A 115,343-nucleotide genomic window follows, 5' to 3' on the forward strand; every position below is an offset into this window, starting at 1 on the left:
TCATAACGGTTGTCGTCCGCCGAAAAAGCGCCGCGTGTAACGCAGCTTTTAGGATTGTTGGAGAAAGAAAATGGCAAGATATTTGGGTCCTAAGCTCAAGCTGAGCCGTCGTGAGGGCACAGACCTGTTCCTTAAGTCTGGCGTTCGCGCGATCGATTCCAAGTGTAAAATTGAACAAGCACCTGGTCAGCACGGTGCGCGTAAACCGCGTCTGTCTGATTACGGTGTTCAGTTGCGTGAGAAGCAGAAAGTTCGCCGTATGTACGGCATTCTGGAGCGTCAATTCCGTAACTATTACAAAGAAGCAACCCGCCTGAAGGGCAACACCGGTGAAAACCTGTTGCAGCTGCTGGAAGGTCGTCTGGACAACGTTGTTTACCGTATGGGCTTCGGCGCTACTCGTGCAGAGTCACGTCAGCTGGTTAGCCACAAAGCAGTTATGGTAAACGGTCACGTTGTTAACATCGCTTCTTATCAGGTATCTCCGAATGACGTAGTCAGCATCCGCGAGAAAGCTAAAAAGCAGTCTCGTGTTAAAGCTTCTCTGGAGCTGGCTGAGCAGCGTGAAAAGCCGACTTGGCTGGAAGTTGATGCTGCTAAGATGGAAGGCGTGTTCAAGCGTATGCCTGAACGTACCGATCTGTCTGCGGACATTAACGAACACCTGATCGTCGAGCTTTACTCCAAGTAAAGCTTAGTACCAAAGAGAGGACACAATGCAGGGTTCTGTGACAGAGTTTCTAAAACCGCGCCTGGTAGATATCGAGCAAGTCAGTTCGACGCACGCCAAGGTGACCCTTGAGCCTTTAGAGCGTGGCTTTGGCCATACTCTTGGCAACGCACTGCGCCGTATTCTGCTTTCATCTATGCCGGGTTGCGCGGTGACCGAGGTTGAGATTGATGGTGTACTGCATGAGTACAGCACCAAAGAAGGCGTACAGGAAGATATCCTGGAGATCCTGCTCAACCTGAAAGGGCTGGCGGTGAGAGTTCAAGGCAAAGACGAAGTTATTCTTACCCTGAATAAATCTGGCATTGGCCCTGTGACCGCTGCCGACATCACCCATGATGGTGATGTCGAAATCGTCAAGCCTCAGCACGTGATTTGCCACCTGACTGATGAGAACGCGGCTATCAGCATGCGTATCAAAGTTCAGCGCGGTCGCGGTTATGTGCCGGCTTCTGCCCGAATTCATTCGGAAGAAGATGAGCGCCCAATCGGTCGTCTGTTGGTTGACGCCTGCTACAGCCCTGTAGAGCGTATCGCCTACAATGTTGAAGCTGCGCGTGTAGAACAGCGTACTGACTTGGATAAGCTGGTCATCGAGATGGAGACCAATGGCACGATCGATCCTGAAGAGGCGATCCGCCGTGCGGCCACCATTCTGGCTGAACAACTTGAAGCTTTCGTTGACCTGCGTGATGTACGTCAGCCGGAAGTTAAAGAAGAGAAACCAGAGTTCGATCCGATCTTGCTGCGCCCTGTTGACGATCTGGAATTGACTGTCCGCTCTGCTAACTGCCTCAAGGCAGAAGCTATCCACTACATCGGTGATCTGGTACAGCGTACCGAGGTTGAGTTGCTGAAAACGCCAAACCTGGGTAAAAAATCTCTTACCGAGATTAAAGACGTGCTGGCCTCACGTGGTCTGTCTCTGGGCATGCGCCTGGAAAACTGGCCGCCGGCAAGCATTGCTGACGAGTAACCGGATCACAGGTTAAGGTTTTACTGAGAAGGATAAGGTCATGCGCCATCGTAAGAGTGGTCGTCAACTGAACCGTAACAGCAGCCATCGCCAGGCTATGTTCCGTAACATGGCCGGCTCTTTGGTTCGTCATGAGATCATCAAGACGACCCTGCCAAAAGCAAAAGAGCTGCGTCGCGTTGTTGAGCCGCTGATTACTCTTGCCAAGACCGACAGCGTAGCTAATCGTCGTCTGGCATTCGCCCGTACTCGTGATAACGAGATCGTGGCAAAACTGTTTAACGAGCTGGGCCCGCGTTTCGCGAGCCGTGCCGGTGGTTACACTCGCATTCTGAAGTGTGGCTTCCGCGCAGGCGACAACGCGCCGATGGCATACATCGAGCTGGTTGATCGTGCTGAGTCTCAAGCAGAAGTAGCAACTGCAGAGTAATCTGTAGACGCGTAAAAAAACCGGGCTTGCCCGGTTTTTTTACGTCCAAATCCAGCCAAATGAGCGTAATTTCCCCGCTGCGCTTAAGATCCCCGCCCCTATCCGCTATGCTAAGGCTTCATCATTAGGCTTACCGAGGCTGTCTATCATGGGGTTGCTCGATCAATGGGCGGAACGTCATATCCTTGATGCCCAGGATAAAGGCGAGTTCGACAATCTGCCCGGCCAGGGCCAACCGTTGACGCTGGAAGATGACAGCGCGGTGCCGGCTGAACTCCGCGCCGGTTACCGTCTGCTGAAAAATGCCGGTTACCTGCCACCGGAGCTGGAAGATCGCAAAGAGGCGTTGACCGTTGCTCGCTTGCTGCAAGGGATTAGCAGTGAGCATCCGGACTATGTCGAACTCAGCAAACGCATGGCGCTGCTGGAGCATCGATTGCGTCAGGCTGGGATGAGTACGGATTTCTTGCATGGCGAATATCAGCGTGCATTGGACGGCAAATTCACCCGGGAGGAGAAGTAATGTTCAAGATAGGTCAGTTGGCCAAGCTTGCCGAAGTAACGCCGGATACCGTGCGTTACTATGAAAAGCAGGGCATGATGGATCACAATGTCCGCACCGAAGGCGGTTATCGGCTCTACACCGAGCAGGATCTGCAGCGGCTGCGCTTTATTCGCTATGCCAAGCAGCTGGGGTTTACTCTGGAAACGATCGCCGAACTGCTGTCGATCCGCGTCGATCCTGAGCATCATACCTGCCAAGAGTCGAAGTCGATCGTCGATGCGCGCCTGAGCGAAGTGGAAAGCAAGTTGGCGGAGCTGACTCGTATGCGCGAATCGCTGAAGCGGCTGAGTGATGCCTGCTGCGGCACTGCCCATACCAGCAATTATTGCTCTATTCTGGAGGCCTTGGAACAGGGCGCAAGCGATGAAAAAGGCAAAAAAGGTTGCTGACGGCACTTTAATTTTTATACCGCCGGCAGTATTATCGCCCCGTTTTATTACCCCACCTTTTACAGGAGCATTATCATGACGAAATATCGTCACACTAAAGGTCAGATTCAAGATAACGCCATTGAGGCGCTGCTGCATGATCCGCTATTCCGTCAACGAGTAGAAAAGAATGTGAAAGGCAAAGGCAGCTATCGGCGTAAAGAAAAACACAACAAAGGCGGTAACTGGGAGGCCAGTGGTAAACTATCAAACGATAAGTTACCACTGGCCTTCTGGTTTTAAGCATTAAAAAAGCCACCTTCATCAGGTGGCTTTTTATTGGCATAACCAAACGCTGTTTTACAGTTTTGGCTGCTGTTGCTGGCTCAGCAGGTCACGGATTTCCGTCAGCAGTTTCTCTTCTGCGGTAGGTGCTGGCGGCGCTGCCGGGGCTTCTTCCTGCTTGCGGCGCATTTTGTTCATCAATTTAATTGCCAGGAAGATGGCGAAGGCGACAATCACGAAGTCGAATACGGTTTGAATGAATGAACCGTAGTTCATTACCACCGCCGGGACGGCGCCCTGAGCTTCACGTAATACCAGATGGAACTGTTTAAAGTCGACGCCGCCGATCAATAGGCCCAGCGGGGGCATGATGATATCGGCCACGAAGGACGAAACAATCTTGCCGAATGCAGCACCGATAATCACACCGACGGCCAAATCGACCACGTTGCCACGCATGGCAAATTCGCGAAACTCTTTCAACATACTCATAGAACGCACCCCTTGCAGAATTAATAACTCAAGTTTAACAAAGCAATTTCCCTTTGCCACAAAAGGAGAGAAGTTTTATCTCCCCCCAAGGCAGAGAACAACTACGCGATTATAGACCATCGCCTAATAAATTCGTTCTACAAGAAGAACGGGCTCGGTTGGAACAAGCGTTCAACGTCCGGCACGAATTTCTTGTCGGTAATAAACATGATGACGTGATCGCCCTGTTCGATTTTGCTATTGCCGTTGGCGATGATCACGTCGTCGCCACGCACGATCGCACCGATGGTGGTACCTGGTGGCAGCTTGATGTCTTCGACGATGCGGCCGACCACTTTGGACGTGCTTTCATCACCGTGGGCAATCGCTTCGATCGCTTCTGCCACGCCGCGGCGCAGCGATGAAACGCTGACGATATCCGCTTTGCGCACGTGCCCCAACAGGGCGGAGATGGTCGCCTGTTGGGGGGAAATGGCAATATCGATCACGCTGCCTTGCACCAGATCGACATAGGCGCGGCGCTGGATCAATACCATTACCTTCTTGGCGCCCATGCGTTTGGCCAGCATGGCGGACATGATGTTGGCCTCATCGTCGTTGGTGATAGCGATGAAGACATCCACTTGCTCGACGTGCTCTTCGGCCAGCAGCTCCTGGTCGGAGGCATCGCCGTAGAACACGATGGTATCGTGCAGCTGCTCGGCCAGTTCGGCGGCGCGTTGCTGGTTTCGCTCGATAAGTTTGACGTTGTAGTCTTTTTCCAGCTTGGCGGCCAGGCCGGCGCCGACGTTGCCGCCACCGACGATCATGATGCGCTTATACGGTTTTTCCAGCCGCTGCAGTTCGCTCATCACCGCGCGGATGTGTTGTGATGCGGCGACGAAGAACACTTCATCACCGGCTTCGATAATGGTCGAGCCTTGCGGCCGGATAGGTCTGTCCTGGCGAAAAATAGCGGCGACGCGGGTGTCGATATGCGGCATGTGTTCGCGCATCGAAGAGAGCGCATTGCCGACCAGCGGGCCACCGTAATAGGCTTTAACCGCGGCGATGCTGACCTTGCCTTCGGCGAAATTGACCACCTGCAGTGCGCCGGGGTATTCAATCAGCTTGTAGATATAGTCTATGACCAACTGTTCCGGTGAAATCAGATGGTCGATCGGTACCGCTTCCGGCAGGAACAGTTTCTCCGACTCGCGGATATATTCCGGCGCGCGGATACGGGCGATACGGTTGGGGGTATTAAACAGAGAATAGGCGATCTGGCAGGCGATCATGTTGGTTTCGTCGGAGTTGGTGACGGCGACCAGCATGTCGGCGTCTTCCGCGCCGGCTTCGCGCAGCACCCGAGGGTGAGAGCCGTGCCCCTGAACCACGCGCAGATCGAATTTATCCTGCAGCTGACGCAGACGACCGGAATCGGTATCGACGACGGTGATATCGTTGTTTTCACCCACCAGGTTTTCCGCCAGCGTCCCGCCAACCTGACCGGCACCAAGAATAATTATTTTCATCGTGTTCTCTGCTTCACACTGAAAGACTTAGGGCGCGCGTGCACGCCCCGAAGCATTACATTTTAATCAGCTTAGCGTAAAAGAAGCCATCGCCATCCTCGGGATGCGGGATATTCTGCCGCCCTGGCCGCTGCGCATCGCCGGTTTCAACCAGTTTGGCATCGGCGTGGTGCTGCAAGAACGCGGCGATCTGGCTGCTGTTTTCATCCGGCAGGATAGAGCAGGTGGCGTAAACCATCACGCCGCCCGATTTCAGATGGGGCCAGACGGCTTCCAGGATCTCTGCCTGCAGCGCGGCGAGTTCTGCGATGTCGCGATCGCGGCGCAGCCATTTGATGTCGGGGTGACGGCGGATCACGCCGGTGGCGGAACAAGGTGCGTCCAGCAGGATCCGGTCGAACTGCTTATCACCGCACCATTGCTGCGGGGTGCGGCCATCACCCAGCTTAACTTCGGCATGCAAACGCAGGCGCTGCAGGTTTTCTTTCACCCGCGCCAGGCGCTGTTCGTCGATATCGACCGCCATGACGTGCGCTTTCGGTGCCGCTTCCAGAATATGCGTGGTTTTGCCGCCAGGCGCGGCGCACAAATCGAGGATCTGTTCACCGTCTTGCGGATCCAATAGATCGACACAGCCCTGGGCTGAGGCATCTTGCACGGTGACCCAGCCGTCGGCGAACCCAGGCAGATCGGTCACGGCGCAAGGCGCCAGCAAACGCACTGCATCGGCATAGTCTGCGTGAGGTTCTGCTGCGATGCCGGCGTCGTTCAACAATTGCAGATAAGCTTCCCGAGTGTGATGCAGGCGGTTGACGCGCAGCCACATCGGTGGCTTCTGGTTATTGGCGTCGACGATCTGTTCCCAGTTGGCGGGATAGGCTTGTTGAAGGCGTTTCAGCAACCAGCTTGGGTGCAGATAGCGGCTGTCATTGTTGGCGGCGCGCTGCAGCAGCTCTTCCTGCTGGCGCTGGAATTGCCGCAAGACGCCGTTAATCAGGCCTTTCAACTGCGGGCGTTTCAGCGCTACCGCGCCCTCCACGGTTTCCGCCAATACGGCGTGCGCCGGGATACGGGTATACAGCAGCTGATAGAGGCCGACCATCAGCAAATAATGCAGCGTACGTTGCTTGCCGGTCAGCGGCTTGGCCATCAATTGCTGAATGCACCATTCGAGCTGCGGCAGCACGCGCAGCGTGCCGAAACACAGTTCCTGCAGCAACCCGCGATCTTTATCGCTGATGGTGGTTTGGAGCGCCGGCAGGACGGTGCTGAGCGACTGCCCTTGATCCAGCACCTGGCCGATGGCTTTGGCAGCGATGCTGCGGAGATTGTAATTATTTTTCATAGGCTGAAGCTGATAACGATCGGCATTAAGAAAATAACGGCCCGGCGATGAACGGCCGGGCAGTGGGGTGGCTTACAGCCGGTTACCCGGGGTAAACCATTCACGACGTGAATTTAAAAGGTCTTGCGCCGACATCGGTTTCTTGCCGGCGGGCTGCAGTTGGATCAGATTGAGGATGCCGTCGGCGGTCGCCACCTGAATGCCGTGCTTGTCGGCATGGACAACGGTGCCTGGCTCCGCGTTGGCGCTTTGCGCCAGTACGCTGGCTTGCCACACTTTCACCGGTTGATCGTCGATGGTGAAGTAGCTGACCGGCCAAGGGTTGAAGGCGCGGATACAACGCTCCAGCTGAGCGGCGGACAGTGTCCAGTCCAGGCGAGCTTCTTCTTTGCTCAGCTTCTCTGCGTAGGTGACCAGCGCTTCGTCCTGCACTTCGCGGGTGGCGCTGCCGCTTGCCATTTGGCGCAGCGTAGTCAGCATGCCCTGCGGGCCGAGCTGTGCCAGCTTGTCGTAGAGACTGGCGCTGGTATCGCTGCTCTCAATCGGGCAGGCAATCTTGTGCATCATGTCACCGGTATCGAGACCGACGTCCATCTGCATGATGGTCACGCCGGTTTCGCTGTCGCCGGCCCAGAGAGAACGCTGGATCGGTGCCGCGCCGCGCCAGCGAGGCAGCAGCGAGCCATGTACGTTGATGCAACCGAGACGCGGCATATCCAGCACCGCCTGCGGCAGGATCAGCCCGTAGGCAACCACCACCATCACGTCGGCGTGGAGTTCGGCCACCAGGCGTTGGTTCTCTTCGGGGCGCAGCGATTTGGGCTGAAAGACCGGCAGTTGGTGTTGTTCAGCCAGCACTTTGACCGGGCTTGGCGTCAGCTTATTGCCGCGGCCCGCCGGGCGGTCGGGCTGGGTAAAAACGCCGACAATCTGGTGCTCAGATGACAACAGCGCGTCAAGATGACGCGCTGCGAAGTCTGGTGTTCCGGCGAAAGTAATCCGTAAAGAGTCAGACACGTTGATTTCCTGATCGGTTAGGCGCGGGCTTGAAGCTTGGCCATTTTTTCCAGTTTCTGACGAATGCGCTGACGCTTGAGCGGCGACAGGTAATCGACGAACAGTTTACCCATCAGGTGATCCATCTCGTGCTGGATGCAGATCGCCAACAGATCGTCCGCTTCCAGCTCGAAAGGTTTGCCTTCGCGATCCAGCGCGCGGATCTTCACCTGCGCGGCACGGGGTACCAACGCACGCTGTTCGGGAATGGAAAGACAGCCTTCCTCGATGCCGGTTTCGCCGCTTGTTTCCAGCAGTTCCGGGTTGATCAGCACCAGGCGCTGATCGCGATTCTCGGAGACGTCGATCACGATAATGCGCTGATGGATATCCACCTGAGTCGCAGCCAGGCCAATGCCTTCCTCTGCGTACATGGTTTCAAACATATCATCCACGATGCGCTGGATATCTGCATTGACTTCTTTTACCGGCGCTGCGACTTTGCGCAGACGCTCGTCTGGGAAATGTAATACCTGCAAGACTGACATATATCTTTAGATCTGTATCCGAGTAATGAACGAGGTTTAACCTCTATTCTAGACATTTCCCGGCCTGATTGACAGCATTGCGCACCAATTGCTCAGATTGGTAATACCACCGTTTTTGCTGAGGGAACAGACGATGCGGCCGGAAGAGATCGCTTTACGGATGCGAGGGGTAACGGGGCTGCAGACCGTTGTGGCCAGCCGGATCGCGCGGCAGCTATCGCAAATGGGGTGCGAGCCTCGCAGCGCGTTGCGTGAACTGGGATTGAACGAACGGCAGCAGACGCAGTTCAACCAGGTGGATCCCGGTTATTTGGCGGCGACCCTGCGTTGGCTGGAGGAGCCGGCGCACCGTATGCTGAACTACGGAGCGGCCGGCTATCCGGAACGCCTGGCCCAGATCGACGATGCGCCGCTGTTTCTGCTGATCGAGGGCGATCCTCAGGCGTTGCTGCGTCCGCAGCTCGCCATGGTTGGCAGCCGGCAGTTCAGCCACTACGGCGAGCGTTGGGCCAATTATTTCGCCGAGGAATTGGCGCGTTGCGGTTTCACCATCACCAGCGGTTTGGCGATCGGCATCGACGGCATTTGCCATCGCGCAGCGCTGGCGGCCGGGGGTTGCACGGTAGCGGTGTTGGGCAGCGGGCTGGCCAATGTTTATCCGCGCCGGCACCGCAGGCTCGCGGAGCAGATTGTCGAGCAGGGTGGCGCGGTGATTTCAGATCATTTGGTCACCGATTTACCTCTGGCCGACCATTTTCCGCGCCGTAACCGCATTATCAGCGGACTGAGCCAGGGCGTTTTGGTCATAGAAGCCTCGTTGCGCAGCGGTACTCTGGTGACGGCTCGCTATGCGCTGGAGCAGGGGCGTGAAGTGTTCGCCTTGCCGGGGCCGTTAGGGAACCCGATGAGCGAGGGGACACATTGGCTGATCCAACAGGGCGCGCACCTGGTCACCGGGCCTAAAGATATCGCAGAATTGCTGGGAAGCGGCCTTCACTGGCTGCCACTGAACGAAAATACAACTATTTGTGCGTCGCAGGCTGAAGTTGAATTGCCATTTGCCGATGTGTTGGCTAACGTAGGAGATGAGGTGACACCTGTTGACGTCGTCGCTGAACGTGCCGGCCAACCTGTGCCAGTGGTGGTAATCAAGTTACTCGAACTGGAGTTAGCAGGCTGGATCGCAGCTGTACCCGGCGGCTATGTCCGAATAAGGAGGGCAAGCCATGTTCGACGTACTCATGTACTTGTTTGAAACTTATATCCACAATGAACCAGAGATGCGCGTCGATCAGGATCAACTGACTGATGATCTCGCTCAGGCGGGGTTTCATCGGGATGATATCTACAACGCGTTGAATTGGCTTGAAAAGTTGGCTGACCTGCAAGAAGGTCAAAATGCGCCTTACTTTATGGATGCCGATCCGCTGGCGATGCGGATCTACACCGAAGAGGAAAGCGCGCGTCTGGACGCCGGCTGCCGTGGTTTTCTCCTGTTCCTGGAACAGATTCAGGTATTGAACCTCGAAACCCGTGAAATGGTTATCGACCGCGTTATGGCCTTGGATAATGCGGAATTCGATCTCGAAGATCTGAAATGGGTCGTGTTGATGGTGCTGTTTAATATCCCCGGATATGAAAGCGCCTATCAGCAAATGGAAGAACTGTTGTTTGAAGTGAACGAAGGTTATCTGCATTGAGCCGATAACGCGCATAGAAGACGTTATGACAAAAAACGCGATTTTTGCCGCCAGGCAAAATGAACCCTGTCCGGAATGCGGGGCCGAGTTGGTGATCCGTAGCGGTCGCCACGGCCCCTTCCTCGGCTGTTCCCAGTACCCTGAATGCCAATATATTCGCCCGCTGAAAGCGCAGGCCGATGGGCATATCGTCAAGGTGCTGGATGGGCAGCAGTGCCCGAAGTGCCAGGCGACGTTGGTGCTGCGCCAGGGGCGCTATGGCATGTTTATCGGTTGCAGCGATTATCCGCAGTGCGATCACACTGAAGTGATCGATAAGCCTGACGAAACCGCCATTACCTGCCCGCAGTGCGGTCAGGGCAAACTGCTGCAGCGTAAGTCGCGCTATGGCAAGGTTTTTCACTCCTGCGATCGTTACCCGGAATGCCAATTTGCCCTCAATGTTAAACCCGTCGCCGGTGAATGTGCCTATTGCCATTATCCGCTGCTGATGGAAAAGCGCACGGCAAAAGGCCCCGTCCTGTGCTGTGCCAGCAAGCTGTGCGGAAAACCCGTCGCGACTACAGAATAATCACATCATGAACTCAGAATTAAGCCCGAACCTTGTATCTATCATCGATGCTTTGCATCAACAGCAGGTGATTGCCTATCCTACCGAAGCGGTATTCGGCCTGGGGTGCGATCCCGACAGCGAACAGGCGGTCAATGCGCTGCTGGCGTTGAAACAGCGGCCGTGGGAAAAGGGGCTGATTCTGATCGCCGCCGACTATGCGCAGCTTAAGCCTTATATCGACGACAGTGCGCTCAGCGAACAGCAACGCGCGACGATGTTCGCCAGTTGGCCTGGGCCGGTAACCTGGGTGTTGCCTGCTCGCCCGGAGACGCCACGTTTACTGACCGGGCGTTTCAGCTCGCTGGCGGTGCGCGTTAGCGATCACCCGTTGGTGCAGCGGCTGTGTCGGCAGTACGGCAAGCCGCTGGTATCGACCAGTGCCAATCTCAGTGGATTGGAGCCGTGCCGCAGTGCGGATGAAGTCACACGACAATTCGGCACGGCTTTCCCGGTATTGGCCGGCGAGGTGGGTGGCCGTCTTAATCCTTCCGAAATCAGAGATGCTCTGACCGGCGAACAGATCCGTCAGGGCTAGAGGTAATGGGCATGGAGAAGTTTGCGGTATTTGGCAACCCTATCGGTCACAGCAAGTCGCCGCGAATTCATGCGCTGTTCGCTGCCCAGACTGGCATTGAGCATCCTTATGGAGCGGTGTTGGCGCCGTTGGATGGTTTTGAAACCAGCCTGCAGGCGTTTATCCACGCCGGAGGGCTGGGGGCGAACGTCACGGTGCCTTTCAAAGAGCGTGCTTATGAGCTCGCCTCCGAGCTGAGTGAGCGTGCAGCGATGGCCGGGGCGGTCAATACCCTGAAGGTATTGCCGAATGGCGGTCTATTGGGGGATAACACCGACGGCATCGGTTTGCTGACCGATCTACAGCGTCAACAATTGATCCGGCCGCAGGATCGCATTCTGCTGGTGGGCGCCGGCGGCGCAGCGCGCGGCGTGATCCTACCGCTGCTGTCTTTCGGCTGCCGGCTCACGATCGCCAACCGCACCTTCAGCCGAGCTCAGGAGTTGGCCCACGCTTTCCGGCATTTGGGGGAAATCTCGGCGGCGCCGATGGATCAACTGGATCAGCAAGCGTTCGATCTGGTGATCAATGCGACGGCGTCCGGCATCAGCGGGGAGATCCCGGCCTTGCCCGCGGGCGTAGTCAACGTGCAAACCCGTTGCTATGACATGTTTTATCAGCAGGGCGTCACGCCATTCCTGGCCTGGGCGCAGCAGCGGGGGGCAACCGAATATGCCGATGGGCTGGGTATGCTGGTGGGGCAGGCGGCGCATGCTTTCCTGCTTTGGCACGGAGTGATGCCAGAGATCGAGCCGGTATTGCGCCAGCTGCGCAGCGAGCTGGCGGCATAAATCCTACCCCGTTCTCTTTATAGGTAACGGGGCGCCCATCAGATATCTTCCGACAGGTATTCGTCTTTCCAGCGTACATAGTTGTTAGAAGAATAAAGCAATCCCTCCAACTCGGCGGCGGTCAACGGCCGAACCTGGCGTGCCGGGCTACCCATATAAAGATAGCCGCTCGCCAGGCGCTTGCCCGGCGCCACCAAACTGCCGGCGCCAATCATTACGTCGTCTTCTACTACTACACCGTCCAACAGGATCGATCCCATACCGACCAGCACTCGGTTGCCGATGGCGCAGCCGTGCAGCATCGCTTTATGGCCCACGGTCACGTCTTCCCCAATCAGCAGGGGAAAACCGTCGGGGTTGTGTTCGGAACGGTGAGTCACATGCAGTACGCTGCCGTCCTGAATATTGCTGCGCGCGCCGATCTTTACCGCATTGACGTCGCCGCGGATAGCGACCAGCGGCCAGATGCTGACGTCATCCGCCAGATCGACGTCGCCGATCACGACGCTGGAAGGATCGATCAAGACGCGCTGACCGAGTTTGGGGGTGTATTGAAGATAAGAACGTACTGCATCGGACATAATGCTGCCTCACGTCGGGATCATATTTACCGGCAATACTAGACTCTGACGATGGAATTACAACCAACGACAGCGCCGGATCCTGCGGAAAATGGCCCTGATCGCACAAGATCCACCCGGAAGGGCTGAAAAGTGTGCAAATAGAAAGAAAAGATCAAAAAAGGGGTTGTGCAAAAAACTCGGATCCCTATAATGCGCCTCCATCGACACGGAACATGTGAACAACTTCACAGAGTATCCGGGGGTCGCAGAGAAAAAATCCTGAAAATTAGGGTTGACTCTGAAAGAGGAAAGCGTAATATACGCCACCTCGAGTTAGCAAGCGAAAGCGCCTAACTCACTGCTCTTTAACAATTTATCAGACAATCTGTGTGGGCACTCCACAAGACGATATCCAGCATCTTCGGATGCAAAAAAATATCAAGTCTTGAAGAGTGACTAACTGAAGTAAAATTCATGCAGTAAATCTTTGAGCATCGCTTCTCGAGTGGAAGCAAATCAAGCTTTTAATTGAAGAGTTTGATCATGGCTCAGATTGAACGCTGGCGGCAGGCTTAACACATGCAAGTCGAGCGGTAGCACAGGGGAGCTTGCTCCCTGGGTGACGAGCGGCGGACGGGTGAGTAATGTCTGGGAAACTGCCTGATGGAGGGGGATAACTACTGGAAACGGTAGCTAATACCGCATAACGTCGCAAGACCAAAGAGGGGGACCTTCGGGCCTCTTGCCATCAGATGTGCCCAGATGGGATTAGCTAGTAGGTGGGGTAATGGCTCACCTAGGCGACGATCCCTAGCTGGTCTGAGAGGATGACCAGCCACACTGGAACTGAGACACGGTCCAGACTCCTACGGGAGGCAGCAGTGGGGAATATTGCACAATGGGCGCAAGCCTGATGCAGCCATGCCGCGTGTGTGAAGAAGGCCTTCGGGTTGTAAAGCACTTTCAGCGAGGAGGAAGGTGGTGAACTTAATACGTTCACCAATTGACGTTACTCGCAGAAGAAGCACCGGCTAACTCCGTGCCAGCAGCCGCGGTAATACGGAGGGTGCAAGCGTTAATCGGAATTACTGGGCGTAAAGCGCACGCAGGCGGTTTGTTAAGTCAGATGTGAAATCCCCGGGCTCAACCTGGGAACTGCATTTGAAACTGGCAAGCTAGAGTCTCGTAGAGGGGGGTAGAATTCCAGGTGTAGCGGTGAAATGCGTAGAGATCTGGAGGAATACCGGTGGCGAAGGCGGCCCCCTGGACGAAGACTGACGCTCAGGTGCGAAAGCGTGGGGAGCAAACAGGATTAGATACCCTGGTAGTCCACGCTGTAAACGATGTCGATTTGGAGGTTGTGCCCTTGAGGCGTGGCTTCCGGAGCTAACGCGTTAAATCGACCGCCTGGGGAGTACGGCCGCAAGGTTAAAACTCAAATGAATTGACGGGGGCCCGCACAAGCGGTGGAGCATGTGGTTTAATTCGATGCAACGCGAAGAACCTTACCTACTCTTGACATCCAGAGAACTTAGCAGAGATGCTTTGGTGCCTTCGGGAACTCTGAGACAGGTGCTGCATGGCTGTCGTCAGCTCGTGTTGTGAAATGTTGGGTTAAGTCCCGCAACGAGCGCAACCCTTATCCTTTGTTGCCAGCGGTTCGGCCGGGAACTCAAAGGAGACTGCCAGTGATAAACTGGAGGAAGGTGGGGATGACGTCAAGTCATCATGGCCCTTACGAGTAGGGCTACACACGTGCTACAATGGCATATACAAAGAGAAGCGACCTCGCGAGAGCAAGCGGACCTCATAAAGTATGTCGTAGTCCGGATTGGAGTCTGCAACTCGACTCCATGAAGTCGGAATCGCTAGTAATCGTAGATCAGAATGCTACGGTGAATACGTTCCCGGGCCTTGTACACACCGCCCGTCACACCATGGGAGTGGGTTGCAAAAGAAGTAGGTAGCTTAACCTTCGGGAGGGCGCTTACCACTTTGTGATTCATGACTGGGGTGAAGTCGTAACAAGGTAACCGTAGGGGAACCTGCGGTTGGATCACCTCCTTACCTAAAGATATTAGTTCGAGTGGCGTGCTCACACAGATTGTCTGATGAAAAAGTAACGAGCAAAGCGCTACCTGTTGATGCCATGAGTTATTCATGCTGATACGAACCGATTAAGTTATTCAGTTTAATCGGATTTTCGTGTCCCCATCGTCTAGAGGCCTAGGACACTGCCCTTTCACGGCTGTAACAGGGGTTCGAATCCCCTTGGGGACGCCATTCCGATAATGAGTGAAAGACATTATCACCGGTCACGACAGGCCGAAAAAATCTTAAAGATGACTTGCGAGTCATGTTTAAGATATTGCTCTTTAACAATCTGGAACAAGCTGAAAATTGAAACATGACGGCTGAAATTTATCCATCCGTAGAAGTGCTGGGGTAAAGAGTAACCTGTCATAGAGTCTCTCAAATGTTTGCAGCGCGAACGATGGAAACATCTTCGGGTTGTGAGGTTAAGTGACTAAGCGTACACGGTGGATGCCTAGGCAGTCAGAGGCGATGAAGGGCGTGCTAATCTGCGAAAAGCGTCGGTAAGGTGATATGAACCGTTACAACCGGCGATACCCGAATGGGGAAACCCAGTGTGTTTCGACACACTATCATGTCATGAATACATAGTGGCATGAGGCGAACCGGGGGAACTGAAACATCTAAGTATCCCGAGGAAAAGAAATCAACCGAGATTCCCCCAGTAGCGGCGAGCGAACGGGGAGGAGCCCAGAACCTGAATCGGCTTGTGTGTTAGTGGAAGCGTCTGGAAAGTCGCGCAGCAAAGGGTGATAGCCCCGTACACTAAAATGCACAGGTCGTGAGTTCGATGAGTAGGGCGGGACACGTGACATCCTGTCTGAATATGGGGGGACCATCCTCCAAGGCTAAATACTCCTGACTGACCGATAGTGAACCAGTACCGTGAGGGAAAGGCGAAAAGAACCCCGGCGAGGGGAGTGAAATAGAACCTGAAACCGTGTACGTACAAGCAGTGGGAGCACCTTCGTGGTGTGACTGCGTACCTTTTGTATAATGGGTCAGCGACTTATATTTTGTAGCAAGGTTAACCGTATAGGGGAGCCGTAGGGAAACCGAGTCTTAACTGGGCGAATAGTTGCAAGGTATAGACCCGAAACCCGGTGATCTAGCCATGGGCAGGTTGAAGGTTGGGTAACACTAACTGGAGGACCGAACCGACTAATGTTGAAAAATTAGCGGATGACTTGTGGCTGGGGGTGAAAGGCCAATCAAACCGGGAGATAGCTGGTTCTCCCCGAAAGCTATTTAGGTAGCGCCTCGTGAACTCATCTTCGGGGGTAGAGCACTGTTTCGGCTAGGGGGCCATCCCGGCTTACCAAACCGATGCAAACTCCGAATACCGAAGAATGTTATCACGGGAGACACACGGCGGGTGCTAACGTCCGTCGTGAAGAGGGAAACAACCCAGACCGCCAGCTAAGGTCCCAAAGTCATGGTTAAGTGGGAAACGATGTGGGAAGGCATAGACAGCCAGGATGTTGGCTTAGAAGCAGCCATCATTTAAAGAAAGCGTAATAGCTCACTGGTCGAGTCGGCCTGCGCGGAAGATGTAACGGGGCTAAACCATGCACCGAAGCTGCGGCAGCGACGCTTAGGCGTTGTTGGGTAGGGGAGCGTTCTGTAAGCCGTTGAAGGTGGCCTGTGAGGGTTGCTGGAGGTATCAGAAGTGCGAATGCTGACATAAGTAACGATAAAGCGGGTGAAAAGCCCGCTCGCCGGAAGACCAAGGGTTCCTGTCCAACGTTAATCGGGGCAGGGTGAGTCGACCCCTAAGGCGAGGCTGAAAAGCGTAGTCGATGGGAAACAGGTTAATATTCCTGTACTTGGTGTTACTGCGAAGGGGGGACGGAGAAGGCTAGGCTAGCCGGGCGACGGTTGTCCCGGTTTAAGCGTGTAGGGGGTGTGACCTGGTAAATCCGGTTGCATATCAACCCTGAGGCGTGATGACGATGCACTACGGTGCAGAAGTAGTTGATGCCCTGCTTCCAGGAAAAGCCTCTAAGCTCCAGGTAACATTGAATCGTACCCCAAACCGACACAGGTGGTCAGGTAGAGAATACCAAGGCGCTTGAGAGAACTCGGGTGAAGGAACTAGGCAAAATGGTGCCGTAACTTCGGGAGAAGGCACGCTGGCATGTAGGTGAAGTCCTTCGCGGATGGAGCTGAAGCCAGTCGAAGATACCAGCTGGCTGCAACTGTTTAATAAAAACACAGCACTGTGCAAACACGAAAGTGGACGTATACGGTGTGACGCCTGCCCGGTGCTGGAAGGTTAATTGATGGGGTCAGCCGCAAGGCGAAGCTCTTGATCGAAGCCCCAGTAAACGGCGGCCGTAACTATAACGGTCCTAAGGTAGCGAAATTCCTTGTCGGGTAAGTTCCGACCTGCACGAATGGCGTAATGATGGCCAGGCTGTCTCCACCCGAGACTCAGTGAAATTGAACTCGCTGTGAAGATGCAGTGTACCCGCGGCAAGACGGAAAGACCCCGTGAACCTTTACTATAGCTTGACACTGAACATTGAGCCTTGATGTGTAGGATAGGTGGGAGGCTTTGAAGCGTGGACGCCAGTCTGCGTGGAGCCATCCTTGAAATACCACCCTTTAATGTTTGATGTTCTAACTCGGCCCCATAATCTGGGGTGAGGACAGTGTCTGGTGGGTAGTTTGACTGGGGCGGTCTCCTCCCAAAGAGTAACGGAGGAGCACGAAGGTTAGCTAATCACGGTCGGACATCGTGAGGTTAGTGCAAAGGCATAAGCTAGCTTGACTGCGAGAGTGACGGCTCGAGCAGGTACGAAAGTAGGTCTTAGTGATCCGGTGGTTCTGAATGGAAGGGCCATCGCTCAACGGATAAAAGGTACTCCGGGGATAACAGGCTGATACCGCCCAAGAGTTCATATCGACGGCGGTGTTTGGCACCTCGATGTCGGCTCATCACATCCTGGGGCTGAAGTAGGTCCCAAGGGTATGGCTGTTCGCCATTTAAAGTGGTACGCGAGCTGGGTTTAGAACGTCGTGAGACAGTTCGGTCCCTATCTGCCGTGGGCGTTGGAAGATTGAGAGGGGTTGCTCCTAGTACGAGAGGACCGGAGTGAACGCACCACTGGTGTTCGGGTTGTCATGCCAATGGCATTGCCCGGTAGCTAAGTGCGGAAAAGATAAGCGCTGAAAGCATCTAAGCGCGAAACTTGCCTCAAGATGAGTCTTCCCTGGGCCTTTAAGGCCCCTGAAGGAACGTTTAAGACTAAGACGTTGATAGGCTGGGTGTGTAAGTGCAGCGATGCATTGAGCTAACCAGTACTAATGATCCGTGAGGCTTAACCTTACAACACCGAAGGTGTTTTGGTGAGACCAAGACAATATTCAGCTTGTTTACAGATTGGTTCTGATGGCGACACGAGAGTGAAGCGGTTGGAATAAAACGAATTTGCCTGGCGGCAATAGCGCGGTGGTCCCACCTGACCCCATGCCGAACTCAGAAGTGAAACGCCGTAGCGCCGATGGTAGTGTGGGGTCTCCCCATGCGAGAGTAGGACACTGCCAGGCATCAAATTAAGCGTGCTGATATGGCTCAGTTGGTAGAGCGCACCCTTGGTAAGGGTGAGGTCCCCAGTTCGACTCTGGGTATCAGCACCACTTTATTTAAAGTGGGTTTAGAAGTTCGGCAGAAAAAAGAATTTGCTTGGCGGCAATAGCGCGGTGGTCCCACCTGACCCCATGCCGAACTCAGAAGTGAAACGCCGTAGCGCCGATGGTAGTGTGGGGTCTCCCCATGCGAGAGTAGGACACTGCCAAGCATCAAATAAGCCAAGAGGCCATCCGAAAGGATGGCCTTTTTGCTTTTCAGTCCCTTTACTCCCCCTCCTCATATCTTGGCGCAGAGCGCGCAATGAAACATTTTCACCTTTTCGCCGAATGCTCGACATCGACGGAAAAAAACGCTATCTTCGGGCATCTAGAAGTCTAAACGTATAAATGGATGTGTGAGGGTTAAGCAATGCCGATTCGTGTTCCTGATGAGTTACCTGCGGTCAATTTCTTGCGCGGTGAGAATGTCTTCGTGATGACATCCTCGCGGGCAAAAACACAGGAAATCAGGCCACTGAAAGTGCTGATCCTCAACCTGATGCCAAAGAAGATCGAAACGGAAAACCAGTTTTTGCGCCTGCTGTCCAACTCGCCGCTGCAGATTGATATCCAGCTGCTGCGTATCGATAGCCGCGAATCGAAGAACACGCCGGCCGAGCATCTGAATAACTTCTACTGCGACTTCGAGGATATCCAGAACGAGAACTTCGATGGTTTGATCGTTACCGGCGCGCCGCTGGGGCTGGTCGATTTCTGCGATGTTGCCTACTGGCCGCAGATCGAACGGGTGATTGACTGGGCTAAGAACCACGTTACCTCCACGCTGTTCGTTTGCTGGGCGGTACAGGCGGCGTTGAACATCCTGTACGGCATTCCCAAGATGACGCGCGAGGTGAAGCTCTCCGGCGTTTATCCGCACCAAACGCTGCAGCAGCATGCGTTGCTGACGCGCGGCTTCGACGAAAGCTTCCTGGCGCCGCATTCACGCTATGCCGATTTCCCGACCGAAGTGATTCGCCAATATACCGACCTGGACATCCTGGCCGAATCCGAGCAGGCCGGCGCCTACCTGTTTGCCAGCAGGGACAAGCGCCTGGCGTTTGTCACCGGCCATCCGGAATACGATACGCTGACCCTGGCAGGAGAGTATTGTCGCGACAACGAAGCCGGCCTCGATCCTGCCGTTCCACTCAACTACTTCCCCGATGACAACCCCTCATTGACACCGAAAGCCACCTGGCGCAGCCATGGCCATCTGCTGTTTTCCAACTGGCTCAACTATTACGTCTACCAGATCACGCCGTACGATCTGCGCCATATGAATCCGACGCTCGACTGATCTTTTCTGCTCGCCGGCGGCTGAATCGAGGCCGCCGCGCCGTTGATCCTCTGAACGATCCTCTTTTTCTCCGTCACACCTCCTTAAAATTAATTGTTAACCAAGGTGTTAGCGCATCTTTATCACTCTGGTGGAAGCGATTTCCTTACTGGCCATTATTGTTATTTTATCTAACTAGTTGATAATAAAGTGTTAATAAAATATTTAATAATAAAATGGAAATGGTTTTTGATTTTTATTTTTTGTTGAGTATTCTTAGAGCTATCGGGATGAGATCTGACCAGTTGAGGATCGTTTCATCCACCCTGATCCACAGTGATTTCTGATGAAAATGCGCCGGTCGCGCGAGCGCAACGATGGGAAGGAGCAAGGTCATGACGCAACAGATAGCAGGCACGGAGTTAAGGTTTACGCAGGGTTTCGCCGCAGCGGAGCGCCAGGTGTTGACCGATGAAGCGGTTGAATTCCTGGCGGAACTGGTGGGGAAATTCACGCCGCGGCGCAACGAGCTGCTGGCGGCGCGTGTCCGCTGGCAGCAAAATATCGATCGCGGCGAACTGCCGGGATTTATTTCGGAAACCACTTCCATTCGTGAAGGTGACTGGCAGATCCGCGGCATTCCGCAAGATCTGCGTGACCGCCGGGTCGAGATCACCGGGCCGGTTGAGCGCAAGATGGTGATCAATGCGCTTAATGCCAACGTAAAAGTGTTCATGGCGGACTTCGAAGACTCGCTGGCGCCAAGCTGGGACAAAATCATCGACGGCCAAATCAACCTGCACGATGCAGTTAACGGCACCATTTCCTACACCAATGAAGCCGGCAAAATCTACCAGCTGAAACCGAACCCGGCGGTATTGATCGCTCGCGTGCGCGGCCTGCATTTGCCGGAAAAACACGTGCTGTGGCGTGATGAAGCCATTCCCGGCGGCCTGTTCGATTTCGCGCTGTACTTCTACCACAACTATCGCCAACTGTTGGCCAAGGGCAGCGGCCCATATTTCTATCTGCCGAAAACCCAGTCCTGGGAAGAGGCGGCCTGGTGGAGCGATGTCTTCAGCTTTACCGAGGATCGTTTCGATCTGCCGCGCGGCACCATCAAAGCGACCGTGCTGATCGAAACCCTGCCGGCGGTGTTCCAGATGGACGAAATTCTCTACCACCTACGCGACCACATCGTCGGCCTGAACTGCGGCCGCTGGGATTACATCTTCAGCTACATCAAAACGCTGAAGAATCATGGCGATCGCGTGCTGCCTGATCGTCAGTCGGTGACCATGGAGAAACCTTTCCTCAGCGCCTATTCGCGTCTGTTGATCAAAACCTGTCATAAGCGCGGCGCGTTCGCCATGGGCGGTATGGCGGCGTTTATCCCGAGCAAAGACGCCGAGAAAAATGACTGGGTGTTGAATAAGGTACGGGCGGACAAAGAGCTGGAAGCCAGCAACGGCCATGACGGCACCTGGGTGGCGCACCCGGGGCTGGCGGATACGGTGATGGAGGTATTCGGCAAAGCATTGGGCGATCGCCAAAACCAGTTGGAGGTGCTGCGTGAGCAAGACGCGCCGATCAGCGCCGCACAGCTGCTGGAACCGTGCGACGGCGAACGCACCGAGGCGGGGATGCGCGCCAATATCCGCGTGGCGGTGCAGTACATCGAAGCCTGGATCTCCGGCAACGGTTGCGTACCAATTTACGGTTTGATGGAAGATGCGGCGACGGCGGAGATCTCCCGTACGTCAATCTGGCAGTGGATCCACCACGAGAAGAGCCTGAGCGACGGGCGTCCGGTCACCAAGGCGCTGTTCCGCCAGATGCTGCAAGAAGAGATGTTGGTGGTGCGTGAAGAAGTGGGGGAAGCGCGCTTTAACGCCGGCCGGTTCGAAGAGGCGGCGCGCCTGATGGAGCGCATCACCACGCAAGATGAGTTAATCGATTTCCTGACGCTGCCCGGCTATGCGCTGCTGGCCTGAATTTTCCCAATCAACCCTACATGACTGAAAGGATAAAAATTATGTCTACCTCTCGCTCTCAACAGATCCAGCAGCTGGAACAGGAATGGAAATCGGCCCGTTGGGAAGGCATCACTCGCCCTTACAGCGCCGAAGACGTGATCAACCTGCGCGGTTCGGTCAACCCGGAATGCACCCTGGCGCAAAACGGCGCCGCCAAACTGTGGGCATTGTTGAATGGCAAGGCGCGCAAAGGCTACGTGAACTGCCTGGGCGCGCTGACCGGTGGCCAGGCGCTGCAGCAGGCCAAAGCCGGCGTCGAGGCTATCTACCTGTCAGGCTGGCAGGTGGCGGCGGACGCCAACAGCGCGGCGGCCATGTACCCTGACCAGTCGCTGTATCCGGTGGACTCGGTGCCGAAGGTCGTCGAGCGCATCAACAATACCTTCCGCCGCGCCGATCAGATCCAATGGGCTAACCAGATTGAGCCGGGCAGCAAAGGCTACACCGATTATTTCCTGCCGATCGTCGCCGATGCGGAAGCCGGCTTCGGCGGCGTGCTGAACGCCTTCGAGCTGATGAAAGCGATGATCACCGCCGGCGCCGCCGGGGTACACTTTGAAGACCAGCTGGCGGCGGTGAAGAAATGCGGCCATATGGGCGGCAAAGTGCTGGTGCCGACGCAGGAAGCGATCCAGAAACTGGTCGCCGCGCGCCTGGCGGCCGACGTGCTCGGCGTGCCGACGCTGGTGATCGCCCGCACCGACGCCGATGCGGCCGACCTGCTGACCTCCGATTGCGATCCGTATGACAGCGCCTTCGTCACCGGCGAGCGCACGGCGGAAGGCTTCTTCCGCACCCATGCCGGCGTCGAGCAGGCGATCAGCCGCGGCCTGGCTTACGCTCCTTACGCGGATATGGTGTGGTGCGAAACCTCAACGCCGGATCTGGATGCCGCTCAGCGCTTCGCCGACGCCATCCACGCCAAATACCCGGGTAAGCTGCTGGCCTACAACTGCTCGCCGTCGTTCAACTGGAAGAAGAACCTCGACGACCAGACCATCGCTCGCTTCCAGCAGGCGCTGTCGGATATGGGCTACAAATATCAGTTCATCACGCTGGCGGGCATCCACAGCATGTGGTTCAACATGTTCGATCTGGCGCACGCCTATGCGCAGGGCGAGGGCATGAAACACTACGTCGAGAAGGTGCAGCAGGCGGAGTTCGCCGCGGTGGATCGCGGCTACACCTTCGCGTCGCACCAGCAAGAGGTGGGCACCGGCTACTTCGACAAGGTCACCACCATCATTCAGGGCGGCGCCTCTTCGGTCACCGCGCTGACCGGTTCGACGGAAGAACAGCAGTTCTGATGCGGCAAGCTTGAAGACGTTCCACCCGGAGCCTGCATGCGCAGGCTTCTTTTTCTGGCGGGGGTAAGGATGGCGGCAAAACTGGAGTTGTTGATCGCACAGACGATCCTGCAGGGCTTCGATGCGCAGTACGGCCGCTTTCTGGAAGTGACCGCCGGCGCGCAGCAGCGCTTCGAGCAGGCGGACTGGCCGGCGGTGCAGCAGGCGATGAAAAAGCGCATCCATCTGTACGACCATCACGTCGGCCTGGTGGTGGAGCAGCTCAAATGCATCACCGGGCAGAAATACTTCGACGCCGACTTCCCCAGCCGGGTCAAAGCAGTCTATATCGACCTGCTGCCGGACTATCCGCGTTTCGAGATCGCTGAAAGCTTCTTTAACTCGGTCTACTGCAGGCTGTTCAAGCACCGCGATCTGACGCCGGACAAGCTGTTCGTCTTCAGTTCGCAGCCGGAGCGGCGCTTTCGCGACATCCCGCGTCCGCTGGCGCGCGATTTTACTCCCCATGGCGATCTGCCGGCGATGCTGCGCAGCGTACTGAGCGATCTGCCGCTGCGGCTGCTGTGGGAGGATTTGACGCGCGATATTCGCTACATCACTCAGGCGCTGCAACGCGCCTTCAGCGCACAGCAGCTGGCGGGTGCAACCTTCCAGATCGCCAACGAACTGTTCTACCGCAACAAGGCCGCCTGGCTGGTCGGCAAGCTGCGCCTGGCCGACGGCGTTTATCCGTTCTTGCTGCCTATCCACCACAGCGAATCGGGCGCGCTGTTTATCGACGCCTGCCTGACCGGTAAGGCCGAGGCCAGCATTGTCTTCGGCTTCGCTCGTTCTTATTTCATGGTCTACGCGCCGCTGCCAGCGGCGATGGTGGAGTGGCTGCGCGAGATCCTGCCGGGCAAAACCACCGCCGAGCTGTACATGGCGATCGGCTGCCAGAAGCACGGCAAAACCGAATGCTATCGCGAATACCTGACCTTTATGGCGCAGTCGCAGGAGCAATTTATCATCGCGCCGGGGGTGAAGGGCATGGTGATGCTGGTGTTCACCTTGCCGTCCTTCGATCGGGTATTCAAAGTGATCAAGGACGAGTTCGCCCCGCAAAAAGAGGTGACGCAGGCGCAGGTGATGGCCTGCTATCAGCTGGTGAAAGAGCACGATCGCGTCGGGCGCATGGCGGATACCCAAGAGTACGAGAATTTCGTCGTCGACAAGGCGCGCCTCAGCCCGGTGCTGTTGGCGGAACTGCAGCGCGAAGTGCCGGGCAAACTGGAAGATCTCGGCGATCGCATCGTGATCAAGCACCTGTATATGGAACGGCGTATGACGCCGCTGAACCTGTATCTGGAGCAGGCCAACGACCAGCAGATGCGCGATGCGATCGAAGAGTACGGTAATGCCATCAAGCAGCTGGCCGCCGCCAATATCTTCCCCGGTGACATGCTGTTCAAGAACTTTGGCGTGACGCGCCACGGGCGGGTGGTGTTCTACGACTACGACGAAATTTGCTACATGACCGAGGTTAACTTCCGCGACATTCCGCCGCCGCGCTATCCGGAGGACGAGCTGGCCAGCGAACCGTGGTACAGCATCGCGCCCAACGACGTATTCCCGGAAGAGTTCCGCCACTTCCTGTGCGGCGATCGGCGCATTCGGCAGGTGTTTGAAGAGCTGCACAGCGATCTGTTTACGGCTGAGTATTGGCGCGGGTTGCAGCAGCGCATCCGCGAGGGGCACGTGGAAGACGTGTTCGCTTACCGCAAGAAGCAGCGGTTCAGCCAGCGCAGCGGGGCGGCGCTGCCGGCCGCCACCGCTGCGATGTAAATCAGGCCTGGGCACCCGCGACGGCGGCGCGCGCCAGTTCGGTGATGCGGGCGTAGTCGCCGCTTTCCAGCGCGTCCGCCGGCACCAGCCAGGAGCCGCCGATGCACAGTACGCTTTTCAGCGCCAGGTAGCTGCGGTAGTTGTCCGGCGAGATACCGCCGGTCGGGCAGAAGCGCACCTGCGGGAACGGGCCGCCGATCGCCTGCAGCGCTTTTACCCCGCCATTGGCTTCCGCCGGGAAGAATTTAAACTCGCGCAGGCCGTAATCCATGCCCAGCATCAGCTCGGAAACGGTGCTGATGCCCGGAATAAGCGGAATGGACCCGGCGGTGGCCGCGTTGAGCAGCTCGTCGGTCAGCCCCGGGCTGATGGCGAACTGCGCACCGGCCTCGGTCACTTCACGCAGCTGCTGGGGATTGATCACGGTACCGGCGCCGATGATCGCTTCCGGCACTTCTTGGGCGATGGCGCGAATGGCGTCCATGGCGCAGGCGGTGCGCAGCGTCACTTCCAGCACCCGCACGCCGCCGGCGACCAGCGCTTTCGCCAGCGGCACCGCATGTTCCAGCTTGTTGATCACGATGACCGGCACCACCGGCCCCGCCGTCAGGATCTGTTCGGCGCTTGTTTTCCATTGGTTCATGATGACGTTCTCCTCTGTGGCCGCCGCCAGGCGGCGATGCGGCCAGGCTATCGATTAAAATTTGATGCAGCAGGCGCCCTGCTCGGCGCCGGACAGCTGGCTGCGCAGCGCGCCGAACAGCTCGCGGCCGCAGCCGATGTGTTCTGCGCTCAGATCGGGTTGGCATGGCGTGCGCTGGGCCAGTTCGTCGGCGTCGACCAGCACCTGCAGCTCGCCGCTGCGGCCGTTGACGCGGATCGGATCGCCGTCGCGCACTTTCGCCAGCAGGCCGCCGGTATAGGCTTCCGGGGTGACGTGGATGGCGGAAGGCACCTTGCCGGAGGCGCCTGACAGGCGGCCGTCAGTCACCAGCGCCACTTTGAAGCCGCGATCCATCAGCACGCCCAGCGGCGGCATCAGCTTGTGCAGCTCCGGCATGCCGTTGGCCTGCGGCCCCTGGAAGCGCACTACCACCACGCAATCGCGATCCAGCTTGCCGGCTTCGAACGCCGGCACGATGTCGTGCTGGCTGTCGAACACCACCGCCGGCGCTTCGATAATCTGGTTGTCGGCGGGCACCGCCGAGGTTTTCATCACCGCACGGCCCAGATTGCCTGCCATCACTTTGGTGCCGCCGTGATGCTCAAACGGCTGAGCGACGCTGGCGATCACGCTGGCGTCGAGCGAGCCGGCCACGCCTTCGCGCCACGCCAGCTGGCCATTATCCAGCCAGGGTTCCTGGGTGTAGCGGTGCAGGCCGAAACCGGCCACGGTGTGCACGTTTTCATGCAGCAGGCCGTGTTGCAGCAGCTCGCGCACCACCAGCGGCACGCCGCCGGCGGCCTGGAACTGGTTGATGTCGGCCGGGCCGTTCGGGTAGATGCGGCACAGCAGCGGCACCGCCTCCGACAGCTCCGAGAAATCGTCCCAGGTAATGATGATGCCTGCTGCGCGCGCCATCGCCACCAGATGCATGGTCAGGTTGGTGGAGCCGCCGGTGGCCAGCAGCGAGACGATGCCGTTTACCACCACTTTCTCGTCCATCAGGCGGCCGATCGGCAGGTAGTTGCCGGCGGTGTCGGTCAGTCGCGTCACCTGGCGCGCGGCGGCGTCGTTCAGCGCGTCGCGCAGCGGCGTGTCCGGATGTACGAAGGAGGCGCCCGGCAGGTGCAGGCCCATCACTTCCATCACCATCTGGTTGGTGTTGGCGGTGCCGTAGAAGGTGCAGGTGCCGATGCCGTGATAGGACGCGGCCTCGGCTTCCAGCAGCGCCAGGCGGTCGGCCTTGCCCTCGGCGTACAGCTGGCGCACGCGCACCTTTTCTTTGTTGGGTAAACCGCTGCTCATCGGGCCGGCAGGCACGAACAGTGCGGGCAGGTGGCCGAAGGAGAGGGCGGCCATCACCAGCCCGGGCACGATCTTGTCGCAGATGCCGAGGAACAGCGCACCGTCGAACATGTTGTGCGACAGGCCGACGGCGGTCGACATGGCGATCACGTCGCGGCTCATCAGCGACAGCTCCATGCCGTCCTGCCCCTGCGTCACGCCGTCGCACATCGCCGGCACGCCGCCGGCCACCTGGCCGACGGCGCCCACCGCCTGCAGCGCCTGTTTCAGCCGCTGCGGGTAGTGTTCGTACGGCTGGTGGGCCGACAGCATGTCGTTGTAGGCGGTGATGATGGCGATATCGCTGCGCACCATGTTTTTCAGCGCCGTCTTGTCATCGGGCTGACAGGCGGCGAAGCCGTGGGCCAGGTTGCCGCAGGCCAGCTGCGCGCGGTGGACGGTTTGGGAACGGGCCGCTTCGATACGCGCCAGATAGGCGGCACGGCTGGCCTGGGAACGGTGGGTGATGCGCTGTGTGACACGGGACAAGGTTGGGTTAATCATGCCTTCCTCACATTGCTGTTGTTATAGTCGCCGCCTGTGGCGGTGCCCCCGGTGGTGATTTGCAGCCCTGGTGTGCAAGGCCGGGGGCGATTTAGGATTTAAAACATCGTGAATGCAATCATGCCGATAGCGCCGCCGACGCTGCCCAGAATCGTTTCCATCACCGTCCAGGTTTTCAGCGTTTGCAGTTCGTTGGCGCCGGTGAATTTGCCGAACAGCCAGAAACCGGCGTCGTTGACGTGGCTCAGCACGATGGAGCCGCCGGCGATACAGATAGCCAGCGCGGCCAGCTGCCCGCCGCTCAGCCCGAGCTGGCTGGTGACCGGCAGCACCAGGCCGACGGTGGTCAGGCAGGCGACGGTGGCCGAGCCCTGAATCACCCGCACCATGGCGGAGAGCGCAAAGGCGGCCACGGCGATCGGCAGGCCGGCGCCGATCATGGCGTCACCCAGCGCCGGCCCTACGCCGGAATCCACCAGGATCTGTTTGAACACCCCGCCGGCGCCGGTCATCAGCAGGATGATCCCGGCCGGTTGCACCGCGGCGGAGCAGATGGCCAGCGTCTGTTCATTGCTCATGCCGCGCGGTTTCGCCAGGCCGTAAATCACGATCAGACAGGCCAGCAGGATGGCGGTGAACGGGTGGCCGATAAACTCCAGCCACTGCTGCAGCTGCGAACCCGGGGTGACCAGCCGCGCGCCGATGGTTTTCATGCCGACCAGCACCAGCGGGCACAGCACCAGCGCCAGGCTGAAACCGAACGACGGCAGATTGCCCTTGGTCAGCGTCGGCTCGTTCTCTTCCGGCGGCATTGGCCAGTTGACGAAGCGGCTGATAAAGCTGCCGTACAGCGGGCCGGCGATCAGCATGCCGATCACTGCCGCCACCAGGCCGATGGCGATCATCCAGCCGAAGTCGGCCTTCATCTGCGAAGCCAGCAGCATCGGCACCGGCCCCGGCAGCAGGAAGGAGGCGGCGGCGGCCACGCCGGCGAACAGCGGGATCGCCAGCTTGACGATATTGCCGTCGGTGCGGCGCGCCACGGCGAACACGATGCCGATCAGCAGCACCACCGCCACGTCGAAGAACAGCGGCAGCGCGCAGATCAGGCCGGCGATGCCGAGCGCATAGTGCGCCTTGCTTTGTCCGAATCGTTTCAGCAATTGCGCCGCAATTTGATCGAGCGCGCCGACCTCATGCAGGATCTTGCCGAACATTGCCCCCAGCGCCACCACGATCGCCAGGAAGCCCAGCGTGTCGCCCATGCCTTTTTGCATGGTGTCGGCGATATGGTCCAGCGGCATGCCGGAGAAGATGCCGGCGGCGATGGACACCAGCATCAGCGCGACGAAGGCGTGCATGCGCGCCTTCATCACCAGGAATAACAGCAGTAAAACCGAGCCGACTGCGGTACCGACCAGCGTAACGGTACTCACGCGCACACGTCCTGTGGCAGGAAGCTCTGGATATGGCGCACGGTATCGGCGATCACCGCGTCCAGCGGCTGGTTGATGTCGATCGCCATCACGTCGCTTTCGTCGGCGCCCGGTTGCTCCAGTGCGGCGAACTGGGTGACCAGCATCTGCGGTTTGAAGAAGTGGCCGTTACGCGCCGCCAGTCGGGATTCGATCACCGGGAACTCGCCGTGCAGGTAGATAAACGACAGGTTGCCGTTGCCGGCGCGCAGGCGGTCGCGATACTGCTTTTTCAGCGCCGAGCAGACGATGATCGACACGTTGTTGGTGCGCTGCATGGCGAAGGCGGCATCGTTGAGCGCGGCCAACCACGGGGCGCGATCGTCGTCGTTCAACGCTTCGCCGGCGGCCATCTTCAGGATGTTGCTGCGTGGATGCAGGAAGTCGCCGTCGAGGAAGCCGGCGGAGAGTTGGCGGGCCGCGGCGGCGGCGACGGCGGACTTGCCGCTGCCGGAAACGCCCATAACGACGTAAATGCGATTTTGATTGTTGGTCATGGCTTGGCTCCAAAGCACCGGGTGGCGTTACCTTCGTTCAGCTTGATTGTTACCGGTAACATGTTATCGGTAACATTGTCGAAGGAAGTTTGAGCGGTTGCAATGGGCTTTCGCCGTGAGGATCGCTAACTGTGATCGGCTTCAAGCTTTTTTCCCGTGTGCTAAACAGGATGCCGATAGCCTGTTACATGCTGACAACAGAGCAAGGAATCGAGAGAGAGAGGGCGCGCAGGGGCGCCCTCGGAGGGGGGGATCAGCGCACGCCGCCGTAGGCCAGGCTGATTTCTTTCGCCGCGTGGATCACCAGCGCTCCCAGTTCGATCACGCGATCGTCGGTGATGCGCGACACCGGGCCGGAGATGGAGATGGCGGCGAAGGCTTCGCGGTGCTCGTCGAAGATACAGGCAGCCACGCAGCGCAGGCCGAGCGCGTGCTCTTCGTCGTCAAAGGAGAAGCCCTGTTTGCGGATCTGCGCCAGCCCCTCTTTCAGGTTGTGCGGCGTCAGGGTGTGCGGCGTGTAGGTATGCATGCCTTTTTTGTGCAGCAGTTTGGTCACCTGATCGTCCGGCAGGGTGGCGAGGAACGCCTTGCCGGCGCCGGAGGCGTGCATCGGCAGTTTACCGCCGATCGGCGCCGACATGCGCATCAGCGCCGTACACTGCACCTGATCGATGATGATCGCCTGGTACTCGCTGGTATCCAGCACCGCCAGGTTGACGGTTTCGCCAGACTCTTCCATCAGGCGCCGCAGCGTCGGATGCACCATCGCCAGCAGGTTGCGGCTTTGCAGGAAGCTGCTGCCGACCACAAAGGCGTGCGAGCCGATGGTCCATAGGCCGAGATCGCCGACCTGGCGCACGAATCCCTGCTGCTGCATGGTGGTGAGCAGGCGGTGAGTGGTGGAATTCGGCAGGCCGGCCTGCTGCGCCAGATCGGTCAGCGCCACGTTGCCCTGAGCTTCCGAAATATATTCCAACAGCTTCAGGCCACGGGTCAACGATTGTACCTGGCCGGTCGCCGCACTGGCGGCCGGGGCTGCTGCGCGGGGCTTCTTGCCGCGTTTGGCGGGAGCAGGGGTGGCCATGGGTGAGATTCCTTTTTCCGTATGATGGAATTCATTTTCGTTTTTTGTCGATGAATTGCAAGTCGCCACCAGCTCATCGGAGGTGTTGGCGCACAACCTGAAAAACTCTCAATTGTCGCCTGGCCCTTTGTCCCTACAAGCTGTGCTAGGATGACTCGTTGGTTTTTGCGGCAGTTGAGCAATGGGCTGGATGGCAATGGAAGGGGTTACAGTGACGAATCGAGTAGAACAACTGCGTCGCCAGTTAGCGCAGCGCATTTTGGTGTTGGACGGCGGCATGGGCACCATGATCCAGAGCTACCGTCTGGACGAGCGTGATTTCCGCGGTGAGCGTTTCGCCGACTGGCGCAGCGATCTGAAAGGCAACAACGATCTGCTGGTGCTGACCAAGCCGGAAGTGATCACCGCCATTCATTACGCCTATCTTGAGGCGGGCGCCGATATCCTTGAGACCAATACCTTCAACTCCACCTCCATCGCCATGGCCGACTACCACATGGAGTCGCTGTCCGCCGAGATTAACTATCAGGCCGCCTGCCTGGCGCGCGCCTGCGCCGACGAATGGACGGCGCGCACGCCGGAAAAACCGCGCTACGTCGCCGGGGTGCTGGGGCCGACCAACCGCACTGCGTCCATCTCGCCGAACGTCAACGATCCGGCGTTCCGCAACATTTCGTTCGATGAGCTGGTGGCGGCTTACCGCGAATCGACCCGCGCGCTGGTGGAGGGCGGCGTCGATCTGATCATGATCGAAACCATCTTCGACACCCTGAATGCCAAGGCCGCCGCTTTTGCAGTGGAAACCGAATTCGAAGCGTTGGGGGTGGAACTGCCGATCATGATTTCCGGCACCATCACCGACGCCTCCGGCCGTACTTTGTCCGGCCAGACCACCGAAGCGTTTTACAATTCGCTGCGCCACGTCAAGCCGCTGACTTTCGGCCTGAACTGCGCTCTGGGCCCGGACGAACTGCGTCAGTACGTCGCCGAGCTGGCGCGCATCTCGGAGACCTACGTCACCGCGCACCCGAACGCCGGTTTGCCGAACGCCTTCGGCGAGTACGATCTGGATGCGGCCGAGATGGCGCGCCAGGTCGGGGAGTGGGCGCAGGCCGGCTTCCTCAATATCATCGGCGGCTGCTGCGGCACCACGCCGGAACATATCGCCGCGATGGCCAACGCGGTCGAGGGCGTGCCACCGCGCCGGCTGCCGGAGATCCCGGTCGCCTGCCGCCTGGCGGGCCTGGAGCCGCTGACCATCGATGCCAACACCCTGTTCGTCAACGTCGGCGAGCGCACCAACGTCACCGGTTCGGCGCGATTCAAACGCCTGATCAAAGAAGAGAAATACAGCGAGGCGCTCGACGTGGCGCGCCAGCAGGTCGAGAGCGGCGCGCAGATCATCGACATCAACATGGACGAGGGGATGCTCGACGCCGAAGCGGCGATGGTGCGCTTCCTTAACCTGATTGCCGGCGAGCCGGATATCGCCCGAGTGCCGATCATGATCGACTCCTCCAAGTGGTCCGTTATCGAGAAAGGCCTGAAGTGCATTCAGGGCAAGGGCATCGTCAACTCGATCTCGATGAAGGAGGGTGAGGAAGCCTTTATCCACCACGCCAAACTGGTGCGCCGCTACGGTGCCGCGGTGGTGGTGATGGCGTTCGACGAAGTGGGGCAGGCGGACACCCGCGAGCGCAAGTTCGAGATCTGCCGCCGCGCCTATAACATTCTGACCGAACGCGTCGGCTTCCCGCCGGAAGACATCATTTTCGACCCGAACATTTTCGCTGTCGCTACGGGCATTGAAGAGCACAACAACTACGCCGTCGACTTTATCGAAGCCTGCGCCGACATCAAAACCCACCTGCCGCACGCGATGATCTCCGGCGGCGTGTCCAACGTGTCGTTCTCGTTCCGCGGCAACGATCCGGTGCGTGAAGCGATCCATGCGGTGTTCCTGTATCACGCCATTCGCAACGGCATGGACATGGGCATCGTCAACGCCGGGCAGCTGGCGATTTATGACGATCTGCCTACCGAGCTGCGCGAGGCGGTAGAGGACGTGATCCTCAACCGTCGCGAGGACGGCACCGAACGCCTGCTGGAGCTGGCCGAAAAATACCGCGGCAGCAAAGATAATGACGTGGCGGTGCAGCAGGCTGAATGGCGCGGCTGGCCGGTAGAAAAACGGCTGGAATATTCGCTGGTGAAGGGCATCACCGAGTTTATCGAGCTGGACACCGAAGAAGCGCGGCAGCAGGCCGAACGCCCGATCGAAGTGATCGAAGGGCCGCTGATGGCGGGGATGAACGTGGTTGGCGATCTGTTCGGCGAGGGCAAGATGTTCCTGCCGCAGGTGGTGAAATCCGCCCGCGTGATGAAGCAGGCGGTGGCCTACCTGGAACCGTACATCGAGGCCAGCAAGCAGCAGGGCACCTCTGCGGGGAAAATCCTGTTGGCGACGGTGAAGGGCGACGTGCATGACATCGGCAAGAACATCGTCGGCGTGGTGCTGCAGTGCAACAACTATGAAATCGTCGATCTGGGCGTGATGGTGCCGACGGAGAAAATCCTGCGCACCGCGCGTGAGGAGAACGTGGACATCATCGGCCTGTCGGGGCTGATCACGCCGTCGCTCGACGAGATGGTCAACGTGGCGAAAGAAATGGAGCGCCAGGGCTTTACGTTGCCGCTGCTGATCGGCGGCGCCACCACCTCCAAGGCGCACACCGCGGTGAAAATCGAGCAGAACTACAGCGGCCCGACCACCTACGTGCAAAACGCCTCGCGCACCGTGGGCGTAGTGTCGGCGCTGCTGTCCGCCACCCAGCGCGACGAGTTTGTGGCGCGCACCCGCAAAGAGTATGAAACGGTGCGCATTCAGCATGCGCGTAAAAAGCCACGCACGCCGCCGGTCGATTTGCAGAAGGCACGCGCCAACGCCATGGCGCTGGACTGGGCCGATTATCAGCCGCCGGCGCCGCGGCAGCTCGGCGTGTTCCCGGTGGCGGCCGGTATCGAGACGCTGCGCCACTACATCGACTGGACGCCGTTCTTCATGACCTGGTCGCTGGCGGGCAAATACCCGCGCATCCTGGAAGACGAGGTGGTGGGGGAAGAGGCCAAGCGCCTGTTCCACGACGCCAATCAGATGCTGGATCGGCTGGCCGCCGAGCGCAGCCTCAACCCGCGCGGCGTTTACGGCCTGTTCCCGGCCAACCGCGTCGGCGACGACGTGGAAGTATACCGCGACGAACGGCGTGACGAGGTGCTGGCGGTGAGCCGCCATCTGCGTCAGCAGACGGAAAAAACCGACTTCCCGAACTACTGCCTGGCGGACTTCGTGGCGCCGAAAAGCAGCGGCAAGGCCGACTACTTCGGCGCCTTCGCGGTGACCGGCGGGCTGGAGGAGGACGCGTTGGCGGCGGCGTTCGACGCGCAGCACGACGATTACAACAAAATCATGGTTAAGGCGCTGGCGGATCGCTTGGCGGAGGCCTTCGCCGAATACCTGCATGAGCAGGTGCGCAAGCTGCACTGGGGCTATGCCGCCGACGAGAGCCTGAGCAACGAAGAGCTGATCCGCGAAAACTATCAGGGCATCCGGCCGGCGCCGGGTTATCCGGCCTGCCCGGAGCACACCGAGAAAGCGACCATCTGGCAGCTGCTGGACGTCAACCGCCACACCGGCATGGAGCTGACGGAGTCCTTCGCCATGTGGCCGGGGGCAGCGGTGTCCGGCTGGTACTTCAGCCATCCTGAAAGCAAGTACTTCGCGGTGGCGCAGATCCAGCGCGATCAGGTGGAAGACTACGCGGTGCGTAAAGGGATGAGCGTGAGCGAGGTCGAACGGTGGCTGGCGCCTAACCTCGGCTACGACGCCGACTGATTTCCTCTTTAAGGGCGCAGCGATGCGCCCTTGTCATTTACTGCGCTTCCACGTCGATGTGCAGCGCATCGTAACGCCAATACTCCAGATCGCAATCGATCACCCGGTCGTGCTGATCGCGGTTCACCCGCGTAATGAACAGCGCCGGGCTGCCGTAGGTCACCTTCAGCATGGCGGCGGCCTGCTGCGGCAGCAGGGTGGGCAGCATGTCGAAACGCACCCGCCCGTAGTGAATGCCGTAGCGCGCGGCGTACAGCGCGGTCAGCGACTGGGTCAGGTCTTCGTCCAGAATGCCGGGGAAATAGGCCGGGTTGAGGTAGTGCTCGCAGTACAGCACCGCGCGCCCGTCGATGTAGCGCAGCCGGCGAATGCGATAGGCCTCGGCGCCGGGGGGCAGCGCCAGGCGGCCGGCCAGCGGCGCGTCGAGCGTGACTACCGTGCTGTCGATCGCCTCGGTATGGGCGGCGCGCCCCTGCTGCTGCGCCATGGCGTGAAAATGGCTGCGCTGCAGCGGGTTGTAGATAAGACGCGGTGGCGAGATGAACCAGCCGCGCCGCACCTGGCGGTAGATGACGCCCTGCGCCTCCAGCTGACCGAGCGCCTCCTGCAAGGTAATGCGGGTGGTGGCGAATTGCTCGCTCAGGGCGCGTTCGGAGGGCAGCTTGCCGCCCACGGCGAACTCGCCTGCGGTGATGCGGGCGTTCAGCGTTTGGCAAATGGTCGCCACGGTCGTCGGTGCTTCACTCATACAGCGGGTGTCCCGTTTCAGTGCGTTTGGCCTCCCTTAAGGTAGACCAGCGTCGCGTTTTCGCCGTTGCAATGGGTGATAAAACTGTCGCTTTTTTAAGCTGACATATAATTATCACATTCGTCCGTTAGATTGGTTTGGCCCTTGCTGGACTAGTCCAGCCATCCCCACACTACCACCTGGAGCATCAGTTATGAAACGTTTGTGCGCTTCTGTGTTAACCAGTGCCATCGTGTTATCCAGCCAGATGAGCTGGGCCGCGGATACCGATCTGGCGGCGCTGGAGCAGGCCGCTAAAAAAGAAGGCGAAGTCAACAGCGTCGGCATGCCGGACAGCTGGGCCAACTGGAAAGGCACCTGGCAAGATCTGTTGAGCAAATATGGCCTGAAGCATGTCGATACCGACATGAGCTCCGCACAGGAGATCGCCAAATTTGATGCGGAAAAGAACAACGCTACGGCGGACATCGGTGACGTCGGCGCGGCCTTCGGCCCGGTGGCGGTGCAGAAGGGCGTAACGCAGCCGTACAAACCCTCTACCTGGGATCAGGTGCCGGACTGGGCGAAAGACAAAGACGGCCACTGGGCGCTGGCTTACACCGGCACCATCGCCTTCATCATCAATAAACAGCAGGTGAAAGATATCCCGCACAGCTGGGCCGATCTGCTGAAGGGCAGCTATCAGGTCACCATCGGCGACGTCGGCACCGCGTCGCAGGCGGCCAGCGGCGTGCTGGCGGCCACCTACGCCATGGGCGGCAACGAGAAGAACCTCAAGCCGGGCCTGGAATTCTTCGGCAAGCTGGCCAAGGCCGGCCGCCTGAGCCTGAGCAACCCGGTGATCGCATCGCTGGAGAAAGGGGAAGTGCAGGTCGGCGTGGTGTGGGATTTCAACGGCCTGAACTACCGCGACCAGATCGACAAAACCCGCTTTGAAGTGCTGATCCCGTCGGACGGCTCGATCACCTCCGGCTACACCACCATCATCAACAAATACGCCAAGCACCCGAACGCCGCCAAGCTGGCGCGCGAATACATCTTCTCCGACGCCGGCCAGATCAACCTGGCGCGCGGCTATGCCCGCCCGATCCGCGCCGAACATCTGACGCTGCCGGACGACGTCAAGGCCAAGCTGCTGCCGGCCGAGCAGTACAAGAACGCGCACCCGATCGCCGATCCGGCGGCCTGGGAACAGAGCGCCAAAGCGCTGCCGCGCCTGTGGCAGGAAAACGTCATTATGTTTATGCAGCAGTGAGTTAACGCACCATGAAAACGATCCTCGTGCTGCTGGACGGCCTCAACTACCGGGTGGCGCACGACGCCATGGGCTATCTGCAGGCCGAATGCGCGGCGGGACGCGGACGGTTGTACCTGCTGGAGAGCGAGCTGCCCTCGCTCTCCCGGCCGCTGTATGAATGCATCCTCACCGGCGTCACGCCGGTGGAGAGCGGCGTGGTGCACAACCACGTCTCGCGCCTTTCTCATCAACAAAGCGTGTTTCATTACGCGCGCGCCGCCGGGTTGACCACCGCCGCCGCCGCTTACCACTGGTTCAGCGAATTGTATAACCGCACGCCGTTCGACGCCGCGCGCGACCGCCATACCGACGCGCCTGAGCTGCCGATCCAGCACGGGCATTTCTATTACGACGACGGCTATCCCGACAGCCATCTGTTCGACGACGCCGAAAGCTTGCGCCTGCGTCATCAGCCGGACTTTCTGCTGGTCCATCCGATGAACATCGACGACGCCGGGCACCGCTTCGGCCTCTCTTCGCCGCAGTACCGCAATGCGGCACGCCGCGCCGACGGTTCGCTGTCGCGCTATCTGCCCGAGTGGCTGGCCGCCGGTTATCAGGTGCTGGTTACTGCCGACCATGGCATGAACGACGATCGCAGCCACGGCGGGGTGTTGCCGGAGGAGCGCCAGGTGCCGCTGTTCGTGTTCGGCACGGGCTTCAGCCTGGACGACGCCGATCCGCAGCAAACCGAGCTGTGCGGCACGATTTGCGATCTGCTGCAGGCGCCGCACGACAAGCCGCGATGCCGGGCGTTGCTGGCGCAGGATGCGCGATGAACGGCAAAACCAAATGGATCGCCGCGCTGTGCCTGTTGCCGTTTATCGTGCTGTTCGGCGCGTTTCAGATCGCCCCGCTGGTGTGGATCGCCGTTCACAGCTTTTTCAGCGAGAGCAGCGGCTGGGGATGGGGCAACTATGTCGATATTCTCACCTCGCCGTTCTACCTGCAGGCCTTTCAGTTCTCGCTGGAGATCTCGCTGTGGTCGAGCGTCTACGGCTTGCTGATTGCGTTAGTGGGCAGTTACTCGCTGCGCCAGCTCGGCCAGACCCGATTTCATGACTTCGTGATGTCGTTCACCAACATGACCAGCAACTTCGCCGGGGTGCCGCTGGCGTTCGCTTTCGTCATCCTGCTGGGGCTGAACGGTTGCCTGACGCTGCTGCTGCGCAAATACGGTCTGATGGAGAGTTTCAACCTCTATTCGAAGAGCGGCCTGATCGTGCTGTATACCTACTTCCAGATCCCGCTGGGGGTGCTGTTGCTGTATCCGGCGTTCGACGCGCTGCGCGCCGACTGGCGCGAGTCGGCGGCGCTGCTCGGCGCCGGCCCCTGGCGCTACTGGCGGCATATCGGCCTGCCGGTGCTGGCGCCGGCGCTGATGGGCACCTTCGTCATTCTGCTGGCTAACGCGCTGGGCGCCTACGCTACGGTCTACGCGCTGACCACCGGCAACTTCAACGTGATCCCGATCCGTATCTCGGCGCTGGTGGCGGGGGACATCTCCCTCGATCCGAACCTGGCCAGCGCGCTGGCGATGCTGCTGGTGGTGATGATGGCGTTTATCACGGTGATCCACCAATGGATGCTGCGCAGGAGCTACCTTAATGCGCGCTCATAATCGGATGGAGAATGCTCATGTCGCGTGCTGAACGCCTGTACCATCGCACGGTGACCGGCCTGCTGCTGCTGATCCTGCTGTTGCCGCTGGCGGCGACGCTGATTTATGCGCTGGCCACCCAGTGGGGTGCCACTATTTTGCCGGACGGTTTTACCCTGAAGTGGCTAGCGGCGCTGTGGAGCGACCCGCGCTTTTTGCAGGCGCTGTGGCACTCGCTGTTGATCTGCTTCGGCACGCTGCTGCTGTCGGTGGTGGTGATCCTGCCGGCGATGTTTGTGATCGCTTACTACTTTCCCAAGCTGGACGCGGTGATGAACGTGCTGATTCTGCTGCCGTTCGCCGTGCCGCCGGTGGTGTCGGCGGTGGGGCTGATGCAGCTGTTCGCCGCCGACCCGCTGCCGCTGCTCGGCACTCCGTGGATTTTGGTGGGCTGCTATTTCACCATCGCGCTGCCGTTTATCTACCGCGCCATCAGCAACAACATGCAGGCGATCAACCTGCGCGATCTGATGGACGCCGCGCACCTGCTCGGCGCCAGCACCTGGCAGGCGGCGCTGCTGGTGGTGCTGCCGAACCTGCGCAAGGGCGGAACGATCGCCGTGCTTCTGTCGTTCTCGTTCCTGATCGGCGAGTTCGTGTTCGCCAACCTGCTGGTGGGCAGCCAGTATGAAACGCTGCAGGTCTACCTGTTCAACATGCGCAACGGCAGCGGGCATTTCACCAGCGCGCTGGTCATCTCCTATTTCGCCGTGGTGCTGCTCGTCACCTGGCTGGCGAACCTGCTGAATAAAAACAAGGGTTAACCCGATGGCTTATCTCAACGTCACCCGCCTGAACAAACACTATGGCCAGACCCAGGTGTTTCAGGATATCGATTTCACCGCCGAAGAGGGGGAATTCGTCACCCTGCTGGGGCCGAGCGGCTGCGGCAAATCGACGCTGCTGCGCTGCCTGGCCGGCCTGACCCCGGTCGACAGCGGGCACATTTTGCTGCAGGGCCAGGATCTGGTGCCGCTGGCGCCGCAAAAACGCGGCATTGGCATGGTGTTCCAAAGCTATGCGCTGTTTCCCAATATGACGGTGGAAGGCAACGTGGCCTTCGGGCTGAAAATGCAGAAGCTGGCGGCCGGGCAGATCGGCCAGCGGGTGCAGGAGGTGCTGGCGCTGGTGGAGCTGAGCGATCTGGCGAAGCGCTATCCGCATCAGCTGTCGGGCGGCCAGTGTCAGCGCGTGGCGCTGGCGCGATCGCTGGTCACCCGCCCGCGGCTGCTGCTGCTCGACGAACCGCTGTCGGCGCTGGACGCACGTATCCGCAAACACCTGCGCGAGCAGATCCGGCGCATTCAACGCGAGCTGAACCTGACGGCGATCTTCGTCACCCACGATCAGGAAGAGGCATTGACCCTGTCGGATCGCATCGTGCTGATGAACAAGGGGCAGATCGTGCAGAGCGGCGATGCGGAAACCCTGTATACCCAGCCGGCGGACGCCTTCGCCGCCGGGTTTATCGGCAACTATAACCTGCTGACCGCCGAACAGGCCGCCCAGCTGACCGGGCGCAGCTATGCCGGCAAGGTGGCGATCCGGCCCGAGTCTATCGGCCTGTTGCCGGCCGGGCAGGGGATCGGCGGGGTGATCCTGGGCCACAGTTTGCTCGGGAATGTGGTACGCTATCGGATTCAGGTTCGCGGTGTAGAATTGCTGGTTGACGTGCTCAACCGGTCGGTGGCCGACCTGCGGCCCGACGGCGCGGAAATTGGGCTACACTTGGAACCTGTTGTATTGCGGGAAGTTGCATGACTTCGCAGCGCGGCGCCGGGGCCTTTCCGCCGCCGCATTAACCCTTCTCTTCTGCGGTCTGCCGCCCGCTCGCTGTCCTGCCAGACCTACGCCCGGCAGGCGGGACCGCGCGCTGTACCCGTCATCTTTTGGCCTACCGGCTGCGGCTAAGGCGAACAGAACCGTTCCGTCCGTCCGCACCGCCTGACAGGCATCGGGTATCAGCCTCCTTTGGCCGGGCGTTAATGGAGCGTATCTTCCGTGCTGACCCTTCTTCACCTGCTTTCCTCCGTGGCGCTGTTGGTGTGGGGCACCCACATCGTGCGCACCGGGATCATGCGGGTTTACGGCGCCAATCTGCGGCGCGTGTTGAGCGACAGCGTTGAGAAAAAGCCGCTGGCGTTCGTTTCCGGCATCGGCGTGACCGCGCTGGTGCAAAGCAGCAACGCCACGGCGCTGCTGGTGACCTCTTTCGTCGCGCAGGGGCTGGTGGGGCTGGCGCCTGCGCTGGTGATCATGCTCGGCGCCGACGTCGGCACCGCGCTGATGGCGCGCGTGCTGACCTTCGATCTTTCCTGGCTGTCGCCGCTGCTGATCCTGATCGGCGTCTTCCTGTTCCTCAGCCGCAAACAGATGCGGATCGGCCAGATCGGGCGCGTCCTGATCGGCCTTGGGCTGATCGTGCTGGCGCTGGAGCTGATCGTGGCCGCCGCCACGCCGATCACCCAGGCGGCCGGGGTCAAAGTGCTGTTCTCGTCGCTGACCGGCGACGTGATGCTGGATGCCCTGACCGGCGCGCTGTTCGCCATCGTCAGTTATTCCAGCCTGGCGGCGGTGCTGCTGACCGCTACCCTGACCGCGTCCGGCGTGATTTCGCTGAAGGTGGCGCTCTGCCTGGTGATCGGCGCCAATCTCGGCAGCGGCCTGCTGGCGATGATCAACGCCAGTGGCCAGAACGCCGCCGGGTGGCGCGTAGCGCTCGGCAGCCTGCTGTTCAAGCTGGTGGGGTGCGTGCTGGTGCTGCCCTTCGTCGCCTATCTGGCGGATGTGATGGCTCAGTTGCCTGGCGGCAGCGAAGAACTGGTGATCTATTTCCATGTGTTCTACAACCTGATCCGCTGCCTGGTGATGATCCCGCTGGCCGGGCCGATGGCCACGCTGTGCGAGCGGCTGATCGTCGACGTGGCGGCCGACGATCCGCGCATGCGGCCGCGCCATCTGGACGCCAGCGCGCTGGACACGCCGACGCTGGCGCTGGCCAACGCGGCGCGCGAAACGCTGCGGATGGGCGACGTGGTGGAACACATGATGATCCTGCAGCGCGAAGTGCTGCACGGCAAGCAAGGGGTGGATAAAGAGGTGCGGCGTCTGGACGACGACGTCGACGTACTGTACACCGCCATCAAGCTGTATCTGGCGCAGATCCAGAAGGAGGATCTGGGCGAGGAAGATTCGCGCCGCTGGGCGGAGATCATCGAAATGGCGCTCAACCTGGAACAGGCGGGCGACATCATCGAACGCATGGCCGGCGACGTGGGCGCCAAGTCGCATGCCGCGCGCCGGGCCTTCTCGACGGAAGGGCTGGCGGAGCTGGACGGGCTGCACGAGCGGCTGATCGGCAACCTGCGTCTGGGGCTGTCGGTGTTCCTGTCCGGCGACGTTACCAGCGCCAAGCGCCTGCGCCGTTCCAAGCACCGCTTCCGCATTCTGGATCGCCGCTACGCGCACGCGCACGTCGATCGCCTGCACCAGCAAAACGTGCAGAGCATCGAGACCAGCTCGCTGCATTTGGGATTGTTGGGGGACATGAAGCGCCTGAACTCGCTGTTTTGCGCCGTGGCTTACAACGTGTTGGATCAGGATGCGAAGGACGACGATCGCGACTGGGAAGACACCCCGAGCACGCTGTAAAAAAATGCCCCCGGTTTTCACCGGGGGCATTGCCTAGGAGAGGCGCGTTATTTGCCGCTGAACACGCCGGCTTTGGCGTCCGCCTGTTTCGTTGAGGCATGGCCGCTGACGAACGGCACGTTGCCGTCAACGCCCTGTTTCGCCGCACCGGCGGCCAGGCCGCCTACCGTGGCTGCCACATCGACGCGGCCGCCGCCCTGATAGCGTTGGCCGCTGACGTCCTGTTGGCTGACCTTGCTGCCGCCCAGTTCCACCTTGCCCTGCTGGCTGCGGATCTCGCCGCCGGTGAGTTGGGTTTGGCCGCCGACCTGCAGCGCCACGCCGTGCTTACCGGTAATCGCCGATTGCTCGCCGACCGCGTTGTTGTTCACCACCTCGGCATTGACCTTGAGCTGCCCCTGGCGGCCCGCCGGTCCGGTGATGCTGTCTTTCACCGCGCCGCCGACGGTGCGTGCACCGCGATCCCACAGCGGCCCCTGAGGTTTTTCGCCGGCCGGCGTTTCCGGCAGCGTGACTTTGCCGTCGGCTTTGCTGAAGCTGACCGCGCCGGTGGTGTCCTGCTGCGGATCGAGGCGACGCGCCACGTTGTTGTATTTGTCGGTGGTGGCGTCGGCCACTTTGTTCACCCCGGCGTCCAGTTTCTCTTTCACTTTACCGGCGTAGCGCGGCGTGCCCACTTTCGACAGCTTGGAGGTGATGCTGCTGCCCGGATCGTTGCTGTGGCTCAGACCGGCATCCACATCCACCTTCACGCCTTTCTCGACGTCTTTGCGGCTTTCAACGTGCAGATCGCCGCCCACCTTGCCCTGTACGCTGTCGGCATCGACGCGCCCCCCGGCGAGGCGGGTGTCCTTGCCGCTGTTGAGCGCCACATCGCCCGCGGTGATGCCGGTGTTGGCGTGGGTGGTTTTATCCTGCTGTTCCACGCCGACCTTCAGACCGGCGCCCAGCGTATGGGTGTCTTTGCCGGTGTTCGGATCGACCTTGCCGCCGGCGTCCTTGTTGAACGTTTGGCCGCCTTTGGCGTTGGCTTTAATGCCCAGGCTCCAATTGTCCTTATGCTGCTCGTTCTTGGCGGACTCCAGCAGGATGCCGCCGTTTTTCGCCTCGAGAGCGGCGCTGCCGCCGCTGACCTTGGCGCCCTGCAGATGCAGCGCGTCATCGCCTTTGCCGCCGGCGGATAGAGTGACCTTGCCGTCTGAGGCGAGCGTAGCGCCCTGGCGTTCGGTCGCGGACTCATTCACCTTGGCGATGTCGAACGCGCCGCCGGCGGAGAGGCTGCCGCCGGTTTTTTCCTTGCTGTCGCTGCTGCCGGCGCCCAGATCGAGATTGCCGGACAGTTGGCTTTCCTTGCGCGTTTGGGTCGATTCCGCCGCCTGCAGCGTGACCTTGTTGCCCGCGCTCAGGGTGATGTCGCCCTGGCTTTTGACGTCGGTGCCTTTAAGCGTCAGATCGCGGCCTGCGTTCAGCTCCACGCCCTGTTGGCCGCTGACGTTACCGACCTGGGCGGTGCTGCCGCTGTTTTCGCCGCTGCGGGTGCCGCCGCCGAAGCCGGCGCCGAAGTTTTTGCTGTCGGCGGTGAAGCCGCCCTTCGCCGAGGCCTTGACGTTAAAACCGCTGTGGTTTTCGCTCTGCTTATCGCTGGCCTGATCGAAGCGAATATCGCCGCCGGCGTTGACGGTGGTTTTACCGCTGCCGCCGTTCAGCGCGGTGCCCTGATAGACCGCGTCTTGTTTCACGTTAACGTTGATGCCGCTGGCCGCGTCGATCGAGCCGGTCACCGCCTGGCTGGCGCTGCTGTTGCTGCGCTGGGTGCCGCCTTCGCCTTTGGCGTCCACGGTCAGATCGCTGCCGGTGGAGGTGTAGACGCGTACGCCGGCGCTGCCGCGGGTGTCGCGGTTCTGCTCTTCCTGGCGGTTCGTCGCGGCTTCGCTGCGGTGGCTGTCCGCTGTCAGCGTGACCGCGCCTTTGCTCGCCTGATATTGCGTGCCCTGATCGCGCACTTCGCCTGTGGCGTTGATGTCGATGCTGCCGGCTTTCACCGAGCTGACCACCGCCTGCGAGCTGCCGCTGCGTTTTTCGCTGCTGCCGCCCTGTGCGCCGATATCCAGGCCGACGTTAGGCGCGCCGATGCCGCCGATGTCGTTGATGACGCCGGTGGCGTCCAGCTTGGCCGCCTTGCCGACCGCGCGCTCGACCGGACGGGTCACGGCGCTGTAATCGACGTTGGCGCCGATGTTCACGCCGACGTCGGTTTTGGTGGTGCTGCTGCTGGCGGTGTCGGCAGCGGCCAAATGATCGACGCCGGCGGCGTTCTCTTGGTAGGTGCCGCCGACGCTGTGCTGCGCGCCTTGCTGGGTCAGCTTGTCGCGGGCGTTGACAGTCAGGTTGCCTTTGACGTCGCTGCCGGAGGTGACCGCCTTGCTGCTATGCGCCTGCGTTTTGCTGTTCTCGTAGCCGGCTTCCACGCCGCTGCCGAGCTTGTCGATGCCGCCGGTGTAGTAGAAACCGCCGCCGATCTTGGTCTGCTCGGTGTTCGAGGTGGTTTTATCGTCGGCCGCCAGGAACGAGACCTTGTTACCGCTGACGCTGGCATCGCCTTTGTCGGCGACCAGTTTGGAGCCGCTGAAGGTCACGTCCTTCTCCGCCTCGAGCTTCACGCTGCCGCCGCTGAGGGTCGAGGCGCGGTTTTCGGTGCGGGTGGTTTTTTCGCTGTCGCGGGTGTGTTCGATGCGCAAACCGGCACGGTATTGCTTGTCGCCGGCTTCTTTGGCGTAGCCGTTGACGGTAAGCGCGGTCTTCTGCTCATCGATTTTTTGCTGCTGTTCGGCGGCCTTGACGTTGATGTTGCCGGTCTGCGACGTCACGCTCAGCTCGCCGCCGCTGGTGACCTGGCTGCCGATGACGTCGGTATCCTTACGGCTGACCAGCTTCAGGTTGGTGTCAGACTTCAGTTCGCTGGCGGTGCTGCTCTGGTAGCTGTTGTCGGCCTTGTGCGAACTGCTGGTGATGTTGAAGGCTGTGCCGGTGCGCGCGTCGATTTTGTCCACGGTGGTGCTCAGCGCGTTGTCGATGCGCAGGCCGCCCTGCGTGGTGGTGACCAGGCCGCCTTCCTTGCCGCGCGCCTTGCTGCCGGTGATGGTGACGCCCTGTTGGCCGTTCAGGCGCAGGGTGCCGTCGCTGGTCAGTTCGGAGGCGTGGCTGACCTCGCGGCGATTGCTGTTGTTTTTGTTGTCGCCGCCGCCGATGCCGCCCCAGGAGGTTTTGTCATCGCGCACCGCTTTGGCGTTGGCGGTTTTCTGCACCCCAATCTGGATTTGGTTGCCGGCATTGACCGTCAAATCGCGGCCGGCGTGCAGCTTGGCGCCCTGGGTCGCGACGTTGTTGCCGGCCTCCAGCGTCAGCGCCCCCTGGCTGCGCAGTTCACTGGCCTTCAGGCTTTCGCTTTCGTCGCTGCTGCTCCAGCTGCCGGTGCGCAGGCTGGAAGTGTGGTTGCGCTGATAGCCGCGCTCGGTGGACTTATCCTTCTCTACCAGCCCGGCCAGGTGCACGTCGCGCGCCGCCTTGACGCTCAGCGCCCGATCGGCGCTGACGTTGGTGCCCAACAGGTTCACGTCTTCCCGGGTACTGATGAGTTTGGCGCTGCCGCTGGCGGCGACGGTGCTGCCTGCCTGCTGCTGCTGCTCGCGCTCACGGGTGACGTCATATTGCCAGGAGTAGAACCAGCGGTCGTCGGTGTGGCCCTGGGTCTGTTTCAGCTGCTGACCGTCGAGCGTCAGCTTGCCGCCCTGCAGCGTGATGTCTTCGCCGCGAATATCGGTGGCGGTGAGGTGCGCGTGGTTATCCGCCACCAGGCTGATGTTCTTGCCTTTCAGCTCGGTGCGGGTCAGCTTCTGGCTGCTGCTGCGGTCGTTGACGTAGATGCCGCCGCGGTAGTTCTGGTAGTTGTCGCCGCCGTTGCGGTTGCTGCTGGCATCGTCAACGCGGCTTTCGCTGCGAATATCGTAGGCTTTCACCTTGAGATCGTCGCGGGCGGCCAGCGTGCCCGCCAGCTTCACGCCGCTGCCTTGTGCGGTGTTGATGATGTTGATGCGCCCGGCCTGCATGCTGCCGAGGTAGTAGCTGTCCAGCGCGGTGGTCGGCTGTACGCTGGCCAGCACCTTGCCGTCGCGCGCCACGCGGTTATGGCCGCTGATGGCGTTGATCGCCGCCGGCGTCACGCTGCCGTTGCGGTGGGTGAAGTCTTGTACGATCACGTCACCGCGGCTGTCTATCTTCGGTGCGATCAGGTCCAGCACGCCGCCGGCGCTCAGGGTACCGTTGAGGCTCAGGGTATTGCGGTTGCCCAGGGTGCTGTAGCCCTGCAGCAGGCCGTTCTCGACCAGCGGGTTGCCGACCACCAGCGAGGAGCGGCTGGTGTTGATGAACCCGCAGCCCTGACAGCTGATGCCGTTCGGGTTGGCCAGCACGTAGTCGGCCGCCATGCCGAAGATCTCTTGCTGGCCGTGCAGCAGAGAAGGGTTACGGCCGATCACTTCGTTGAGGATGACGCTGGCTTCGCGCCCGCCCAGATTGGGGTTGGCGCCCAGTTGGCCGGCCAGCTGCGACAGCCCCGCCTCGCGGGAGTTGTTCAGCACCGCGCCGGGCTGGTTGACGTTGAAGTCCTGATACTGGTTGTGCGACAGCCCGCTGCCGTTTGGCGCGACGATGTCGACCACCTGCGCGCCGGTGGCGGCGGTGGAAACGCCGGGGCCGTTGGCGCCGTTGGCCGCCACGATCTCCGCGGCATAGGCGCCGGCGGAAGCGGCGAGAATAATCGCCAGCGCGGCGGCCAGTTTGCCCGCTGCTGAAAGCCTGAAGTTATTATTTTTCATCCATGTCTCTCCGTATATTGCCGTGGGGTCCTGCAAAACTGCTGATTAATTAAAAGGTGTAAGAAAAGCGCGCCAGTACCTGAACGGGATCTTCCGGCGTGGCGTGATTCGACAAGATCCAGCCGCGGCTGACCTCGAGATCGACCAGCGCCTGCCGATAGCGCAACGTGGCGCCGCTGCTCAGACCGGCGCTGCTGCGCCACCCCGAGCTGTCCTGACGCGGCAAAATGCGGCCGACGTCGGCGCCGAGACGCGGCGTCAGCGTGGTGGCGCCCAGATTGAAGCTGCGCGACAGCGTGTTCTGCAGATACCAGCCGTTGTCGCCGGACTGGGTGCTGCGGCTAAAGCCGCGCACGGCGCTGCGATCGGTAAGGCTCAGCCATTCCACGCCGGGCAGCGGGTCGCGGCTGTACTGGCCGTAGAACAGGTTGTTGAGCTGATAGGTCGCCTCGCCCAGGTGAAGGCGCTGGCTGAGGTTGGCGAACAGCTTGCCCTTGGTGAACTGGCTGTCGAGGTGCACCGAGCTCGGGTGGCGATCGGCCCCCAGCCACGGCAGACCCTGTTCGACGCTGAGGTTGGCGCTGAACACCCCGTTGGGCAGGATCTGCAGGTGGCTGGCGCTCAGCTCGGCCAGGGTCAGCGTGGGGCTGCTGACTTCGAGGCGCACGCTTTCGAAGTAGTTGTCGATGCGCTTGTAGGTCAACTGGCCGCTCAGGCTGTCTATCTGATCGTGATCGCGGTAAAACACATAGTCGCTGCGCAGCCCGTACTGTTGGGTCTGGCCGTGCAGTTTGACCACGTTGTGCGGCAGCTGCTGGTGGTTCTCATAGGACGAGAAGCTGGCGAACCCGCTGAAGGTGAACGCGCCGTACGGCAGCGAATAGAGCAGGGTATAGGCGCGGCTATAGCGATGAGCCGGGTTTTCCAGCGTGCTGCTGGCGTTCAGGCTGACGAAGTCCGACAGGCCGAACGGGCTGTCCAGCGTGGCGGTGCCGCGCGCCAGCCACTGGCCGGTGCTTTTTTGGCCGTAATTATCCGTGCCGGCGGTAATCAGCCAGGGCTTGGCATGTTGATTGCGCAAACGAATGACCGAACCGCCAACCTGGCGGCCGGGCAATATATCCAGCTTGGTGGTATTCGATTGCAAACGGTTGGCCTGATCCAATCCCTGATCGAGCTCGGTTAATTTCAACGGTTTGCCTTCCAGCCCCGGAAATAATAAACGGCTGTTGACCCAGCGATCGCCGCCTTCTATTTTCTCGATAAATCCTTCGGTGACGCTTAACCCCAATTCTCCCTGTGAATTAGGGCGAACAATTTGCACGCGCGCGGTGATATAGCCTTTTTGCACATAAAGGCGCGTTAATTCGCGGGTCAGGCGATTGATATCATTGCTGCTGATGCAGTTTTCCGGCAGCGCGCTCAGGGCGGATAAATCGGTCGGCGAGAGCAGGGTGACGCCCTGCAGATAAACGCCGGCGATCGGCAGGCACTGCGCGGACTGCGGCAGGGCGGGCGCGGCCGGTTCCGGCTCCGCCAACAAGCGTTGCTGCTTCAGCTGCTGGTAGCGGCGTTGCTCAATCAACTGGTTGACTTCACGCGTGCTGTCTTGCAACGCACGGCGCGACTCCCCCATCGACATATCCCGCATCATGTGGGCGTCCGGCAGGGTTTCGGCGGAAAGGGCCGTGCTGACCAACAGCGTCAAGGCGGTTATTTTTTTTATCATTGTAATCCATTTATGAGAGGCTGCCGGGGCAGCCAGCCCAATCCATGAGGTAACCACGGGCGGCCGACGGCCGGCCCGAAATAATGAGCGACATGCACATTGCGAGGTATCTTGATTTGCCGCGGCAAATAAGACGGTGGGTATAGATCTAAATAATAATTAGGCTGCTTCTTTTATGGCGGGCAACCCTGGTGACTTAATTAATTAAAAAAAGTAGAACGTCTCTTCCTCTTGCCAACATTATCGGCATGGTTAGGAAGAATCTGAATTTTTATTTTTCACGGATGATAGGGGATGAGGGGAATTATGACAATCCGACCAGTGGGAAATACGAAATTTCGCAGAGAAGAACGGGGACGCAATTGTTTGCGTCCCTACAGGCGGTTTATTTTTTCTTGATAGGGCGGCCGGACCAATACCCCGCCAGCAGCGAACCGGAGAGGTTGTGCCAGACCGAGAACAGCGCGCCCGGCAGAGCGGCCAGCGGTGAGAAGTAGATTTTACCCAGCGTGGCTGCCAGCCCGGAGTTCTGCATGCCGACTTCGATCGCCAGCGTGCGGCAGGTGGATTCGTCGAAGCCGAACAGCTTGCCGCCCCAGTAGCCGCTGAGCAAACCGATGCCGTTGTGCAGGATCACCGCGACGATCACCACCAAACCGACCGAGGCGATGTGGCTTTGGCTGCCCGCCACCACCGCGCTGATGATCGCGAGGATACACACCATCGACAGCGCCGGCAGCAGCGGCTCAATGCGTTTCACCGTCTTGGTCAGGGTGTGGTGGACGATCAGGCCCAGGCCGATCGGGATCACCACGATCTGCAGAATGCTCAGCAGCATGCCCATGATATCGACGCTGATCTTGGCGTCGACATACAGGCGAGTCAGCAGCGGCGTGGCAAACACCCCGACCAGCGTCGAGACCGCCGAGATGGTCACCGACAGCGCCACGTCACCCTTGGCCAGGTAGATCATTACGTTGGACGCGGTGCCGCTGGCCACGCTGCCCACCAGCACCATGCCGGCGGACAAGTCCGGCGGCATGCGAAACAGCATCGCCAGGATCCAGGCCGCCAGCGGCATGATCAGATAGTGCAGGAAGATGCCGGCCGCCACCGGGCCGGGACGCGCCAGCACGCGCTTGAAGTCGTCCAGCCGCAGCGTGACGCCCATGGCGAACATGATCAGCATCAGCAGCGGGCTGACGTAGGGGGAGATGCCGGTAAAGGTGGTCGGCGTGTAATAGGCGGCGACGGACAGCAGTATCGCCCACAGGGGGAATAAGCGCGTGAGTAGTGCCAGCATGCAGGTTTTCCTTAGCCAGATTGAGAACGGTGGGTGGGGTTGTGTTTTTTTGCGGGTTCAACATGCTGAACCCCTGCAGGTTTTTAACGGATTTTTTAGACGCAGGGGCGCAGCGTGCTGCGCCCGCAATCAGGGATAATGACTTATTCGAAGAGGTTGTGATGCAGAGTGCGCACCACCTGTTCGGCTTCTTCGCCCGGTACCAGGAAGCACAGGTTATAGCTGCTGGCACCGTAGCAGATCAGGCGGATATTGAACGGATCGAGCACGCCGAATACCTCTTTGCCTACGCCGCAGGCTCGCGACAGCTGGTTGCCGATGATCGCCACCAGCGCCAGGTTTTCTTCCACTTCCACCCGGCACAGCGACGATAGCTCGGTCAGCAGCGAGGTGGTCAGCAGGCTGCCGCCGACGGAGGTGGCGCCGGTGGTGTCCATGGTCAGCGCAATGCTGACCTCCGAGGTGGTGATTAGATCGACGGAGATGTTGTGGCGCGCGAGAATGTTGAACACCTCGGCCAGGAAACCGCGCGCGTGCAGCATGTTCAGGCTGTGCAGCGTCAGCAGCGTTTGCTTGCGGCGCAGCGCCAGCGCGCGGAACAGCGGCGGATTTTCGGTGGTGTTACATACCAGCGTGCCGCCGGCCGCCGGATCCTTGCTCGAGCCGACAAAAACCGGAATGTCGCTGCGCACCGCCGGCAACAGGGTGGCGGGGTGCAGGACTTTGGCGCCGAAGGTGGCCATTTCCGCCGCTTCTTCGAAACCGATTTTATCGATGCGCTTGGCCGCCGGCACCACGCGCGGATCGGTGGTGTAAATGCCCGGCACGTCGGTCCAGATATCCACCCGGCCAACGCCGAGCGCCTCGCCGAGCAGCGCGGCGGTATAGTCGCTGCCGCCGCGGCCGAGCGTGGTAGTACGGCCTTTCGGCTCGCTGCCGATAAAGCCCTGGGTGACCACCAGCGCTTCCTGCAGGCGCGGCTGCAACTGCGCTCGGGCCAGTTCGCTGAGCGCGGCGCTGTCCGGCACGGCGCGGCCGAAGTGATCGTCGGTGCGCATCACTTTGCGCACGTCGAACCATTCGGCCTGCACGTTGCGGGCGCGCAGGATTTCAACGAACAGCAGGGTGGACATCAGCTCCCCATGGCTGACCAGCTCGTCGGTCAACGCCGTCGAGGTGGCCAACGACGCGGCCTCTGACAGCATGGCGATGTTTTCCAGCAGCCGGTCGATCTCTTCGCGGATCACCACCGGTGCCGTGAGGCGATCGAGGATGGCGTACTGGATGCGGCGGATCTCATCAAGCTGGTAATTGCGCTTGTCGGCCTCGCAACCCTCGGCCAGGGCGACCAACAGGTTGGTGACGCCCGCCGAAGCGGACAACACCACCAGGCGGACCTGCGGGTTGGCCAGTACGACGTCGGCACTGCGGTTCATGGCTTCAAAGTCGGCGACGCTGGTGCCGCCGAACTTGGCTACCACGGTGGAATTCTGGGGTGCTGCTTGGTTCATCTAGAAACCTCGTGTCAGGGATGCCCGTTTGGGGCACTGTAATTCCATAGCCTTGGCACAAGGGGAGAGCGGTAAACAGGGGGCAGGCGTAGAGGTCTACGATACACCCAGAAGCGCCCCACCTTGTCGATCGCCCTGTGGGCGATCCCCTGGTGACAACCCAGGGGATTCAGCCCCTGTAGTCGATACGATAATGGCCGGCCATTACCCTACCTCGGCGTCGCTCCCCCTCGGGTGCCGTCAACGGAGAAACGGCTCCTCTGACACTCTACCTGGGCGACGCGCCTCTTCTGGCTTGCGCACCGGGTGCGCAAGTAGGCTGTTAGGAATAGCCGGTTATCGCCATTCTGTCAACGTACAGACGGTGAGGGATTTTCATCTTGTACCAGCGCGATAAGCGTACAGGGCATCGCGGGCGTGGAACCGGCGCCAATCGGTTGCAGAGAACCATCTTCCTTTTGGCTGAATAACGGGATAACGCCCTTATGTTTCTCCAAATACTCCAGCCAACCGAAATTTTCGTTCAATTTGGTTGCCTTGATGGTGGCCCCCCTGGCGAGCAGGCTGCTCAGGCGGCCGTAGGTGGCTTCCTGATTAAATAAAATTTCATGCCGGCGGAAACGCGAACTTTCCGCGCTGGCGCCGCGCCCTTTCAGCGGCGCCCCCGAACGGATGGCAAACACGTGATCCTCGCCGAAGAGATGGCCGAAGTGGTAGACCGCCAGCGCGTTCTGGTGGCGATTGGGCGACAGCGCCAACACCTGGGCGATATTGCTCAGGTCGAGATAGTTCTCGGCGTGTTCGGAGTAGGCGTGGCCATAGTAGGCCGGAATGCCGTCCATGCGCGCCTGGCGGTAGTATTCCCAACTGCTGTCGGTGACGATCACCGGCACGTTCAGCTTGATCAGCGCCTGCGCCAGCATGCGCGCCACGCTGTTGGCGCCGACGATCAGCACGCCGCGCGGTTTTTGCTGCTGCACCCGCAGCCAGCGCGCCATCATGCCGCTGGTCAGGCTTTGCAGCACCACGGTGCCGATGATGATGGCGAACACCACGGTGACCAGCCGGTCCGCGCCCTGATAGCCGCTGCGCTGCAGCGTCAGCGCGAACAGCGAACTGACCGCCGCGGCGACGATGCCGCGCGGGGCGATCCAGCACAGCAGCAGCCGATCGCGCCAGTGCAGGGAAGAGCGCCAGGTCGATACAGCGATGCACAGCGGCCGAGCGATGAACTGCACCGCCAGCAGCAGCAGGAGCAGCGGCCAGCCCATGTTCCACAGCGCCTGGATGTCGAGCCGCGCCGCCAGAATGATGAACAGCGCCGAGATCAGGATCGCCGACAGCTCCTCTTTGAACGCCAGAATATCGCTGGTATCGACGTCGCGCATGTTGGCCAGCCAGATGCCCATCACCGTGACGGTCAGCAGGCCGGATTCGTCGGCGATGGCGTTGGAAACGCCGAAGGCGGCCAGCATGATCGCCAGCACCGCCAGGTTCTGCAGGTAGCGCGGCAGCCAGACGCGGCGCAGCGCCAGGCCGAGCAGGTAGCCGAACAGCGCGCCGGCGATCAGGCCGACGGCGGCGGTCACGCCCAGCGTCCAAAACAGGTGGGTATAGGACTCCGCATTCTGTTTCAGCACGATGAATTCGAACACCAGCAGGGTGAAGATGGCGCCGACCGGATCGATGACGATCCCTTCCCAGCGCAGCACCTGGTTAATGTTGGCGTTCGGCCGCACCACGCGCATCAGCGGAGCGATCACCGTTGGCCCGGTCACCACCGTCACCGCGCCGATCAGCGCCGCCAGCTCCGGCGGGAAATCCAGCAGCCACCAGCTGGCGAGGCTGATGACCAGAAAGGTAACCAGCATGCCGACGGTGACCAGATTGCGCACCACGCCGCCGAGGCCGCGTATCTCCTCGAAACGCAGCGTCAACGCCCCTTCAAACAGGATGATCGCCACCGATAGCGACACCAGCGGAAACAGCAGATCGCCGAACAGCAGATCCGGCTGCACCAGATGCACCGTCGGGCCGAGTACGATGCCGAACAGCAGCAGCGGCAAGATGGCCGGCAGGCGCAGCAGCCAGGCCAGCCACTGCGCCAGCAGCGACGCCAGGCCGATAAGCACCAACATGAGTGGGGCGGATAATTCCATAAGCGAGATCCCTTTCAAATGACGAAATAAGCGACGATGACACAGCCTGATGACAATTCGATAACCCCGATAACAGGCCGTTAGCCCAAAGTATAGAGTGAAAGCTGAAACGAGGCGGCAATGCGTTGACAGTTAGCGCCTATCGCAAGAAAAGAGATCATAATCACAGTCGAACAGGCTACAATCGGACAAACGCGTCATTTTTATTCTCAAGCCTAAGAGTGTTGCTATGAAAAATATCAATCCTAGTCAAACCGCTGCTTGGCAAGCCCTGCAGCAACATTATGCACAGATGAAAGACGTACGGATCGCCGACCTGTTCGCTCAGGACAGCGATCGTTTCTCCCGGTTCTCCGCGACCTTCAACGACCAAATGTTGGTGGACTATTCCAAGAACCGTATCACGCAGGAAACCCTGGAGAAGCTGCAGGCGCTGGCGAAAGAAACCGATCTGCAAGGCGCCATCAAATCGATGTTCGCCGGTGAGAAAATCAACCGCACCGAAGATCGCGCGGTGCTGCACATTGCCCTGCGCAACCGCAGCAACAGCCCGATCCTGGTCGACGGCAAAGACGTGATGCCGGAAGTGAACGCGGTATTGGCCAAGATCAAACAGTTCTGCGCGCGCGTCATCGGCGGCGAGTGGAAAGGCTACACCGGCAAGCCGATCACCGACGTGGTGAACATCGGCATCGGCGGTTCGGATCTCGGCCCTTACATGGTGACCGAAGCGCTGCGCCCTTATAAAAACCACCTGAACATGCACTTCGTCTCCAACGTCGACGGCACCCATATCGCCGAAACGCTGCAGCCGTTGAACCCGGAAACCACGCTGTTCCTGGTGGCCTCCAAAACCTTCACTACCCAGGAAACCATGACCAACGCCCACAGCGCGCGCGACTGGTTCCTGAGCAGCGCCGCCGATCAACAGCACGTGGCCAAGCACTTCGCCGCGCTGTCCACCAACGGCAAAGCGGTGGCCGAATTCGGCATCGATACCGACAACATGTTCGAGTTCTGGGACTGGGTAGGGGGCCGTTACTCCCTGTGGTCGGCGATCGGTCTGTCGATCGCGCTGTCCATCGGTTATGACAACTTCGAGCAGCTGCTGAGCGGCGCGCACGCCATGGATAAGCACTTCGCCGAAACGCCGGCGGAGAAAAACCTGCCGGTGCTGCTGGCGCTGATCGGTATCTGGTACAACAACTTCTTCGGCGCCGAAACCGAAGCCATTCTGCCGTACGATCAGTACATGCACCGTTTCGCCGCTTACTTCCAGCAGGGCAACATGGAGTCCAACGGCAAGTACGTCGATCGCAACGGCAATCCGGTGGATTACCAGACCGGCCCTATCATCTGGGGTGAGCCGGGCACCAACGGCCAGCATGCGTTCTACCAGCTGATCCATCAGGGCACCAAGCTGGTGCCGTGCGACTTCATCGCGCCGGCCATCAGCCATAACCCGCTGGGCGATCATCACGCCAAACTGCTGTCCAACTTCTTCGCCCAGACCGAAGCGCTGGCGTTCGGCAAGTCGCTGGAAGTGGTAGAGGCCGAGTTCGCGGCGCAGGGTAAAACCCCTGAGCAGGTCAAGCACGTGGCGCCGTTCAAAGTGTTTGAAGGCAACCGTCCGACCAACTCGATCCTGCTGCGCGAAATCACCCCGTTCAGCCTGGGCAGCCTGATCGCGCTGTACGAGCACAAAATCTTCACCCAGGGCGCGATCCTGAACATCTTCACCTTCGATCAGTGGGGCGTGGAGCTGGGCAAACAGCTGGCTAACCGCATCCTGCCTGAGCTGGCGGGCAGCGAGAAAATCAGCAGCCACGACAGCTCGACCAATGCGCTGATCAACCGCTTCAAGGAATGGCGCTAATCGTCTGAGCGGAAGCCAATAAAAAAAACCCGCCGCGGCGGGTTTTTTTACGTCGGCAAAAAATTACAGGTTGATCGGTACTTCGAAGCTGACGCCCGCGCCCACGTCATCGGCGGTGCTGTGATCGTTGTCCGTGTACCACAGGCTGGTATCGAACTTAACCTGAGACGGGAAGGTGTAACCCCAACCGACCTGAATGCCCTTCAGCGTATCGGATTTAGGGAACGCCTGGTTGATGCTTTGGCTCAGCGGGTTCACCTTGGCGTAAACCACGCGGGTGCTCCAGCGCTGGCTGTCGTCCAGCACCAGCTCTACGCGGCCGGACAGCATCTGGCCGTCGCCGCCCATGGCGTGGCCCAGCGGGTAACCTTGCTGATAATAACCGCCTCTGTAAACGTAGTGGTTGTAGACGTAGTTTTTACGACTCATATCCGAGCGGGTATCTGAACCCTCGATGTACCAGTTGATGGTAGTCGGACCCCATTCCGGGTGGCCTTCAAGGCCGAGCAAATAGGCATTTTGCGATGGCAGATAGCCTGCCTCATCTTCACCCACCAATTGACCATACAGGCTGACCGGCAGGCCGATCAACGGTTGCATCTTCAACTTGAAGTCGAAACCGGCGAGCTGATTGCCAGGATCGTTAGCTCTATCGCCAGTGTTGTCTTTACCAGTTGCCGCATCCCAGAATGAGCTCCAGGATTGCGGGCGGCCTTCACCCCCCCACATCATGATGCGTGAAGCCCCCAGTTCGACGAAGTCGGTCGGCATCATGGTGAAACGGCCACCGATCAGTTTGGTGTGCGGTACTGAACTGTACTGCGACAGCTGGCCGGCGCTCAGCTGGTATTGCCAGCGGCCGATCCACGACAGCCACGGGGTTTCAAACGGCGATTGGTCGGCGCGCTGCAGCATGAAGCCCGCGACCGGGCGCGCGGCGTCGGAGCGGATCAGGCTGCCGTCGTAGCCAGGGCCCCACCACTGGGAAACTTCGCCGAAGGAGAGCCACTGGTTCCAGATTTTCACCGCGCCGTAGGAGCCGTTCATATTGAATTTGGAGCCGTCGCTGACGCGCTGATCGCCTTCCACCGAACCCTGCAGACGTACGTCCCAGAACTCGCCGTTGGCGCCGGCGCCGATGGTCAGGCGATCGTCGGCGTACTCATTTTGGCCGAAGCCCTGCGGGGTACCGGGTTTATCCGTCGACGCGTAACCGCTGACGCGAATGTTGGCTTTCAAGGCATCGACACGGCGCTGCACGCGGTCGATGACGTTTTTCTCGGTATTGGTGACCGGCTTGGCCTGCGCGATAACGGAACTGATCTCTTCCTGGCTCAGTGGCCAGGTGGACAGGCTGACGTTGATGACGCCGCGGTCAGACAACCAGGCGAGATCGTTACGCAGATCGTTGTCAGGGGTTACCAGGCCGGCGGCGTGGCCGGACAATGCACAGGTAAACAGGCCCGCAGCGACCAGTCCGTTAAGTTTAGCGCGCATAAAGAATTCCCTTGTTAATTCGAGGTTATTAGTTTTATGTAAAGATCTCTGTGACCCATGATAGTTGACATTTCGATTTGCTACAAATCTATAAGCCAGAAACATCTTATTATAACTTTATGAATTAAATGGGGTTTAAAGTGCTTTCGCGCGGGGCATAATTTTTAAGACAATGCCTATATTGGCACGGTTGAATCATATTAGCGGTATTCAGAGAGAGGTTTTATGGCAAAAACGTCGCGTTCGATCATGATAGCGAAAGGGCTGCAGCGGGTACTGAACGTAGGTTTGCTGCTGCTGGCGGCAATTCTGGTGGTGTTTCTGGTCAAGGAGACCCTCCACCTGGCGAAGGTGTTATTTATCAACAACGAAGAGTCTTCTTCATATCTGTTGATTGAAGGCATCGTGATTTATTTCTTGTACTTTGAATTTATCGCCTTGATCGTCAAGTATTTTGAGTCGGGTTATCATTTCCCGCTGCGCTATTTTATTTATATCGGCATTACCGCGATTATTCGTTTGATTATCGTGGACCACAAGAATCCCATCGATACCCTGATCTACGCCGCGGCGATATTGGTGCTGGTGGTGACGCTCTATCTGGCCAACACCGATCGGCTGAAACGGGAATAGCGAAGATAAAAATGGCGGCCAATGGCCGCCAAAGACACAGGATTACCGCTATCGCGGAAAGACATCAAACGCACTGCAGTGGCACAAATTACCCCTTCACGCCGCCGGCCGTCAGGCCGCCCACCAGCCAGCGCTGCGCCAGCAGGAACACGGCGGTAATCGGTATCGCCGACAGCACCGCGGCGGCGGCGAAGTCGCCCCACAGGTAGTTCTGAGGGTTGAGATATTGCTGCATCCCCACCGCCAGCGTGTAGCTGTTCACATCGCGCAGCAGCAGCGACGCTACCGGCACTTCGGTGATGGCGGCGATAAACGACAGAATGAACACCACCGCCAGAATCGGCACCGACAGCGGCAGCAGCACCAGACGGAATGCCTGCCACGGCGTGGCGCCGTCCAGCGCCGCCGCCTCTTCCAGCGAGTTGTCGATGGTTTCGAAATAGCCCTTGATGGTCCAGACGTGCAGCGCGATGCCGCCCATGTAGGCGAAGATCACGCCGCCGTGGGTGTTCAGGCCGATAAACGGAATGTACTGGCCCAGGCGATCGAACAGGGCGTACAGCGCCACCAGCGACAGCACCGCCGGGAACATCTGGAAGATCAGCATGCTTTTCAGCAGCGTGCTCTTGCCACGAAAACGCATGCGGGCGAAGGCGTAGGCGCAGGTGGTGGATAACGTCACGATGCCGATGGCGGTGATCGCCGCGATCTTGATGGAGTTCCACAGCCACAGCAGCACCGGGAACGGCGGCGGCGTCACGCTGCCGTCGGCGTGGGTGACGCTGAAGCCGAGCGCCAGCCGCCAGTGATCCCAGGAGAGGGTTTCCGGTATCAGGCTGCCGGTGGCGAAGTTGCCGGAGCGCAGCGAGATGGCGATCACCATCAGCAGCGGGAACATGATCAGGGCGATAAAGCACAGCATGAAAATATGGGTGATCCACAGGCGCAGGCGCTGGGACTTGGGTTGAACCATGGCCATCGTTATTCTCCCTAATCGAAGTTCATCTTGCTGGCTTTCAAATTCAGGATCGCCAGCGCGCCCACCAACAGGAAGATCAGCGTGGCGATGGCGGCCGCCAGCCCGAAGTCTTGCCCGCCGCCGCCTTCGAAGGCGATGCGGTAGGTGTAGCTGACCAGCAGATCGGTATAGCCGGCCGGCGTGGTGGTGCCGATCATATCCGGGCCGCCGTTGGTCAGCAGCTGGATTAGCACGAAGTTGTTAAAGTTGAAGGCGAAGCTGGCGATCATCAGCGGCGTCAGCGGCTTGATCAGCAGCGGTAAGGTGATGCGGAAGAAGTTTTGCCACGGGTTGGCACCGTCCATCGCCGAGGCCTCGTACAGATCGTCCGGGATGGCCTTCAGCAGCCCCATGCACAGGATCATCATGTACGGGTAACCGAGCCAAGTGTTGACGATCAGGATCATGCTCTTGGCGGTGAGCGGATCGCTGAACCAGGCCGGTTTAATGCCGAACAGATGGCTGAGCATCATGTTGATCTCGCCGAAGCTCTGGTTGAACAAACCTTTGAAGATCAGGATCGAGATGAATGACGGCACCGCATAGGGCAGGATCAGCAGCACGCGGTAGATCGCCTTGCCTTTTAGCGCTTCCCACTGCACCACGCAGGCCAACACCATGCCGACCGCCACGGTGAGGATCACCGTCATCACCGAGAACACGATGGTCCAGATGAAGATCGACACGAACGGTTTCTTGATGCCCTCGTCCTGCAGCACCCGCAGGAAGTTTTTCCAGCCGGTGGTGACGGTATAGCCCGGGCTCAGGGTTTCCTGCGCCCAGCCGCCGTCGGCGTTGATCGCCTGATAGAAGCCGGTGTCGCCGTTCGGCCGGTAGCGCACCTGGGTCTGATTATTGGTCAGCGTGCTGCCGTCTTTGTCCAGCGCATACAGCGGGCGGGTGCCGGAGAACTGGCGCAGGGAGCTCATGCGCAATTCCCCGCCGTCGGGCAGTTGCGCCACCAGCTGGCTCAGCGCCTGCCGGTTCTGGGTGATCGCCCGCAGCGTGGCGCGTTCGCCCTGCGGCGCGGCGCTCTGCGCCGTCAGCTTCAGGGTTTGCGGCGCGGCGGCGTCGAGGCGGAAAGGCTCGGAGATCAGCGGCTGTTCACTGTCCGGTGGCGTCAGCTGCAGGCGCCACTGCTGGTTTTCCGCCGGGTAGAGGCCGAAGGTAAAGGTTTTGCCGCTCTGGAATTGGCGCTGCATCAGTACCGATTGCGCGCGTTCAAAAGTCAGCTGGTTGGTGCTGCTGTAGTTGGTGAAGGCGATGGCGATGGTGCAGATCAGCGGGAACAGGACGAACAGCCCCATGCCGGCGACGCCGGGATACACATAGCGCCAGGCATAGGCGCGGCGGTTGGCGAAGACGTAAAGCCCGGCGCTGACCAGGATCAGCGTCAGGATGGCGAACAGGTATTCACCCTGTGCATACATCAACACAATCAGGTAGCAGGTCACCAGGCTGAACAGGCCGACCACCAGCCATTTCAGCGCGTCGCTTTGCCACCACTTCGATTTTTTACGCGCAGGCGTCCCGGCGTGAGCGAATTGCATAGGGCATTCCTTTCTGTGAAGCAACGGCGGGGCACTTGTCCCCTTCATACTTGAAGCTACACCTTTGTTGGCTGCGTCCGCTCACCCCGGTCACAGCGTTATCTATGCTCCCGGGGATGTGCGTACTTGCCGTCGCGGTGTAACTCCAATTATTTCGGGGATGTTAATCCCGCACGACGTCGTTACTTGGTGATACGGGTCTGCACGTCGTCCAGCGCGGCTTTCACCGTCTGACGGCCGCTGACGGCGTTGATCACCGCGCTGCGTTCGGCGTACCAGAAGGCGCTCATCTGCGGGATGTTCGGCATGATTTCCCCGTTTTGCGAGTTCTGCATGGTGGCGGCGATCTTCGGATCTTTGGCCAGCGCTTCCTGATAGGACTTCAGCGCCACCGCGCCCAGCGGCTTGTCTTTGTTGACGTCCGCCAGCCCTTCGTTAGTCAGCAGGTAGTTCTCGAGGAACTCGGTCGCCAGCTCTTTATTCGGGCTGGCGGCGTTGATGCCGGCGGTCAGCACGCCGACGAACGGCTTGGACGGTTTGCCTTTGAAGGTCGGCAGCAGCGTCACGCCGTAGTTGATTTTGCTCTGCTCGATGTTGTTCCAGGCCCACGGCCCGTTGATGGTCATCGCGGTCTGGCCTTTGTTGAACGCGGCTTCGGCGATTGAGTAGTCGGTATCGGCGTTGATGTGTTTGTTTTTCACCAGATCGACGATGAACTGCAGACCGGCCTGCGAACCGGCGTTGGCGACGCCGACATCCTTGATGTTGTATTTGCCGTTTTCATACTTGAAGGCATAACCGCCGTCGGCGGCGATGATAGGCCAGGTGAAGTAGGGCTCCTGCAGGTTCCACATGATGGCGCTCTTGCCGTTGGCGCGCAGCTGCTTGTCCAGCGCCGGGATCTCTTCCCAGGTCTTCGGCGGCTGTTTGACCAGGTCTTTGTTGTAAATCAGCGACAGCGCCTCGACGGCGATCGGGTAGCCGATCAGCTTGCCGTCATAGCGCACCGCGTCCCAGGTGAACGGGAACAGCTTGTCCTGGAAGGCTTTGGACGGGTGGATTTCGGCCAGCAGGCCGGACTGCGCATAGCCGCCGAAGCGGTCGTGGGCCCAGAAGATAATGTCCGGGCCGTCGCCGGTGGCGGCCACCTGCGGGTATTTTTCTTCCAGCTTGTCCGGGTGCTCGACGGTGACCTTGATGCCGGTGTCTTTTTCGAATTTCTTGCCGACTTCGGCCAGGCCGTTATAGCCCTTGTCGCCGTTGATCCAGATGACCAGTTTGCCTTCCTCGATCTTGGCGAAGGCGGAAGAAGAGAGCACCAGGGTGGCCAGTGCCGAGAGTGCCAGCGTGCGGGCGAGGGTAATGCTGCGAGTCATAATCCAGTCCTTCTTTTTGTGGGCACATAAGTCAAGGAGAGACGTTTCGCGGTAATAGTGGGTCACAACGCGACATATTCTCATCCTCCCCCCTTCTACGCCCCTGTGATGAGGAGTGTGATCCAGTTAACGTTGCGCTCTATTCTGTGGCGTCAGGCACAAAATAGGGGGGCGATTTTTGCCAGCCGGATCACAGATTTGCCTTAAGCTCGGAACTTCTCATCGCTGCGGTCGTTCTCTCATCCTCCCGTCTCCTCCCCCATGAAAAATCCTGTTACGGATGATTACCCTTTCCGGCGACTCCCGCACTATCGGCCCATTGATTTTCAACGCCACGCGCAGCAGGGATACCGGATTTATGTCGTCAATGCCTATCGCCACTCAGCCCAGCCTGTACCGGATCCATCCGGCCAGTTTCCGTGATGGAAACGGGGACGGCGTGGGCGACGCGCACGGCATGCTGGCGGCGCTGCCGTACCTGAAAGCGCTGTCGATCGACGGCCTGTTGCTGCCGCAGACGCTGGCGCCGGAGACCGAGGCGGCGGTGACGGGCGAAGGGCTGACGCTGTGGTACGCCGATGAAGTTAACCGCGTTCGCAATGCGGCCGCGCCGCAGCGGTTCGCCCACGGCGCATTGGCGCTGGACGTGATGCCGTTCAGCGCGGAGAAGCTGGTAGCGGTGCTGCATGCCCGCCGCGCCTCGTTGGCGGACAGCCTGTGGAGCACCGGCGACGCCGATCAGCCCCGAGTGGTCAGCCGCTGGGGGCAGGGCGATTTGCGCTCCGCCGCCGCCTTTCTGACGCTGCTGGCGATGTTGCCGGCGCCGATCTGCCTGTATCAGGGTGAAGAGCTGGGGCTGCCGCATGCCGCCGGCCTGCAGGATCCGCGTGGCGCGCAAACGCCGATGCCGTGGCATGAGGCCCCCGAACAGGTCACCGCCGGCGAAATCAGCTGGTATCAGCAGGTGGCGATCGAACACCGCGCGTTGGCCATCAGCCGCCAACAGCACGACAGCCACTCCACCTTACGTTACTGCCAGGCGCTGTTGGCCCTGCGCCGTTCGCCGCTCATCCAGCGCGGCGAGCTGAGCGCGGTCAGCCAGCGAGACGGCGTGGTGCGCTTACTTATTACCCATCAGGATCAATGCCTTGAAGCGCTGATAAACCTGCAGCCTTATACTCAGGCGGCCGCGCCGTCTGAGGCGACCTTGCCGTTGGCATGGCAGCACGGCGCGCAGCAAGAGGGTCATCAATGGGTTTTGGCGGGCTTTGCCTCCGCCATTTTCACACGACATGTTAACTGCGAAAGCAGGGGAGTAACGCATGGCTAGCGTCACACTGCGCAGCGTTTATAAGGCCTTCGGTGAGGCCGTGATTTCCAAAGACGTCAATCTGACCATCGAAGACGGCGAGTTTGTGGTGTTTGTCGGGCCGTCGGGCTGCGGTAAATCGACGCTGCTGCGCATGATCGCCGGGCTGGAGGACATCACCTCCGGCGAGCTGCTGATCGGCGAGAAACGCATGAATGAGGTGCCGCCTTCCGAGCGCGGCATTGGCATGGTGTTCCAATCCTATGCGCTGTATCCGCACCTGTCGGTGGCGGACAACATGTCGTTCGGCCTGAAGCTGGCCGGCGCCAGGAAAGCGGAAATCAATCAACGGGTAAACCAGGTCTCTGAGGTGCTGCAGCTGGCGCACCTGCTCGATCGGCGGCCGAAGGCGCTGTCCGGCGGGCAGCGTCAGCGCGTGGCGATCGGCCGCACGTTGGTGGCCGAGCCGGACGTGTTCCTGCTCGACGAACCGCTGTCCAACCTCGACGCCGCGCTGCGGGTGCAGATGCGCATCGAGATCTCCCGTCTGCACAAGCGCCTGCAGCGCACCATGATTTACGTCACCCACGATCAGGTCGAAGCGATGACGCTGGCCGACAAGATCGTGGTGCTTGACGCCGGTCGCGTGGCCCAGGTCGGCAAGCCGCTGGAACTGTACCACTACCCGGCCAACCGCTTCGTCGCCGGGTTTATCGGCTCGCCGAAGATGAACTTCCTGCCGGTCAAGGTGACCGCGGCGCAGCCGCAACAGGTGCAGGTCGAACTGCCCAACCGCCAGCTGGTCTGGCTGCCGGTGGAAGGCGCGGGCGTTCAACCCGGCGCCAACCTGTCCCTGGGCATTCGCCCTGAACATCTGCTGCCCGGCGAAGCCTCAGAAGTGCGGCTTACCGGCGACGTACAGGTGGTGGAGCAGCTCGGCAACGAGACGCAAATCCACATCCAAATCCCGGCCATCCGTCAAAACCTGGTGTACCGCCAGAATGACGTGGTGCTGGTAGAAGAAGGTGCCACATTCGCCATCGGCCTGCCGCCTCACCGCTGCCACCTGTTCCGTGAAGACGGTACGGCATGTAAACGGCTGCACCAGGAGCCGGGCGTTTAAAGCACCAAAGTCGGTATAACAGGAGAATAATGATGACTACTCTGCGCAAACTTCCTCTGGCACTGGCTGTCGCCGCCGGTGTTCTCTCGACTCAGGCGCTGGCCGTGGATTTTCACGGTTATGCCCGTTCCGGCATCGGCTGGACCGGTAGCGGCGGTGAGCAACAGTGCTTCAAGGCCACCGGCGCCGCGAGCAAATACCGTCTCGGCAACGAATGCGAAACCTATGCCGAGCTGAAGCTGGGGCAGGAAGTGTGGAAAGAAGGCGACAAGAGCTTCTATTTCGACACCAACCTGGCCTATTCGGTCTCGCAACGTTCCGACTGGGAAGATGTGACCCCGGGCTTCCGCGAAGTCAACGTGCAGGGTAAAAACCTGATCGACTGGCTGCCGGGCTCTACGCTGTGGGCCGGTAAGCGCTTCTATCAGCGTCATGACGTTCACATGATCGACTTCTACTACTGGGATATCTCCGGCCCGGGCGCCGGTCTGGAAAACATCGATCTGGGCTTCGGCAAGCTGTCCGCCGCCGTGACCCGCAACTCGGAGTCCGGCGGTTCTTACGGCTACCTGGATAACGAATGGAAACAGCGCCCGACCGTTAACGATACCTTCGACGTGCGCTTGGCCGGGCTGGAACTGAACCCGGGAGGCACCCTGGAGCTGGGTGTGGATTATGGCCGTGCCAATGCGCAGGATCACTACCATCTGGCCGACGGCGCCAGCAAAGACGGCTGGATGTTCACCGCGGAACACACGCAGAGCATCCTGAGCGGTTACAACAAGTTTGTGGTGCAGTACGCCACCGACTCGATGACCTCGCAGAACAACGGCCGCAGCCAGGGCGCCACCATCGATAACAACGGCAAGATGATCCGCGTGCTGGATCACGGCGCCATCGACTTCAACGATCAATGGGCCATGATGTACGTCGCCATGTTCCAGGACATCGACCGCGACAACAACAACGGCACCACCTGGTACACCGTGGGCGTGCGCCCGATGTACAAATGGACGCCGATCATGAGCACTCTGCTGGAAGCGGGCTACGACAACGTCAAATCCCAGCGCACCGGCGATCGCAACGGCCAGTATAAAGTGACCCTGGCGCAGCAGTGGCAGGCGGGCAACAGCATCTGGTCGCGTCCGGCCATCCGTCTGTTCGCCACCTACGCCAAGTGGGATGAGAAGTGGGGCTACGCCACCGGCGACGACACCGGGTATAACGCCGGCACCGCATACAACGACACCAGCATGCATACCTTCAGCCGCGGCAAGGATGACGAAGTCACCTTCGGCGCCCAGATGGAAATTTGGTGGTAACGACGACAGGACGGGGAGGGCTGCAGGCTCTCCCCCAACCGCATTTGCCGCGGCCGGATCTCTTGCCTGATTCGCCGTGGCGCTGAAAGAGGATATAACGATGAAAAAGAATCTGCTGTCACTCTGCCTGTCGCTGGCGCTGACCGTCGGCGCGCCTTTGGCGGCCAACGCCGAGACGCCGGCCAACGTTTCCGTCGCGCCGGCCATCAGCGCCGCCACGCTGCAAAGCCTGCCGTGGCAGCCGCTGCAGCCGCCGGTGTCGCAAGAGGTGAAGCTCGACGCCGTCAGCCCGCAACTCAATCAGGGCGAGATTCAGGGGGCGATCGCCGCCTATACGCTGCCGGCCGATCGCGGTTCGCTGGAAGTGACGCTGAGCAGCCTTGCCAAAAACAATTCGCTGTATGCGCCGAGCGTGCTGGTGCTGGACGAGCATCTGCGCCCGGCGGCGTATTACCCGAGCAGCTACTTCCCTTACCAGCCGCCGGGGGCGATGTCCTCCGATCGCCTCGAAGGCACGCTGAAACTGACGCCGGCGCTCGGTCAAAAACAGATTTACCTGTTGGTGTACACCACTCGTCAGGACTTGGCGAAAACCACGCAGCTGACTAACCCGGCCAAGGCCTATGCGCAGGGCGTGGGCAACGCGGTGCCGGATATCCCGGATCCGATCGCCGGCCACGCGACGACCGGCACGCTGAAGCTTAAGGTTACCGCTGAACAGGGCACCGGCAACGTGATGATCGGCATGCTGCAGCCTGCGCCGACCGTGGCGCCGGTGGTGGTGGGCTCGACCGCCCCTGCCGCCGTGGCTGCACCAGCACCGGCGCCGGAGAAACCGGCGGAGCCGATGCTCAACGATACCGAAAGCTACTTTAATAACGGCATCAAACAGGCGGTGAAGGCGGGCGATATCGACAAGGCGCTGAAACTGATGAATGAGGCCGAGAAACTGGGCTCGACCACCGCGCGTAAAACGTTTATCAGCAGCGTTAAAGGCAAGGGGTAACACCCGGCGCTGCCGATGCTGGCTCGATGATTGGTGCGCTTTGGCGCACCTTTTTTCATCCGCGGGCCAGCGTTGCGCCGATCAACGCCAACAGACGAGCGTTGTCTACCTGCTGCATGACACGCACCGGCTTGCCCTGCTGCGCCGGCATGCCGACCGTCAGGCGCAGGCTGTCCGGCCGCCAGCGGCGTGAGCTGCCGCGCGTCAACGCCCCTTCCAGCGCCACATCTACATGGAACATCTCGGTGGTGACCAGCTGCGGCGCCAGCAGCCAGGCGATCACCAACGCATCATGGATCCAACAGCCCGGCAGGTGCCGCGTATGGCGTGAATAGTCGATCCATGGCCGCGTGGTGGCGCGTAAATAGCGGCACAGCGGGGTATCCGGCTGGGTCAACGCGGCCAGATCCGCCTGGGTCAGCATGGTCTGAGTGGTGACATCCAGCGGTGCCAGCGTGATGGTGGCGCCGCTGTTCAACACCAGCCGCGCCGCTTCCGGATCCAAACCGAAATTGGTGTCCTTGATGTACCCGTCGACGTTGAACACGCCACCCATGATCACAATCTCTTTCACCGCCTGCGCCATCTGCGGGTAAAGCTGCATGGCATGCGCAACGTTGGTCAGCGGGCCGATCGCCGCCAGCGTGATCTCGCCGGGATGCCGGCAGATCAGTTCGCCGATGGCGATGGCGGCGTCCGGTGCGGGCGCGTTGGCCAGCGAGGGCGCGGGCAGGTCACGCCACAGCGCCGCCAGCTTCGGATCGGCGATTGGGCGGTCCAGATGCGCGCGCCACGGCTCCGGCGGCTCGCTCAGGGCGCGCGCCGCGCCGAGGGCGACCGGCACCTGATAGCCGCTCTGCGCCAGCAGCTCGGTGGCGACGGCGAAACCCACTTCACGCGGGGTGTTGCCGGCCACGATGCTGATCAGCTCCAGCTGCAGCTGCGGTTTGGCCGCCAGCGCCAGGGCCAGCGCCAGGCCGTCGTCGACGTTGGCGCCGGGAACGCCGTTGCCGGGATCGCAATCAATGATTAAACGCATATAAGGTGTCCTGAAAAACCGCTAACAGCCGCAGGAATGGCGGATGCGCAGTTGAAAAGCGAATTCATGCAGCTCGGCGGGCGCGGCACCGGCGGCCATCATGGCGATGGCCCGCTTGGCCATGGCGTCGATCGGCTGCTCGACTGCGCTGAGCGGCGGCACGCTGAATTCGGATTGCTGCGTGCCGTTAAAACAGATCAGCGCCAGATCGTCCGGCGCGCGCAGCCCATGCTCCGCCAGCGCCGACAGGCAGCCGAGCGCCTGCTGCTCGTTAGAGGTGAAAACGGCGCGCGGGCGTGGGCCTTGCACCAGGCGCTGGGTGGCCTGGTAACCGCCCTGGCGGGTGTAGGGTACTTCGAAAATCCACTCGTCGCGTGGCGCAATGCCCGCCTCCTGCAGCGCATCGCGCCAGCCGTTCAGGCGATCCTGCGCGTTGAGCATGGTCAGCGGGCCGATAAAAATGCCGATGTCGCGATAGCCGTGTTGCAGCAGATGGCGGGTTGCCTGGCAGGCGGCGTCGCGCTCGTCGACGCGAATGGCACAGACGCCGGCCTGGCTGTCGATGGTGTCTATCATTACGCAGGGCGTGCCGGAGGCGCGGATCAGATCGAACCACGGGTGGCGATCGACGCTGGTGTACAGCAGGCCGTCGACCTGGCGGCGCAGCAGGTTGTTGATAAGCTCATACTCGCGCTGACGATCGTCGCCGGCGTCGCCCAGCAGCAGCACGCGGCCGCGGCTGAAGGCTTCCTGCTGCAGCGCCCGCGCCAGGGTGGCGAAGAACGGGTTGGAAATATCCGGCACCACCAGCCCGTAGGTTTGCGTGCTGCCGGAGGCCAGCGCCCGCGCGATGTCGTTCGGCCGGTAGCCGGTCTGCTCGATCGCCGCCAGCACGCGCAACCGGGTGGCTTCCGCCACCGGGCGCGGGCCGTTGTTGATCACATAGCTGACCACGGCGACGGAGGTGCCCGCTACGCGGGCCACGTCGGCGCGGGTAACGCGTCGCGCGGAGTGATTATCCACATTGAGGTCCTGTTCGCCTTCTCGCTACGCGGCATCCTGCGGCAGGTTGAGATCGCGGCCGCGGGTTTCGGGAGCAAAGAAGGTGGTGATTAAGCCGATGCCCGCCATTACAACAAAATAGGCGGCGACAGGCCACCAGTGACCGAAACCGGACAGCAGCGCGGTGGCGATCAGCGGCGCAGTACCGCCGGAGAGGATTGAACCGAGCTCCTTGGCGAACGCCATTTTGGAGTAGCGGTTCTTCACGCCGAACAGTTCGACGCCATAGGCCGCCTGCACGCCGAAGATCCCCAGCGACGCGATGCACATGCCGACCACGATCACCGAGATGACGATAGCCGGTTCACGGCTGTCGAGCAGCCAGAACGCCGGGAAGGCGTACAGCACCAGCAGCAGGCAGAACCACCGGTAGGTGATGCGGCGGCCGAAGCGATCGGACAGCCAGCCGGCCAGCGGGATCACCAGAAAACCGCACAGCGAGGCGATCAACACCGCCAGCGCCGGCACCGATTTATCGACCATCAGCACCTTGGCGACATAGCCGACGATAAAGCCCTGGCACAGGTAGGAAGGGCCGTTTTCGCCGATGCGCAGGCCGAGCATCACCCAGAACGCCTTGGTGCGCTGCAGGTAGCTGCGCGTATCCGGTGCGGCCTGGGCGGCGTCCAGCATGCGCTGGTGGTTTTGCTGCAGCTCGCGCTCGAAGACCGGCGTTTCCCGCACGTGGCGGCGCAGGTACAGCGCCACGCCGGCGATCAGAATGCTGGCGAGGAACGGAATGCGCCAGCCCCAGCTCATCAGGTCTTCCTTGTCGAGCTGCAGTACCAGCAGCCACACCAGCGACGCCAGCAGGGTGCCGCTGTTGGAGCCGATGGCGATGATTGACGCCACTAGCCCGCGCCGTTTGGCCGGCGCGTATTCCGCCAGCATCACCGCGCCGCCGGACAGCTCCGCGCCGGCGCCGAACCCCTGCGCGAAGCGCAGGATCACCAGGCAGGTGGGCGCCCAAACGCCGATTTGCGCATAGGACGGGATCAGGCCGATCAGCGTGGTGGAGAGGCCCATCAGCGCCACGGTGGTGATCAGCACCACGCGGCGGCCTTTGCGATCGCCGATCCAGCCGAACACCAGCGCGCCGATCGGCCGCGCAACGAAGCCGACGGAGTAGGTGGCGAAGCTGGCCAGCAGGGCGACCAGCGGCGTGGCCTCGGGGAAGAACACGTCGCCGAACACCATGCCGGCCGCCAGGCCGTACAGCGCGAAATCGACGTATTCCATGGCGGTGCCGAGCCAGCAGGAGAAGGTGGCGCGCCAAAATTGGCTGCGCCCCTCTTTGGTTGCCAGGCGTTCATCGGCCGCCAGCGCGGCGTCGGCGGTCTGTGAAGTGGCAAGCGTTGTTTCGCTCATGGCAGTGCTATCCTCTTTTGTTCTGCGCCCGGAGGGGCGCGGTTAAAGATGGTTTCCCTGGTGCCGGCAACAAAGGTGTGCCGACAAATGATGTCGGACGCATGGCGATTCAACGCTGCGGTGTCAGAGTATCTACGCGCGTAGATAAAACAACGCGACAAAGATGAAACTTTGCAGGCGATCACAGAATCGTCATCGTGCCGGGGAACGAAGATAGAGAACGCGGATGGCAAAAAGATGACAGGAGCCCGGTTTTTCCGGCGGAAGCCACCGCCGTTTTCGCCACGAATCAGCCTGCCGCTTTCGTATTTCTGCGCTACAATGGGGGCCTGTTAACAGTTTGTATCGTCTGGCGCGCCGTACCGGCCGCGGTTCAGGCGAGGAGTAAAACAATGTCTGGCATCAGGGATTCCATCCTGCCGCCGCTGGAGTGGTTGTCCGAACAGGATCCTCCGGCGCCCGCCGCCGTCAGCGACTGGCTGATGGAGTTAGGCTCCATGACCCGCCGATTTGAACGCCATTGCGCCAAGGTGCGCGTCGAACCGCAGCGCGAATGCTTCGTCACGCGCGAGGCGCTGGGCGACGAGGCGAACCACCTGCCCGACAGCCCGCGCTACTGGTTGCGCGAAGTGGTGCTGCTGGGCGACGACCAGCCCTGGCTGCTGGGGCGCACGGTGATCCCGGAAAATACGCTGACCGGCCCCGACCAGGCGCTGGTGGATCTGGGCACGCTGCCGCTGGGACGCTACCTGTTCAGCAGCGGCGATCTGACCCGCGACTATATCCATATCGGCCGACAGGATGCGCTGTGGGCGCGCCGTTCACGGCTGCGGCTGGCGGGCAAACCGCTGTTGCTGACCGAACTGTTTTTACCGGCTTCACCGCTGTATTCAGCGGTTCCTGCATAAGAGAGGAGAGCAAGACCTTGGAGGGAAGCGTGACTCAAAGTAAATGGCGGGCTTACAGCCATTTGATGCGCATTGATAAACCGATCGGCACGCTGTTGCTGCTGTGGCCGACGCTGTGGGCGCTGTGGCTGGCCGGGAAAGGCGTGCCGTCGCTGTCGATTTTGCTGGTGTTCGTGCTCGGCGTGTTCCTGATGCGCGCTGCCGGCTGCGTGGTGAATGACTATGCCGATCGTGCGGTGGACGGCTACGTGAAACGCACCGCCGGGCGGCCGATGCCGAGCGGCCGGGTGAGCGCGAAAGAGGCGAAGGTGCTGTTCGCGGTGCTGGTGCTGATCTCGTTCTGCCTGGTGTTGACGCTCAATGCGATGACCATCTGGCTGTCGCTGGCGGCGCTGGCGCTGGCCTGGGTGTATCCGTTCATGAAGCGGGTGACCAACCTGCCGCAGTTCGTGCTGGGCGCCGCGTTCGGCTGGGGCATTCCGATGGGTTATGCGGCGGTCAGCGAATCGCTGCCGCTCAGCTGCTGGCTGCTGCTGCTGGCCAACATCTGCTGGACGGTGGCCTACGACACGCTGTATGCGATGGTCGATCGCGACGATGATCTGAAGATCGGCATCAAATCCACCGCTATCCTGTTCGGCCGTTATGACAAGCTGATCGTCGGGCTGCTGCAGTTCGTGACGCTGTTGCTACTGGTGTGGGTCGGTTATCTGGCGCAGCTCGGCGGGGCGTTTTACTGGTCGCTGCTGCTGGCGGGCGCGCTGTTCATTCACCAGCAGAAACAGATCGCCGGCCGCGAGCGCGAAGCCTGCTTCAAGGCCTTCCTGCAGAACAACTATGTCGGGTTGGTGGTATTTATCGGCATTGCGCTGAGCTATCTGCCGGCGTAACGGTTTCGCAAAGCAAGAAAAAAGGCACCCCAGGGGTGCCTTTTGTGTTTCTGTGCCGGACGACATCACTCGTCCTGCTCTTCTTCCGCGTCGGCTTGCTGCAGGGCGTTGGTCTCTGCCGGCATGTTGACGCTTTCGATGGTCAGCTTGATTTCCGGCGTGATCAGATCGCTCAGCATGTTGTACACCTCAAGGGTGTGCTCGCGTATCGCATCGCCGCTGTCGTTGATATAGCCTTCTTCGCGCAGCGTCGCCACCAGGGTGGAGAACACCGCCTTGTCGAAGAACTCCGGCGCGTTGATGCCGTGCAGCACCGACAGACGCTGCGCCATGATGCGGCTCTCTTTCTCCAGCGCGCCGCGGTTGATGCTCGGGTTGGCGCTGAGGATCGACATGGTGATGGCGTAGCGTTGCAGGGTTTCGCGCACCCCGGCGGCCAGCAGCTGCAGCGGGCGAATGCGCGCCGGGTTCAGCACCAGCTCGTCGCCTTTGTCGCAGATCAGCTGTTGACGGATCAACTCGTCGATCAACGGCTGCAGCACCTCCGGCAGCTGTTCCTTGTCGTTATGCAGGAACAGCTCGGCTTTCAGCATCGGGTAGATCATGCCGATTTGACGCAGCAGTTCGGCGCGCGATACCCGGCGATGATGCATCACGATGCTGGCGATCAGCGACGGCAGCACCAGCAGGTGGTGGATGTTGTTGCGGTAATAGGTCATCAGCACCGCCTGCTCGCGCGGCAGGATGATGATGTCGCCGATGTTGTCCTTCTCCACCTCGAACTTGTTCATGTTCAGCGCGTGATCCAGCAGCTCGTTCGGCGTTTGCGTCGGCACGGTAACGTCACGAGCGTAAGGCGCGTTGCGCATCAGCTGCAGGTAGCACTCGAGCTGTTCGACCAGCTGTTCGCGGGTTAGCGAACGCTGGCGCGAAGCCAGTAGCGCGGTGGAACACAGGTTCATGGCGTTGGCCGCGGCGGCATTGTTGATGCGCACCATGATCTGGCCGGCCAGATCGTTGACCGTCGGCGTCAGCCAGCTTGGGCGCTGAGCTTCGATCGGATCGATCGACTCGCGCCACTGCGGCACGTTCTGGTTGAGGTAAGCGGTCAACGGCAGCGGCTCGCCGAAGTTGACATAACCCTGGCCCAGATTGCGCAGCTTGCGCAGGCCGCGCAGCATCTGCGGCAGGCTCTCTTTTTCCTTGGTGGCGCCGCGCAGCTCTTTGGCGTAGGTGCCCACTTCCATCACGTGCTCGTAACCGATGTAAATCGGCACCAGCGTGATCGGACGGGTGCCGCCGCGCAGCATCGCCTGGATGGTCATCGACAGGGTGCCGGTCTTCGGCTCCAGCAGACGCCCGGTGCGGGAACGGCCACCTTCCACAAAGTATTCCACCGAGTAGCCGCGGGTGAACAGCTCGCCGAGGTATTCGCGGAACACCGTCGAGTACAGCTTGTTGCCCTTGAAGGTGCGGCGGATGAAGAACGCGCCCAGGCGGCGGAAGATCGGGCCGGCCGGCCAGAAGTTGAGGTTGATGCCCGCGGCGATGTGCGGCGGCACCAGGCCCTGGTGATACAGCACGTAGGACAGCAGCAGATAGTCCATGTGACTGCGATGGCAGGGCACGTAGACGATCTCGTGGCCGTCCTGCGCCAGCTGGCGCACGCGCTCGGCGTTGGTGACGTTGATGCCCTGATACAGCCGGTTCCAGGTCCAGCTCAGCACGCGGTCGGACAGGCGCACGGTTTCGTAGGAGAAATCGGCGGCGATCTCTTCCATCAGCGCGATGGCGTTCTGCTGGGCTTTCTCGTGCGAAATCTTCTTGCTGCGGGCTTCGTCCTCGACCGCTTTTTCGATCGCTTTGGACGCCAACAGCTTGTTGAACAGGTCCTGACGGGCCGGCAGGCTCGGGCCTACCGCAGCCAGGCGCTGACGCGAGAAGTGCATGCGCGCCACGCGCGCCAGTTTCTGCGCGATGGTTTTATCCGTACCGTGCTCGGTGGCCATGCGGCGCAGCGAAACGGTGTTGGAGAAACGCACGAAGCTGTCGCGGCCGAGCCACAGCACGGCGAAGAATTTCTGCACGCCGTTCAACAGACGCAGGTGCGGCGTGCCGTGGCCTTCGCGGCCCGGCGAGCGGCCGAACATCACCGAAACCGGCAGCATCTGAATGTCGAGATCCGGGTTGCTGCGGTGCAGATCCAGATAGTCGTGGAACAGCTTTACCGACTCTTCTTTCGGGGTGTAATAGCGGAACACGCGCGGGCCGTCGTGAATGAACACGTAGCTCGGCAGCACGGTGCCGTCGATCTCCAGCGAGTTGAGCGGATCGGGCAGATCCTGCGCCAGGCACTGAGTGCGCAGCGTCAGCAAATCCGCCTTGGAATTGTAAGGTAAAACATACAAAATCGGCCGTGAGGGATCCAACCCTAGCTCGGTAACCGGATCTGAAGGGATGACCTTACTTCTTACCAACAATTTAAGTGGTAAATTCAATATTTTATAATAAATTTTACGCCAACCTGACATAAACAACGTGAAGCCTCTTGTTAGCAATGCGCCGCAAGCATACCAGAAACCGGGTAGCAGATCTGTGGTGTTCGAAAACCGAGAGCCGTCAGCGCGGACTGTTCTAGACTCTTTTTATTATGACCGACCTCTGAGAAAGGCACGAAAACATGGCAAACCAAGCAACCGGACTGACCCGCATCATCAAGGCCGCCGGCTATTCCTATAAAGGGCTTTCCGCCGCCTGGCAGCATGAAGCGGCTTTCCGCCAGGAACTGGTGGTGACCGTTCTGGCTATCATACTGGCTGTCTGGCTGGATGTGGGTGCGATAGCGCGCATTTTATTGATCGGATCGGTAGCGCTGGTGATGATCGTCGAGATCCTGAACAGTGCGATCGAGGCGGTGGTGGATCGCATCGGCAGCGAACATCACGAGCTCTCCGGGCGGGCCAAGGACATGGGATCGGCGGCGGTGTCGCTGGCGATCGTACTGGCGCTGTTCGTTTGGGGTACGGTCTTATGGCAGCATTTCGGCTGACGAAAGGCGCCTACTGACTGATTTTTATTTATTCTTCGGTTCCCAATCCGCGCTTACCTGTATATACTCACAGCAAGACTGTATAAACAAACAGGGGGCGGAATGAAAGCACTAACTACCAGACAGCAAGAGGTCTACGATCTGATTCGCGATCATATTTCGCAAACGGGCATGCCGCCAACGCGTGCCGAGATCGCGATGCGTCTGGGGTTCCGCTCGCCTAACGCCGCCGAAGAACACCTGAAGGCGCTGGCACGCAAAGGCGTGATCGAAATCGTCTCCGGTGCCTCGCGCGGTATCCGTCTGTTGATGGAAGAAGAAGAAGGGCTGCCGCTGATTGGCCGCGTTGCCGCCGGCGAGCCGCTGCTGGCGCAGCAGCACATCGAAGGGCACTACCAGGTGGATCCTTCCCTGTTTAAACCGAGCGCCGATTTCCTGTTGCGGGTGAACGGCATGTCGATGCGCGACATCGGCATTCTGGACGGCGATCTGCTGGCGGTGCACAAAACGCAAGACGTGCGCAACGGCCAGGTCGTGGTGGCGCGCATCGAAGACGAAGTGACGGTCAAGCGCCTGAAAAAACACGGCAACGTGGTCGAGCTGCTGCCGGAGAACAACGAATTCCAACCGATCGTGGTCGATCTGCGCCAGCAGAATTTCACTATCGAAGGGTTGGCGGTCGGCGTGATCCGCAACGGCGACTGGATTTAATCGTCGCACCCGTCGCACCCTCAGTGCCGCCTCTTGTATCAATCGCCCCTGTTCTGGGGCGTTTTTGTTTCTGACCCTGCCTTTCGCCACTGCTACGGGAACATCTCATCATGCGCTTGATTTCCGCCTTCACCAGCGACACCGATAAAGCCCTGTGGCGCCTGGCTCTGCCAATGATTTTCTCCAATATCACCGTACCGCTGCTCGGGCTGGTGGACACCGCGGTGATCGGCCACCTCGACAGCCCGATCTACCTGGGGGGCGTGGCGATCGGCGCGGTGGCGACCAGCTTCCTGTTCATGCTGCTGTTGTTCCTGCGCATGAGCACCACCGGCCTGGCGGCGCAGGCGCTGGGGGCACAAAACCCGCAGGCGCTGGCGCGCGCCTTTATGCAGCCGCTGCTGCTGGCGCTGCTGGCCGGGGGAGCGATCGTCCTGCTGCGCTATCCGCTGATCGAACTGGCGCTGCGGATTGTCGGCGGCAATGGAGAGGTGCTGGAACAGGCGCGGCGTTTTCTTGAGATTCGTTGGCTGAGTGCTCCGGCGGCGCTGGCTAATCTGGTGCTGCTGGGCTGGCTGCTCGGCGTGCAGTACGTGCGTGCGCCGGTGATCCTGCTGATTGTCGGCAACCTGCTGAACATCGTGCTGGATATCTGGCTGGTGATGGGCCTGGGCTGGAACGTGCGAGGGGCGGCGGCGGCAACCGCCATCGCCGAATACGCCACGCTGCTGCTCGGCCTGTGGCTGGCGTGGCGGGTGATGCGCCTGCGCGGTATCACCCTGCCGATGCTGCGCCAGGCCTGGCGTGGCGATCTGCGTCGGCTGCTGGCGCTTAACCGCGACATCATGTTGCGTTCACTGTTGCTACAGCTGTGCTTTGCATCGCTGACCATCTTCGGCGCTCGCCTGGGAAGCGACGTGGTGGCGGTCAACGCGGTATTGATGAATCTGCTGACGTTCACCGCCTATGCGCTCGACGGCTTCGCTTATGCGGTGGAAGCCCATTCGGGCCACGCCTACGGTGCCCGGGACGACAGCCAGCTGCGTAAGGTGTGGCACGCGGCCTGCAGGCAGGCAGGGCTGGTCGCGCTGGCCTTCGCCCTGGCGTATGCCGTTACCGGTCAGCAGATCGTGGCGGCGTTGACCTCCTTGCCGGAGCTGCGTGCGTTGGCCGCCCACTATTTACCGTGGCAGGTCATCCTGCCGCTGGTCGGAGTGTGGTGTTATTTGCTGGACGGCATGTTTATCGGCGCCACGCGCGGTGCCGAGATGCGCAACAGCATGGCAGTGGCCGCGGCAGGATACGGTCTGGCGCTGTTCAGCGTGCCGCTGCTTGGCAACCACGGGCTCTGGCTGGCGTTGGCGGTGTTTTTGGCGCTGCGCGGTCTGGCGCTGGGCTGGATTTGGCACCGCCATCAGGTGCACGGCAGCTGGTTTGCCGCACGCTAAACCGGGCGCTTTGTTGGGTTAATAATTAATTTATTTTATGTTTTTATTCATGTTTGCTTACATGTTTTCAGCCAGGTTCTGCCCGGCTTAGTTCGTTGTTTGTTGGCGTTTTTTATTTTTATTTTATTTCTTAATGGTTTTTTATTCTGGTATTTGGCTTTTTTGTTTCCATGTTTAACTAGAATGAATCATGTGGCTGGCGAATGATGGGGAGCGATATTCCTTAAGGTGAAGGGCGTATCGGCCAGGAAAATTTCTGGTTAACCCCGGTCGGCGACAGGGATCACTGATTCACCACAGGTTAACGGAGAGACGATGAATAAAGATCAAGCCGACGGTAACTGGAAGCAGCTTAAAGGCAAAGTGAAGGAAAAATGGGGCAAGCTGACCGATGACGATCTGACGGTCATCGAAGGGAAACGCGAACAGCTGGTCGGCAAAATCCAGGAGCGCTACGGTTACCAGAAAGAGGCGGCCGAGAAAGAGGTGAAAGCCTGGGAAGATCACACCAAACACCGCTGGTAATTTGCAGGGCCGCCATTGAAGGCGGCTTGCCCAGCGCAGGCCGGCGTCGCTCTCATCCTCTGGCGCCCCGGCCGCAGGTACAGGGAGGTACCTGACTTCGTCTTACTTCTTCTTGATGGCGATGCTGTGATCGTGTTCGGCGCAGTCATGCTTGCTGTCGCACGCCTCAACCTCCACGCAGCCGGCGCACAGGCCGTGCGCTTCCACCACGCTGTGCCGCAGCGCAAATCCGGCTTCCTGCGCCAGCTTCTGCAGCGTTTCCTCTACGCCTTCGGTAGTGCGTTCGGTCACCTGGCCGCAGCGGTCGCAGATAAACAGTGCGGATGTGTGCATCGGCTGTTCGAAGTGGTGGCACAGCACGTAGCTGTTGGCGGACTCCACTCTATGGATAAACCCTTGCTCCAGCAGAAAATCCAGCGCGCGATAGACCGTCGGCGGCTTGGCCTGCGGTTCGGCGACGCGCAGCAGATCGAGCAGGTCATAAGCGCTGATTGCACCGGGTTGCTGAGTCATCAGACGCAGCACTTCCAGCCGTTGCGGCGTCAATCGCACATTGCGTTGTTGGCAGAGGCGTTCCGCCTGCGCCAGCAGCTTTTCCTGGGTGGTTGAGTTCATCGCAAATATCCCGGTACGTAAAAAAGCCGATTTTACCATGATTACGGCGAATCGCCGAGAGTTGCCCCCTTTTCCCCTGAGGATTGCGCAGGGAAAGGCGCGCTGAGTGCGCTAAAAGAGAGATGTGTCACAACTTTTCCCCTCCGCCGGGCGGCAAATCAACGTTGCCGATTTTAGCGCTGGAGAGCCGCTGGCGAGAGCGGTATAACGCGCTTCACCCGCGTGACGAACAGGAGCCTTGTGTGATGACGGAAAGAGAGAAGCTGTTAAGCGGCCTGGAGTACAACAGCCGCGATGAAGAACTGATTGCGATGTACCATCGGGCCAGGGCGTTGACCAAAAGCCTGGGGGCGCTGGATTCGCATCAGGCGGACGAGAAAAACCGCCTGCTCGGCGAACTGTTCGGTGCCTGGGGTGAGGCGAGCTGGATCGAAACGCCGTTCTGGTGCGACTACGGGCAGCATGTCTGCATCGGTAAAAACTGTTTTATCAACGTCAATGCGGTGTTCCTCGACTGCAATACCATCACCATCGGCGATAACACGCTGATCGGCCCCAACGTGCAAATCTACACGCCGAGCCACCCGCTGAAGGCCGGCGAACGCTTTACCGGCGACCCGGCCTTTCCTTTCCGCACCTCGGCGCAGCCGGTGTCCATCGGCAGCAACGTATGGATCGGCGGTAACGTGGTGATCTTGCCGGGCGTGACCATCGGCGACGGCACGACTATCGGCGCGGGCAGCATCGTGACCGGCGACATCCCGGCCAATGTGCTGGCGCTGGGGCAGCCGTGCCGGGTTATCCGCACGTTGGAATAGGGGGGAAGCGAAGGCGGTTTTCCCAACGGCGCCGATTGTCGTTATAATAGCCGTTTGCGGCCGTGCGCCGTTCGTTGAAGACAGACTCAGGTAGCCAGTAACTCAGCATGACGAAAGACAACCAAGCCCCAACCTACGCCGCCAATCGTTTCTCCATCGCGCCGATGCTCGACTGGACCGATCGTCATTGCCGTTACTTCCACCGCCTGCTGACCAAGGAAACGCTGCTGTACACCGAAATGGTGACCACCGGCGCGATCATTCACGGCAAGGGCGACTACCTGGCCTACAGCGAAGAAGAGCATCCGGTGGCGCTGCAGCTGGGCGGCAGCGATCCGGCCGCGTTGGCGCACTGCGCCAAACTGGCGGAGCAGCGCGGTTACGACGAGATTAACCTCAACGTCGGCTGCCCGTCCGATCGCGTGCAAAACGGCATGTTCGGCGCCTGTCTGATGGGGCAGGCGACGCTGGTCGCCGACTGCATCAAGGCGATGCGCGATGTGGTGTCGATCCCGGTGACGGTGAAGACCCGCATCGGCATCGACGATCAGGACAGCTACGCCTTCCTGTGCGACTTTATCCAAACCGTCGCCGGGCGCGGCGAGTGCGACATGTTCACCATCCACGCGCGCAAGGCCTGGCTCTCCGGCCTCAGCCCGAAAGAGAACCGCGAAGTGCCGCCGCTGGACTACCCGCGCGTTTATCAGCTGAAGCGGGATTTCCCGGCGCTGACCATCGCCATCAACGGCGGGGTGAAAACGCTGGAAGAGGCGCAGCAGCATCTGCAGCATCTGGACGGCGTGATGATGGGGCGCGAGGCGTACCAGAATCCGGGCATCCTGGCGCGGGTCGACAGCGAACTGTTCGGCGCGCAGACCGCAGTGCCGGACAGTGTGGCGATCGTCGAAGCGCTGTATCCGTATATCGAGCGCGAGCTGTCCAACGGCACCTATCTCGGCCACATCACCCGCCACATCCTCGGTTTGTTCCAGGGCGTGCCGGGCGCGCGCCAGTGGCGTCGCCACCTGAGCGAGAACGCCCACAAGCCGGGTGCCGATGCGCGAGTGGTGGAGCAGGCGCTGGCGCTGGTGCGTCAGCCGCGTGTGGAAATGGCGTAACCCACAAAAATTTTGACCAACAGTTAGTCTTTTTTGCCAGGCATTCGGCGCGTTGCCGGATGCCTACCCTGTTTTTTCAATAGGTTAGCCCTTTCGTCGTTCTGGCACGCTTCTTGTAATTCCCTCTGCAGATACGTTGAGTTGCAAAGGAGCAATCATGTTGGAAATCTTCTTTCTCATTGGCTTTGTGGTGATGCTGATGGTGACCGGCATCTCGCTGCTGGGGATCTTCGCTGCGCTGTTGGTGGCGGCGGCGTTCATGCTGTTGGGCGGGTTGTTCGCGGTGGTCATCAAGCTGCTGCCGTGGCTGATTTTGGCGGTCGTCGGGGTATGGATTTACCGTTCGATGCAGAAACCACAGGCCAGGCGTTACTGATTTTTCGCTGAATAATCAGTCAGTCGCGATGAAACTTGCACAACTTGCCGCCCCGCTAATGCGGCAGCGATCACAGCTTGGCAGTTTTACCGCCCGATGTGGCACATAAAGCGTGTTTTTTGCCGGACGGGGCTGTTAGGATGTTTGTCGATGCAGTGATGCGACCAATTTCATCACCGTGAGAGACAACCAAAATTCGTGTTGCTGAAGCAACCCCCTGTCTCTGGCGGACTCTGCTCTACCCCTACAAAACGCAGTAACAGAAAGGGCTCCGTAAGGAGCCCTTTTCTTTTGCCGCTATCAGGGGATCAGCAGGCTGGAGCCGCTGGTGCTGCGACTTTCCAGCACCTGGTGCGCCCGCTGGGCGTCGGCCAGCGCAAATTTCTGCTCGTCTTTCACCTCCACCCGAATGGCGCCGCTGCCGATCAGCGAGAACAGCTCGTTGCTGGCGTACTGCAGTTCGGCGCGGTTGGTGATGTAGCCGTTAAGGGAAGGGCGAGTGACGTACAGTGAGCCCTTCTGATTCAGCAGCGCCAGATCGACGCCAGTCACCGGGCCGGAGGCGTTGCCGAAGCTGACCATCAGGCCGCGCCGTTTCAGGCTGTTGAGCGAGGCCTGCCAGGTGCTTTGCCCCACCGAATCGTACACTACGCCGACCTTCTCGCCGTGCGTCAGCTCGGCCACCCGCTGGGCGATATCCTCTTTGTGGTAGTTGATGGTGGCCCAGGCGCCGGCCTGTTTCGCCAGCGCGGCCTTTTCGTCGGAGCCGACGCTACCGATCAGGCGCGCGCCCAGCGCTTTGGCCCATTGGCAGGCGATCAGCCCAACTCCGCCGGCGGCGGCATGGAACAGGAACACCTCACCCGGCTGCACGTCGTGGGTCTGGCGCAGCAGGTAGTGCACCGTCAGCCCTTTGAGGAAAGAAGCGGCGCCCTGCTCAAAGCTGAGGTTGTGCGGCAGCAGCGCCACTTTTTCTTCCGGCACGTTGTGGACTTCGCTGTAGGCGCCGAGTGACGACTGCGCATACACCACCCGGTCGCCCGGTTTGATCGCGCTGACCCCGGCGCCGACCTTGACCACCACGCCGGCCGCCTCGGTGCCGAGGCCGCTCGGCAGGCTCGCCGGGGCGTACAGCCCGCTGCGCACATAGGTGTCGATGTAGTTGATGCCGATCGCCTTGTTCTCGATCTGCACTTCGCCGGCGGCGGGATCGAGCGGTGTAAAATCAACGTATTGCAAGACTTCCGGCCCGCCGGTGGCGGAAAACTGAATGCGCTTGGCCATATCGTTACCTCGTTTGAGTGTCTGATTTCACCCTATTCTTTTTAGTATGGGAGATCCAGTTCACCCGTGCGGGATTCAATACCTTTTTTGCATCGGTTATGACGCAAAAATCACGTATACTCTCGCGTCAAGATCCTTCATTCGCAACCGGATAAAGACTACGTTTCATGGCAGGAAAAAAACCAACCAACAAAACAAACGCGGACGAAACCAGAGAGCGTTCCAGAGATCGTCAGATGGAAGGGCTGAAGATGCCGCCGCACTCGCTGGAGGCCGAGCAGTCGGTGTTGGGCGGTTTGATGCTGGATAACGAGCGCTGGGACAACGTGGCGGAGCGCGTGGTCGCCAACGACTTCTTCAGCCGCCCGCACCGCCTGATCTTTACCGAGATGCAGCGTTTGCTGGAGATGAGCAAGCCTATCGACCTCATCACCCTGTCCGAATCGCTCGAGCAGAAAGGTGAGCTGGACTCGGTCGGCGGCTTCGCCTACCTGGCCGAGCTGTCGAAAAACACCCCGAGCGCCGCCAACATCGGCGCCTATGCCGACATCGTGCGCGAGCGCGCGGTGGTGCGCGAGATGATCTCGGTGGCTAACGAGATCGCCGACGCCGGCTACGATCCGCAAGGGCGCAGCAGCGAAGACCTGCTCGATCTGGCGGAATCCCGCGTGTTCCAAATCGCCGAGAACCGTGCCAGCAAAGACGAAGGCCCGAAGGGCATCGAGCGCATCCTGGAAGACACCGTATCGCGTATCGAGCAGCTGTATCAGCAGCCGCACGACGGCGTGACCGGGGTCGATACCGGCTATCAGGACCTCAACAAGAAAACCGCGGGCATGCAAAAGTCCGATCTGATCATCGTCGCCGCCCGTCCATCGATGGGGAAAACCACCTTCGCCATGAACCTGTGCGAAAACGCCGCGATGACCCAGGAAAAACCGGTGCTGATCTTCAGCCTGGAGATGCCCGGCGAACAGATCATGATGCGTATGCTGGCGTCGCTGTCGCGCGTGGATCAGACGCGCATCCGTACCGGCCAGCTCGACGACGAGGACTGGGCGCGCATTTCCAGCACCATGGGTATCCTGCTGGAGAAGCGCAACATGTACATCGACGACTCCTCCGGCCTGACGCCGACCGAAGTGCGCTCGCGCGCGCGGCGCATTTTCCGCGAGCACGACGGGCTTAGCCTCATCATGATCGACTACCTGCAGCTGATGCGCGTGCCGGCCCTGTCCGACAACCGTACGCTGGAGATCGCCGAGATTTCGCGCTCGCTGAAGGCGCTGGCGAAGGAGCTGCAGGTGCCGGTAGTGGCGCTGTCGCAGCTGAACCGAAGCCTGGAGCAGCGCGCCGATAAGCGCCCGGTCAACTCCGACCTGCGTGAATCCGGCTCTATCGAGCAGGATGCCGACCTGATTATGTTCATCTATCGTGATGAGGTGTATCACGAGAACAGCGATCTGAAAGGGATCGCGGAAATTATTATCGGTAAGCAGCGTAACGGCCCGATCGGCACCGTGCGCCTTACCTTTAACGGCCAGTGGTCGCGTTTCGACAACTACGCGGGGCCACAATACGATGACGAATAATCAGCTAAGGAACTGAAATGAAAGCGGCAACCGCTGTAATCGACCGCCGCGCTCTGCGACATAATCTGCAACAGGTGCGCCGCCAGGCGCCGCAAAGCCGCCTGATTGCCGTTGTGAAAGCAAACGCTTATGGACATGGCCTGCTGGAAACAGCACACACCCTGCAAGACGCCGACTGCTACGGCGTGGCGCGCATCGGCGAAGCGCTGATGCTGCGCTCCGGCGGCATCGTCAAACCGATCCTGCTGCTGGAAGGCTTCTTCAGCGCCGAAGATCTGCCGGTGCTGGTGGCGAACAACATCGAAACCGCGGTGCACAGCATCGAGCAACTCGAAGCGCTGGAGCTGGCCGAGCTGGCGCGCTCGGTGCCGGTGTGGATGAAGCTCGACACCGGCATGCATCGGCTGGGGGTGCGCCCCGAACAGGCGGAGGCGTTTTATCAGCGCCTGTGCGCCTGCCGCAACGTGGCGCAGCCGGTCAATATCATGAGTCACTTCAGCCGCGCCGACGAGCCGGAGTCCGACGCCACCCTGAAACAAATCGCCTGCTTCGAGCAGTTCGCGCGCGGCAAACCGGGCCAGCGCTCGGTCGCCGCGTCCGGCGGCACGCTGCTGTGGCCGGATGCCCACAACGAGTGGGTGCGTCCCGGCATCATTTTGTACGGCGTGTCGCCGCTGGATAACGGCAGCGGCGCCGAGCATGGGCTGCAGCCGGCGATGACGCTGAAGTCCAGCCTGATCGCGGTGCGCGAGCACAAGGCCGGCGAAGCGGTCGGCTACGGCGGCACCTGGGTAAGCCCGCGCGATACCCGGCTGGGCGTGGTGGCGATGGGGTACGGCGACGGCTACCCGCGCAGCGCGCCGACCGGTACGCCGATTCTGATCAACGGCCGCGAAGTGCCGATCGTCGGCCGGGTGTCGATGGACATGATTTCGGTCGATCTCGGGCCGGACGCCGTCGATAAGGTGGGGGATGAAGCGGTGCTGTGGGGGCCGGCGCTGCCGGTCGAGCGCATCGCCGCCTGCACCGGCATCAGCGCCTACGAGCTGATCACCAAGCTCACGCAGCGCGTGGCGATGGAATATATCGGCGACTGATACGCCGCAGGGGCCGACGCGCGTCGGCCCCGTTTCTCAGCGGGTTACTTCTTTACCGCCAACCACTTATCGATAATCTTCTGATACTCCCCGGTCGCTTTGGCCAGGTGCAGCCACTGATCCACATACAGTTTCCAGCTCAGATCGTCGCGCGGCAGCATGTAAGCCTTCTCGCCGTACTGCATCGGCTTGGTCGGATTCACCGCGCACAGCTTCGGATAGCGCTTCTGCTGGTACAGCGCCTCGGAAGCGTCGGTGATCATCACGTCCGCCTTGCGGTCCACCAACTGCTGGAAAATGCTCATGTTGTCGTGCGTCAGCGTCAGTTTGGCCTTCGGCAGATAGGCGTGCACGAAGGCTTCGTTGGTGCCGCCCGCCGGCTCGAGCAGGCGCACCGACGGTTTGTTGATCTGCTCGAGAGTGCGGTATTTCTTCACGTCGGTGCAGCGCACCAGCGGGATCTTGCCGTCGGTATCCAGCTTGTCGGCGAAGAACACCTGCTTTTGCCGCTCCAGCGTGACGGAGATACCGCCCATCGCAATGTCGCACTTGCCGGAGGCGAAGTCCGGCGTCAGGGTTTTCCAGCTGGTTTTCACCCACTTCACTTTCGCGCCCAGGCTCTTGGCCAGCGATTCCGCCATGTCGATGTCGATGCCTTCATAGCTGCCGTCTTCCTTGAGGAAGGTATAGGGCTTGTAGTCGCCGGTGGTGCAGACCTCCAGGGTCTTTTGCTGCAGCACCTTATCCAGGTGGGATTGCGCGCCGGCGCTGCCGGCGGCGAGCAGCAGCGCGAGGGGGAGTAGCTTTTTCATCTGGCGTCCTTTTTATACATTCGTGGTTTTATGCGTTACTTCGCCGTTAATTGTCGTTTGCTTGCATGAGTTAGCCGTTTTTTATACCGCTTACCGGCGAAAACGCCGGGCGTTGCTGCTGTACGCGATTTAAGCGCCAGGGTGTGACGTCGGCAACGGTAAAAAAACTGGTAGGCTGTAACGTCAACATTTATTAACACAGTTTACAGGTGGCTATGTACAACATTGACGATTTTGATATGAAAATCCTGACGCTGTTACAGGCCAACGGCCGTCTGACCAACCAGGAGCTGAGCGAGCTGGTGGGGCTCTCCGCTTCCCAATGTTCGCGGCGGCGCATCAGTCTGGAGCAGGCACAGCTGATCCGCGGTTACCACGCGCGGCTGGCGCCGGAGGCGGTCGGCCTGGGGCTGGTGGGGCTGATCGAAGTCAGTCTGATCACGCACGCGCAGGAGCAGATCGATAGCTTTCATCAGATGCTGGAGGACGTGGACGCGATCCTTGATGCTTACAAGACCACCGGCGACGCCGATTACCTGCTGAAAGTGGCGGTGGCGGACCTGCCGGCGCTGAGCGAATTCATCAGCCAGACGCTGTCGCCGCACAAAAGCGTGGCGCATATCAAAACGGCGGTGGTGCTCAATCGCATCAAGGAAAACGGTTTATTGCCGGTGGCGCGAGAAAGCTAAAACCGAATGCGGTTTTCCGTCTATATTAGGAACGTAACGCTGTGCCCAAAACCACAATAAACCAGGAGAAAAACCCCGTGTTCCAGAACGTTGACGCCTATGCCGGCGATCCCATTCTGTCGCTGATGGAAAAATTCAAACAAGACCCGCGCGCGCACAAGGTGAACCTGAGTATCGGCCTGTATTACGATGCGCAGGGCATCATTCCGCAGATGCGGGCGGTCGCCGCGGCGCAAGCGCAGTTGAACAGCGTCGAGCACGGCGCCTCGGTATACCTGCCGATGGAAGGGCTGCAACCCTACCGTTCCGCCATCCAGCATCTGCTGTTCGGCGCGCAGCACCCGATGCTGCAGCAGGGGCGCATCGCCACCATTCAGACCGTCGGCGGTTCCGGCGCGTTGAAAGTGGGCGCCGACTTCCTGAAAAGCTACTTCCCGAATTCGCAGGTGTGGGTCAGCGATCCGACCTGGGAAAACCACGTCGCCATCTTCAGCGGCGCCGGTTTCAAGGTGAATACCTACCCGTATTTCGACAGCGAAAGCCTGGGCGTGAAGTTCGACGCCATGCTCGCCGCGCTGAAACAGCTGCCGAAGCACAGCATCGCGCTGCTGCACCCGTGCTGCCACAACCCGACCGGTTCCGACCTGACCCCTGCCCAGTGGGATGAGGTGGTCAAGGTGATCGCCGAGCGTGAAATCATTCCGTTCCTCGACATCGCCTACCAGGGCTTCGGCGGCGGCATGGAGCAGGACGCCTACGCCATTCGCGCCATCGCGGCGGCCGGCCTGCCGTGTCTGGTGAGCAACTCGTTCTCGAAGATCTTCTCGCTGTACGGCGAGCGCGTCGGCGGCCTGTCGGTGGTGTGCGAAAGCGAAGAGGCGGCCGGGCGCGTGCTGGGTCAGCTGAAGGCCACCGTGCGCCGCAACTACTCGAGCCCGCCGAATTTCGGCGCGCAGCTGGTGGCCAAGGTGCTGAACGACGCCCAGTTGAAAACCCAATGGCTGGACGAGGTGGAGAGCATGCGTACCCGCATTCTCGAGATGCGTCACGCGCTGGTGGACACCCTGAAGAGCGCGCTGCCGCAGCGCAACTTCGATTACCTGCTGGCGCAGCGCGGCATGTTCAGTTACACCGGCTTCAGCGCGGCGCAGGTCGATCGCTTGCGTGAAGAGTTCGGCGTCTACCTGATCCACAGCGGCCGCATGTGCGTGGCCGGCCTGAACCACAACAACGTGCGTCAGGTGGCCGAGGCATTTGCTGCGGTGCAGTAACGCCTGTTAGTCTGAACGGACGTTCATCGGGGAGCGATAGCGATATCGCTCCTTTTTTATTGCCGGCGCGCCGCCGAAGTTGCCGCAAACCGGAGAGAGAATATACTGATTGAGGGGCGCTCACTCATGTGGCATCAGCAAACGCTAATCCTCAGCGCAAAAGCGCGTGGCTTTCATCTGGTTACCGACGAGATCGTCAACCAGTTAACCCACTTACACCGCCTGCAAACCGGCCTGCTGCATCTGTTGCTGCAGCATACCTCGGCCTCGCTGACGCTCAACGAGAACTGCGATCCCACGGTGCGAGCCGATATGGAGCAGCATTTCCTGCGTCAGGTGCCGGAAAACGCACCCTATCAGCATGACTACGAAGGGCCGGACGACATGCCGGCGCACATCAAATCCTCGCTGCTGGGCGCTTCCTTGACGCTGCCCGTCAGGCACGGGCGGCTGATGTTGGGCACATGGCAGGGCATCTGGCTGGGGGAGCACCGCATCCACGGCGGAGCACGCCGTATTGTGGCCACATTACAGGGGGAGTAACCCAATGAATAACAGCGCATTGCTGGAGTACTGCATGGCGAAGCCGGGCGCGGAGCAAAGCGACCAGAACCAGTGGCAGGCCAGTCAGATCAAGGTGGGCGACGTGATGTTCGCCATGGTGTGCGAGGTCGAAGGGCGGCCGGCGCTGGCGGTCAAGTCCAGCCCGGAGCTGGCGGAAAGCCTGCGCGAACACCATCCGGAGATCGTTGCCTGCGCCGGCCTGAACAAGGCACACTGGAACACGGTGTTTCTCGACGGCAACCTGCCGAACTCGCAGTTTTACACGCTGATCGACAGCTCCTATCAGCTGGTGGTGGAAGGCCTGCCCGAACACGTGCGCCAGGAACTGCGCGCCTGATTGCCGGGCGGCGGCGCCGCCCGTTTTTCTCCTGTTTTTTCGCGTCAAAGCGTGATCGTGATTTTAAATTGGGAACGTTCCCTTTTTGTCGTCAGACAAAAGCGGCTACGCTTGGGCATTCAAGATACGCGGATAACATAAGGAGGCCGACATGGCCATCAGCGAAGAAAAGCGCAAGATGATCGCCGGGGAGTTGTACGACGCCGGCGATGACCTGCTGCGCAGCGAGCGTCGGCGCGCACGCCAGCTGACGCATCGCTATAACCACTCCTCGCCGGAAGAGGGCGAACTGCGCAAACAGTGGCTGGACGAGCTGCTGGGCGGCTATCAGGGCGGCACCATCGAGCCGACCTTCCGCTGTGACTACGGCTATAACATTTATCTCGGCAAGAACTTCTACGCCAATTTCGACTGCGTGATCCTCGACGTGTGCGAGGTACATATCGGCGACAACTGCCTGCTGGCGCCGGGCGTGCATATCTACACCGCGACCCATCCGCTGGACGCCGAGACCCGCGTCGGCGGCGCGGAGTTCGGTAAGCCGGTCAAGATTGGCGACAACGTATGGATCGGCGGACGCGCGGTGATCAATCCGGGTGTGACCATCGGCGATAATGCGGTCGTGGCCTCCGGCGCGGTGGTGACCAAAGACGTGCCGGCCAACTGCGTGGTGGGCGGCAACCCGGCCAGGGTCATCAAGCACCTATAAAAAAACGGGCGCCGCGGGCGCCCATTTTCATCAGGCTCGCAGCGAGTCGATATCCACCACGAAGCGGTACTTCACGTCGCTTTTCAGCATGCGCTCATAGGCCTCATTAATTTGCTGCATCGGGATCAGCTCGATATCGGACGTGATGCCGTGTTGGCCGCAGAAGTCCAGCATCTCTTGCGTTTCCGCGATGCCGCCGATCAGCGAACCGGCGATGCGGCGGCGCTTCATGATCAGATTGAACACCTGCGGCGACGGATGATCGTGCTCCGGCGCGCCGACCAGCGTCAGGGTACCGTCGCGGCGCAGCAGGTTGAGGAACGGGTTCAGATCGTGCTGAGCCGCCACCGTGTTGAGGATGAAGTCGAAGCTGTTGACGTGCTGCGCCATCTCATCCGGGTTGCGCGAAATCACCACTTCATGGGCGCCGAGGCGCTTGGCGTCTTCTATTTTCGACGGCGAGGTGGTGAACAGCACCACGTGCGCGCCCATCGCCCGCGCCAGTTTGACGCCCATGTGCCCCAGCCCGCCGAGGCCGACGATGCCGACCTTTTTGCCTGGTCCCGCGCCCCACTGGCGCAGCGGCGAATAGGTGGTGATGCCGGCGCACAGCAGCGGCGCGACCCCGGCCGGATCGAGATTTTCCGGCACTCGCAGCACGAAGTCCTGATCCTCCACCAGATTGGTGGAGTAGCCGCCGTAGGTCACGGCGCCGGTCTGGCGGTCCTGACCGTTATAGGTGCCGGTAAAGCCGTTCTCGCAATACTGTTCCAGCCCCTCATCGCAGCTTGGGCAGCTGCGGCAGGAATCTACCATGCAACCGACGCCGACCAGATCGCCGACCCGGTAACGCGAGGCATGGCCACCGACGGCGCTAACGCGGCCGACGATTTCGTGGCCCGGCACCACCGGGTAAATCGTATTGCTCCATTCGTTGCGAGCCTGATGCAGGTCCGAATGGCACACGCCGCAGAACAGCACCTGAATTTGCACATCGTGGTCGCGCAGGGCGCGCGGTGGGTAATCGAAAGGCACCAGCGCAGACTTCGCATCATGCGCGGCATAGGCATGGGTAATGTTCATGGTCGCTCCAGTTATCAATGTATGGGGGACAACGCTTGGCCGGCAGCGGAGTGCCGGTGAGACGCGGCCTGAATCAGACAGGGCGGCCGCCGAGGGAACATTGATGATAAAAGCGGTGAGCGCGGAGGGAAATGCCTGAAAATGTCGAAACCTTGCCCGTTTCTGTTTGATTGCTGCGAAACGGGTCAGCGTGCGGGTCGCCTGAGCGACGGCCCGCACGCCGGCGATACTACTTGTTCAAGAGCGGTTTCAGGAAGCGTGCGGTGTGCGATTTTTCACACTCGGCCACGGTTTCCGGCGTGCCGGCGACCAGGATTTCGCCGCCGCCGCTGCCGCCTTCCGGCCCCAGATCGACGATCCAGTCGGCGGTCTTGATCACGTCCAGGTTATGCTCGATGACCGCGATGGTGTTGCCCTGATCGCGCAGCTGATGCAGCACCGCCAACAGCTGCTGGATATCGGCGAAGTGCAGACCGGTGGTCGGTTCGTCGAGGATATACAGCGTCTGGCCGGTGCCGCGTTTCGACAGCTCGCGCGCCAGCTTGACGCGCTGCGCCTCACCGCCGGAGAGCGTGGTGGCCGACTGGCCGAGACGGATGTACGACAGGCCGACATCCATCAGGGTCTGCAGCTTGCGCGCCAGCGCCGGCACCGCGTCGAAGAACTCACGCGCTTCTTCGATGGTCATCTCCAGCACTTCGTGGATGCTCTTGCCCTTGTACTTCACTTCCAGCGTTTCGCGGTTATAGCGCTTGCCCTTGCACTGGTCGCACGGCACGTAGATGTCCGGCAGGAAGTGCATCTCGACCTTGATCACCCCGTCGCCCTGGCAGGCTTCACAGCGCCCGCCCTTGACGTTGAAGCTGAAGCGGCCCGGCGTATAACCGCGGCTGCGCGACTCCGGCACGCCGGCGAACAGCTCGCGTACCGGGGTGAAGATGCCGGTATAGGTGGCCGGGTTGGAGCGCGGCGTGCGGCCGATCGGGCTCTGATCGATGTCGATCACCTTGTCGAAATGCTCCAGGCCGGTCACTTCGCGGAACGGCGCCGGCTCGGCGATGGTGGCGCCGTTGAGCTGGCGCTGAGCGATCGGGAACAGCGTATCGTTAATCAGCGTCGATTTGCCGGAGCCGGACACGCCGGTGATGCAGGTAAACAGACCGACCGGCAGCGTCAGCGTCACGTCCTTCAGGTTGTTGCCGCGCGCGCCGCTCAGCTTCAGCACCTTGGTCGGATCGGCCTGCACGCGCTGCGCCGGAATGGCGATCTCGCGCTTGCCGCTGAGGAACTGGCCGGTCAGCGAGTCCGGCTGCGCCATGATGTCGTCGACGGTGCCTTCCGCCACCACCTGGCCGCCGTGCACGCCGGCGCCGGGGCCGATGTCGATCACGTGATCGGCGGCGCGGATGGCGTCTTCGTCATGCTCCACCACGATCACCGTGTTGCCGAGGTTGCGCAGGTGGATCAGCGTTTCCAGCAGGCGCTCGTTGTCGCGCTGGTGCAGGCCGATCGACGGCTCATCCAGCACGTACATCACGCCCACCAGGCCGGCGCCGATCTGGCTGGCCAAACGGATACGCTGCGCTTCGCCGCCGGAGAGCGTCTCCGCCGAACGGGAGAGCGACAGATAGTTCAGGCCGACGTTCACCAGGAATTTCAGGCGATCGCCGATCTCTTTCAGCACTTTTTCGGCGATCTTGGCGCGCTGGCCGCTGAGCTTCATGTTCTGGAAGAAGGTCATCGCATGGCCGATGCTCAGATCGGAGATCTCCGGCAGCGTGGTGTCTTCGACGAACACGTTGCGCGCTTCTTCACGCAGGCGGGTGCCGTGGCACGAGGCGCAAGGGCGGTTGCTGATGAACTTCGCCAGCTCTTCGCGCACCGCGCTGGATTCGGTCTCTTTATAGCGGCGCTCCATGTTATGCAGCACGCCTTCGAACGGATGGCGGCGCACGGTGGTGTCACCGCGATCGTTGATGTATTTGAATTCGATCGACTCTTTGCCGGAGCCGCTCAGCACCGCCTTCTGCACGTTGGCGCTCAGGGTGTTGAATGGGGCTTCGACGTCGAACTCATAGTGCTCCGCCAGCGAGCGCAACATCTGGAAGTAATAGAAGTTGCGGCGATCCCAGCCGCGGATCGCGCCGCCGGCCAGCGACAGCTCGGGGTTTTGCACCACGCGGTCCGGATCGAAGAACTGCTGCACGCCCAGGCCGTCGCAGGTCGGGCAGGCGCCGGCCGGGTTGTTGAAGGAAAACAGGCGCGGTTCCAGTTCGCGCATGCTGTAGCCGCAGATCGGGCAGGCGAAGTTGGCGGAAAACAGCAGCTCGTCCGCTTTCTCGTCGTCCATATCTGCCACCACCGCGGTGCCGCCCGAGAGCTCCAGCGCGGTTTCGAACGATTCGGCCAGGCGCTGCGCCATGTCGTCGCGCACCTTGAAACGGTCGACCACCACTTCGATGGTGTGTTTCTTTTGCAGCTCCAGCTTCGGCGGATCGGACAGATCGCACACTTCGCCGTCGATGCGCGCGCGGATGTAGCCCTGGGCGGCCAGGTTTTCCAGCGTTTTGGTGTGCTCGCCCTTGCGGTCTTTCACCACCGGCGCCAGCAGCATCAGGCGTTTGCCTTCCGGCTGGCTCAGCACGTTGTCGACCATCTGGCTGACGGTCTGCGCCGCCAGCGGCACATGGTGATCCGGGCAGCGCGGCTCGCCGACGCGGGCGAACAGCAGGCGCAGGTAGTCGTGGATCTCGGTGATGGTGCCGACCGTGGATCGCGGGTTGTGCGAGGTGGATTTCTGCTCGATGGAGATCGCCGGCGACAGACCTTCAATATGGTCGACGTCCGGCTTTTCCATCAGCGACAGGAACTGGCGCGCATAGGCGGAGAGCGATTCGACGTAGCGGCGCTGCCCTTCGGCATACAGCGTATCGAAAGCCAGCGATGACTTGCCGGAACCGGACAGGCCGGTGACGACGATCAGTTTGTCACGCGGGATGATCAGGTTGATGTTTTTCAGATTATGGGTTCGAGCACCACGAACTTCAATATTGTCCATTTACACTTCCCGTCTTGATGATACACCGCGCCTGTCGCGATTTTTGCGGGGGATTTTGTGATGGATCTCGCAAAAAACCGGCACAGCCTGGTCGAAACGCATAATTATGACACAAAAAAACCTGAATGAATATCCAGTATGCGAATGCAACAAGGTCGATTGAAAAGACAATTCTGGAATGCAATTCGCACTTATCAACACGGGTGTGGTTTCGCACTCAGCGTGGTAAACTGACGCGTTTATACTGTGTAGAAATCAATCATCGGGAGAAGTGCTCATGGCCAGCAGAGGCGTAAACAAAGTAATTCTGGTCGGGAATCTGGGTCAGGATCCAGAAGTCCGTTACATGCCGAACGGCGGCGCAGTGGCCAACATTACCCTGGCGACCTCCGAAAGCTGGCGTGACAAGGCGACCGGCGAACAGAAAGAGAAGACCGAGTGGCACCGCGTCGTGCTGTTCGGCAAACTGGCCGAAGTGGCGGGCGAATACCTGCGTAAAGGCTCTCAGGTCTACATCGAAGGCTCCCTGCAGACCCGTAAATGGCAGGATCAGAGCGGCCAGGATCGCTACACCACCGAGATCGTGGTTAACGTCGGCGGCACCATGCAGATGCTGGGCGGCCGTCAGGGCGGCGGCGCACCGGCCGGTCAATCTGCCGGCGGCCAGGGCGGTTGGGGCCAGCCTCAGCAGCCACAGGGCGGCAACCAGTTCAGCGGCGGCCAGCAGCAGTCTCGCCCGGCGCAGAACAGCGCTCCGGCGGCCAGCAGCAACGAACCGCCAATGGATTTCGACGACGATATCCCGTTCTGATATCCGGCTGTTTGCAGCAACAAAAAAGCCCCTTCACGGGGCTTTTTGTATTTCAGAGGGCGTTACGCCGAGAAGCCGCCGTCGATGCTCAGGCTGGCGCCGGTGATATAACCTGCTTGCGGGCCGGCGAGGTAGGCGACGAAGCCGGCGATCTCTTCATCTTTGCCGTAGCGGCCGATCGCCATCAGCTGCTTGAGCTGATCGGCGAACTCGCCGGCGTCTGGGTTCATTTCGGTGTCCACCGGGCCGGGCTGCACGTTATTGACGGTGATGCCGCGCGGGCCGAGATCGCGCGCCATGCCTTTGGTCAGGCCGACCAGCGCCGATTTGCTCATCGCATACACCGCCGCGCCGCCGAACGGCACGCGCTCGGCGTTGGTGCTGCCGATGTGGATGATGCGGCCGCCGTCGTTCATGTGGCGCGCCGCTTCCTGGCTGGCGACGAACACGCTGCGCACGTTGACCGCCAGCATGCGATCCAAATCGTCCAGCGCCAGCTCCTCGGTACTGCCCAGCGTAAATACCCCGGCGTTGTTCACCAGAATATCCAGGTTGCCGAAGTGGCTGACCGCCTGGCGCACCGCCTGCTGTAGCGCCGCGGCATCGGCGCTGTCGGCCTTGATGGCGAGGGCTTTGCCGCCGGCGGCAGTGATGGCGCTTGCCACTGCTTCGGCGCGATCGGCCGAGGCGGCGTAGGTAAAGGCGACGGCGGCGCCTTCGTTAGCCAACCGTTTCACGATGGCGGCGCCGATGCCGCGTGAGCCGCCCTGAACGAACGCGACTTTGCCTTGCAGAGGGTGTGCTGTGGTCATGTTATTTCTCCAAAGTGGGTGAGGGTAAGGCGTTATTCCCAGTATCGGTGAAATGTCTGGCGGCCACTGTTCACAAAGAGCTTTGCCGCTAAAACGAGAAAAGCCCCTTGCGGGGCTTCTTTCTTCCGTCGGTTGGCTGTTCGACGATCAGTTGAAGATTTCTGCGGTGCCGTACAGTTTGTTCTGGCCGCCGGCGGCGACGATGCGGTATGAGCTGGCGCCCGACGCGGCGGCTTTGCTGGCCAGTTCGCTTTCCAGCGCGCTCAGGTTGGTGGCGCCGCTAACGGAGACTACGCCGATTTTCTGGGCGTCTGCAGCGGGTTGGCTGGAAGGCAGGTCAGCGGCGAAGGTAGCGAAAGAAGCGGTAGCCAGCAGCGCAGCGGTAGCAAAAATTTTGATGTTTTTCATGATGTGTTCCTCAGCGTATTGATTGGATGAGAGCCCGTTGTCTCTCGATGTATTAAATAGTAGTGCGGCAGGCTGGAATAAAAAATCGGAGAGTTTTGAGTATCTCTGTCAAATAAACTGATTGTTTTTTCATCCGCTGGCGTGCGGTAAAAATCGCCACTACCCTTTACAGACGATCCTTAACCGGAGAAGCGTAATGACGGTAAACGCATTTATCGGCAGCGGGGCGCTGGTGTCCTCGGCATTTGAGAACCAGGACGGCGAGCTGAATCACCCGCTGGGTGAGCAGGTGCTGGGGCGCATCCACTATGAGGCCAACGGCACGATGGCGGCGCAGCTGTACAGCGCCGTGCGGCCGCGTTTCGACGCTGACGATTTGGCGCAGGGGGCCGAGCGGGAGATCCGCGCGGCCTTCATCAATATGATTTGCTACTGCGGCCGTTATCAGGTGGAGGAAAGCGAGCAGCGGGTGGTACATCAGGTCGAAGGCTGTTCATTCCCCAACTGGGTAGGCAGCCGTCAGGTGCGTTTTTACGCTTTCAGCGGCGATCGGCTGACGTTGCGCGCGGTGCCCTTGCAGCTTGGCAACGGCGTGCAGGTGGGCGAACTGGTGTGGCAGCGGGCAGGAGCTTCTTTATGATCATTGTTCATCATCTCAATCACTCGCGGTCGCAGCGCATTCTGTGGTTTCTGGAAGAGCTGGGCGTGCCCTATCAGGTGCAACGCTACGAACGCGATCCGCAGACTATGCTGGCGCCGGCGGCGCTGAAAAAGATCCACCCGCTGGGCAAATCGCCGGTGATCGTCGACGGCGATCTGACGCTGGCGGAATCCGGCGCCATCATCGAATACCTGCAGGAAGCCTATGACGCGCAAGGGATGTTCATGCCGACCGACTTCCACGCGCGCCAGCAATACCGCTACTGGCTACACTACGCGGAAGGATCGCTGATGCCGCTGTTGGTGATGAAACTGGTGTTCAGCCGGCTCGGCCAGCCGCCGATCCCCTGGCTGCTGCGGCCGGTGGCCGGCGCGATCGGCAAGGGCGTGCAGCGCGAATATCTCGACAAGCAGATCGCGCCGCACTGCGAATTCCTCGAACAGCACCTGAACAAGGGCAGCTGGTTTGTCGGCAATGACTTCAGCGCGGCGGACATTCAGATGAGCTTCCCGCTGGAGGCGATGGCAGCGCGAGGCGCGTTGGATGATTGCCCGAAACTGCGCGGTTTTTTGCAGCGCATTCATGCCCGGCCCGCCTACCAGCGGGCGTTGGAGCAGGGCGGCCCTTACGCCCTGCTGAGCTAATCGGATGGGCTATACTCGATGGGGTCATTCTTTATCGGAGGTAGCCCATGGCTACGCAAATCTTCGTTAACCTGCCCGTCAGCGATCTGCCCGCCTCGATGGCGTTCTTTACCCACCTGGGTTTCACTTTCAACCCGCAATTTACCGATGACACCGCCGCGTGCATGGTGGTCAGCGACACGATTTACGTGATGTTGCTGACCCACGACAAATTCAGGATGTTTACCCCGAACCCGATCGGCGACGCCAAACAGGCCACCGAAGTGCTGGTATGCCTGTCGCAACCCAGCCGGGCGGCGGTGGACGAACTGGTGCGCAAGGCGGTCGCCGGCGGCGGCAACACCTACCACCCGCCGCGGGACTACGGCGTGATGTACGGCCACGGTTTTCAGGATCTGGATGGCCATATCTGGGAATTGATGTATATGGATCCCGCCGCGGTGCAGACGCAATAACCCTGCCGTGACGGCGTTCGCCGGGGCGCCTGTCGCCCCGGTTTTATCGTGCTGGCGCTATTCCCGCCGCTTTCTGCATAAATTGCCGCGATCTTTAGTTGATTAGACGCTATGGAAGGCAGGATAATCGTTTGCCTTGAATAAACCACCATAAATCACCCGTACCGCGCGCTGCGAGTTAAACGTTTGCCTTGGTGCGCATCGCCGTTGGCGCTGCGACAGAAGGGCAAGGATGCGGAACGTGACGTAAACGATTACGTGACGATCGGGCGCGGGCGAGATTACAGGCCTGCTGCGACGGGCCGATTCATGAAACACAGGGGAAGTAACCTATGTCGAACTCTCAAGCGAACCACGCCGCAAAACCAACCGGCGGGCTTGATGGCTATTTTAAAATTTCCGCGCGCGGCAGCAGCGTGCGCCAGGAGGTGGTGGCGGGGCTGACCACCTTCCTGGCGATGGTGTATTCGGTGATCGTGGTGCCGAGCATGCTGGGCAAAGCGGGCTTCCCGCCGGCGGCGGTGTTTGTCTCCACCTGCCTGGTGGCCGGGCTGGGCTCGCTGCTGATGGGGCTGTGGGCTAACCTGCCGATGGCGATCGGCTGTGCGATCTCGTTGACCGCCTTCACCGCCTTCAGCCTGGTGCTGGGCCAGCACATCAGCATTCCGGTGGCGCTGGGTGCGGTGTTCCTGATGGGCTTACTGTTTACCATTATCTCGGTCACCGGCATCCGCGCCTGGATCCTGCGCAACCTGCCGATGGGCGTGGCGCACGGCACCGGCATCGGTATCGGTCTGTTCCTGCTGCTGATCGCCGCCAACGGCGTCGGCCTGGTGGTGAAGAACCCGCTGGATGGTCTGCCGGTGGCGCTCGGCGCGTTCACCTCCTTCCCGGTGGTGATGACGCTGGTCGGCCTGGCGGTGATCTTCGGCCTGGAAAAACTGCGCGTGCCCGGCGGCATTTTGCTGGTGATCATCGCCATTTCCATCATCGGCCTGATCTTCGACCCGGCGGTGAAATACCAGGGGCTGTTCGCCATGCCGAGCCTAGCGGACGCTGACGGCAAATCGTTGATCTTCAGCCTGGATATCATGGGCGCATTGCAGCCGGTGGTGTTGCCGAGCGTGCTGGCGCTGGTGATGACCGCGGTGTTCGACGCTACCGGCACCATCCGCGCGGTGGCCGGGCAGGCCAACCTGCTGGATAAAGACGGGCAGATCATCAATGGCGGCAAGGCGCTGACCTCGGATTCCCTGAGCAGCATCTTCTCCGGCCTGGTGGGCGCCGCGCCCGCCGCGGTCTACATCGAATCCGCCGCCGGCACCGCCGCGGGCGGCAAGACCGGCCTGACCGCCACCGTGGTCGGCATTCTGTTCCTGCTGATCCTGTTCCTGTCGCCGCTGGCCTATCTGGTGCCGGTCTATGCCACCGCCCCGGCGCTGATGTACGTCGGCCTGCTGATGCTGAGCAACGTCACCAAGCTGGACTTCAACGACTTCGTCGACGCGATGGCCGGCCTGCTGTGCGCGGTGTTCATCGTACTGACCTGCAACATCGTTACCGGCATCATGCTGGGCTTCAGCTCGCTGGTCATCGGTCGCATCTTCTCCGGCGAATGGCGCAAGCTGAACATCGGCACCGTGCTGATCGCCGTGGCGCTGGTGGCGTTCTACGCCGGCGGCTGGGCGATTTAAGACCCTCAGGTTTCCCTCGCCCGCCGGGCGAGGGAAGCTGTCACGGCATTTCCCTTCTTAAGATAAGTCTTCTTCTGCTCTGCACCGCGTTTTGAAAGGCACAACAAGCTTTAACGGCTGTAAAAAAAGTGATCTACTATCGGGACCAACGCAGGCCCTGAGCCGATGTCGTCTGAATCGTAGAGTCTAAGGAAAGCATGGAAATCTTTTTTACAATCCTCATTTTGATCCTGGTGGTCTCCCTGTCCGGGGTGGTGACGCGCATGTTGCCGTTCCAGGTGCCGCTGCCGCTGATGCAAATCGCCATCGGGGCCCTGTTGGCCTGGCCGCATTTCGGGCTGCACGTCGACTTTGATCCCGAACTGTTCCTGGTGCTGTTCATCCCGCCGCTGCTGTTCGCCGACGGCTGGAAAACGCCAACGCGCGAATTCCTGCACCACGGGCGTGAAATTCTCGGCCTGGCGCTGGTGCTGGTGCTGATCACCGTGGTCGGCGTCGGCTATCTGATCTACGCCATGGTGCCGGGCATTCCGCTGGTGGCGGCCTTCGCGTTGGCGGCGGTGCTGTCGCCGACCGATGCCGTGGCGCTGTCCGGCATCGTCGGCAAAGGGCGCATTCCCAAGCCGATCATGGGCGTGCTCGAAGGCGAGGCGCTGATGAACGACGCATCCGGCCTGGTGTCGCTCAAGTTCGCCATCGCGGTGGCGATGGGCACCATGGTGTTCACCGTGGGCGGCGCAACCCTCGAGTTCCTCAAAGTGGCGATCGGCGGCCTGTTGGCCGGCGTGGCGGTCACCTGGACCTACAGTAAATCGCTGCGGGTGATGAGCCGCTGGAGTGGCGACGATCCGGCGACCCAGATCGTATTCCTGCTGCTGCTGCCGTTCGCTTCTTACCTGATCGCCGAACACATCGGCGTCTCCGGCATCCTGGCGGCGGTAGCGGCGGGGATGACCATCAGCCAATCCGGCGTGATCCGCAACGCGCCGCTGGCGATGCGCCTGCGCGCCAACAGCGTATGGGCGATGCTGGAGTTCGTGTTCAACGGCATGGTGTTCATCATGTTGGGCCTGCAGCTGCCGGGCATTCTTGAAACCTCTATCCTGCAGGCGGAGCTGGATCCGACCATCCAGACCTGGTACCTGTTCGCCGACGTGGCCACCATCTACGCCGCGCTGCTGGTGCTGCGTTTCACCTGGCTGTGGGTGATGAAGAAGGCCAGCAACCGCTTTATGAAAAAGCGCCCGCTGCAGTTTGGCGACTACAGCACGCGTGAGCTGTGGGTGGCGTCGTTCGCCGGGGTGCGCGGGGCGATTACCCTGGCCGGTGTGCTGTCGATACCGCTGTTGCTGAGTGACGGCACCGCCTTCCCGGCGCGCTATCAGCTGGTGTTTATCGCCGCCGGTGTGATCCTGTTGTCGTTGATCGTCGGCGTGCTGGCATTGCCGCTGCTGCTGCGCGGCGTTCAGGTGGCCGACAAGAGCGCCAGCAAGCACGAAGAGCGCATGGCGATCGCCATGGCGGCCGAAGTGGCAATCGAGAGCGTGAATAAAATGGAAGAGCGTCTGGTCGCCGATACCGAAGAGAACCTCGATCCGCAGGTGTTGAAAGAGGTCAGTTCGCGGGTGACGGGCATGCTACGGCGGCGCATCGCGTCGAAAGACGATATCGAGAATGCGTTGGCGATGGAAAACCTCGAGCGGCGTTTCCGCCTGACGGCGCTGCGCGCCGAGCGCGGCGAGCTGTACCATCTGCGCGCCACGCAGAAAATCAGCAACGAGACGCTGCAAAAACTGCTGCACGATCTCGACCTGCTCGAAGCGTTGCTGATCGAACGCGAAGGGTAAACCTCAGAAGAGGAATCATGTTTTCCTCTTTATTTCTGTCCCGAAGGGCCGCCTGTGCGGCCCTTGTTTTTTGGCTACTTGAGCGGCGGCCAGTAGTCGCGGCAGCAGGCGATCCAGGCCTGCGCGCCGTGCGACAGGTAGCTGCCCTGGCGCCAGATCAGCCCGATTTTCCACTCCATGCGCGGTTCCAGCGGTAGCCAGACCAGGTTTTCCTTGTCCAGCCAGCGGCAGACCGGCTCCGGCAGCATGGCGATGCCCACGCCGGCCTGCACCATCGAGGCGAGGAAGTCCCATTGGCCGCTGCGCACCGCGATTTGCGGTTCAAAACCGGCCTGGCGAAACGCCTTCATCAGCATCTTGTACAGCGCAAAGTCTTCGTTATAAATCAGGATCGGGCTGTCGGCCAATTCGGCGATATTGATGCTGGTGCGGTTGAGCCACTGCGGCGTGCGCGGCGCCACCACGCACATCGGATGGCCCAGCAGCGGCAGAAAGGTCAGCGGCTGTTCCGAATCGAAGGGCAGCACCGTCATCGCCAGATCCAGTTCGCCGGACATCACCGCCTGTTCGACCGACAGCCCGCCCAGCTCGGAAATTTTCAATTCGATGCCGGGGTAGGTCTGGCGAAAGCGGCGGATCAGATCGGCGATCTGCCTGCCCACCATCGGCGGAATGCCCAGCCGCAGCACGCCCTTTTTCAACGAGCTGATGTCTTCCAGCTCCGCCTCCAGCTGGCGGAATTCGTCGAGGATCGTCAGGCCGCGCTGATACAGCGCCTGGCCGCTGTCGGTCAGGCGCAGCTTGCGGCCTTCGCGGATCAGCAGCGTGCATTCCAGCTCCTCTTCCAGATGCCGCAGCATCTTGCTGATGGTGGGCTGGGTGACGAACAGTTTTTCCGCCGCGCGGGTGAAGCTTTGCTGGCGCACCACTTCAACGAAGTAGCGCAGGGTGCGGACATCCACGTTAGGGTTCTCCTTGAGGGCGCTACCGGCGGGAAACTATTCCCGGACGGCATGATGTCGATAATTTTAATTCATTTCAGGCGTGGTTTCCCGGCTGCGTATACTGTAGGCCGTCAATTATTGTTTGAGGTCATCTTTCATGTCTCTGGCGTTACGCCGCGTTGCCCCCTCCCTGCTGACCCGTTTGCAGGTGCCGATTCAGGTGGCGTTGTATGCGGCGCTGTTCCTGATCGCCGATCGTCTGGTGCAACAATTCCACCTGCCGCTCCCCGCCAATATCGTCGGCATGTTGATGCTGCTGGCGCTGATCCTGCTGCGCATTCTGCCGCTGAGCTGGGTCAAGGCCGGCTCCCGCTGGCTGCTGGCGGAAATGCTGCTGTTTTTCGTGCCGGCGGTGGTGGCGGTGGTCAACTATGCTCAGCTGCTGATGGTCGAGGGCTGGAAGATCTTTCTGGTGATCGCGATCAGCACCATGCTGACGCTGGGCGCCACCGGGCTGGTGGTGGACAGGGTGTATCGGCTGGAGATTTGGCTGCAGCGACGGAAGCAGCGCCATGAATGACTTTATCCTCAGCCTGGCCTGCTTTCTGGCGACGCTGGCGCTGTATTTCGCCAACAAGAAACTCTATCGCCGCCGCCGCACGTTACTGCTGATGCCGCTGGTGCTGACGCCGATGATCCTGGTGCTGCTGCTGGTGGTCACCCACATCTCCTATCAGGACTATATCGGTGAAACCCACTGGCTGCTGTGGCTGCTGGGGCCGGCGACCATCGCCTTCGCGGTGCCGGTGTACGAGAACCTGCACATCATCCGCCGCCACTGGCTGTCGCTGACCGCCGGGGTAACGACGGCGGTGCTGGTGGCGGTGTACAGCTCGGTGTGGCTGGCGCGCCTGCTGACGCTGCCGGAAGAGGTGCAGCGCAGCCTGGCGGTGCGTTCGATCACCACGCCGTTCGCGCTGGAGGCCGCCAAACAGATGGGCGGGCAGCCGGATCTGGTGGCGCTGTTCGTGGTGATCACCGGGGTGTTCGGCATGGCGGTGGGCGACATTCTGTTTCTGCGGCTGGCGGTGCGCAGCCGCCTGGCCAAGGGAGCCGGGTTTGGCGCCTCGTCGCACGGCGCCGGCACCGCCCGCGCTTATGAACTGGGGCCGCAGGAGGGCGTGGTGTCGAGCCTGGTGATGATGCTGGCCGGCATTATCACGGTGGTGGCCGCGCCACTGATCGGCCGGCTGATGTGGTAAGACCTCTCGGGGCGGGCTCTGCCGCCCCATTTTTACATTGTCTGTCGTTGGGAACGGTGCCGTCGATGAGCGCCCGAAAAAACGAAGAAATTTTTCAGCATAATTTTTCCCATCGTTATAACAAAAAACGATAGATGCGCCGTGGGCAAAATTGGCGGTCATTTTTCATGGTAATGAATTAATTAAATAATAAATCATTGTCATTAAAACAATAAAGTATAACTTATTGATATGGAGAGGCTCTTATCGTAAGCATTGTTGCACATTAACTATAGTGAACAATAAAAAAGAATATGAATTTCTCTCTAATTATATCGGATTAATACAAGAGGAATACGCTTGTCATCCCTAAGTAATATCGGGGAAATAAAATGGTCATTTATTCCCTTTCGCACATTTCGCCAAAAAAAATATCCTCTCCTATACTTCACAGCTCTACAAATTGAGGCACAGGGGGAACCTCTGGATTAACCATTTCATTCTTTCTTAGTTGGGGGAAACCCAGCTTTTCTACGGTTTTTTATTCTGACTTGAACTGTCGGACGGCCAGGCTTTGCCTAAATCCGGACGGTCCCTTTCATTAACGTAATGAAAACGTGCTAGAGAATATTATGAACAAACAAACTGATGTGAAGAGTGGGGAATTCCGTACGGATGCTCAGGCCGCGGCGGAGAAAGTCGAACTGCATGAAATGACTATCGCCCAGCGTGAACTCTGGCTGGGGGAAAACATTTCCAAAGAGTTGTCGTTCAATATCTGGGGCTATGGGCTGGTTGACGGGCCTCTCGACGTTAAGCTGCTGCGGCAAGCCATCGATGCTATCGTCGAAGAAACGCCGGCTCTGCAAGCGCATTTTGTGGAAAAAGACGGTGAGCTTTATCAATACCGCGCGCCACGCACACATGAGCCGCTGTTCACACTCGATCTCAGTAAGGAACCCGATCCCCTCCAGGCGGCCAGACGCTGGATGGTGGCGGATGCGGCGCTGCCGCGCCGTGCCACGGGAGAGGAACCTTTTAGTTTTCATGTGATTACGCTCGCTCCGCAGCGCTATGTCCTCTATCGGCGTTTCCACCATATGATCACCGACGGCCGCAGTGCCGAGGAAGTGATGCGACGCATCGCGGCTTACTATAACGCGCTGGCGTCCGGCGGCGTCATCCCTGAATTCGCCAACTGCAATTTCTCTCTGCTTTATGAAAACGACATCAAATACCGCGATTCCTCACGCTTTTCTTCCGATCAGGCTTTTTGGCGGGAATATACTGCCGCTGCGCCGCAGAGTTTGTCGCGTAGAGCCATATTGACTCCGGACGCCGCGATGAACCGCAACACGCAGCTGCTGGAAAAAGAGGCATTGGATCAGCTGCAGCAACAAGCTGACAATATCGGCGTACACCGCGCACATATATTGGCCGCCGCCGTAGCATTATGTTTCTACAGCCTGACCGGCAGTGAATATCTTAATTTCAGCATGCCGGTGACCGGGACGAGAGAACGAAACAGTATTGGTATGACCTCTAACGTTGTCCCTTTGATTATCAAGGTCGAACCCCAGCTGAGCCTGGCCGAATTTATCCAAAAGGTTGCGGCCGAAATAGCAAAAGTGGTTCGCCATCAATTATATCGTGGGGAGGACATTCGGCGTGACAATGGCGCGACGGATTCCGCCTGGTTTGGCCCTTCAATTAACATTGTTTCTTTCGACCACGGCGATCCTTTCTGGGGATGCCGCACCCGTTGGTATTATGGCGGGAATATTCCGTCCGGCGATCTACAGATTATGCTGTATGAAGACCAGCAGGCGAATGAGCTGGACGTCACTTTTTCTGACGCCGCTTATGCAAATTCATTAGGCGATCTGGATGTTTTGCAGCGCCGTTTCCAGTTTATTTTACGGGCGCTGAACGCATCAACGGCGGGGACGATCGAGGCGTTGGATCGGCAAGTGGCGGCGCTGGCGGATGCCGAGGCCGGCGGCAGCTTTTACACCAATCGTCGGCAACCGCCTGCCGGCGGCATCATTCGTTGGGATCGCCCGGCTGAGGCGCTGCAGCGCCTGGTGAGCTCGCTGAGCCATGGCGCGGGATGCGCGGCGAAGATACTGCTGGCGGATCGCGTGTTGGGCGTGACGGCGCTGCAGGCTGTGAGCGATGAGCGACAGGCCCACCCCGGTACCCTGCTGCACGTCGAGGCCGACGGCTGGGTGATTGCCGCGAGCCCCGGCGTGGTGCACGTCGGGCCGTTCTTGCGCGCCGACGGCTCGACTCAACCAGGCGATGCGCTGGCGCAGGCCTGCGGCCTGTCTGTCGGCTCGGTCTTGCCGACGATTAACGCTGCCGAAGCCTCGCTGTTAGGCGCGGCGTATGGCGCCAGCGCCGATAGCGCCGCGTTTTGGCAACCGCGCCTGACGCGTTATTATCCGGCGCCGTTCCCGCCGGGGCCTGGCCGCCAGGCGGATCTTCCCGCACGCTGGCAGGCGACGGCCTGGCAGCGCCTGGAAAAAATTGCCGGCGAGCAGGTGCTGGCGGCAGCAACCCTTTATCTGGCGCGTATGTGCAATGAAACCGATTTTCAGCTGGGGTGGATCAGCCCGGACGATCGGAATTGGGGTCGTTGGGCCCACCTGAGCGCGCGCGTGCTGCCGCTGCAGATCTCTGTTGATCACACCAGCAATTTCCAGCAGGCGTTGGCCGCGCTGGAACAGGAATATAGCCAGCTGCGCGCTCATGCCGATTATCATCCCGCGTTGCTGACGCGCGATGCGGACCTGCGAGCGCCTCAGACTTGGCCGACGGCGGTATCGATCGTCAGTCGGCGCTCGGCGCAGGGGTTGCAGCCTGAAGACGAGGGGGTTGCCGCCATCATGGCTTCCGGTTCGCGCGCGGTATTGCAAATCTGCAAGGCTGACGGCGCTTTCCGTTGGGTCTACGACGCCGCCTCCGTGGCTGACGAACAGATGTTGCGTGCGACGCAACATCTGCTGATGCTGCTCAACGACGCGGTGAGGGCGGGTTCTCATCGTCGCACCGTCGGCGAACTCAGTCTGGTTTCCGAGGAAGAACGTGCGCAGTTGCTGCAGGGCCTCAACCACACCGTCGCTTCACACACGCCGGCGGCTTGTCTGCACCGGTTGTTCGAAGCACAGGTCAGACGGACGCCGGAGGCGATCGCGGTGACGTATGGCGATGACAGCCTGACCTACGCGGAATTGAATACCCAGGCGAACCGTTGGGCCCATCGGCTGGTACAGCTTGGCGTGCAGCCGGACAGCCTGGTGGCGCTGTGCGCCGGGCGCGGGCTGCCGATGCTGGTCGGGCTGCTGGGGATCCTCAAAGCCGGCGGCGCCTATGTGCCGCTGGATCCCGCCTATAGCGGCGAGCGGCTACAGTATATCCTGGCGGACTCGGCGCCGGTGCTGCTGTTGGCGGATGAGCTTGGCCGACAAGCGCTGGGTGACTGCGAGGTGCCGCTGCTGGCGCTGGAACAGCCACTGACGGGGGAAGGCGACGATCTGCAGGATGTCGGGGTGCGCCCGGCGCACCTGGCGTATGTGATTTATACCTCCGGCTCGACCGGCAAACCCAAAGGGGTGATGGTGGAGCACCGGCAGGTCGCGCGGTTGTTCAGCGCGACGAACGCCTGGTTCAACTTCAGCGCCGCCGACAGGTGGTGCCTGTTCCACTCATTCGCCTTCGACTTCTCCGTCTGGGAGATCTGGGGCGCCTGGCTGTATGGTGGCCAGCTGTTCATCGTACCGCAGGCGATCGCCCGCTCGGCGCCGGATTTTTATCATTTCGTCTGCCGCAGCGGCATCACGGTATTGAACCAGACGCCGAGTGCTTTCAAAGCCTTTATCCAGGCTCAGGCGCACAGCGAAGCGCGCCAGCAGCTACGCGAGATCGTGTTCGGTGGCGAAATGCTGAAGCCTTCCGAGCTTGCGCCGTGGTTTGCTCGTCCAGAGAACCGGCAGACACGGTTGATCAACATGTACGGTATCACCGAGACCACGGTGCATGTGACTTATCGGCCGCTGTCGGCGCAGGATACGGCGATCACCACCAGTCCGATCGGCAGCCGCATCCCGGATTTGCGCTTGTATCTGCTGGGCGCCGACGGCGAACCGGTGCCGATGGGGGCGATCGGCGAACTTTACGTCGGCGGCGAAGGGGTGGCGCGGGGTTACCTGAACCGGCCCGAATTGACGGCGGAACGTTTTCTCGATGATCCTTTCAACCGGGCGCCGGGTGCGCGCATGTATCGTACCGGCGATCTGGCGCGCTATCTGCCGGGGGGCGATATCGAATACCTGGGGCGCAATGACCAGCAGGTAAAAATCCGCGGTTTCCGCATCGAATGCGGCGAGGTGGAGGCACAGCTGAGTACCGATCCGCGCGTGCGCAGTGTAGCCGTGGACGCGATTGACGATGGCGATGGGGGCAAGCGACTGGTGGCGTGGGTGGTTCCGGCACCGGAAGCCGAACGCGCTACGCTGGCGACCGGGCTGCGTCAGCATCTGCAGGCGCGGCTGCCGGATTATATGGTGCCGGTGGCTTACGTTTGGCTGGAGGCGTTGCCGCTGACCGGCAACGGCAAATTGGACAAGCGGGCTCTGCCGGTGCCGCAGGTCGACGCCTACGTGCGTGAAGCCTATGCGCCGCCGCAGGGCGAGGCGGAAAACCTGCTGGCGGCTATCTGGCGCGAGCTGCTGGGCGTAGAGCGCGTCGGTCGCTATGACCACTTCTTCGAACTGGGCGGGCATTCGCTGATGGCGGTGCGCCTGGCTAACCGCGTGCAACAGGCCGGATGGCAGTTACCGTTGCAGGCGCTGTTCGCCAGCCCGGTACTGCACGTGCTGGCGCAGGCGCTGGAAGTTGCGCCGGCTCAGGAACCGCTGCCGATACTGCCGGTGGCGCGCGACGGCGAATTGCCCCTGTCGTTCGCCCAGCAACGCCTGTGGTTCCTGACCCAGTTGGAGGGGATGAGCGAAACCTACCATATCCCCCTGGCGCTGCGGCTGCACGGCCGGTTGGACCGGCAGGCGCTGCAACATAGTCTGGATGCGCTCTATGCGCGTCACGAATCGCTGCGTAGCCGGTTCATTACCCGGGAAGATCGGCCACAGGTGCAGATTTTGCCGGCAAACGGGCTGCCGCTTGCGTTCCACGATCTGCGACGTCACCCCGCGCAAGCCGACACGCTGTGCCGTCAGGCGGCCACGCAACCGTTCGATTTGACGCAGGGGCCGCTGGTGCGCGCCGCGCTGATCCGCCTGGCGGATGAGGAGCACCTGTTCCTGCTCACCTGTCATCACATCGTCTCCGACGGTTGGTCGACCGGCATTCTGCTGCGTGAACTGGGGGCGTTGTACGGCGCTTTCCGTCGCGGCGATGCCGATCCGCTGCCGCTGCCGACGCTGCAATACCCGGATTACGCCGCCTGGCAGCGTCGCTACCTGACGCCGGAGCGGTTGGCGGCGCAGGCGCAATACTGGCGTGAAACGCTGAGCGATGCGCCGGCGCTGCTGACGCTGCCGACCGACCGGCCGCGTCCGACGGTGCAGTCTTTCAGCGGCGGAGAGGTGCCGATCGCGATCGACGCCGAGCTGACGCAGGCGCTGCGGCAGTTCAGCCGGCAGCATGGCGGCACGCTGTTCATGACGGTGCTGGCGGCCTGGAGCCTGGTGCTGGCGCGCATGGCCGGGCAGCAGGAGCTGGTGATCGGCACGCCGGAGGCCAACCGTGGCCGGCTGGAAACCGAATCGCTGGTCGGCTTCTTCGTCAGCACGCTGGCGCTGCGCATCGATCTTCGCGACGATCCGGATCTGCCGACGCTGCTCGAACGGGTTCGTCACACGGTGCTGGCGGCGCAGGAAAATCGCGATCTGCCGTTCGAGCAGGTGGTGGAGCTGGTCAACCCGCCGCGCCATCTGGGCTATACCCCGCTGTTCCAGGTGATGCTGGCCTGGCAGGACGGCTCGGTGCGCGATATTCCGCTGCCGGGGCTGCAGGCCGAATTGGCCGGGCTGGAATACAGCGCGGCGAAGTTCGATCTGACGCTCGATCTGGCCGATACCGGCGAAGGCATCAGCGGCACGCTGAATTTCGCCACCGCGCTGTTCGATCGCGCCACCGCCGAACGCTACGGCGTTTACCTGGTACAGGCGCTGCGGGCGATGACGTTGAATAGCCCACGGTCAGTATCCCATATCGATTTGTTGCCGCTCGCCGAACGGGAACATCTGCTGCATGGCTGGAACCGCACCGAGCGCGACTACCCGCTGGATCAGACCCTGGCGGCGCTGTTCGAGCAGCAGGTGCGCCGCACGCCGGACGCCACCGCGCTGGTGAGCGGAGCGGAAAGCCTGAGCTACGCCCAGCTGAACGCCCGCGCCAACCGGCTGGCGCACGCGCTGATAGCGCGCGGCGTCGGCCCGGACAGCCGGGTGGCGGTGTGCGCCGAACGCGGCCTGCACATGGTGACGGCGCTGTTCGGTATCCTCAAGGCCGGCGGCGCCTATGTGCCGCTCGATCCGGCCTATCCGGGCGAACGCCTGCAGTACATCCTGCAGGATGCCGACCCGGTGCTGCTGCTGGCGGACGCCGCCGGCCGCGCGGCGCTGGGCGAGCCTGCGACGCCGCAGCTGGCGCTGGAGGCGGCGTTGCCGGATACGCTGAGCGCCGAGAACCCGGAACGGCGCGCGCAGGCGTCGCACCTGGCGTACGTGATTTACACCTCGGGCTCGACCGGTAAACCGAAGGGCGCGATGAACGAACACCGCGGGGTGGTCAACCGGCTGGTGTGGATGCAGGAGGCCTACGGCCTGACGGCGGCGGACACGGTGCTGCAAAAAACGCCGTTCGGCTTCGACGTCTCGGTGTGGGAGTTCTTCTGGCCGCTGATGGTCGGCGCGCGCCTGGTGATGGCGAAGCCGGAAGGGCACAAGGATCCGGACTACCTGAGCCGCGCGATCGAACAGTACGGCGTTACCACGCTGCACTTCGTGCCGTCGATGCTGCAAAGCTTCCTGGCGGACGGGCAGGCGGCGTCGCGCTGCGGCCAGGTGGTGCGGGTGATGTGCAGCGGGGAAGCGCTGCCGGCGGCGCTGGTGGCGGAGTTTTACCGCCGGCTGCCGCAGGCGGAGTTGCATAACCTGTATGGGCCGACGGAGGCGGCGGTGGACGTTACCGCCTGGCACTGTTCGCGGGAGGCGGACCGGGTGTCGGTGCCGATCGGGCGGCCGATCGCCAACACGCGTATCTATCTGCTGGACGATCACGGGCAGCCGGTGCCGCTGGGTGCGGTGGGCGAGCTGTATATCGGCGGGGTGCAGGTGGCGCGGGGCTACCTGAACCGGCCTGAACTGACGGCGGAGCGCTTCTTGAGCGATCCGTTCGCGCCGGGCGGGCGGATGTACCGCACCGGCGACGTGGCGCGTTATCTGGCGAACGGCGACATCGAGTACCTGGGGCGCAATGACCAGCAGGTGAAAATCCGCGGCTTCCGCATCGAATGCGGGGAGATAGAGGCGGTGCTGGCGACGCACCCGGCGGTGCGCGAAGCGGTGGTGGATGCGCGGGCGGTGGGCGACGACAAACGGCTGGTGGCGTGGGTGGTGCCGGCCGCAGACGTGGCGGAAGAGACGCTGGCGGGCGCGCTGCGGCAGCATGTGAGCGCGGCGCTGCCGGACTATATGGTGCCGTCGGCCTGGGTGGTGGTGGCGGCGTTGCCGCTGTCGCCGAACGGCAAGCTGGATCGGCGGGCGTTGCCGGAGCCGCAGGGGGCGCAGAGCCAGGCGGCGTATGAAGCGCCGCAGGGTGAACACGAAACGCTGCTGGCGGCGATCTGGCGCGAGCTGCTGAACGTGGAGCAGGTGGGCCGCCACGATAACTTCTTCGAACTGGGGGGCCACTCGCTGCTGGCGGTGAAGTTGATGGCTCAGCTGCGGCGCGCCGGTTGGGGAACGAACGTGCAGACGCTGTTCTCAACGCCGACGCTGTCGGCGCTGGCGCAGGCGATGAGCGCGCAAGGTGAGGTCGACATACCGGAAAACCGGATTTTACCGGGCGGGGCCTCCATTACGCCGGAGATGTTGCCGCTGGCGACGCTGAGCCAGCCGGAAATCGACGCGGTGGTGGCGCAGGTGCCGGGCGGCGTGGCCAACGTACAGGACATCTACGCCTTGTCGCCGCTGCAGGAGGGGATTTTGTTCCACCATCTGCTGGCGGAACGGGGCGACCCGTACCAGCTGTCCGCGGTGCTGCGTTTCGACAGCCGTGCGCGCCTGGACGCCTGGCTGGCGGCGATGCAGCAGGTGATCGATCGCCATGACATTCTGCGCACCGCGTTCATCACGCAGGGCATGTCCTCGCCGGTACAGGTGGTGTGGCGCAAGGCTGAGCTGGCGCTGAGCGAGCGGCGTTTCGATCCGGCTGACGGCCCGATTTGGCAACAGCTGGCGGCCAGCTTTGATCCGTTGCAGCAGCGGCAGGATCTGACCCGCGCGCCGCTGCTCAACTTTACCGTCACGCAGGAGGAGGACGGCAGCTGGTGCGCCTTGCAGCAGTGGCATCATCTGATTGGCGATCACTCCACGCTGGCCTTCATGGAGCAAGAGATCGGCGAGATCCTCGCCGGCCGTGGGGCACAGCTGGGCGTCGCCCAGCCGTTCCGCAATGCGGTGGCGCAGGCGCGCCTGGCTCTCAGCGAGGCGGAGCACGAAAGCTTCTTCCGCGACATGTTGGCGGATATCCGCGAGCCGGTGCTGCCGTTCGGCCTGAGCGACGTGCACGGCGAAGGGCGGCAAATCGCCTGCCGCTACCAGGCGCTCTCTTCGGCGCTGAACCTGCGGTTGCGGCGACAGGCGCGGCGGCTGGGCGTCAGCCTGGCCAGTCTGTGCCACCTGGCCTGGGCGCAGGTGCTGGCGAGCGTCAGCGGGCGAGACGCGGTCGTGTTCGGCACCGTATTGCTGGGTCGCCTGCAGGGCGGCGAAGGCGCGGAACGGGCATTGGGGTTGTTTATCAACACGTTGCCGTTGCGTCTGGACATCGATCGGCGAGGCGTGGAGACGGCGGCAAGAGAGGCACACGTGCGGCTGAGCGGGCTGCTGGCGCATGAACATACGCCGCTGGCATTGGCGCAGCGCTGCAGCGGCGTCAGCCCTGGGGCGCCGCTGTTCAGCGCCTTGCTCAACTATCGCCACAACAACGGTGAAGCAGTGGCGTTGCCGGAAGGTGTCAGCCTGCTGAGCGCCGAAGAGCGCACCAACTATCCGTTCGTGTTATCGGTGGAGGACGGCGGCGATTCGCTGGGCGTGACGGCGCAGGTGACCGAGACGGTCGATGCCCAGCGGGTGTGTGACTATATGGTGCAGGCGCTGAGCTCCCTGGCGCAAGCGCTGGAGCAGGCGCCGGAGACGCCGGTGTGTTCACTGGCGGTGGTGCCGGAGGCGGAACGCGAACTGCTGCTGCATGGCTGGAATCGCACCGAGCGCGACTACCCGCTGGATCAGACGCTGGCGGCGCTGTTCGAGCAGCAGGTGCGCCGCACGCCGGACGCCACCGCGCTGGTGAGCGGAGCGGAAAGCCTGAGCTACGCCCAGCTGAACGCCCGTGCCAACCGGCTGGCGCACGCGCTGATAGCGCGCGGCGTCGGCCCGGACAGCCGGGTGGCGGTGTGCGCCGAACGCGGCCTGCACATGGTGACGGCGCTGTTCGGTATCCTCAAGGCCGGCGGCGCCTATGTGCCGCTCGATCCGGCCTATCCGGGCGAACGCCTGCAGTACATCCTGCAGGATGCCGACCCGGTGCTGCTGCTGGCGGACGCCGCCGGCCGCGCGGCGCTGGGCGAGCCTGCGACGCCGCAGCTGGCGCTGGAGGCGGCGTTGCCGGATACGCTGAGCGCCGAGAACCCGGAACGGCGCGCGCAGGCGTCGCACCTGGCGTACGTGATTTACACCTCGGGCTCGACCGGTAAACCGAAGGGCGCGATGAACGAACACCGCGGGGTGGTCAACCGGCTGGTGTGGATGCAGGAGGCCTACGGCCTGACGGCGGCGGACACGGTGCTGCAAAAAACGCCGTTCGGCTTCGACGTCTCGGTGTGGGAGTTCTTCTGGCCGCTGATGGTCGGCGCGCGCCTGGTGATGGCGAAGCCGGAAGGGCACAAGGATCCGGACTACCTGAGCCGCGCGATCGAACAGTACGGCGTCACCACGCTGCACTTCGTGCCGTCGATGCTGCAAAGCTTCCTGGCGGACGGGCAGGCGGCGTCGCGCTGCGGCCAGGTGGTGCGGGTGATGTGCAGCGGGGAAGCGCTGCCGGCGGCGCTGGTGGCGGAGTTTTACCGCCGGCTGCCGCAGGCGGAGTTGCATAACCTGTATGGGCCGACGGAGGCGGCGGTGGACGTTACCGCCTGGCACTGTTCGCGGGAGGCGGACCGGGTGTCGGTGCCGATCGGGCGGCCGATCGCCAACACGCGTATCTATCTGCTGGACGATCACGGGCAGCCGGTGCCGCTGGGTGCGGTGGGCGAGCTGTATATCGGCGGGGTGCAGGTGGCGCGGGGCTACCTGAACCGGCCTGAGCTGACGGCGGAGCGCTTCTTGAGCGATCCGTTCGCGCCGGGCGGGCGGATGTACCGCACCGGCGACGTGGCGCGTTATCTGGCGAACGGCGACATCGAGTACCTGGGGCGCAATGACCAGCAGGTGAAAATCCGCGGCTTCCGCATCGAATGCGGGGAGATAGAGGCGGTGCTGGCGACGCACCCGGCGGTGCGCGAAGCGGTGGTGGATGCGCGGGCGGTGGGCGACGACAAACGGCTGGTGGCGTGGGTGGTGCCGGCCGCAGACGTGGCGGAAGAGACGCTGGCGGGCGCGCTGCGGCAGCATGTGAGCGCGGCGCTGCCGGACTATATGGTACCGTCGGCCTGGGTGGTGGTGGTGGCGTTGCCGCTGTCGCCGAACGGCAAGCTGGATCGGCGGGCGTTGCCGGAGCCGCAGGGGGCGCAGAGCCAGGCGGCGTATGAAGCGCCGCAGGGTGAACACGAAACGCTGCTGGCGGCGATCTGGCGCGAGCTGCTGAACGTGGAGCAGGTGGGCCGCCACGATAACTTCTTCGAACTGGGGGGCCACTCGCTGCTGGCGGTGCGTCTGACCAACCGTCTGCAGCAGGTGGAATGGCAGCTGCCGTTGCAGACCCTGTTCGCCAACCCGACGCTGTTGGCGTTGGCGCAGCAACTGCGGAGAACCGATGAGGCGTTGCCGCCGATCGAGGCTATGCCACGCGGCGCCGCGTTGCCGCTGTCGTTTGCTCAGCAGCGTTTGTGGTTCCTGACGCAGTTGGAAGGCCTGAGTGAAACTTACCATATTCCCCTGGCGCTGAACCTGCGCGGCGAGCTGGATCTGCCCGCCTGGCGGCAGAGCCTGGATGCGCTGTATGTCCGCCACGAAGCGTTGCGCAGCCGGTTTGTCACCGTCGAGGGGCAGCCGCAGGCGCACATTCTGCCGGCAGACGCGCTGCCGTTGACGGTTCACGATCTGCGTGGGCAGCAGGATGCTCAGAGCCAGGCGCGGCAACTCGCGCAGCGCCTGACGGAGGCGCCTTTTGATTTGACGCAGGGGCCGCTGGTGCGCGCCGCGCTGATCCGCCTGGCGGATGAGGAGCACCTGTTCCTGCTCATCTGTCATCACATCATTTCCGACGGTTGGTCGACCGGCATTCTGCTGCGTGAACTGGGGGCGTTGTACGGCGCTTTCCGTCGCAGCGATGCCGATCCGCTGCCGCCGCTGCCGCTGCAATACCCGGATTACGCCGCCTGGCAGCGTCGCTATCTGACGCCGGAGCGGCTGGCGGCGCAGGCGCAATACTGGCGCGAAACGCTGAGCGATGCGCCGGCGCTGCTGACGCTGCCGACCGACCGGCCGCGTCCGACGGTGCAGTCTTTCAGCGGCGGAGAGGTGCCGATCGCGATCGACGCCGAGCTGACGCAGGCGCTGCGGCAGTTCAGCCGGCAGCATGGCGGCACGCTGTTCATGACGGTGCTGGCGGCTTGGAGCCTGGTGCTGGCGCGCATGGCCGGGCAGCAGGAGCTGGTGATCGGCACGCCGGAGGCCAACCGTGGCCGGCTGGAAACCGAATCGCTGGTCGGCTTCTTCGTCAGCACGCTGGCGCTGCGCATCGATCTTCGCGACGATCCGGATCTGCCGACGCTGCTCGAACGGGTTCGTCACACGGTGCTGGCGGCGCAGGAAAATCGCGATCTGCCGTTCGAGCAGGTGGTGGAGCTGGTCAACCCGCCGCGCCATCTGGGCTATACCCCGCTGTTCCAGGTGATGCTGGCCTGGCAGGACGGCTCGGTGCGCGATATTCCGCTGCCTGGGCTGCAGGCCGAGAGTGCCGAGTTGGGCTATCAGATCGCCAAGTATGATTTGACGCTCGATCTGGCGGAGCGCGACGAGCAAATCAGCGGTACGCTGAACTTCGCCACCGCGCTGTTCGACCGCGCTACCGCCGAGCGTTACGGCGTTTACCTGGTGCAGGTGTTGCGGGCGATGGCGACAAATGCTACGCAGCCTGCGTCGCATCTCGATCTGCTGCCGGCTGCCGAGCGCGAACTGTTGTTGTACGGTTGGAACCGAACCGCGGAAGTTTATCCGGCGCAGAGCAGCGCCCATGTCCTGTTTGAACAGTGGGCGCAGCGCACGCCGGACGCCGTTGCGGTGGTGAACGATCGGGACAGCCTGAGCTACGCCCAATTGAACGCCCACGCCAACCAACTGGCGCACCAACTCATCGCACAGGGCGTGCGCCCAGGCGATCGCGTGGCCACGTCGCTTGAACGCAGCGTTTCTCTGGTCATCGCCCAGTTGGCGATCCTCAAGGCGGGGGCCGCTTATGTGCCGCTCGATCCGCACCTGCCCGTTGCGCGGCAGGCGTGGATCATCGGCGACAGCGGGGCGTCGTTGATCCTGTGCGATCGCGATCTCGACCGCGAGATAGCCGGCGAGATCGCATGCCTGCGTATCGATCGGCTGCGGCAGAATCCGACCCACGATCCGGCGGTGCCTCGCGCCGGCGACGCGCCGGCCTACATCATGTATACCTCGGGCTCGACCGGTACGCCTAAAGGCGTCATGGTGACGCATCAAGGCATCCTCCGGCTGGCGATCAACAATCGTTTTGCGTCGTTTGAACGCGGCGATCGCTTCGCTTTCGCCGCCAATCCGGCGTTTGACGCCAGCACGCTGGAAATGTGGGGAGCCCTGTTGAATGGCGCCAGTCTGGCGATCATTGCGCCGGAAGTGTTGACGGAAGCCGAGGCGTTGGCGACGGCGCTGGTGCGGCAAAGGATTAACGTCTTGTTCCTGACCACCTCGTTGTTTAACCAATATGTCCATAGCATCGCCGCGACGCTGGCGCAGTTGAAATATCTGCTGAGCGGCGGTGAAGCGGCGGATCCGCACGCCTTTGCCCGCTTGCTGAAAGAGGCTGGGCCGGTACGGCTGATCAACGGTTATGGGCCGACCGAGAGTACGGTGTTTGCCACGACGGCCACGATCGAGCGGGTGGATCCCTGGCAGCGTTTGCCTATCGGGCGGCCGATCGGCAATACCC

Annotated in this window: 87 protein-coding genes, 2 tRNA genes, 4 rRNA genes and 1 riboswitch (2 of these 94 cut by a window edge); of the genes, 60 read left to right on the forward strand and 33 right to left on the reverse strand. The window is 61.0% G+C overall.

Annotation, left to right across the window (positions count from 1 at the left end; all coding sequences use genetic code 11):
- The 7 genes from rpsK to GF111_RS14905 form a co-directional block, all read left to right on the forward strand.
- Window positions 1-40, forward strand: the end of a protein-coding gene (rpsK, locus tag GF111_RS14875) for a 30S ribosomal protein S11 (protein ID WP_004929731.1). It extends 350 nt beyond the left edge of the window; only the last 40 of its 390 coding nucleotides appear in the window; its start codon lies beyond the left edge, outside the window; it ends in the stop codon at window positions 38-40.
- A 30-nt stretch (window positions 41-70) separates the two neighbouring features.
- Window positions 71-691 carry a 30S ribosomal protein S4 gene (gene rpsD, locus GF111_RS14880; protein WP_025304496.1) on the forward strand — a complete coding sequence of 207 codons (621 nt, stop codon included), beginning with the start codon at window positions 71-73 and terminating at the stop codon, window positions 689-691.
- 25 nt (window positions 692-716) lie between these two features.
- Window positions 717-1,706: a DNA-directed RNA polymerase subunit alpha gene (gene rpoA, locus GF111_RS14885; RefSeq protein ID WP_002919219.1), complete on the forward strand. Its 990-nt coding sequence runs from the start codon at window positions 717-719 to the stop codon at window positions 1,704-1,706.
- 40 nt (window positions 1,707-1,746) lie between these two features.
- Window positions 1,747-2,136, forward strand: a complete 390-nt coding sequence (gene rplQ / locus GF111_RS14890) for a 50S ribosomal protein L17 (RefSeq protein WP_004929726.1) — start codon at window positions 1,747-1,749, stop codon at window positions 2,134-2,136.
- A 148-nt stretch (window positions 2,137-2,284) separates the two neighbouring features.
- A complete protein-coding gene (locus GF111_RS14895; RefSeq protein WP_047729714.1) occupies window positions 2,285-2,659 on the forward strand; it encodes a DUF1992 domain-containing protein in 375 nt (124 codons plus the stop codon).
- The gene (zntR, locus tag GF111_RS14900; protein ID WP_033636251.1) at window positions 2,659-3,090 is read left to right on the forward strand and encodes a Zn(2+)-responsive transcriptional regulator; all 432 of its coding nucleotides are present in this window, start codon (window positions 2,659-2,661) and stop codon (window positions 3,088-3,090) included. The genes GF111_RS14895 and zntR overlap by 1 nt, the downstream gene beginning before the upstream one ends.
- A 75-nt stretch (window positions 3,091-3,165) precedes the next feature.
- The gene (locus GF111_RS14905) at window positions 3,166-3,372 is read left to right on the forward strand and encodes an alternative ribosome-rescue factor A (RefSeq protein WP_047729715.1); all 207 of its coding nucleotides are present in this window, start codon (window positions 3,166-3,168) and stop codon (window positions 3,370-3,372) included.
- 57 nt (window positions 3,373-3,429) lie between these two features.
- Here the strand turns inward: GF111_RS14905 and mscL are convergent, their stop codons facing one another.
- From mscL to def, 5 genes are all read right to left on the reverse strand, one after another.
- The gene (gene mscL, locus GF111_RS14910) at window positions 3,430-3,846 is read right to left on the reverse strand and encodes a large-conductance mechanosensitive channel protein MscL (RefSeq protein WP_025304493.1); all 417 of its coding nucleotides are present in this window, start codon (window positions 3,844-3,846) and stop codon (window positions 3,430-3,432) included.
- A gap of 137 nt (window positions 3,847-3,983) precedes the next feature.
- Window positions 3,984-5,360, reverse strand: coding sequence for a Trk system potassium transporter TrkA (gene trkA / locus GF111_RS14915; protein ID WP_004929716.1), 1,377 nt, complete (start codon window positions 5,358-5,360; stop codon window positions 3,984-3,986).
- A gap of 55 nt (window positions 5,361-5,415) precedes the next feature.
- Window positions 5,416-6,705, reverse strand: a complete 1,290-nt coding sequence (rsmB, locus tag GF111_RS14920; RefSeq protein WP_047729716.1) for a 16S rRNA (cytosine(967)-C(5))-methyltransferase RsmB — start codon at window positions 6,703-6,705, stop codon at window positions 5,416-5,418.
- Window positions 6,706-6,777: 72 nt separating this feature from the next.
- Window positions 6,778-7,722, reverse strand: coding sequence for a methionyl-tRNA formyltransferase (fmt, locus tag GF111_RS14925; protein ID WP_147190974.1), 945 nt, complete (start codon window positions 7,720-7,722; stop codon window positions 6,778-6,780).
- A gap of 17 nt (window positions 7,723-7,739) precedes the next feature.
- Window positions 7,740-8,249, reverse strand: coding sequence for a peptide deformylase (gene def, locus GF111_RS14930; protein WP_047729718.1), 510 nt, complete (start codon window positions 8,247-8,249; stop codon window positions 7,740-7,742).
- A 133-nt stretch (window positions 8,250-8,382) separates the two neighbouring features.
- Here def and dprA point away from each other — a divergent pair, with 133 nt between their 5' ends.
- Genes dprA through aroE form a run of 5 tightly spaced genes read left to right on the forward strand, consistent with a single transcriptional unit; the run spans window position 8,383 to window position 11,927 of the window.
- On the forward strand, window positions 8,383-9,504 hold the full coding sequence (dprA, locus tag GF111_RS14935) for a DNA-protecting protein DprA (protein WP_048232025.1): 1,122 nt from the start codon (window positions 8,383-8,385) through the stop codon (window positions 9,502-9,504).
- Window positions 9,476-9,949 (forward strand): DUF494 family protein Smg, encoded by a 474-nt coding sequence (gene smg / locus GF111_RS14940; protein WP_033650013.1) that lies wholly within the window; start codon window positions 9,476-9,478, stop codon window positions 9,947-9,949. Before dprA ends, smg begins: the two co-directional genes overlap by 29 nt.
- 25 nt (window positions 9,950-9,974) lie before the next feature.
- A complete protein-coding gene (locus tag GF111_RS14945) occupies window positions 9,975-10,520 on the forward strand; it encodes a type I DNA topoisomerase (RefSeq protein WP_019456195.1) in 546 nt (181 codons plus the stop codon).
- A gap of 7 nt (window positions 10,521-10,527) precedes the next feature.
- Window positions 10,528-11,097: an L-threonylcarbamoyladenylate synthase type 1 TsaC gene (gene tsaC, locus GF111_RS14950; protein ID WP_047729720.1), complete on the forward strand. Its 570-nt coding sequence runs from the start codon at window positions 10,528-10,530 to the stop codon at window positions 11,095-11,097.
- 11 nt (window positions 11,098-11,108) lie between these two features.
- Window positions 11,109-11,927, forward strand: a complete 819-nt coding sequence (aroE, locus tag GF111_RS14955; protein ID WP_038871771.1) for a shikimate dehydrogenase — start codon at window positions 11,109-11,111, stop codon at window positions 11,925-11,927.
- Between the two features lie 38 nt (window positions 11,928-11,965).
- On the opposite strand, the gene GF111_RS14960 is transcribed toward aroE, so the two are convergent.
- Window positions 11,966-12,508, reverse strand: a complete 543-nt coding sequence (locus GF111_RS14960) for a gamma carbonic anhydrase family protein (RefSeq protein WP_038871735.1) — start codon at window positions 12,506-12,508, stop codon at window positions 11,966-11,968.
- A 507-nt stretch (window positions 12,509-13,015) separates the two neighbouring features.
- On the opposite strand from GF111_RS14960, the gene GF111_RS14965 reads away from it, so the two are divergent.
- The 10 genes from GF111_RS14965 (at window position 13,016) to aceK (ending at window position 24,663) form a co-directional block, all read left to right on the forward strand.
- Window positions 13,016-14,557: ribosomal RNA gene (locus GF111_RS14965) — 16S ribosomal RNA — on the forward strand.
- A 140-nt stretch (window positions 14,558-14,697) separates the two neighbouring features.
- Window positions 14,698-14,773: transfer RNA gene (locus tag GF111_RS14970), tRNA-Glu, on the forward strand.
- 234 nt (window positions 14,774-15,007) lie between these two features.
- Window positions 15,008-17,915, forward strand: a 23S ribosomal RNA gene (locus GF111_RS14975).
- 105 nt (window positions 17,916-18,020) lie between these two features.
- Window positions 18,021-18,136: ribosomal RNA gene (gene rrf / locus GF111_RS14980) — 5S ribosomal RNA — on the forward strand.
- 14 nt (window positions 18,137-18,150) lie between these two features.
- Window positions 18,151-18,226: transfer RNA gene (locus GF111_RS14985), tRNA-Thr, on the forward strand.
- 45 nt (window positions 18,227-18,271) lie between these two features.
- A 5S ribosomal RNA gene (gene rrf / locus GF111_RS14990) occupies window positions 18,272-18,387 on the forward strand.
- The 16S, 23S and 5S rRNA genes sit together here with 2 tRNA genes alongside, the layout of an rRNA operon.
- A 200-nt stretch (window positions 18,388-18,587) precedes the next feature.
- Window positions 18,588-19,517 carry a homoserine O-succinyltransferase gene (metA, locus tag GF111_RS14995; protein WP_038874383.1) on the forward strand — a complete coding sequence of 310 codons (930 nt, stop codon included), beginning with the start codon at window positions 18,588-18,590 and terminating at the stop codon, window positions 19,515-19,517.
- Window positions 19,518-19,891: 374 nt separating this feature from the next.
- The gene (gene aceB / locus GF111_RS15000) at window positions 19,892-21,490 is read left to right on the forward strand and encodes a malate synthase A (RefSeq protein WP_038874381.1); all 1,599 of its coding nucleotides are present in this window, start codon (window positions 19,892-19,894) and stop codon (window positions 21,488-21,490) included.
- 41 nt (window positions 21,491-21,531) lie between these two features.
- Window positions 21,532-22,839 carry an isocitrate lyase gene (gene aceA, locus GF111_RS15005; protein ID WP_004936630.1) on the forward strand — a complete coding sequence of 436 codons (1,308 nt, stop codon included), beginning with the start codon at window positions 21,532-21,534 and terminating at the stop codon, window positions 22,837-22,839.
- Window positions 22,840-22,908: 69 nt separating this feature from the next.
- Window positions 22,909-24,663, forward strand: coding sequence for a bifunctional isocitrate dehydrogenase kinase/phosphatase (gene aceK / locus GF111_RS15010; RefSeq protein WP_038874379.1), 1,755 nt, complete (start codon window positions 22,909-22,911; stop codon window positions 24,661-24,663).
- Between the two features lies 1 nt (window position 24,664).
- Here the strand turns inward: aceK and GF111_RS15015 are convergent, their stop codons facing one another.
- The 5 genes from GF111_RS15015 to iclR all read right to left on the reverse strand — a co-directional run bounded on the left by GF111_RS15015 (window position 24,665) and on the right by iclR (window position 30,231).
- Window positions 24,665-25,306 carry a bifunctional 4-hydroxy-2-oxoglutarate aldolase/2-dehydro-3-deoxy-phosphogluconate aldolase gene (locus GF111_RS15015; protein ID WP_038874377.1) on the reverse strand — a complete coding sequence of 214 codons (642 nt, stop codon included), beginning with the start codon at window positions 25,304-25,306 and terminating at the stop codon, window positions 24,665-24,667.
- Window positions 25,307-25,360: 54 nt separating this feature from the next.
- On the reverse strand, window positions 25,361-27,175 hold the full coding sequence (gene edd, locus GF111_RS15020; RefSeq protein ID WP_147190978.1) for a phosphogluconate dehydratase: 1,815 nt from the start codon (window positions 27,173-27,175) through the stop codon (window positions 25,361-25,363).
- A 98-nt stretch (window positions 27,176-27,273) separates the two neighbouring features.
- Window positions 27,274-28,611: a gluconate transporter gene (gntU, locus tag GF111_RS15025; RefSeq protein WP_038874373.1), complete on the reverse strand. Its 1,338-nt coding sequence runs from the start codon at window positions 28,609-28,611 to the stop codon at window positions 27,274-27,276.
- The gene (gene gntK / locus GF111_RS15030; protein WP_033636235.1) at window positions 28,608-29,147 is read right to left on the reverse strand and encodes a gluconokinase; all 540 of its coding nucleotides are present in this window, start codon (window positions 29,145-29,147) and stop codon (window positions 28,608-28,610) included. The genes gntU and gntK overlap by 4 nt, the downstream gene beginning before the upstream one ends.
- A gap of 253 nt (window positions 29,148-29,400) precedes the next feature.
- Entirely contained in the window at window positions 29,401-30,231 is an 831-nt protein-coding gene (iclR, locus tag GF111_RS15035) for a glyoxylate bypass operon transcriptional repressor IclR (RefSeq protein WP_004936648.1), read from the reverse strand.
- Window positions 30,232-30,427: 196 nt separating this feature from the next.
- Here iclR and metH point away from each other — a divergent pair, with 196 nt between their 5' ends.
- On the forward strand, window positions 30,428-34,123 hold the full coding sequence (metH, locus tag GF111_RS15040) for a methionine synthase (protein ID WP_094461029.1): 3,696 nt from the start codon (window positions 30,428-30,430) through the stop codon (window positions 34,121-34,123).
- A gap of 37 nt (window positions 34,124-34,160) precedes the next feature.
- On the opposite strand, the gene GF111_RS15045 is transcribed toward metH, so the two are convergent.
- Window positions 34,161-34,871 carry a UTRA domain-containing protein gene (locus GF111_RS15045; protein ID WP_038874367.1) on the reverse strand — a complete coding sequence of 237 codons (711 nt, stop codon included), beginning with the start codon at window positions 34,869-34,871 and terminating at the stop codon, window positions 34,161-34,163.
- A gap of 193 nt (window positions 34,872-35,064) precedes the next feature.
- Between GF111_RS15045 and GF111_RS15050 the strand changes: the two genes are divergently transcribed.
- The 6 genes from GF111_RS15050 to GF111_RS15075 all read left to right on the forward strand — a co-directional run bounded on the left by GF111_RS15050 (window position 35,065) and on the right by GF111_RS15075 (window position 41,479).
- A complete protein-coding gene (locus tag GF111_RS15050; RefSeq protein WP_004936660.1) occupies window positions 35,065-36,126 on the forward strand; it encodes an ABC transporter substrate-binding protein in 1,062 nt (353 codons plus the stop codon).
- A gap of 11 nt (window positions 36,127-36,137) precedes the next feature.
- Window positions 36,138-36,947 carry an alkaline phosphatase family protein gene (locus tag GF111_RS15055; RefSeq protein WP_038874364.1) on the forward strand — a complete coding sequence of 270 codons (810 nt, stop codon included), beginning with the start codon at window positions 36,138-36,140 and terminating at the stop codon, window positions 36,945-36,947.
- Window positions 36,944-37,789: an ABC transporter permease subunit gene (locus GF111_RS15060; protein WP_039569690.1), complete on the forward strand. Its 846-nt coding sequence runs from the start codon at window positions 36,944-36,946 to the stop codon at window positions 37,787-37,789. The genes GF111_RS15055 and GF111_RS15060 overlap by 4 nt, the downstream gene beginning before the upstream one ends.
- Window positions 37,790-37,806: 17 nt before the next feature.
- Entirely contained in the window at window positions 37,807-38,592 is a 786-nt protein-coding gene (locus GF111_RS15065) for an ABC transporter permease (protein WP_038874360.1), read from the forward strand.
- A 4-nt stretch (window positions 38,593-38,596) separates the two neighbouring features.
- Window positions 38,597-39,589 carry an ABC transporter ATP-binding protein gene (locus GF111_RS15070; protein ID WP_038874358.1) on the forward strand — a complete coding sequence of 331 codons (993 nt, stop codon included), beginning with the start codon at window positions 38,597-38,599 and terminating at the stop codon, window positions 39,587-39,589.
- Window positions 39,590-39,829: 240 nt separating this feature from the next.
- Window positions 39,830-41,479 (forward strand): Na/Pi cotransporter family protein, encoded by a 1,650-nt coding sequence (locus GF111_RS15075; protein ID WP_147190977.1) that lies wholly within the window; start codon window positions 39,830-39,832, stop codon window positions 41,477-41,479.
- Between the two features lie 47 nt (window positions 41,480-41,526).
- On the opposite strand, the gene GF111_RS15080 is transcribed toward GF111_RS15075, so the two are convergent.
- The 5 genes from GF111_RS15080 to GF111_RS15100 all read right to left on the reverse strand — a co-directional run bounded on the left by GF111_RS15080 (window position 41,527) and on the right by GF111_RS15100 (window position 53,055).
- Window positions 41,527-46,353, reverse strand: coding sequence for a hemagglutinin repeat-containing protein (locus tag GF111_RS15080; RefSeq protein ID WP_224217728.1), 4,827 nt, complete (start codon window positions 46,351-46,353; stop codon window positions 41,527-41,529).
- A 49-nt stretch (window positions 46,354-46,402) separates the two neighbouring features.
- Window positions 46,403-48,082, reverse strand: coding sequence for a ShlB/FhaC/HecB family hemolysin secretion/activation protein (locus tag GF111_RS15085; RefSeq protein ID WP_038874353.1), 1,680 nt, complete (start codon window positions 48,080-48,082; stop codon window positions 46,403-46,405).
- Between the two features lie 385 nt (window positions 48,083-48,467).
- Window positions 48,468-49,385 carry a ketopantoate/pantoate/pantothenate transporter PanS gene (panS, locus tag GF111_RS15090; RefSeq protein WP_038874351.1) on the reverse strand — a complete coding sequence of 306 codons (918 nt, stop codon included), beginning with the start codon at window positions 49,383-49,385 and terminating at the stop codon, window positions 48,468-48,470.
- A 143-nt stretch (window positions 49,386-49,528) separates the two neighbouring features.
- Complete coding sequence (gene lysC / locus GF111_RS15095) at window positions 49,529-50,896, reverse strand: lysine-sensitive aspartokinase 3 (protein WP_038874349.1); 1,368 nt, start codon at window positions 50,894-50,896, stop codon at window positions 49,529-49,531.
- A 103-nt stretch (window positions 50,897-50,999) separates the two neighbouring features.
- Window positions 51,000-51,194: riboswitch (Lysine riboswitch) on the reverse strand.
- A 52-nt stretch (window positions 51,195-51,246) separates the two neighbouring features.
- Window positions 51,247-53,055 carry a sodium:proton antiporter gene (locus GF111_RS15100; protein WP_038874347.1) on the reverse strand — a complete coding sequence of 603 codons (1,809 nt, stop codon included), beginning with the start codon at window positions 53,053-53,055 and terminating at the stop codon, window positions 51,247-51,249.
- A gap of 229 nt (window positions 53,056-53,284) precedes the next feature.
- Between GF111_RS15100 and pgi the strand changes: the two genes are divergently transcribed.
- On the forward strand, window positions 53,285-54,931 hold the full coding sequence (gene pgi, locus GF111_RS15105; protein WP_033639258.1) for a glucose-6-phosphate isomerase: 1,647 nt from the start codon (window positions 53,285-53,287) through the stop codon (window positions 54,929-54,931).
- 63 nt (window positions 54,932-54,994) lie between these two features.
- Here pgi and GF111_RS15110 read toward each other — a convergent pair whose 3' ends face one another.
- A complete protein-coding gene (locus tag GF111_RS15110; protein WP_038874345.1) occupies window positions 54,995-56,428 on the reverse strand; it encodes a capsule assembly Wzi family protein in 1,434 nt (477 codons plus the stop codon).
- Between the two features lie 225 nt (window positions 56,429-56,653).
- Between GF111_RS15110 and psiE the strand changes: the two genes are divergently transcribed.
- Window positions 56,654-57,061: a phosphate-starvation-inducible protein PsiE gene (psiE, locus tag GF111_RS15115; protein WP_004936694.1), complete on the forward strand. Its 408-nt coding sequence runs from the start codon at window positions 56,654-56,656 to the stop codon at window positions 57,059-57,061.
- 88 nt (window positions 57,062-57,149) lie between these two features.
- Here the strand turns inward: psiE and malG are convergent, their stop codons facing one another.
- The 3 genes from malG to malE form a co-directional block, all read right to left on the reverse strand.
- The gene (gene malG, locus GF111_RS15120) at window positions 57,150-58,040 is read right to left on the reverse strand and encodes a maltose ABC transporter permease MalG (protein ID WP_038874343.1); all 891 of its coding nucleotides are present in this window, start codon (window positions 58,038-58,040) and stop codon (window positions 57,150-57,152) included.
- An 11-nt stretch (window positions 58,041-58,051) separates the two neighbouring features.
- Window positions 58,052-59,629 (reverse strand): maltose ABC transporter permease MalF, encoded by a 1,578-nt coding sequence (gene malF, locus GF111_RS15125; protein WP_038874341.1) that lies wholly within the window; start codon window positions 59,627-59,629, stop codon window positions 58,052-58,054.
- Between the two features lie 182 nt (window positions 59,630-59,811).
- Window positions 59,812-61,005 (reverse strand): maltose/maltodextrin ABC transporter substrate-binding protein MalE, encoded by a 1,194-nt coding sequence (gene malE, locus GF111_RS15130; RefSeq protein ID WP_025304464.1) that lies wholly within the window; start codon window positions 61,003-61,005, stop codon window positions 59,812-59,814.
- A 358-nt stretch (window positions 61,006-61,363) separates the two neighbouring features.
- On the opposite strand from malE, the gene GF111_RS26755 reads away from it, so the two are divergent.
- From GF111_RS26755 to malM, 4 genes are all read left to right on the forward strand, one after another.
- Window positions 61,364-62,335, forward strand: coding sequence for an alpha-amylase family glycosyl hydrolase (locus GF111_RS26755; protein ID WP_038874389.1), 972 nt, complete (start codon window positions 61,364-61,366; stop codon window positions 62,333-62,335).
- On the forward strand, window positions 62,328-63,437 hold the full coding sequence (malK, locus tag GF111_RS15145) for a maltose/maltodextrin ABC transporter ATP-binding protein MalK (RefSeq protein ID WP_038874339.1): 1,110 nt from the start codon (window positions 62,328-62,330) through the stop codon (window positions 63,435-63,437). Before GF111_RS26755 ends, malK begins: the two co-directional genes overlap by 8 nt.
- A gap of 29 nt (window positions 63,438-63,466) precedes the next feature.
- Window positions 63,467-64,759: a maltoporin gene (locus tag GF111_RS15150; RefSeq protein ID WP_048234809.1), complete on the forward strand. Its 1,293-nt coding sequence runs from the start codon at window positions 63,467-63,469 to the stop codon at window positions 64,757-64,759.
- Window positions 64,760-64,859: 100 nt separating this feature from the next.
- Window positions 64,860-65,765, forward strand: a complete 906-nt coding sequence (gene malM / locus GF111_RS15155; protein ID WP_038874335.1) for a maltose operon protein MalM — start codon at window positions 64,860-64,862, stop codon at window positions 65,763-65,765.
- Between the two features lie 55 nt (window positions 65,766-65,820).
- On the opposite strand, the gene GF111_RS15160 is transcribed toward malM, so the two are convergent.
- Genes GF111_RS15160 through GF111_RS15170 form a run of 3 tightly spaced genes read right to left on the reverse strand, consistent with a single transcriptional unit; the run spans window position 65,821 to window position 69,234 of the window.
- Window positions 65,821-66,804 carry a nucleoside hydrolase gene (locus GF111_RS15160; RefSeq protein ID WP_047729732.1) on the reverse strand — a complete coding sequence of 328 codons (984 nt, stop codon included), beginning with the start codon at window positions 66,802-66,804 and terminating at the stop codon, window positions 65,821-65,823.
- 21 nt (window positions 66,805-66,825) lie between these two features.
- Window positions 66,826-67,827 (reverse strand): LacI family DNA-binding transcriptional regulator, encoded by a 1,002-nt coding sequence (locus GF111_RS15165; protein ID WP_047729733.1) that lies wholly within the window; start codon window positions 67,825-67,827, stop codon window positions 66,826-66,828.
- Between the two features lie 24 nt (window positions 67,828-67,851).
- Window positions 67,852-69,234 carry an MFS transporter gene (locus GF111_RS15170; protein ID WP_047729734.1) on the reverse strand — a complete coding sequence of 461 codons (1,383 nt, stop codon included), beginning with the start codon at window positions 69,232-69,234 and terminating at the stop codon, window positions 67,852-67,854.
- A gap of 392 nt (window positions 69,235-69,626) precedes the next feature.
- Between GF111_RS15170 and ubiC the strand changes: the two genes are divergently transcribed.
- Window positions 69,627-70,142, forward strand: a complete 516-nt coding sequence (ubiC, locus tag GF111_RS15175) for a chorismate lyase (protein WP_047729735.1) — start codon at window positions 69,627-69,629, stop codon at window positions 70,140-70,142.
- Window positions 70,143-70,159: 17 nt separating this feature from the next.
- Entirely contained in the window at window positions 70,160-71,032 is an 873-nt protein-coding gene (gene ubiA, locus GF111_RS15180) for a 4-hydroxybenzoate octaprenyltransferase (RefSeq protein ID WP_038874326.1), read from the forward strand.
- Window positions 71,033-71,097: 65 nt separating this feature from the next.
- Here the strand turns inward: ubiA and plsB are convergent, their stop codons facing one another.
- On the reverse strand, window positions 71,098-73,563 hold the full coding sequence (gene plsB, locus GF111_RS15185; protein ID WP_047729736.1) for a glycerol-3-phosphate 1-O-acyltransferase PlsB: 2,466 nt from the start codon (window positions 73,561-73,563) through the stop codon (window positions 71,098-71,100).
- Window positions 73,564-73,712: 149 nt separating this feature from the next.
- Here plsB and GF111_RS15190 point away from each other — a divergent pair, with 149 nt between their 5' ends.
- From GF111_RS15190 to GF111_RS15205, 4 genes are all read left to right on the forward strand, one after another.
- The gene (locus tag GF111_RS15190) at window positions 73,713-74,081 is read left to right on the forward strand and encodes a diacylglycerol kinase (RefSeq protein ID WP_038874325.1); all 369 of its coding nucleotides are present in this window, start codon (window positions 73,713-73,715) and stop codon (window positions 74,079-74,081) included.
- Window positions 74,082-74,183: 102 nt separating this feature from the next.
- Complete coding sequence (lexA, locus tag GF111_RS15195; RefSeq protein ID WP_025160136.1) at window positions 74,184-74,792, forward strand: transcriptional repressor LexA; 609 nt, start codon at window positions 74,184-74,186, stop codon at window positions 74,790-74,792.
- Window positions 74,793-74,902: 110 nt separating this feature from the next.
- Window positions 74,903-76,240: an MATE family efflux transporter DinF gene (gene dinF, locus GF111_RS15200; protein ID WP_147190285.1), complete on the forward strand. Its 1,338-nt coding sequence runs from the start codon at window positions 74,903-74,905 to the stop codon at window positions 76,238-76,240.
- Between the two features lie 315 nt (window positions 76,241-76,555).
- Window positions 76,556-76,765: a CsbD family protein gene (locus tag GF111_RS15205; RefSeq protein WP_004936743.1), complete on the forward strand. Its 210-nt coding sequence runs from the start codon at window positions 76,556-76,558 to the stop codon at window positions 76,763-76,765.
- Between the two features lie 102 nt (window positions 76,766-76,867).
- Here the strand turns inward: GF111_RS15205 and zur are convergent, their stop codons facing one another.
- The gene (gene zur / locus GF111_RS15210) at window positions 76,868-77,380 is read right to left on the reverse strand and encodes a zinc uptake transcriptional repressor Zur (RefSeq protein ID WP_015379223.1); all 513 of its coding nucleotides are present in this window, start codon (window positions 77,378-77,380) and stop codon (window positions 76,868-76,870) included.
- Window positions 77,381-77,625: 245 nt separating this feature from the next.
- Here zur and GF111_RS15215 point away from each other — a divergent pair, with 245 nt between their 5' ends.
- The 3 genes from GF111_RS15215 to pspG all read left to right on the forward strand — a co-directional run bounded on the left by GF111_RS15215 (window position 77,626) and on the right by pspG (window position 79,692).
- Window positions 77,626-78,198 (forward strand): sugar O-acetyltransferase, encoded by a 573-nt coding sequence (locus GF111_RS15215; RefSeq protein ID WP_038874322.1) that lies wholly within the window; start codon window positions 77,626-77,628, stop codon window positions 78,196-78,198.
- Window positions 78,199-78,305: 107 nt separating this feature from the next.
- A complete protein-coding gene (dusA, locus tag GF111_RS15220) occupies window positions 78,306-79,316 on the forward strand; it encodes a tRNA dihydrouridine(20/20a) synthase DusA (protein ID WP_038874320.1) in 1,011 nt (336 codons plus the stop codon).
- A gap of 157 nt (window positions 79,317-79,473) precedes the next feature.
- Window positions 79,474-79,692 (forward strand): envelope stress response protein PspG, encoded by a 219-nt coding sequence (gene pspG / locus GF111_RS15225; RefSeq protein WP_025304448.1) that lies wholly within the window; start codon window positions 79,474-79,476, stop codon window positions 79,690-79,692.
- Window positions 79,693-79,992: 300 nt separating this feature from the next.
- On the opposite strand, the gene GF111_RS15230 is transcribed toward pspG, so the two are convergent.
- The gene (locus tag GF111_RS15230) at window positions 79,993-80,976 is read right to left on the reverse strand and encodes a quinone oxidoreductase (protein ID WP_038874319.1); all 984 of its coding nucleotides are present in this window, start codon (window positions 80,974-80,976) and stop codon (window positions 79,993-79,995) included.
- Between the two features lie 167 nt (window positions 80,977-81,143).
- Between GF111_RS15230 and dnaB the strand changes: the two genes are divergently transcribed.
- Together dnaB and alr are read left to right on the forward strand one after the other, a co-directional pair.
- The gene (gene dnaB / locus GF111_RS15235; protein WP_025160134.1) at window positions 81,144-82,568 is read left to right on the forward strand and encodes a replicative DNA helicase; all 1,425 of its coding nucleotides are present in this window, start codon (window positions 81,144-81,146) and stop codon (window positions 82,566-82,568) included.
- Between the two features lie 17 nt (window positions 82,569-82,585).
- The gene (gene alr / locus GF111_RS15240; protein WP_061872383.1) at window positions 82,586-83,665 is read left to right on the forward strand and encodes an alanine racemase; all 1,080 of its coding nucleotides are present in this window, start codon (window positions 82,586-82,588) and stop codon (window positions 83,663-83,665) included.
- Between the two features lie 44 nt (window positions 83,666-83,709).
- Here alr and GF111_RS15245 read toward each other — a convergent pair whose 3' ends face one another.
- On the reverse strand, window positions 83,710-84,477 hold the full coding sequence (locus GF111_RS15245) for a transporter substrate-binding domain-containing protein (protein WP_038874315.1): 768 nt from the start codon (window positions 84,475-84,477) through the stop codon (window positions 83,710-83,712).
- 215 nt (window positions 84,478-84,692) lie between these two features.
- Here GF111_RS15245 and GF111_RS15250 point away from each other — a divergent pair, with 215 nt between their 5' ends.
- The 5 genes from GF111_RS15250 (at window position 84,693) to maa (ending at window position 88,047) form a co-directional block, all read left to right on the forward strand.
- Window positions 84,693-85,166: an Lrp/AsnC family transcriptional regulator gene (locus GF111_RS15250; RefSeq protein ID WP_038874314.1), complete on the forward strand. Its 474-nt coding sequence runs from the start codon at window positions 84,693-84,695 to the stop codon at window positions 85,164-85,166.
- Window positions 85,167-85,243: 77 nt separating this feature from the next.
- Complete coding sequence (locus GF111_RS15255) at window positions 85,244-86,437, forward strand: amino acid aminotransferase (protein WP_048234820.1); 1,194 nt, start codon at window positions 85,244-85,246, stop codon at window positions 86,435-86,437.
- Between the two features lie 126 nt (window positions 86,438-86,563).
- Window positions 86,564-86,980, forward strand: a complete 417-nt coding sequence (locus tag GF111_RS15260; protein ID WP_004936779.1) for a secondary thiamine-phosphate synthase enzyme YjbQ — start codon at window positions 86,564-86,566, stop codon at window positions 86,978-86,980.
- A gap of 4 nt (window positions 86,981-86,984) precedes the next feature.
- Entirely contained in the window at window positions 86,985-87,338 is a 354-nt protein-coding gene (locus GF111_RS15265; protein WP_038874311.1) for an MmcQ/YjbR family DNA-binding protein, read from the forward strand.
- Between the two features lie 151 nt (window positions 87,339-87,489).
- A complete protein-coding gene (gene maa / locus GF111_RS15270; protein ID WP_038874310.1) occupies window positions 87,490-88,047 on the forward strand; it encodes a maltose O-acetyltransferase in 558 nt (185 codons plus the stop codon).
- A gap of 30 nt (window positions 88,048-88,077) precedes the next feature.
- Here maa and GF111_RS15275 read toward each other — a convergent pair whose 3' ends face one another.
- Both GF111_RS15275 and uvrA read right to left on the reverse strand, forming a co-directional pair.
- Window positions 88,078-89,130 carry an NAD(P)-dependent alcohol dehydrogenase gene (locus GF111_RS15275; protein ID WP_060434547.1) on the reverse strand — a complete coding sequence of 351 codons (1,053 nt, stop codon included), beginning with the start codon at window positions 89,128-89,130 and terminating at the stop codon, window positions 88,078-88,080.
- 229 nt (window positions 89,131-89,359) lie between these two features.
- Window positions 89,360-92,188 carry an excinuclease ABC subunit UvrA gene (gene uvrA / locus GF111_RS15280; RefSeq protein ID WP_162419971.1) on the reverse strand — a complete coding sequence of 943 codons (2,829 nt, stop codon included), beginning with the start codon at window positions 92,186-92,188 and terminating at the stop codon, window positions 89,360-89,362.
- Window positions 92,189-92,465: 277 nt separating this feature from the next.
- Between uvrA and ssb1 the strand changes: the two genes are divergently transcribed.
- Window positions 92,466-92,999: a single-stranded DNA-binding protein SSB1 gene (gene ssb1 / locus GF111_RS15285; protein ID WP_033654707.1), complete on the forward strand. Its 534-nt coding sequence runs from the start codon at window positions 92,466-92,468 to the stop codon at window positions 92,997-92,999.
- A gap of 62 nt (window positions 93,000-93,061) precedes the next feature.
- Here the strand turns inward: ssb1 and GF111_RS15290 are convergent, their stop codons facing one another.
- A complete protein-coding gene (locus tag GF111_RS15290; RefSeq protein WP_047729743.1) occupies window positions 93,062-93,811 on the reverse strand; it encodes a 3-oxoacyl-ACP reductase family protein in 750 nt (249 codons plus the stop codon).
- Between the two features lie 147 nt (window positions 93,812-93,958).
- Complete coding sequence (locus tag GF111_RS15295) at window positions 93,959-94,219, reverse strand: YdgH/BhsA/McbA-like domain containing protein (RefSeq protein ID WP_038874302.1); 261 nt, start codon at window positions 94,217-94,219, stop codon at window positions 93,959-93,961.
- A 196-nt stretch (window positions 94,220-94,415) separates the two neighbouring features.
- Here GF111_RS15295 and GF111_RS15300 point away from each other — a divergent pair, with 196 nt between their 5' ends.
- The 5 genes from GF111_RS15300 to GF111_RS15320 all read left to right on the forward strand — a co-directional run bounded on the left by GF111_RS15300 (window position 94,416) and on the right by GF111_RS15320 (window position 99,520).
- A complete protein-coding gene (locus GF111_RS15300) occupies window positions 94,416-94,859 on the forward strand; it encodes a lipocalin-like domain-containing protein (protein ID WP_102779781.1) in 444 nt (147 codons plus the stop codon).
- Window positions 94,856-95,524 carry a glutathione S-transferase family protein gene (locus GF111_RS15305; protein ID WP_060442590.1) on the forward strand — a complete coding sequence of 223 codons (669 nt, stop codon included), beginning with the start codon at window positions 94,856-94,858 and terminating at the stop codon, window positions 95,522-95,524. The genes GF111_RS15300 and GF111_RS15305 overlap by 4 nt, the downstream gene beginning before the upstream one ends.
- Before the next feature lie 47 nt (window positions 95,525-95,571).
- On the forward strand, window positions 95,572-95,979 hold the full coding sequence (locus GF111_RS15310) for a VOC family protein (RefSeq protein ID WP_038874298.1): 408 nt from the start codon (window positions 95,572-95,574) through the stop codon (window positions 95,977-95,979).
- Window positions 95,980-96,311: 332 nt separating this feature from the next.
- Window positions 96,312-97,673, forward strand: a complete 1,362-nt coding sequence (locus GF111_RS15315; protein ID WP_147190283.1) for an NCS2 family permease — start codon at window positions 96,312-96,314, stop codon at window positions 97,671-97,673.
- 197 nt (window positions 97,674-97,870) lie between these two features.
- Entirely contained in the window at window positions 97,871-99,520 is a 1,650-nt protein-coding gene (locus GF111_RS15320) for a Na+/H+ antiporter (protein ID WP_025304430.1), read from the forward strand.
- Between the two features lie 74 nt (window positions 99,521-99,594).
- On the opposite strand, the gene GF111_RS15325 is transcribed toward GF111_RS15320, so the two are convergent.
- Window positions 99,595-100,482 (reverse strand): LysR family transcriptional regulator, encoded by an 888-nt coding sequence (locus GF111_RS15325; RefSeq protein ID WP_038874296.1) that lies wholly within the window; start codon window positions 100,480-100,482, stop codon window positions 99,595-99,597.
- Between the two features lie 139 nt (window positions 100,483-100,621).
- Here GF111_RS15325 and GF111_RS15330 point away from each other — a divergent pair, with 139 nt between their 5' ends.
- The 3 genes from GF111_RS15330 to GF111_RS15340 form a co-directional block, all read left to right on the forward strand.
- Window positions 100,622-101,044 carry a CidA/LrgA family protein gene (locus tag GF111_RS15330; protein ID WP_028127545.1) on the forward strand — a complete coding sequence of 141 codons (423 nt, stop codon included), beginning with the start codon at window positions 100,622-100,624 and terminating at the stop codon, window positions 101,042-101,044.
- A complete protein-coding gene (locus GF111_RS15335; RefSeq protein ID WP_004936833.1) occupies window positions 101,037-101,726 on the forward strand; it encodes an LrgB family protein in 690 nt (229 codons plus the stop codon). Before GF111_RS15330 ends, GF111_RS15335 begins: the two co-directional genes overlap by 8 nt.
- A 611-nt stretch (window positions 101,727-102,337) precedes the next feature.
- Window positions 102,338-115,343, forward strand: the 5' portion of a protein-coding gene (locus GF111_RS15340; RefSeq protein WP_224217729.1) for a non-ribosomal peptide synthetase. It continues 4,847 nt past the right edge of the window; the window shows 13,006 of its 17,853 coding nt (coding positions 1-13,006); it begins with the start codon at window positions 102,338-102,340; its stop codon lies beyond the right edge, outside the window.

Origin of the sequence: Serratia sp. HRI, assembly GCF_010119335.3 — a bacterium.
Taxonomy (GTDB): domain Bacteria; phylum Pseudomonadota; class Gammaproteobacteria; order Enterobacterales; family Enterobacteriaceae; genus Serratia; species Serratia nevei.

Bases quoted from the DNA above. Each gene is read 5' to 3' on its own strand.
- GF111_RS15315 (WP_147190283.1), top strand. From the start codon at position 96,312: ATGTCGAACTCTCAAGCGAACCACGCCGCAAAACCAACCGGCGGGCTT.
- GF111_RS15320 (WP_025304430.1), top strand. From the start codon at position 97,871: ATGGAAATCTTTTTTACAATCCTCATTTTGATCCTGGTGGTCTCCCTG.
- dusA (WP_038874320.1), top strand. From the start codon at position 78,306: ATGACGAAAGACAACCAAGCCCCAACCTACGCCGCCAATCGTTTCTCC.
- metA (WP_038874383.1), top strand. From the start codon at position 18,588: ATGCCGATTCGTGTTCCTGATGAGTTACCTGCGGTCAATTTCTTGCGC.
- rpoA (WP_002919219.1), top strand. From the start codon at position 717: ATGCAGGGTTCTGTGACAGAGTTTCTAAAACCGCGCCTGGTAGATATC.
- plsB (WP_047729736.1), bottom strand. From the start codon at position 73,563: ATGTCAGGTTGGCGTAAAATTTATTATAAAATATTGAATTTACCACTT.
- GF111_RS15215 (WP_038874322.1), top strand. From the start codon at position 77,626: ATGACGGAAAGAGAGAAGCTGTTAAGCGGCCTGGAGTACAACAGCCGC.
- edd (WP_147190978.1), bottom strand. From the start codon at position 27,175: ATGATTAACCCAACCTTGTCCCGTGTCACACAGCGCATCACCCACCGT.
- panS (WP_038874351.1), bottom strand. From the start codon at position 49,385: ATGCTGGCACTACTCACGCGCTTATTCCCCCTGTGGGCGATACTGCTG.
- GF111_RS15290 (WP_047729743.1), bottom strand. From the start codon at position 93,811: ATGACCACAGCACACCCTCTGCAAGGCAAAGTCGCGTTCGTTCAGGGC.
- GF111_RS15170 (WP_047729734.1), bottom strand. From the start codon at position 69,234: ATGAGCGAAACAACGCTTGCCACTTCACAGACCGCCGACGCCGCGCTG.
- GF111_RS14895 (WP_047729714.1), top strand. From the start codon at position 2,285: ATGGGGTTGCTCGATCAATGGGCGGAACGTCATATCCTTGATGCCCAG.
- GF111_RS26755 (WP_038874389.1), top strand. From the start codon at position 61,364: ATGTCGTCAATGCCTATCGCCACTCAGCCCAGCCTGTACCGGATCCAT.
- GF111_RS15330 (WP_028127545.1), top strand. From the start codon at position 100,622: ATGTCTCTGGCGTTACGCCGCGTTGCCCCCTCCCTGCTGACCCGTTTG.
- ssb1 (WP_033654707.1), top strand. From the start codon at position 92,466: ATGGCCAGCAGAGGCGTAAACAAAGTAATTCTGGTCGGGAATCTGGGT.
- smg (WP_033650013.1), top strand. From the start codon at position 9,476: ATGTTCGACGTACTCATGTACTTGTTTGAAACTTATATCCACAATGAA.
- GF111_RS15100 (WP_038874347.1), bottom strand. From the start codon at position 53,055: ATGGAATTATCCGCCCCACTCATGTTGGTGCTTATCGGCCTGGCGTCG.
- rsmB (WP_047729716.1), bottom strand. From the start codon at position 6,705: ATGAAAAATAATTACAATCTCCGCAGCATCGCTGCCAAAGCCATCGGC.
- GF111_RS15050 (WP_004936660.1), top strand. From the start codon at position 35,065: ATGAAACGTTTGTGCGCTTCTGTGTTAACCAGTGCCATCGTGTTATCC.
- rplQ (WP_004929726.1), top strand. From the start codon at position 1,747: ATGCGCCATCGTAAGAGTGGTCGTCAACTGAACCGTAACAGCAGCCAT.
- GF111_RS15205 (WP_004936743.1), top strand. From the start codon at position 76,556: ATGAATAAAGATCAAGCCGACGGTAACTGGAAGCAGCTTAAAGGCAAA.
- aceB (WP_038874381.1), top strand. From the start codon at position 19,892: ATGACGCAACAGATAGCAGGCACGGAGTTAAGGTTTACGCAGGGTTTC.
- gntK (WP_033636235.1), bottom strand. From the start codon at position 29,147: ATGACCAACAATCAAAATCGCATTTACGTCGTTATGGGCGTTTCCGGC.
- GF111_RS15305 (WP_060442590.1), top strand. From the start codon at position 94,856: ATGATCATTGTTCATCATCTCAATCACTCGCGGTCGCAGCGCATTCTG.
- GF111_RS14905 (WP_047729715.1), top strand. From the start codon at position 3,166: ATGACGAAATATCGTCACACTAAAGGTCAGATTCAAGATAACGCCATT.
- aceK (WP_038874379.1), top strand. From the start codon at position 22,909: ATGGCGGCAAAACTGGAGTTGTTGATCGCACAGACGATCCTGCAGGGC.
- uvrA (WP_162419971.1), bottom strand. From the start codon at position 92,188: ATGGACAATATTGAAGTTCGTGGTGCTCGAACCCATAATCTGAAAAAC.
- malM (WP_038874335.1), top strand. From the start codon at position 64,860: ATGAAAAAGAATCTGCTGTCACTCTGCCTGTCGCTGGCGCTGACCGTC.
- GF111_RS15055 (WP_038874364.1), top strand. From the start codon at position 36,138: ATGAAAACGATCCTCGTGCTGCTGGACGGCCTCAACTACCGGGTGGCG.
- GF111_RS15110 (WP_038874345.1), bottom strand. From the start codon at position 56,428: ATGCGCGCTAAACTTAACGGACTGGTCGCTGCGGGCCTGTTTACCTGT.
- GF111_RS15160 (WP_047729732.1), bottom strand. From the start codon at position 66,804: ATGCGTTTAATCATTGATTGCGATCCCGGCAACGGCGTTCCCGGCGCC.
- GF111_RS15065 (WP_038874360.1), top strand. From the start codon at position 37,807: ATGTCGCGTGCTGAACGCCTGTACCATCGCACGGTGACCGGCCTGCTG.
- aceA (WP_004936630.1), top strand. From the start codon at position 21,532: ATGTCTACCTCTCGCTCTCAACAGATCCAGCAGCTGGAACAGGAATGG.
- alr (WP_061872383.1), top strand. From the start codon at position 82,586: ATGAAAGCGGCAACCGCTGTAATCGACCGCCGCGCTCTGCGACATAAT.
- pgi (WP_033639258.1), top strand. From the start codon at position 53,285: ATGAAAAATATCAATCCTAGTCAAACCGCTGCTTGGCAAGCCCTGCAG.
- dprA (WP_048232025.1), top strand. From the start codon at position 8,383: ATGCGGCCGGAAGAGATCGCTTTACGGATGCGAGGGGTAACGGGGCTG.
- GF111_RS15045 (WP_038874367.1), bottom strand. From the start codon at position 34,871: ATGAGTGAAGCACCGACGACCGTGGCGACCATTTGCCAAACGCTGAAC.
- lexA (WP_025160136.1), top strand. From the start codon at position 74,184: ATGAAAGCACTAACTACCAGACAGCAAGAGGTCTACGATCTGATTCGC.
- lysC (WP_038874349.1), bottom strand. From the start codon at position 50,896: ATGAACCAAGCAGCACCCCAGAATTCCACCGTGGTAGCCAAGTTCGGC.
- rpsD (WP_025304496.1), top strand. From the start codon at position 71: ATGGCAAGATATTTGGGTCCTAAGCTCAAGCTGAGCCGTCGTGAGGGC.
- GF111_RS15265 (WP_038874311.1), top strand. From the start codon at position 86,985: ATGAATAACAGCGCATTGCTGGAGTACTGCATGGCGAAGCCGGGCGCG.
- maa (WP_038874310.1), top strand. From the start codon at position 87,490: ATGGCCATCAGCGAAGAAAAGCGCAAGATGATCGCCGGGGAGTTGTAC.
- mscL (WP_025304493.1), bottom strand. From the start codon at position 3,846: ATGAGTATGTTGAAAGAGTTTCGCGAATTTGCCATGCGTGGCAACGTG.
- GF111_RS15070 (WP_038874358.1), top strand. From the start codon at position 38,597: ATGGCTTATCTCAACGTCACCCGCCTGAACAAACACTATGGCCAGACC.
- GF111_RS15015 (WP_038874377.1), bottom strand. From the start codon at position 25,306: ATGAACCAATGGAAAACAAGCGCCGAACAGATCCTGACGGCGGGGCCG.
- aroE (WP_038871771.1), top strand. From the start codon at position 11,109: ATGGAGAAGTTTGCGGTATTTGGCAACCCTATCGGTCACAGCAAGTCG.
- GF111_RS15230 (WP_038874319.1), bottom strand. From the start codon at position 80,976: ATGGCCAAGCGCATTCAGTTTTCCGCCACCGGCGGGCCGGAAGTCTTG.
- def (WP_047729718.1), bottom strand. From the start codon at position 8,249: ATGTCAGTCTTGCAGGTATTACATTTCCCAGACGAGCGTCTGCGCAAA.
- zntR (WP_033636251.1), top strand. From the start codon at position 2,659: ATGTTCAAGATAGGTCAGTTGGCCAAGCTTGCCGAAGTAACGCCGGAT.
- pspG (WP_025304448.1), top strand. From the start codon at position 79,474: ATGTTGGAAATCTTCTTTCTCATTGGCTTTGTGGTGATGCTGATGGTG.
- iclR (WP_004936648.1), bottom strand. From the start codon at position 30,231: ATGGCCACCCCTGCTCCCGCCAAACGCGGCAAGAAGCCCCGCGCAGCA.
- zur (WP_015379223.1), bottom strand. From the start codon at position 77,380: ATGAACTCAACCACCCAGGAAAAGCTGCTGGCGCAGGCGGAACGCCTC.
- GF111_RS15335 (WP_004936833.1), top strand. From the start codon at position 101,037: ATGAATGACTTTATCCTCAGCCTGGCCTGCTTTCTGGCGACGCTGGCG.
- GF111_RS15260 (WP_004936779.1), top strand. From the start codon at position 86,564: ATGTGGCATCAGCAAACGCTAATCCTCAGCGCAAAAGCGCGTGGCTTT.
- dinF (WP_147190285.1), top strand. From the start codon at position 74,903: ATGCGCTTGATTTCCGCCTTCACCAGCGACACCGATAAAGCCCTGTGG.
- ubiC (WP_047729735.1), top strand. From the start codon at position 69,627: ATGTCTGGCATCAGGGATTCCATCCTGCCGCCGCTGGAGTGGTTGTCC.
- tsaC (WP_047729720.1), top strand. From the start codon at position 10,528: ATGAACTCAGAATTAAGCCCGAACCTTGTATCTATCATCGATGCTTTG.
- psiE (WP_004936694.1), top strand. From the start codon at position 56,654: ATGGCAAAAACGTCGCGTTCGATCATGATAGCGAAAGGGCTGCAGCGG.
- GF111_RS15245 (WP_038874315.1), bottom strand. From the start codon at position 84,477: ATGAAAAAGCTACTCCCCCTCGCGCTGCTGCTCGCCGCCGGCAGCGCC.
- malE (WP_025304464.1), bottom strand. From the start codon at position 61,005: ATGACTCGCAGCATTACCCTCGCCCGCACGCTGGCACTCTCGGCACTG.
- GF111_RS14945 (WP_019456195.1), top strand. From the start codon at position 9,975: ATGACAAAAAACGCGATTTTTGCCGCCAGGCAAAATGAACCCTGTCCG.
- GF111_RS15300 (WP_102779781.1), top strand. From the start codon at position 94,416: ATGACGGTAAACGCATTTATCGGCAGCGGGGCGCTGGTGTCCTCGGCA.
- GF111_RS15085 (WP_038874353.1), bottom strand. From the start codon at position 48,082: ATGATAAAAAAAATAACCGCCTTGACGCTGTTGGTCAGCACGGCCCTT.
- dnaB (WP_025160134.1), top strand. From the start codon at position 81,144: ATGGCAGGAAAAAAACCAACCAACAAAACAAACGCGGACGAAACCAGA.
- malK (WP_038874339.1), top strand. From the start codon at position 62,328: ATGGCTAGCGTCACACTGCGCAGCGTTTATAAGGCCTTCGGTGAGGCC.
- GF111_RS15190 (WP_038874325.1), top strand. From the start codon at position 73,713: ATGGCAAACCAAGCAACCGGACTGACCCGCATCATCAAGGCCGCCGGC.
- GF111_RS15250 (WP_038874314.1), top strand. From the start codon at position 84,693: ATGTACAACATTGACGATTTTGATATGAAAATCCTGACGCTGTTACAG.
- malG (WP_038874343.1), bottom strand. From the start codon at position 58,040: ATGGCCATGGTTCAACCCAAGTCCCAGCGCCTGCGCCTGTGGATCACC.
- GF111_RS15080 (WP_224217728.1), bottom strand. From the start codon at position 46,353: ATGAAAAATAATAACTTCAGGCTTTCAGCAGCGGGCAAACTGGCCGCC.
- GF111_RS15150 (WP_048234809.1), top strand. From the start codon at position 63,467: ATGATGACTACTCTGCGCAAACTTCCTCTGGCACTGGCTGTCGCCGCC.
- GF111_RS15060 (WP_039569690.1), top strand. From the start codon at position 36,944: ATGAACGGCAAAACCAAATGGATCGCCGCGCTGTGCCTGTTGCCGTTT.
- GF111_RS15310 (WP_038874298.1), top strand. From the start codon at position 95,572: ATGGCTACGCAAATCTTCGTTAACCTGCCCGTCAGCGATCTGCCCGCC.
- GF111_RS15275 (WP_060434547.1), bottom strand. From the start codon at position 89,130: ATGAACATTACCCATGCCTATGCCGCGCATGATGCGAAGTCTGCGCTG.
- metH (WP_094461029.1), top strand. From the start codon at position 30,428: ATGGAAGGGGTTACAGTGACGAATCGAGTAGAACAACTGCGTCGCCAG.
- trkA (WP_004929716.1), bottom strand. From the start codon at position 5,360: ATGAAAATAATTATTCTTGGTGCCGGTCAGGTTGGCGGGACGCTGGCG.
- GF111_RS14960 (WP_038871735.1), bottom strand. From the start codon at position 12,508: ATGTCCGATGCAGTACGTTCTTATCTTCAATACACCCCCAAACTCGGT.
- malF (WP_038874341.1), bottom strand. From the start codon at position 59,629: ATGCAATTCGCTCACGCCGGGACGCCTGCGCGTAAAAAATCGAAGTGG.
- GF111_RS15295 (WP_038874302.1), bottom strand. From the start codon at position 94,219: ATGAAAAACATCAAAATTTTTGCTACCGCTGCGCTGCTGGCTACCGCT.